This window comes from Actinoallomurus liliacearum (assembly GCF_039542035.1).
Lineage (GTDB): Bacteria > Actinomycetota > Actinomycetes > Streptosporangiales > Streptosporangiaceae > Actinoallomurus > Actinoallomurus liliacearum.
In genome coordinates this window covers 1-113,802 of record NZ_BAABHJ010000032.1, presented here as the reverse complement: position 1 = coordinate 113,802, position 113,802 = coordinate 1, and the positions used below count along the sequence as shown (strand labels likewise).

The 113,802-nt window shown below is 72.6% G+C and carries 100 protein-coding genes (1 of these 100 only partly in view); 55 read left to right on the top strand and 45 right to left on the bottom strand.

What is annotated here, in order from left to right:
- A protein-coding gene (locus ABD978_RS35755) for a flavin-containing monooxygenase (RefSeq protein ID WP_345364585.1) crosses the window boundary here: on the bottom strand, positions 1 to 19 show its start. The gene continues 1,457 nt to the left of window position 1, outside the view; the window shows 19 of its 1,476 coding nt (coding positions 1-19); its start codon is at positions 17 to 19; the stop codon falls past the left edge of the window.
- Positions 20 to 116: 97 nt separating this feature from the next.
- On the opposite strand from ABD978_RS35755, the gene ABD978_RS35750 reads away from it, so the two are divergent.
- Both ABD978_RS35750 and ABD978_RS35745 read left to right on the top strand, forming a co-directional pair.
- A complete protein-coding gene (locus ABD978_RS35750; protein WP_345364583.1) occupies positions 117 to 746 on the top strand; it encodes a TetR/AcrR family transcriptional regulator in 630 nt (209 codons plus the stop codon).
- Positions 747 to 889: 143 nt separating this feature from the next.
- Entirely contained in the window at positions 890 to 1,438 is a 549-nt protein-coding gene (locus ABD978_RS35745; RefSeq protein ID WP_345364581.1) for a Uma2 family endonuclease, read from the top strand.
- 17 nt (positions 1,439 to 1,455) lie between these two features.
- Here the strand turns inward: ABD978_RS35745 and ABD978_RS35740 are convergent, their stop codons facing one another.
- Positions 1,456 to 1,902, bottom strand: coding sequence for a nuclear transport factor 2 family protein (locus ABD978_RS35740; protein ID WP_345364579.1), 447 nt, complete (start codon positions 1,900 to 1,902; stop codon positions 1,456 to 1,458).
- A 97-nt stretch (positions 1,903 to 1,999) separates the two neighbouring features.
- On the opposite strand from ABD978_RS35740, the gene ABD978_RS35735 reads away from it, so the two are divergent.
- Positions 2,000 to 4,060: an ABC transporter ATP-binding protein gene (locus ABD978_RS35735; RefSeq protein WP_345364577.1), complete on the top strand. Its 2,061-nt coding sequence runs from the start codon at positions 2,000 to 2,002 to the stop codon at positions 4,058 to 4,060.
- Between the two features lie 70 nt (positions 4,061 to 4,130).
- Here ABD978_RS35735 and ABD978_RS35730 read toward each other — a convergent pair whose 3' ends face one another.
- From ABD978_RS35730 to ABD978_RS35715, 4 genes are all read right to left on the bottom strand, one after another.
- Complete coding sequence (locus tag ABD978_RS35730) at positions 4,131 to 4,571, bottom strand: nuclear transport factor 2 family protein (RefSeq protein ID WP_345364575.1); 441 nt, start codon at positions 4,569 to 4,571, stop codon at positions 4,131 to 4,133.
- 55 nt (positions 4,572 to 4,626) lie between these two features.
- Positions 4,627 to 5,322: a TrmH family RNA methyltransferase gene (locus tag ABD978_RS35725; protein WP_345364573.1), complete on the bottom strand. Its 696-nt coding sequence runs from the start codon at positions 5,320 to 5,322 to the stop codon at positions 4,627 to 4,629.
- Positions 5,323 to 5,451: 129 nt separating this feature from the next.
- On the bottom strand, positions 5,452 to 6,459 hold the full coding sequence (locus ABD978_RS35720) for a cytochrome d ubiquinol oxidase subunit II (RefSeq protein WP_345364571.1): 1,008 nt from the start codon (positions 6,457 to 6,459) through the stop codon (positions 5,452 to 5,454).
- On the bottom strand, positions 6,456 to 7,811 hold the full coding sequence (locus tag ABD978_RS35715; protein ID WP_345364569.1) for a cytochrome ubiquinol oxidase subunit I: 1,356 nt from the start codon (positions 7,809 to 7,811) through the stop codon (positions 6,456 to 6,458). The genes ABD978_RS35720 and ABD978_RS35715 overlap by 4 nt, the downstream gene beginning before the upstream one ends.
- Before the next feature lie 184 nt (positions 7,812 to 7,995).
- On the opposite strand from ABD978_RS35715, the gene ABD978_RS35710 reads away from it, so the two are divergent.
- Positions 7,996 to 9,171, top strand: a complete 1,176-nt coding sequence (locus ABD978_RS35710) for a winged helix DNA-binding domain-containing protein (RefSeq protein ID WP_345364567.1) — start codon at positions 7,996 to 7,998, stop codon at positions 9,169 to 9,171.
- 10 nt (positions 9,172 to 9,181) lie between these two features.
- On the opposite strand, the gene hrpA is transcribed toward ABD978_RS35710, so the two are convergent.
- The 3 genes from hrpA to ABD978_RS35695 all read right to left on the bottom strand — a co-directional run bounded on the left by hrpA (position 9,182) and on the right by ABD978_RS35695 (position 14,996).
- A complete protein-coding gene (gene hrpA, locus ABD978_RS35705) occupies positions 9,182 to 13,048 on the bottom strand; it encodes an ATP-dependent RNA helicase HrpA (protein WP_345364565.1) in 3,867 nt (1,288 codons plus the stop codon).
- Between the two features lie 178 nt (positions 13,049 to 13,226).
- Positions 13,227 to 13,934: a peptidoglycan editing factor PgeF gene (gene pgeF, locus ABD978_RS35700; RefSeq protein WP_345364563.1), complete on the bottom strand. Its 708-nt coding sequence runs from the start codon at positions 13,932 to 13,934 to the stop codon at positions 13,227 to 13,229.
- A gap of 33 nt (positions 13,935 to 13,967) precedes the next feature.
- Positions 13,968 to 14,996 carry an NAD-dependent epimerase/dehydratase family protein gene (locus ABD978_RS35695; protein WP_345364560.1) on the bottom strand — a complete coding sequence of 343 codons (1,029 nt, stop codon included), beginning with the start codon at positions 14,994 to 14,996 and terminating at the stop codon, positions 13,968 to 13,970.
- A 171-nt stretch (positions 14,997 to 15,167) separates the two neighbouring features.
- Here ABD978_RS35695 and ABD978_RS35690 point away from each other — a divergent pair, with 171 nt between their 5' ends.
- The 11 genes from ABD978_RS35690 (at position 15,168) to ABD978_RS35640 (ending at position 23,618) form a co-directional block, all read left to right on the top strand.
- Positions 15,168 to 15,968 carry a CoA transferase subunit A gene (locus tag ABD978_RS35690; RefSeq protein ID WP_345364558.1) on the top strand — a complete coding sequence of 267 codons (801 nt, stop codon included), beginning with the start codon at positions 15,168 to 15,170 and terminating at the stop codon, positions 15,966 to 15,968.
- Positions 15,965 to 16,600, top strand: coding sequence for a CoA transferase subunit B (locus tag ABD978_RS35685; RefSeq protein ID WP_345364556.1), 636 nt, complete (start codon positions 15,965 to 15,967; stop codon positions 16,598 to 16,600). The genes ABD978_RS35690 and ABD978_RS35685 overlap by 4 nt, the downstream gene beginning before the upstream one ends.
- The gene (gene pcaH, locus ABD978_RS35680; protein WP_345364554.1) at positions 16,597 to 17,268 is read left to right on the top strand and encodes a protocatechuate 3,4-dioxygenase subunit beta; all 672 of its coding nucleotides are present in this window, start codon (positions 16,597 to 16,599) and stop codon (positions 17,266 to 17,268) included. The genes ABD978_RS35685 and pcaH overlap by 4 nt, the downstream gene beginning before the upstream one ends.
- Complete coding sequence (gene pcaG, locus ABD978_RS35675; RefSeq protein ID WP_345364552.1) at positions 17,268 to 17,801, top strand: protocatechuate 3,4-dioxygenase subunit alpha; 534 nt, start codon at positions 17,268 to 17,270, stop codon at positions 17,799 to 17,801. The genes pcaH and pcaG overlap by 1 nt, the downstream gene beginning before the upstream one ends.
- Positions 17,782 to 19,161: a 3-carboxy-cis,cis-muconate cycloisomerase gene (gene pcaB, locus ABD978_RS35670; protein ID WP_345364550.1), complete on the top strand. Its 1,380-nt coding sequence runs from the start codon at positions 17,782 to 17,784 to the stop codon at positions 19,159 to 19,161. The genes pcaG and pcaB overlap by 20 nt, the downstream gene beginning before the upstream one ends.
- A complete protein-coding gene (gene pcaD, locus ABD978_RS35665; protein WP_345364548.1) occupies positions 19,158 to 19,910 on the top strand; it encodes a 3-oxoadipate enol-lactonase in 753 nt (250 codons plus the stop codon). The genes pcaB and pcaD overlap by 4 nt, the downstream gene beginning before the upstream one ends.
- Positions 19,907 to 20,284: a 4-carboxymuconolactone decarboxylase gene (gene pcaC / locus ABD978_RS35660; RefSeq protein WP_345364547.1), complete on the top strand. Its 378-nt coding sequence runs from the start codon at positions 19,907 to 19,909 to the stop codon at positions 20,282 to 20,284. The genes pcaD and pcaC overlap by 4 nt, the downstream gene beginning before the upstream one ends.
- Before the next feature lie 122 nt (positions 20,285 to 20,406).
- Complete coding sequence (locus ABD978_RS35655; RefSeq protein WP_345364545.1) at positions 20,407 to 20,910, top strand: hypothetical protein; 504 nt, start codon at positions 20,407 to 20,409, stop codon at positions 20,908 to 20,910.
- An 83-nt stretch (positions 20,911 to 20,993) separates the two neighbouring features.
- Positions 20,994 to 21,776, top strand: coding sequence for an IclR family transcriptional regulator (locus ABD978_RS35650; RefSeq protein WP_345364543.1), 783 nt, complete (start codon positions 20,994 to 20,996; stop codon positions 21,774 to 21,776).
- Between the two features lie 55 nt (positions 21,777 to 21,831).
- Positions 21,832 to 22,995: a 4-hydroxybenzoate 3-monooxygenase gene (locus ABD978_RS35645; protein ID WP_345364541.1), complete on the top strand. Its 1,164-nt coding sequence runs from the start codon at positions 21,832 to 21,834 to the stop codon at positions 22,993 to 22,995.
- Positions 22,992 to 23,618 (top strand): LysE family translocator, encoded by a 627-nt coding sequence (locus tag ABD978_RS35640; protein ID WP_345364811.1) that lies wholly within the window; start codon positions 22,992 to 22,994, stop codon positions 23,616 to 23,618. Before ABD978_RS35645 ends, ABD978_RS35640 begins: the two co-directional genes overlap by 4 nt.
- A 49-nt stretch (positions 23,619 to 23,667) precedes the next feature.
- Here ABD978_RS35640 and ABD978_RS35635 read toward each other — a convergent pair whose 3' ends face one another.
- The 4 genes from ABD978_RS35635 to ABD978_RS35620 form a co-directional block, all read right to left on the bottom strand.
- Entirely contained in the window at positions 23,668 to 24,522 is an 855-nt protein-coding gene (locus tag ABD978_RS35635; RefSeq protein WP_345364539.1) for a spermidine synthase, read from the bottom strand.
- A 74-nt stretch (positions 24,523 to 24,596) separates the two neighbouring features.
- Positions 24,597 to 25,748: an acetyl-CoA C-acetyltransferase gene (locus tag ABD978_RS35630; RefSeq protein WP_345364537.1), complete on the bottom strand. Its 1,152-nt coding sequence runs from the start codon at positions 25,746 to 25,748 to the stop codon at positions 24,597 to 24,599.
- Positions 25,749 to 25,810: 62 nt separating this feature from the next.
- On the bottom strand, positions 25,811 to 26,428 hold the full coding sequence (locus ABD978_RS35625) for a TetR/AcrR family transcriptional regulator (RefSeq protein ID WP_345364535.1): 618 nt from the start codon (positions 26,426 to 26,428) through the stop codon (positions 25,811 to 25,813).
- A gap of 20 nt (positions 26,429 to 26,448) precedes the next feature.
- Entirely contained in the window at positions 26,449 to 27,249 is an 801-nt protein-coding gene (locus tag ABD978_RS35620; protein WP_345364533.1) for an SDR family oxidoreductase, read from the bottom strand.
- Positions 27,250 to 27,298: 49 nt separating this feature from the next.
- Between ABD978_RS35620 and ABD978_RS35615 the strand changes: the two genes are divergently transcribed.
- The 4 genes from ABD978_RS35615 to ABD978_RS35600 all read left to right on the top strand — a co-directional run bounded on the left by ABD978_RS35615 (position 27,299) and on the right by ABD978_RS35600 (position 33,583).
- Positions 27,299 to 28,423, top strand: coding sequence for an acyl-CoA dehydrogenase family protein (locus ABD978_RS35615; RefSeq protein WP_345364531.1), 1,125 nt, complete (start codon positions 27,299 to 27,301; stop codon positions 28,421 to 28,423).
- Complete coding sequence (locus ABD978_RS35610) at positions 28,420 to 29,400, top strand: acyl-CoA dehydrogenase family protein (protein ID WP_345364529.1); 981 nt, start codon at positions 28,420 to 28,422, stop codon at positions 29,398 to 29,400. Before ABD978_RS35615 ends, ABD978_RS35610 begins: the two co-directional genes overlap by 4 nt.
- Positions 29,401 to 29,666: 266 nt before the next feature.
- Positions 29,667 to 33,230 (top strand): DNA polymerase III subunit alpha, encoded by a 3,564-nt coding sequence (gene dnaE, locus ABD978_RS35605; protein ID WP_345364527.1) that lies wholly within the window; start codon positions 29,667 to 29,669, stop codon positions 33,228 to 33,230.
- Positions 33,227 to 33,583: a DUF6300 family protein gene (locus ABD978_RS35600; protein WP_345364525.1), complete on the top strand. Its 357-nt coding sequence runs from the start codon at positions 33,227 to 33,229 to the stop codon at positions 33,581 to 33,583. Before dnaE ends, ABD978_RS35600 begins: the two co-directional genes overlap by 4 nt.
- An 83-nt stretch (positions 33,584 to 33,666) precedes the next feature.
- Here ABD978_RS35600 and ABD978_RS35595 read toward each other — a convergent pair whose 3' ends face one another.
- The 5 genes from ABD978_RS35595 to ABD978_RS35575 all read right to left on the bottom strand — a co-directional run bounded on the left by ABD978_RS35595 (position 33,667) and on the right by ABD978_RS35575 (position 37,829).
- Entirely contained in the window at positions 33,667 to 34,206 is a 540-nt protein-coding gene (locus ABD978_RS35595) for an RNA ligase 1 family protein (protein WP_345364523.1), read from the bottom strand.
- A gap of 87 nt (positions 34,207 to 34,293) precedes the next feature.
- Positions 34,294 to 35,343, bottom strand: a complete 1,050-nt coding sequence (locus ABD978_RS35590; protein WP_345364521.1) for an NAD(P)H-dependent flavin oxidoreductase — start codon at positions 35,341 to 35,343, stop codon at positions 34,294 to 34,296.
- Positions 35,344 to 35,428: 85 nt separating this feature from the next.
- Complete coding sequence (locus tag ABD978_RS35585) at positions 35,429 to 36,169, bottom strand: CoA-transferase subunit beta (protein ID WP_345364519.1); 741 nt, start codon at positions 36,167 to 36,169, stop codon at positions 35,429 to 35,431.
- Positions 36,170 to 36,186: 17 nt separating this feature from the next.
- Positions 36,187 to 37,080, bottom strand: a complete 894-nt coding sequence (locus ABD978_RS35580; protein WP_425550804.1) for a CoA transferase subunit A — start codon at positions 37,078 to 37,080, stop codon at positions 36,187 to 36,189.
- Positions 37,077 to 37,829: an enoyl-CoA hydratase family protein gene (locus ABD978_RS35575; RefSeq protein WP_345364518.1), complete on the bottom strand. Its 753-nt coding sequence runs from the start codon at positions 37,827 to 37,829 to the stop codon at positions 37,077 to 37,079. Before ABD978_RS35575 ends, ABD978_RS35580 begins: the two co-directional genes overlap by 4 nt.
- A gap of 57 nt (positions 37,830 to 37,886) precedes the next feature.
- On the opposite strand from ABD978_RS35575, the gene ABD978_RS35570 reads away from it, so the two are divergent.
- From ABD978_RS35570 to ABD978_RS35535, 8 genes are all read left to right on the top strand, one after another.
- Positions 37,887 to 38,654 carry an SDR family oxidoreductase gene (locus ABD978_RS35570; RefSeq protein ID WP_345364516.1) on the top strand — a complete coding sequence of 256 codons (768 nt, stop codon included), beginning with the start codon at positions 37,887 to 37,889 and terminating at the stop codon, positions 38,652 to 38,654.
- On the top strand, positions 38,651 to 39,550 hold the full coding sequence (locus ABD978_RS35565; protein ID WP_345364514.1) for an SDR family oxidoreductase: 900 nt from the start codon (positions 38,651 to 38,653) through the stop codon (positions 39,548 to 39,550). Before ABD978_RS35570 ends, ABD978_RS35565 begins: the two co-directional genes overlap by 4 nt.
- Positions 39,551 to 39,734: 184 nt before the next feature.
- The gene (locus ABD978_RS35560) at positions 39,735 to 42,089 is read left to right on the top strand and encodes an MFS transporter (RefSeq protein ID WP_345364512.1); all 2,355 of its coding nucleotides are present in this window, start codon (positions 39,735 to 39,737) and stop codon (positions 42,087 to 42,089) included.
- 2 nt (positions 42,090 to 42,091) lie between these two features.
- Positions 42,092 to 42,709: a MarR family winged helix-turn-helix transcriptional regulator gene (locus tag ABD978_RS35555; protein ID WP_345364510.1), complete on the top strand. Its 618-nt coding sequence runs from the start codon at positions 42,092 to 42,094 to the stop codon at positions 42,707 to 42,709.
- Positions 42,706 to 43,482 (top strand): MSCRAMM family protein, encoded by a 777-nt coding sequence (locus ABD978_RS35550; protein WP_345364508.1) that lies wholly within the window; start codon positions 42,706 to 42,708, stop codon positions 43,480 to 43,482. Before ABD978_RS35555 ends, ABD978_RS35550 begins: the two co-directional genes overlap by 4 nt.
- A gap of 13 nt (positions 43,483 to 43,495) precedes the next feature.
- Positions 43,496 to 44,305: a YceI family protein gene (locus ABD978_RS35545; RefSeq protein ID WP_345364506.1), complete on the top strand. Its 810-nt coding sequence runs from the start codon at positions 43,496 to 43,498 to the stop codon at positions 44,303 to 44,305.
- A gap of 110 nt (positions 44,306 to 44,415) precedes the next feature.
- The gene (locus ABD978_RS35540; protein ID WP_345364504.1) at positions 44,416 to 44,775 is read left to right on the top strand and encodes a hypothetical protein; all 360 of its coding nucleotides are present in this window, start codon (positions 44,416 to 44,418) and stop codon (positions 44,773 to 44,775) included.
- Entirely contained in the window at positions 44,768 to 45,166 is a 399-nt protein-coding gene (locus ABD978_RS35535; protein ID WP_345364502.1) for a hypothetical protein, read from the top strand. Before ABD978_RS35540 ends, ABD978_RS35535 begins: the two co-directional genes overlap by 8 nt.
- 86 nt (positions 45,167 to 45,252) lie before the next feature.
- Here the strand turns inward: ABD978_RS35535 and ABD978_RS35530 are convergent, their stop codons facing one another.
- Both ABD978_RS35530 and ABD978_RS35525 read right to left on the bottom strand, forming a co-directional pair.
- Positions 45,253 to 45,672 (bottom strand): hypothetical protein, encoded by a 420-nt coding sequence (locus tag ABD978_RS35530; protein WP_345364500.1) that lies wholly within the window; start codon positions 45,670 to 45,672, stop codon positions 45,253 to 45,255.
- The gene (locus tag ABD978_RS35525; protein ID WP_345364498.1) at positions 45,669 to 46,049 is read right to left on the bottom strand and encodes a hypothetical protein; all 381 of its coding nucleotides are present in this window, start codon (positions 46,047 to 46,049) and stop codon (positions 45,669 to 45,671) included. Before ABD978_RS35525 ends, ABD978_RS35530 begins: the two co-directional genes overlap by 4 nt.
- Positions 46,050 to 46,180: 131 nt before the next feature.
- Between ABD978_RS35525 and ABD978_RS35520 the strand changes: the two genes are divergently transcribed.
- Together ABD978_RS35520 and ABD978_RS35515 are read left to right on the top strand one after the other, a co-directional pair.
- Positions 46,181 to 47,410: a sensor histidine kinase gene (locus ABD978_RS35520; protein ID WP_345364496.1), complete on the top strand. Its 1,230-nt coding sequence runs from the start codon at positions 46,181 to 46,183 to the stop codon at positions 47,408 to 47,410.
- A complete protein-coding gene (locus ABD978_RS35515; protein WP_345364494.1) occupies positions 47,407 to 48,045 on the top strand; it encodes a response regulator in 639 nt (212 codons plus the stop codon). Before ABD978_RS35520 ends, ABD978_RS35515 begins: the two co-directional genes overlap by 4 nt.
- A 92-nt stretch (positions 48,046 to 48,137) precedes the next feature.
- Here the strand turns inward: ABD978_RS35515 and ABD978_RS35510 are convergent, their stop codons facing one another.
- On the bottom strand, positions 48,138 to 49,229 hold the full coding sequence (locus ABD978_RS35510) for a lysylphosphatidylglycerol synthase transmembrane domain-containing protein (RefSeq protein ID WP_345364492.1): 1,092 nt from the start codon (positions 49,227 to 49,229) through the stop codon (positions 48,138 to 48,140).
- A 306-nt stretch (positions 49,230 to 49,535) separates the two neighbouring features.
- Here ABD978_RS35510 and ABD978_RS35505 point away from each other — a divergent pair, with 306 nt between their 5' ends.
- The 3 genes from ABD978_RS35505 to ABD978_RS35495 are packed head-to-tail and all read left to right on the top strand — an operon-like array spanning position 49,536 to position 52,278.
- Entirely contained in the window at positions 49,536 to 50,075 is a 540-nt protein-coding gene (locus ABD978_RS35505; protein ID WP_345364490.1) for a hypothetical protein, read from the top strand.
- Positions 50,075 to 51,151: an alpha/beta hydrolase gene (locus tag ABD978_RS35500; RefSeq protein ID WP_345364488.1), complete on the top strand. Its 1,077-nt coding sequence runs from the start codon at positions 50,075 to 50,077 to the stop codon at positions 51,149 to 51,151. The genes ABD978_RS35505 and ABD978_RS35500 overlap by 1 nt, the downstream gene beginning before the upstream one ends.
- Complete coding sequence (locus ABD978_RS35495) at positions 51,118 to 52,278, top strand: alpha/beta hydrolase (RefSeq protein ID WP_345364486.1); 1,161 nt, start codon at positions 51,118 to 51,120, stop codon at positions 52,276 to 52,278. The genes ABD978_RS35500 and ABD978_RS35495 overlap by 34 nt, the downstream gene beginning before the upstream one ends.
- A gap of 341 nt (positions 52,279 to 52,619) precedes the next feature.
- Here the strand turns inward: ABD978_RS35495 and ABD978_RS35490 are convergent, their stop codons facing one another.
- Positions 52,620 to 54,233 (bottom strand): MFS transporter, encoded by a 1,614-nt coding sequence (locus ABD978_RS35490; protein ID WP_345364484.1) that lies wholly within the window; start codon positions 54,231 to 54,233, stop codon positions 52,620 to 52,622.
- Between the two features lie 278 nt (positions 54,234 to 54,511).
- Here ABD978_RS35490 and ABD978_RS35485 point away from each other — a divergent pair, with 278 nt between their 5' ends.
- The 4 genes from ABD978_RS35485 to ABD978_RS35470 all read left to right on the top strand — a co-directional run bounded on the left by ABD978_RS35485 (position 54,512) and on the right by ABD978_RS35470 (position 59,837).
- A complete protein-coding gene (locus ABD978_RS35485) occupies positions 54,512 to 57,388 on the top strand; it encodes an FHA domain-containing protein (protein ID WP_345364482.1) in 2,877 nt (958 codons plus the stop codon).
- Between the two features lie 105 nt (positions 57,389 to 57,493).
- Entirely contained in the window at positions 57,494 to 58,375 is an 882-nt protein-coding gene (locus tag ABD978_RS35480; protein WP_345364480.1) for an SAM-dependent methyltransferase, read from the top strand.
- A 166-nt stretch (positions 58,376 to 58,541) separates the two neighbouring features.
- Positions 58,542 to 59,558: an ROK family protein gene (locus ABD978_RS35475; RefSeq protein WP_345364478.1), complete on the top strand. Its 1,017-nt coding sequence runs from the start codon at positions 58,542 to 58,544 to the stop codon at positions 59,556 to 59,558.
- Positions 59,559 to 59,627: 69 nt separating this feature from the next.
- On the top strand, positions 59,628 to 59,837 hold the full coding sequence (locus tag ABD978_RS35470; protein WP_345364476.1) for a hypothetical protein: 210 nt from the start codon (positions 59,628 to 59,630) through the stop codon (positions 59,835 to 59,837).
- 28 nt (positions 59,838 to 59,865) lie between these two features.
- Here ABD978_RS35470 and ABD978_RS35465 read toward each other — a convergent pair whose 3' ends face one another.
- Positions 59,866 to 60,300, bottom strand: a complete 435-nt coding sequence (locus tag ABD978_RS35465; protein ID WP_345364474.1) for a DoxX family protein — start codon at positions 60,298 to 60,300, stop codon at positions 59,866 to 59,868.
- A 92-nt stretch (positions 60,301 to 60,392) separates the two neighbouring features.
- On the opposite strand from ABD978_RS35465, the gene ABD978_RS35460 reads away from it, so the two are divergent.
- Positions 60,393 to 60,878, top strand: a complete 486-nt coding sequence (locus ABD978_RS35460; protein ID WP_345364472.1) for a MarR family winged helix-turn-helix transcriptional regulator — start codon at positions 60,393 to 60,395, stop codon at positions 60,876 to 60,878.
- Here ABD978_RS35460 and ABD978_RS35455 read toward each other — a convergent pair whose 3' ends face one another.
- The 4 genes from ABD978_RS35455 to ABD978_RS35440 all read right to left on the bottom strand — a co-directional run bounded on the left by ABD978_RS35455 (position 60,879) and on the right by ABD978_RS35440 (position 67,673).
- On the bottom strand, positions 60,879 to 62,354 hold the full coding sequence (locus ABD978_RS35455) for an NADH-ubiquinone oxidoreductase-F iron-sulfur binding region domain-containing protein (protein ID WP_345364470.1): 1,476 nt from the start codon (positions 62,352 to 62,354) through the stop codon (positions 60,879 to 60,881).
- Positions 62,351 to 63,133 (bottom strand): hypothetical protein, encoded by a 783-nt coding sequence (locus ABD978_RS35450; RefSeq protein WP_345364468.1) that lies wholly within the window; start codon positions 63,131 to 63,133, stop codon positions 62,351 to 62,353. Before ABD978_RS35450 ends, ABD978_RS35455 begins: the two co-directional genes overlap by 4 nt.
- A 109-nt stretch (positions 63,134 to 63,242) precedes the next feature.
- A complete protein-coding gene (locus tag ABD978_RS35445) occupies positions 63,243 to 64,457 on the bottom strand; it encodes a M23 family metallopeptidase (protein ID WP_345364466.1) in 1,215 nt (404 codons plus the stop codon).
- 342 nt (positions 64,458 to 64,799) lie between these two features.
- Positions 64,800 to 67,673, bottom strand: a complete 2,874-nt coding sequence (locus ABD978_RS35440; protein WP_345364464.1) for a glycoside hydrolase family 2 protein — start codon at positions 67,671 to 67,673, stop codon at positions 64,800 to 64,802.
- Between the two features lie 422 nt (positions 67,674 to 68,095).
- Here ABD978_RS35440 and ABD978_RS35435 point away from each other — a divergent pair, with 422 nt between their 5' ends.
- Positions 68,096 to 69,568, top strand: coding sequence for a cellulose binding domain-containing protein (locus ABD978_RS35435; RefSeq protein ID WP_345364462.1), 1,473 nt, complete (start codon positions 68,096 to 68,098; stop codon positions 69,566 to 69,568).
- Between the two features lie 184 nt (positions 69,569 to 69,752).
- On the opposite strand, the gene ABD978_RS35430 is transcribed toward ABD978_RS35435, so the two are convergent.
- A complete protein-coding gene (locus ABD978_RS35430) occupies positions 69,753 to 70,607 on the bottom strand; it encodes an SDR family oxidoreductase (RefSeq protein ID WP_345364460.1) in 855 nt (284 codons plus the stop codon).
- 141 nt (positions 70,608 to 70,748) lie between these two features.
- Here ABD978_RS35430 and ABD978_RS35425 point away from each other — a divergent pair, with 141 nt between their 5' ends.
- Both ABD978_RS35425 and ABD978_RS35420 read left to right on the top strand, forming a co-directional pair.
- Entirely contained in the window at positions 70,749 to 71,198 is a 450-nt protein-coding gene (locus tag ABD978_RS35425) for a winged helix-turn-helix transcriptional regulator (protein WP_345364458.1), read from the top strand.
- Complete coding sequence (locus ABD978_RS35420) at positions 71,195 to 71,815, top strand: TetR/AcrR family transcriptional regulator (protein WP_345364456.1); 621 nt, start codon at positions 71,195 to 71,197, stop codon at positions 71,813 to 71,815. Before ABD978_RS35425 ends, ABD978_RS35420 begins: the two co-directional genes overlap by 4 nt.
- 19 nt (positions 71,816 to 71,834) lie before the next feature.
- Here ABD978_RS35420 and ABD978_RS35415 read toward each other — a convergent pair whose 3' ends face one another.
- The 6 genes from ABD978_RS35415 to ABD978_RS35390 all read right to left on the bottom strand — a co-directional run bounded on the left by ABD978_RS35415 (position 71,835) and on the right by ABD978_RS35390 (position 76,832).
- Complete coding sequence (locus ABD978_RS35415; protein ID WP_345364454.1) at positions 71,835 to 72,353, bottom strand: hypothetical protein; 519 nt, start codon at positions 72,351 to 72,353, stop codon at positions 71,835 to 71,837.
- Positions 72,354 to 72,427: 74 nt separating this feature from the next.
- Positions 72,428 to 74,077 carry a phosphoglucomutase (alpha-D-glucose-1,6-bisphosphate-dependent) gene (gene pgm / locus ABD978_RS35410; RefSeq protein WP_345364452.1) on the bottom strand — a complete coding sequence of 550 codons (1,650 nt, stop codon included), beginning with the start codon at positions 74,075 to 74,077 and terminating at the stop codon, positions 72,428 to 72,430.
- A gap of 174 nt (positions 74,078 to 74,251) precedes the next feature.
- Positions 74,252 to 75,424: a cation:proton antiporter gene (locus tag ABD978_RS35405; protein WP_345364450.1), complete on the bottom strand. Its 1,173-nt coding sequence runs from the start codon at positions 75,422 to 75,424 to the stop codon at positions 74,252 to 74,254.
- Between the two features lie 6 nt (positions 75,425 to 75,430).
- Positions 75,431 to 75,913 carry a cation:proton antiporter regulatory subunit gene (locus tag ABD978_RS35400; protein WP_345364448.1) on the bottom strand — a complete coding sequence of 161 codons (483 nt, stop codon included), beginning with the start codon at positions 75,911 to 75,913 and terminating at the stop codon, positions 75,431 to 75,433.
- Between the two features lie 35 nt (positions 75,914 to 75,948).
- Entirely contained in the window at positions 75,949 to 76,110 is a 162-nt protein-coding gene (locus ABD978_RS35395) for a hypothetical protein (RefSeq protein WP_345364446.1), read from the bottom strand.
- A 335-nt stretch (positions 76,111 to 76,445) separates the two neighbouring features.
- Positions 76,446 to 76,832: a hypothetical protein gene (locus ABD978_RS35390; protein ID WP_345364440.1), complete on the bottom strand. Its 387-nt coding sequence runs from the start codon at positions 76,830 to 76,832 to the stop codon at positions 76,446 to 76,448.
- 207 nt (positions 76,833 to 77,039) lie between these two features.
- Here ABD978_RS35390 and ABD978_RS35385 point away from each other — a divergent pair, with 207 nt between their 5' ends.
- The gene (locus tag ABD978_RS35385) at positions 77,040 to 77,966 is read left to right on the top strand and encodes an anti-sigma factor RsbA family regulatory protein (protein WP_345364438.1); all 927 of its coding nucleotides are present in this window, start codon (positions 77,040 to 77,042) and stop codon (positions 77,964 to 77,966) included.
- Between the two features lie 352 nt (positions 77,967 to 78,318).
- On the opposite strand, the gene ABD978_RS35380 is transcribed toward ABD978_RS35385, so the two are convergent.
- Positions 78,319 to 78,894, bottom strand: coding sequence for a hemerythrin domain-containing protein (locus tag ABD978_RS35380; protein WP_345364435.1), 576 nt, complete (start codon positions 78,892 to 78,894; stop codon positions 78,319 to 78,321).
- Between the two features lie 308 nt (positions 78,895 to 79,202).
- Between ABD978_RS35380 and ABD978_RS35375 the strand changes: the two genes are divergently transcribed.
- Complete coding sequence (locus ABD978_RS35375; protein ID WP_345364433.1) at positions 79,203 to 80,345, top strand: MraY family glycosyltransferase; 1,143 nt, start codon at positions 79,203 to 79,205, stop codon at positions 80,343 to 80,345.
- Positions 80,346 to 80,420: 75 nt separating this feature from the next.
- On the opposite strand, the gene ABD978_RS35370 is transcribed toward ABD978_RS35375, so the two are convergent.
- Both ABD978_RS35370 and ABD978_RS35365 read right to left on the bottom strand, forming a co-directional pair.
- A complete protein-coding gene (locus tag ABD978_RS35370) occupies positions 80,421 to 81,437 on the bottom strand; it encodes a hemolysin family protein (protein ID WP_345364431.1) in 1,017 nt (338 codons plus the stop codon).
- The gene (locus ABD978_RS35365; protein ID WP_345364429.1) at positions 81,434 to 82,852 is read right to left on the bottom strand and encodes a hemolysin family protein; all 1,419 of its coding nucleotides are present in this window, start codon (positions 82,850 to 82,852) and stop codon (positions 81,434 to 81,436) included. The genes ABD978_RS35370 and ABD978_RS35365 overlap by 4 nt, the downstream gene beginning before the upstream one ends.
- 395 nt (positions 82,853 to 83,247) lie before the next feature.
- Between ABD978_RS35365 and ABD978_RS35360 the strand changes: the two genes are divergently transcribed.
- The 11 genes from ABD978_RS35360 to ABD978_RS35310 all read left to right on the top strand — a co-directional run bounded on the left by ABD978_RS35360 (position 83,248) and on the right by ABD978_RS35310 (position 101,614).
- Complete coding sequence (locus ABD978_RS35360; RefSeq protein WP_345364427.1) at positions 83,248 to 84,258, top strand: LacI family DNA-binding transcriptional regulator; 1,011 nt, start codon at positions 83,248 to 83,250, stop codon at positions 84,256 to 84,258.
- 77 nt (positions 84,259 to 84,335) lie between these two features.
- Positions 84,336 to 85,607 (top strand): ABC transporter substrate-binding protein, encoded by a 1,272-nt coding sequence (locus tag ABD978_RS35355; RefSeq protein WP_345364425.1) that lies wholly within the window; start codon positions 84,336 to 84,338, stop codon positions 85,605 to 85,607.
- Between the two features lie 55 nt (positions 85,608 to 85,662).
- Positions 85,663 to 86,679, top strand: coding sequence for a carbohydrate ABC transporter permease (locus tag ABD978_RS35350; protein WP_345364423.1), 1,017 nt, complete (start codon positions 85,663 to 85,665; stop codon positions 86,677 to 86,679).
- Positions 86,676 to 87,545 (top strand): carbohydrate ABC transporter permease, encoded by an 870-nt coding sequence (locus tag ABD978_RS35345; protein WP_345364421.1) that lies wholly within the window; start codon positions 86,676 to 86,678, stop codon positions 87,543 to 87,545. Before ABD978_RS35350 ends, ABD978_RS35345 begins: the two co-directional genes overlap by 4 nt.
- Positions 87,546 to 87,582: 37 nt before the next feature.
- The gene (locus tag ABD978_RS35340) at positions 87,583 to 89,217 is read left to right on the top strand and encodes a glycoside hydrolase family 13 protein (protein ID WP_345364419.1); all 1,635 of its coding nucleotides are present in this window, start codon (positions 87,583 to 87,585) and stop codon (positions 89,215 to 89,217) included.
- A gap of 149 nt (positions 89,218 to 89,366) precedes the next feature.
- Entirely contained in the window at positions 89,367 to 91,982 is a 2,616-nt protein-coding gene (locus tag ABD978_RS35335) for a glucosidase family protein (protein ID WP_345364417.1), read from the top strand.
- 97 nt (positions 91,983 to 92,079) lie between these two features.
- The gene (locus tag ABD978_RS35330) at positions 92,080 to 94,131 is read left to right on the top strand and encodes a glycogen debranching N-terminal domain-containing protein (protein ID WP_345364415.1); all 2,052 of its coding nucleotides are present in this window, start codon (positions 92,080 to 92,082) and stop codon (positions 94,129 to 94,131) included.
- A gap of 217 nt (positions 94,132 to 94,348) precedes the next feature.
- A complete protein-coding gene (locus ABD978_RS35325) occupies positions 94,349 to 95,638 on the top strand; it encodes an RNA-guided endonuclease InsQ/TnpB family protein (RefSeq protein ID WP_345364413.1) in 1,290 nt (429 codons plus the stop codon).
- Positions 95,639 to 95,752: 114 nt separating this feature from the next.
- On the top strand, positions 95,753 to 97,171 hold the full coding sequence (locus ABD978_RS35320) for a serine hydrolase (protein WP_345364411.1): 1,419 nt from the start codon (positions 95,753 to 95,755) through the stop codon (positions 97,169 to 97,171).
- Between the two features lie 239 nt (positions 97,172 to 97,410).
- The gene (locus tag ABD978_RS35315; protein ID WP_345364409.1) at positions 97,411 to 100,884 is read left to right on the top strand and encodes a HEAT repeat domain-containing protein; all 3,474 of its coding nucleotides are present in this window, start codon (positions 97,411 to 97,413) and stop codon (positions 100,882 to 100,884) included.
- A 43-nt stretch (positions 100,885 to 100,927) separates the two neighbouring features.
- A complete protein-coding gene (locus ABD978_RS35310) occupies positions 100,928 to 101,614 on the top strand; it encodes a hypothetical protein (protein WP_345364407.1) in 687 nt (228 codons plus the stop codon).
- A 19-nt stretch (positions 101,615 to 101,633) separates the two neighbouring features.
- On the opposite strand, the gene ABD978_RS35305 is transcribed toward ABD978_RS35310, so the two are convergent.
- From ABD978_RS35305 to larE, 6 genes are all read right to left on the bottom strand, one after another.
- On the bottom strand, positions 101,634 to 102,134 hold the full coding sequence (locus ABD978_RS35305) for a hypothetical protein (protein WP_345364405.1): 501 nt from the start codon (positions 102,132 to 102,134) through the stop codon (positions 101,634 to 101,636).
- 123 nt (positions 102,135 to 102,257) lie between these two features.
- The gene (locus ABD978_RS35300) at positions 102,258 to 103,211 is read right to left on the bottom strand and encodes a lysophospholipid acyltransferase family protein (RefSeq protein WP_345364403.1); all 954 of its coding nucleotides are present in this window, start codon (positions 103,209 to 103,211) and stop codon (positions 102,258 to 102,260) included.
- Entirely contained in the window at positions 103,208 to 104,785 is a 1,578-nt protein-coding gene (gene larAH / locus ABD978_RS35295; RefSeq protein ID WP_345364401.1) for an NPN-dependent hydroxyacid isomerase, LarAH14/15/16 family, read from the bottom strand. The genes ABD978_RS35300 and larAH overlap by 4 nt, the downstream gene beginning before the upstream one ends.
- Positions 104,786 to 104,849: 64 nt before the next feature.
- Positions 104,850 to 106,046 carry a zinc-dependent alcohol dehydrogenase gene (locus ABD978_RS35290; protein ID WP_345364399.1) on the bottom strand — a complete coding sequence of 399 codons (1,197 nt, stop codon included), beginning with the start codon at positions 106,044 to 106,046 and terminating at the stop codon, positions 104,850 to 104,852.
- A complete protein-coding gene (locus ABD978_RS35285; protein ID WP_345364398.1) occupies positions 106,043 to 108,328 on the bottom strand; it encodes an HAD-IB family hydrolase in 2,286 nt (761 codons plus the stop codon). The genes ABD978_RS35290 and ABD978_RS35285 overlap by 4 nt, the downstream gene beginning before the upstream one ends.
- Before the next feature lie 252 nt (positions 108,329 to 108,580).
- Positions 108,581 to 109,408: an ATP-dependent sacrificial sulfur transferase LarE gene (larE, locus tag ABD978_RS35280; RefSeq protein WP_345364396.1), complete on the bottom strand. Its 828-nt coding sequence runs from the start codon at positions 109,406 to 109,408 to the stop codon at positions 108,581 to 108,583.
- 27 nt (positions 109,409 to 109,435) lie between these two features.
- Here larE and larB point away from each other — a divergent pair, with 27 nt between their 5' ends.
- Together larB and larC are read left to right on the top strand one after the other, a co-directional pair.
- A complete protein-coding gene (larB, locus tag ABD978_RS35275) occupies positions 109,436 to 110,128 on the top strand; it encodes a nickel pincer cofactor biosynthesis protein LarB (RefSeq protein WP_345364394.1) in 693 nt (230 codons plus the stop codon).
- A gap of 133 nt (positions 110,129 to 110,261) precedes the next feature.
- Positions 110,262 to 111,455, top strand: a complete 1,194-nt coding sequence (gene larC / locus ABD978_RS35270; protein ID WP_345364392.1) for a nickel pincer cofactor biosynthesis protein LarC — start codon at positions 110,262 to 110,264, stop codon at positions 111,453 to 111,455.
- 10 nt (positions 111,456 to 111,465) lie between these two features.
- On the opposite strand, the gene ABD978_RS35265 is transcribed toward larC, so the two are convergent.
- Complete coding sequence (locus ABD978_RS35265) at positions 111,466 to 112,674, bottom strand: MFS transporter (protein WP_345364390.1); 1,209 nt, start codon at positions 112,672 to 112,674, stop codon at positions 111,466 to 111,468.
- Between the two features lie 48 nt (positions 112,675 to 112,722).
- Positions 112,723 to 113,196: an RrF2 family transcriptional regulator gene (locus ABD978_RS35260; RefSeq protein WP_345364387.1), complete on the bottom strand. Its 474-nt coding sequence runs from the start codon at positions 113,194 to 113,196 to the stop codon at positions 112,723 to 112,725.
- Positions 113,197 to 113,802: the final 606 nt, after the last annotated feature.

The window sequence follows — 113,802 nt, the reverse complement described above, 5'->3', positions numbered from 1 at the left end:
CGATGATCGCGATCTTCACTGCGCCTCCTGGGCCGCCGTCGCTCTCTTTCGGGGTTACCACTAGTAAGTTACCAGCGGTAGGTTACCGCCGGTAGGTCGTGAGATAGAGTTCACATGTGATCCGCAACGACTCCGTGAAGCCGCGCCGCCCGCGGATGTCCCGCGCCGACCGCGAGCGGCAGATGCTCGACGTCGCCGAGGAGGTGTTCGCCGAGCGGGGCTACGGCGCCGTCTCCATGGAGGAGATCGCCGAGCTCGTGGGCCTGTCCAAGCCGATGCTGTACGAGTACTTCGGTTCGAAGGAGGGGCTGCTGCTCGGCGTCATCCGGAGGGCGCGGGGCGAGCTTCGCGAGGTCACCGAGCGCGCCGTCGAGGCGGGGGGAACGCCCGAGGAGATGCTGCGGCGCGGCTACATCGCCTACTTCCGGTTCAACGAGGCGCACCGCCGGGCCTGGCTCGTCCTCCTGCAGGAGCCGGTGCTGCTGCAGAGCGCGGCCGAGGAGATCGAGGGGATCCGCCGCCAGCAGAGCGAGATGATGGTCGGGCTGCTCGCCGTTCACCTGCCGGACCGGCCGCGTCGCGCCCTGGAGGCCTACGCCGAGAGCATCATCGGCGCCTGCGAGCGAATGGCCCTGTGGCGGGCGCGCAACCCCGAGGTCACCCCCGAAGAGTCCGCCGCCCACCTCATGGACCTCACCTGGACCGGCCTGGCGACCCTGAACTCTCCCGTCGCCGACGAATCCTGACGTGAGCTTAGGGTAGCCGATCGATTACGAAGAGTTGACTCGACAGGATTTTCGACTACGGTAAGTGCTGCTCCTGTCACCTTGTGTCCTCGCCCCTCGGAGGGAATGATGCACCTATGGCCGTTCAAGCCCTTGAGGTGCCCGTGGCTCGCAACGACGACATTCGAAGCGCCTTCCGAGAGGTCTGCGGCATCTTCCCGCAGCATCGGGTGGAGCTCGTCAACGGCCGGATCGTGGTGAATCCGGTGCCGACAGGGGACCACAACCGCATCGTCTACCGCCTGCTCTTGCAACTTCTCGCCGTGGTGCAGGGCCAAGGGTGGCAGATCTGGAACGACATCACGCTCTTCCTGGGACCGCAGCGGGATCGCTACCGGCCGGATCTGACAGTCGTGCCGGCCGAGCCGAAGATGTGGGCGAAGGACCATGTTCACGGCGACCAGGTGCTCCTCGTCGTCGAGGTGGTCTCGGCGAGCAGCGTGACCGACGATCACGAGGTGAAGCCACGGCAGTACGCGGCGGGCGGGGTGCCGCTCTGCCTGGTGGTGGACGTCTTCGCGCGGAAGGTACGGCTCCTGTCCCAGCCGGGGGCCGACGGCTATGAGCAGGAGACCGACGTCGCGCTCGGTCGCCCGCTCGATCTGCCGGAGCCGTGGAAGCTCACCATCGACACCGGGGCGCTCGCGGAGTGAGCGGGTCTGATGGACGATCAGCCGATCGTGCGCCAGCACTGCTCCTGGACCAGTTCGCGGCTGCGCCAGCCGTCGGGCGTACGGACCAGCCGGTGGTGGTACCAGCCGCCCCCGCGGACGAATCCGGGCGTGGTTGCGGCGACCGTCGACCGTGACGGGGAGAGGGTGTCGGCGAACGACGCGCTGACCCGTGCCTCATCGCCGTCGACCGTCATCGTCACCGCCCCGATCAGATGCTGCCGGCCGGGCCAGGCCGCCAGCACCTCGGCGAGCCAGCGCTTGACCGCGTCCCGGTCGCCCCGTACGCCGCCGGACGCGGAGAAGTCGATCAACGCGTCCGCCGTGAAGACCGAGTCGAGCAGCATCCAGTCCCCGCCGTCCACGGCGCGGACGTAGCGGGCGAGTAACTCGCCGAGCTCGAGCCGGTCGGCGATCTCCTGCACGTCCATTACCGGATCATCCATCTCGCCAAACGGACGATCAATACCCGAACCGTCCTAAGGCCGGTGATCTCTCCATGGCGGAGGGACACTGCGGTCGGCTGCCACTGGGGGAGGCACGATGCGACGTGGTTCGACCACGCGGGCGGGGAACGAGGGGCGCGATCAGCGGGAGAACGACGACCAGGCCCGTGCGGAACAGGACGGGAGCGGTCGGGACCGTGACGAGCAGGGCGGGGGCCGGCGGATCGGGCAGGTCCAGGACGACGCGCGGGAGGCGGGTGCGGGGGAGGGCGCCGTCGTCGGGGAGATGGCGGCGCTGCCCTGGCAGGCGCACTTGGGAGAGCTGGCGGCGACGAGTCTGGCGGGGATGAGCCGCCGGCTGCCCACTCTGGTCGGCGCGGCGATCCGCCTGGCCTGGCGGGCGAGCCGGTTCGACACGACGGCGACCGTCGTGCTCAACCTCGCCGCAGGCGTCTTCACGGCGTACGGGCTGCTGGCCACGTCCGGTGTCCTCACGGCGCTGTTCAGCGGCGGGGCGACGCCCGACCGGGTGCGGGCGGCCCTGCCGTCGCTGGCGCTGGTCGCGGGTGCGGCGGCGCTCCGCTCCGGGTTGCAGGCGGGGGCGGGGTGGGCGCAGGCCCGGCTCAAACCGAAGGTCAACCGCATGGTGGAGACCCGCCTGTTCGACCTGACCATGCGGGTGGACCTGACGGCGTTCGACGACACCGACTTCCACGACGCCATGCACCGGGCCCGCCAGCGTGGCCTGTACGAGGCGTCGGCGGTGGTCCAGGAGGCGATCGACATCCTGACCGGCCTGGTCGGGCTGACGGCCGCGGCCGGAGCGCTCGGCGTGCTCCATCCCGTACTGCTGCCGCTGCTGCTCCTCACGGCGGTGCCCGACGGATGGGCGGCGGCGCGGTCCGCCCGGATGCGTTACCTGACGATCTTCACGCTGTCCCCGGTGCGCCGGCGCAAGTGGGTCCTCGCGGACCTGATGGCCGATCGGGACTCCGCCGCGGAGATCCGCGCCTTCACGATGCGCGGCTTTCTCGGCCGCGAACACGACCGGCTCGGTGCCGAGGAGTGCGCGGTCCACGTCGGTCTGGCCCGCCGCCAGACGGTCGTGCAGGTGCTCGGTGAGATCGCCGGCGGGCTTGCGACCGGGGCGGTGTACGTCGTGCTCGGCGTCCTGCTCGCGACCGGGGCCCTGCCCCTGGCCGTCGCGGGAACCGCGGTGCTGGCGATCCGCAGCGGGAAGACCTCGCTCGCGTCGCTCCTGTACGCGGTCAACCAGTGCTACGAGTCCGGGTTGTACTTCGCCGACTACCTCGACTTCTGCGCCGAGGCCGAGCGCCGGATCCCCGAACGACGGACCGGGCCGGTGCCCGTGACCTTCGACTCGATCAGCACCGAGGACGTCTGGTTCACCTACCCGGGAGCGGAGGAGCCCAGCCTTCGCGGGGTGTCGGTCCGGATCCGCGCGGGGCAGGTCGTCGCCCTCGTCGGCGAGAACGGCTCCGGCAAGACGACCCTGGCCAAGATCCTGGCGGGTCTGTACCGGCCGGACGCGGGCGAGGTCCGCTGGGACGCCGACCGCCTGTCCGAGGTCGACCTCGAGCGTCTGCGCGAGAACGTCTCGGTGATTCCGCAGGACTACACCCACTGGCCCATGACGGCGCGGCACAACATCGCCATGGGCCGTACGCCCGACGATGCCAGGATCGCGGAGGCGGCCAGAGCCTCCGGGGCGGACGAGGTGATCGAGCCGCTCTCGCAGGGGTACGGCACGCTGCTCGACCGGCGTTTCAAAGACGGCCACGAACTGTCGGGCGGGCAGTGGCAGCGGATCGCGGTCGCCCGCGGCTTCTACCGCGACGCTCCACTGCTGATCTGCGACGAGCCGACCGCCGCTCTCGACGCGCGCGCGGAGCACGCGCTGTTCGAGCGGATCCGCGGCCATGCCGGCGGCCGCACGGTGCTACTGATCACGCATCGGCTCGCCAGCGTCCGCCACGCCGATCAGGTCTACGTCCTCGACCACGGCCGGGTCGTCGAGGAGGGGCCGCCCGCCGCGCTGCTGGCGGCCGGCGGCGTCTTCGGCGAGCTGTACGACCTGCAGGCGCGGGCGTACCGGCTGGAGGCCGATCAGCCGCGCGGACCGGGCCCCTCGCGGTGATCCGGCGACCCCGCCCGGGTCCGTCCGGGTGATCCGGCGACTCCGCCTGCCGGCCCGTTCTCGCCGCACGTCACACCGCGTCGGGGCCCGCAGGCGTGCTCCGATCGGACCAGACGGCGTCGAAGACGGCGGGGTCGAAGGGCAGCAACCGGCAGGCCGCGATCCGGCCGTCGCGTACGTGGTACAGGCCGACGGTCGACCAGGTGTGCTCCTCGCCCGCGATGACCGCGGTGCCGTCGGTCAGCGCGGTGATCCACTCGCCCTCGCCGGTGAGCACGTCGCGGTTGTGGAGGCGGAAGGTGCGGTCCGCGAGTTCCCGGCGCCTGCGGAAGTAGGCGAGCACGGCCTCCACGCCGTGGTGGTCGCCCGCGATCGCGTTGCGGCCGGGAATGTGCCAGGCGACGTCCTCGGTGAGGACCTCCCGCAGCGGCGCGTCGTCGCCGCCCGCATAGAACGCGTTCTGGGCGGCGTGTAGACGGTGGAGCAGGGCGACGGCGTACTCTCTGTCCACGTTCATCCCCTATCGGGACGGTCCCCGGCGGGGGAGACGATCGTCGTATCGAGGATCAGGCGGTGATGTGCCGCCGGATCCACTCGTACATCGCGACGCCGCTGGCCACCCCGGCGTTGATCGAGCGGGTCGAACCGAACTGGGGGATGTGCAGCACGACGTCGGCGGCCGCCCGGGCCTCTTCCGACAGGCCCGGTCCCTCCTGGCCGAAGAGCATCAGGCACACGGCCGGCAGCTCCGCGCTCTGGATCGGGCGGGATCCGGGCAGGTTGTCGATGCCGATGATCGGCAGGTCGCGCTCACGGCACCAGGCCACCAGGTCGCTGGTCGCCGGATGGTGCCGTACGTGTTGGTAGCGGTCGGTGACCATGGCACCGCGCCGGTTCCAGCGCCGGCGGCCGACGATGTGCACCTCCGCGGCGAGGAACGCGTTGGCGTTGCGGACGACCGCGCCGATGTTGAAGTCGTGCTGCCAGTTCTCGACGGCGACGTGGAAGGGGTGCCGCCGGGCGTCGAGGTCGGCGACGATCGCGTCGTTGCTCCAGTAGCGGTACTCGTCGACGACGTTGCGGCGGTCGCCGCCCGCGAGCAGCGCCGGGTCGAACCGCGGGTCGTCCGGCCAGGGCAGCGGATGCGGGCCGACCCCGACCTCGATCTCCGGCTCGGTATCGGTCGGCGGGACGGTCCCGGTCGGGGGGCCGATGCGGTCGTCGTGGTCCTGTGCGGGACGCGGTGCGACGTCGGACGTCATGGGCCCGAGCATAGAAGGTCATCGCGGCGGTCCCGACGCCCGCTGGCGGGAGCCGGGCGTCAAGCGGCCGGGCAGCGGGTTCGCCGGACGGCCGGGGCGTGTCGGGACGGCCGGACCGCCGGACACGCGCTACTTCGACGCGGCGTGCCTGCTCCGCTGGAACAGCGCGAAGAGCCAGACGAGCGACGGCACCAGGAGGATCAGCCCGATGAGCACCGAGGCGAGCGTGGCGTGCAGGACGCTGGCCTGGGCGGCGGCGTTGGACACTGTGACGTGCGGCGGCAGGAGGAGAGGGTACTGCGCGACGGGCCAGCCCCAGACGACCGCGGCGACCGCCAGGGCCGCGGTGAACCGCGCGAGGGCGTACCGCCGTGCCGCGAGCAGCGCGAGGGAGATGATCCCGGCGACCGCGGACAGGACGACGACGGGAAGGGCCTGGCCGGTCAGGCCGGCGTACAGGCGCGGCGCGTCCTCGCGGAGAACGAAGATGCCCCCGATGACGACGACGCCCGTGCCGATCGCGGAGCCGATCCCCCGGCGCCGGAACGCGTCCGCCAGATCCCTCTCGCCTTCCCTGCGAGCGTCGGCGGTGAGGTAGACGGCCGCGAGGTACGCGGTCGTCACGATCGCGAGCACCCCTCCCAGGAACGAGGTGGGGTTCACCCAGCTTCCGACGATGTCGCCCTTCGCGAGCCCGGCCGGAACCCGCCCGGAGGCCACGCCGCCCGCGATGGTGCCGAGGAAGAACGGGGTCACCACGGAGGACAGCGCGAAGGCGCCGCCGAACAGCCGCAACTGCCAGAGTTCGGTGCTGGCCTTGCGGAACGCGAACGCCGCCCCACGGGCGATGATGCCGAACGCGACCAGCGTCAGCGGGATGTACATGGTGGAGGCGACCGAGGCGAACACGATTGGGAAGCACGTCCAGAAGAGCACGAGAACGAAGATCAGCCATACGTGGTTGGCCTCCCAGACCGGCCCGATCGAGTGCTCGATGAGCCGGCGTTGCCCGTAACCGCGACGTGGGCCGCCGGCCAGGATGTCCCAGAACCCGCCGCCGAAGTCGGCGCCTCCCAGCAGGGCGTACATCGTGACCCCGGCCCAGGCCAGGGCCAGGAGGGCCTGTGCGGCGGTCACGGCGAGTACTCCTCGGTCCACCCCTCCTGCGGCGCGGTGACCCGCTGGCGTCGCAGCCGGTCGAGCACGTACACGGCCGCCACCGTCAGGACGGTGTAGACGGCCAGCAGCGAGAGCAGGCTGATCCACAGGCCCGGCACCGGGTTGACGGCGTCGGACGTGCGCATGAACCGCCAGACGATCCAGGGCTGCCGGCCCACCTCGGTGGTGACCCATCCGGCCTCCAGGGCGACGGCGGCGGCCAGGCCCGAGATCGACGCCAACCGCAGGAACCAGCGGGACCGCGGCAGGTCGCGGTGTCGCCACCAGGCGAGCGCCAGCCAGATCCCCAGCAGAACGAGCCCGAAGCCGATGGCCACCATGACCTGGAAGCCCAGGTGGACCGGGTTGATCGGGGGCCGGTCGGCGGGCGGAACCTCGTACAGACCGTGCACGACCGTGCTGGGCCGGTATCCGACGAGCAACGACAGCGCGTTCGGGACCCGCAGGGCGTATTGCATCCTCCCGTCGACGTACAGTCCGCCGATCGAGATGGGCACGTGCGACCCGGTCCGGTTGAGGCCCTCGATCGCGGCGAGCTTGGTGTGCTGGTTGGTCGCCAGGAATCTCGCGATCGAGTCGCCGACGATGACCTGCACCGGGGCGATGATCGCGGCGGTGGTGAAGGGGAGCAGGAACCCGATCCGGTGGTACCGGTCCCGGCGGCCGCGGAGCATGCCCACCGCGTAGACGCTCGCGATCCCGAAACCGGCGACCATGAAGGCGGCCAGGATCATGTGCAGGACCTGCCGGGGCATCGCCGGGTTGAACATCGCCGCCCACGGCCGTACGTGGACGGGGGTCCCGTTCACCAGGTCGAAGCCGCGGGGCTGGTTCATCCAGGCGTTCGCCGACACGATGAAGAACGCGGACGCGACGCCGGCCACGCAGACCGGCAGCCCGGTCAGCACGTGCCAGCGGCGCGGCAGCCGGTCCCACCCGTACAGGTAGATGCCGAGGAAGATCGCCTCGATGAAGAAGGCGAAGCCTTCGAGCGCGAACGGCAACCCCACGACCTGGCCGTACCTCGCCATGAGCCCGGGCCACAACTGACCCATCTCGAACGACAGGATCGTGCCGGACACCGCGCCCACGGCGAACAGCACTCCCATCGCCTTGGCCCAGCGGTGCGCGAGGCGGAGGTAGTCCTCGTTCCCGGTGCGGTGCCCACGCCACTCGGCGAACACCGTGAACGCGGGCATACCGACGCCGAAGCAGGCCAGGATGATGTGCCAGCCGAGGGAGAATCCCATCTGCCCACGCGCCGCCAGCAGGTTCAACGGGTTCCCCACGGCCGCGAACGCTTCGGGCATGGCGACTCCTCACGGTCTGCGGCCCGGTCACCGGTGCGGCCGGCGCCGCTGACCGGCCGTCCCCCGGAGGACGCCGTGCCGGACCGGCGCGTCATGGCGCCTCGTGTACCCAGGTAGTGTGATCGTCACTCTCGGTGATCTTCGTGAATCCCGAAGTGTCGGCCGAGTCCGTGATAATCGGCGGATGACTGTACGGGCGATCAAGGCCGAGGAACGCCGGGCGCGCCTCGGGGCACGGCATCTTCTCGCGGATCCGGCGGACACCGCCGTCGACGTCGCCCGCGCGCTGGTCGCGCTGCACGGCACCGACCCGGCGTCGGTGCACCTCGCCGCTGCCGCTCGGATGAAGGTCCCCGACGTCGGCGCCGTCGAGCGGGCGCTGTACGACGACCGGCTGCTGCTGCGGATGCTGGCCATGCGGCGGACGGTCTTCACCGTCCCGACCGAGTCGGCCCCGGTCGTCCAGGCGGCCTGCTCCGACGACGTGGCGCGGCGCGAGCGCCGGAAGAACCTGGGGTTCATCGAGCAGGCGGGCCTCGGCGGCGACGCCTGGCTTCGCGAGGTGGAGGAGGCCACGGTGGCCGCGCTGCGGGCCCGCGGCGAGGCGTTCGCCGCCGACCTGTCCGCCGACGTGCCGCGGCTGAAGGAGCGCATCCTGCTGTCCGAGGGCAAGGCGTACGAGGCCCGGCCGGCCATCGCCAACCGGGTGCTGCTCGTCCTGGCCGCCGAGGGCCGGATCGTTCGCGGCCGGCCGCGTGGCTCCTGGACGAGCAGCCAGTTCAGCTGGTCGCCGATCGAGGCGTGGCTGCCCGAGGGCCTGCCGCGCGTCCCCGTGGAGGAGGCGCGGGCCGAGCTGATCCGCCGCTGGCTCGGCGCGTACGGGCCCGGGACCGCCGCGGACCTGAAGTGGTGGACCGGGCTGACCCTCACCCAGGTCAGGAAGGCCCTGGAGGGGATCGCCGTCGAGCGGGTCGAACTCGACGGCGAGGACGGGTACGTCCTGGCCGACGACGTGGAGCCCGTGCCCGATCCGGGTCCCTGGGTCGCCCTGCTGCCCGCCCTGGACCCGACGGTCATGGGCTGGGCCGGGCGCGGCTGGTATCTCGGCGCGCACGGCCCGCTCCTGTTCGACCGCAACGGCAACGCCGGCCCCACGGTCTGGTGCGACGGGCGGGTCGTCGGCGGCTGGGCGCAGCGCCCGGACGGCGAGGTGGCCTACCGGCTGCTGGAGGACGTCGGCGCCGAGGCGGCCTCCGCCGTCGCCGCCGAGGCCGCCCGGCTCACCTCATGGCTGGGAGCCGTACGGCTCGCCCCCCGCGCCCGGGGCCGCTCCCGGATCGAGGCGGAACTCGTCGCCTGACCGGCGAGCTCTAAGGCGCGGTGGCCTGGTCGAGGGCCTTGAGGATGCGTTTCTCCGAGACGGGGTACGCGGTGCCGAGCTGCTGGGCGAAGAAGCTGACCCGCAGCTCCTCGATCATCCAGCGGACCTGCCGGATGTCCGCGTTGCCGGGCCGGGCGTCGCGGGCCCGGATGTAGGCGGCCTCGACCTGCTGGATCCGCTGCATGCGCTGGCGGTCGCCGTACGGGTCGTCGGAAAGCCTGTCGAGCCGGCGTTCGACCGCCCGCAGGTAGCGCAGGAGGTCGGGCAGCCGCCGGCGGCCGGTGGTGGTGACGAAGCCGGGATAGATCAGCCGGGACAGCTGCGCGCGGATGTCGGTCAGCGCGGGGATCAGCGTGGGGCTGTTCGTGCTCTTCAGCCTGCGGTCGATCTGGTGGGCCGCCGCCAGGACGCGCTGTACGTGGGCGAGGACGTCGGCGGCGGTGTCGGCGAGGTCGGCGCGGACGTGATCGGTGAGGCGCCGGAAGCCGGCCTCGTCCCAGGCGGGCCCGCCGCCCTCGGTGATCAGGTGGTCGGCCGCGCAGGCGACGCAGTCGTCGAGGAGCGCCGGGACGCCGCCGTGCGGATTGTGGCTGAGCACCAGCTTGGCCTGGTTGTCCAGCCTGCTCTGCAGGTATTTCAGCGGGGACGGGCTGTTCAGCAGGACGAGCCGCCGGGTGCCGCGCCACATGGCCCGCGCCTGCTCGGCCTCGGTGGCGTAGGTGCGCACGGCCACGCTGTCGCCCTCGTCGGTGAGCGCCGGGTACGCCTTGACGCGGCCCTGCTCGTACACCCGCGAGAGCGCGCCGATGTCCCAGGTGCGCAGGCCCTTCCGCTCGATGTCGTCGGCGGCCTTCGACAGCGTCGCGGACACCTTCGGCGCCAGGCGGCGCTTCAGCGCGGCGAGGTCCTTGCCCTCGGCGAGGGTCCGGCGGCGGTCGGTCACCCGATAGGTGATCTTCAGGTGGTCGGGGACGCGGGACAGGTCCCAGGCCTCGCGAGGGACCGTGACGCCGGTCATCGCGCGAAGCTCGCGCTCCAGGGCGTCGAGCAGCGGTCCCGAGCCGGGGGACATGCGCGCCAGGACCTCGCGGGCGACGTTCGGCGCGGGGACGAAGTTGACGCGCAGCTGCTTGGGCAGCGACCGGATCAGCTCGGTCACGAGGTCCTGCCGCAGGCCCGGGATCTGCCAGTCGAACTCCTCGCCGCCGACCTGGTTCAGCACCGGCAGCGGGATGTGCACGGTGACGCCGTCGGCGTCCGTGCCCGGCTCGAACTGGTACGACAGCGGGAACCGGTGCCCGTCCGCCTGCCAGGCGTCCGGGTAGTCGGCCTGGCTGACCTCCCCGGCGGCGTCGTTGACCAGCATGGAGGTCGAGAAGGTGAGGCGCTGCGGGTCGTCGTGCTGCGCCTTCTTCCACCAGGCGTCGAAGTGGCGTGCGGAGACGACGTCGGCGGGGACGCGCTCGTCGTAGAACGCGAAGAGGGTCTCGTCGTCGACGACGATGTCGCGGCGCCGCGCTCTGTTCTCCAGCTCCTCGGCCTGCTCGAGCAGCCGCCGGTTGTCGCGCAGGAACCGGTGGTGGGAGTCCCAGTCGCCCTCCACGAGCGCGTGGCGGATGAACAGCTCCCGGCACAGCTCCGGGTCGATCCTGGCGTAGTTCACCTTGCGCTGCGCGACGATCGGCACGCCGTACAGCGTGACCTTCTCGTACGCCATCACGGCGCCCTGGTTCTTCTCCCAGTGCGGCTCGCTGTAGGTGCGCTTGACCAGGTGGTCGGCGAGCGGCTCGACCCACTCGGGCTCGATCTTGGCGGCCATGCGCGCCCACAGCCGGGACGTCTCGACGAGCTCCGCCGCCATCACCCAGCGCGGCGGCCGCTTGGCGAGCGCGGAGCCCGGGAAGACGGCGAACCGGGCGCCCCGGGCGCCGAGGTACTCGCGCGGGCCGCGCCGGGCGTCGTCCTTGCCGCTGGTCTTCTTCTCGGTGTCGAGCAGGCCGATGTGCGACAGCAGGCCCGCCAGCAGCGACACGTGGACGCGTTGCGGGTCGGCGGGGGTGGTGTTCAGCGTGACGCCGAGGTCCTTGCCGACCTGCCGCAGCTGACCGTAGATGTCCTGCCACTCGCGGATGCGCAGGTAGTGGAGGTACTCCTGCTTGCACAGCCTGCGGAACTGGTTGCCCGACAGCTCCTTCTGCCGCTCCCGTAGGTAGTTCCAGAGGTTGAGGTAGGCCAGGAAGTCCGACTCCTTGTCGGCGAACCGGGCGTGCTGCTGGTCGGCGGCGGCCCGCTTGTCCGCCGGGCGCTCGCGCGGGTCCTGGATCGACAGCGCGGCGGCGATGACCATGACCTCGTGCACGCAGCCGTTCCGGTCGGCCTCCAGCACCATGCGGGCCAGCCGCGGGTCGACGGGCAGCTGCGCGAGCTTGCGGCCCAGCGACGTCAGCCGCTCCCCGTCGAGCGCGCCGAGCTCCTGCAGGAGGTTCACGCCGTCCTTGACGTTGCGGCGGTCCGGCGGGTCGATGAAGGGGAAGTCGAGGATGTCGCCCAGGCCCAGATCCGTCATCTGCAGGATGACCGAGGCGAGGTTGGTGCGCAGGATCTCGGCGTCGGTGAACTCCGGGCGGGCGAGGAAGTCCTCCTCGGAGTACAGCCGGATGCAGATGCCCTCGGAGACGCGGCCGCAGCGGCCCTTGCGCTGGTTGGCCGACGCCTGCGAGACCGGCTCGATCGGCAGTCGCTGGACCTTTGTACGGTGGCTGTAGCGCGAGATGCGGGCGGCGCCCGGGTCGATGACGTACTTGATGCCCGGCACGGTCAGCGACGTCTCGGCGACGTTGGTGGCCAGGACGATGCGCCGGCCGCGGTGCGCCTGGAAGACCCGGTGCTGCTCGGCCGTCGACAGCCGGGCGAACAGCGGCAGCACCTCGGTGTTCTTGAGTTTGCGCTTCTCCAGGGCGTCGGCGGTGTCGCGGATCTCCCGCTCGCCGGACAGGAACACCAGGACGTCGCCCGGCTGTTCCAAGGCGAGCTCGTCCACCGCCTCCAGGATCGCCTGGACCTGGTCGTCGTCCTCCTCGACCGGCCGGTAGCGCACCTCCACCGGGTAGGTGCGGCCGGACACCTCGATGATCGGCGCGTCGTCGAAGTGCTTGGAGAACCGCTCGGGGTCGATCGTCGCCGAGGTGATGATCACCTTGAGGTCGGGGCGCTTGGGCAGCAGGCGCTTGAGGTAGCCCAGGATGAAGTCGATGTTCAGGCTGCGCTCGTGCGCCTCGTCGATGATCAGCGTGTCGTAGCGGCGCAGCATCCGGTCGCGGGACATCTCCGCCAGCAGGATGCCGTCGGTCATGAGCTTGACCAGCGTGTCCTCACCGGAGTGGTCGGCGAAGCGCACCTGGTAACCGACGGTCTCGCCCAGCTCGGTGTCCAGCTCCTCCGCGATCCGGTCGGCGACCGTCCGCGCCGCCAGCCGGCGCGGCTGGGTGTGCCCGATCAGCCCCTTGACGCCCCGGCCGAGCTCCAGGCAGATCTTGGGCAACTGGGTGGTCTTGCCGGACCCGGTCTCACCGGCGACGATCACGACCTGGTGGTCCGCGACGGCCTTGAGGATCTCGTCCTTCTTCTGGCTGACCGGCAGCGCCTCGGGATAGGTGACCGCCGGGATCGAGGCCCGGCGGCGCGCGACGCGGCGCTCCGCGGCCTCCACCTCCGCGGTGACCTCCGCGAGGATCTTGTCCCGGGCCTCGGCGGCGCGCACCTTGCGCAGTCCGTCGAGACGACGACGTAGCCGATGCCGGTCGCGCAGCATCAGCTCGGGCAGGCGGGTCTGCAGGTCGGTAATCGAAGATCCCATCGCAACCGGAAGGATAGGCAGGCAGCCGGACAAGTCCAGCCTCCGGCGTCCACCGTGCCCGATCGGCGGACATCGCGCCACCCGATTTCCGCCGCCCTCAGGCCGGCGGACCGGGGCCACCCTTCCAACACCGGTTCGTCGTGATCTGTTCCAGGACGACGACCGGTGCCGGATCTCCTCACTCCAGCCAGATGAAGGCCGCGAACCGGCCGGTACGGCCCTCGCGGCGGTAGGAGTACAGCTCGGGGCTCTCGATGGTGCAGCGCGCGTCGTGCCGTACGTCGGTCACACCGGCGGCGGTGAGCTGGGCGGTGATCCCCGCCCTGACGTCCAGCGCGGGCGTCCCCTGACGGGTCGTCGACCAGGCGGCGGGCAGCACGGCCGCCACCTCGTCCCGCAGCTCGGCGGACACCTCGTAACACGAACCGCAGGCGTTCGGGCCGATCAGCGCGACCATCCGGGCCGGGTCGGCGCCGCGCCCCGCCATCGCCTCGACCAGCGCGGGCACGACCCCGGCGGCCGTGCCCGCGCGGCCCGCGTGGGCGCCGCCCACCAGCCGCGCGACCGGGTCGGCGACCAGCACCGGCGCGCAGTCGGCGACGAGCACCGCCAGCGCCAGGCCCGTCTCGTCCGTGTAGACGCCGTCGAGGGCCGGCGGATCGTCGCCGAACGGCCCGGTGACGTACCGGACGTCGGCGCTGTGCACCTGGCGCATGTAGACGGTCCGCTCGACACCGAGCTCGGCCGCCGTCTTGGCGCGGTTCTCCCGGACCGCGGCCGGATCGTCTCCGACGCCGCCCCCGAGGTTGCGCGAGTCGTACGGCGCGGCGCTCGTCCCGCCCGACCGGTCGGAGATGACGGCGCCCACACCATCGGCCAGCTGCATCAGCCGCTCCTCCTCACTTCCGCCTCGACGTTATCAATCAGCTGTGTCGTTCCCATGCGCCGCCGCCCAGGCGGCGAGGATGCGGCGCTCCTTGTCGGGGGCGATGCCCTGGCCGCCCTCCGTGGCCCGATCCGCGGTGATGTTCTCCTCGCGGATCCAGGACCACATGTCGCGGACGGTGTCGGCGACCGGGCGGCAGCGCAGCCCCTCCTCGAGAGCCTTCGCCGAGGACGGCAGCCAGACGCCCGCGTCCTCGGGACCGTCCGGAGTCCACATCGGCAGTTCCGTCCACGCGGCCACATCGCGTTCGAGGAGGAACGTGTCGTCGACCCAGGTCGGCACGGCGTCCGACCCGGTGACGCGGACGCACTCGTCCAGGAGCGCGCCGAAGGTGGTGTTGCCCGGTACCCCGCTCACCAGGGACCGGCCGGCCGCCCCGGCCGCCAGCCGGGCCAGGCCGAATTCGGCGATGTCCCGTGCGTCGATCAGCTGCATGGCGCGGCCGGGGTCGCCGGGCGCGAGGACCGGCCCGCCGGTGGCGATCCGGGTCAGCCACCACGTCAGCCGCGGCACCTGTTCCCCCGGCCCGATGATCAGGCCCGGGTTCAGGATCAGGGCCCGGCCGTCGAATCCGGACTCGACGGCGCGTTCGCACCCGGCTTTGAAGGCGTTGTACGGGACGTCGGCGTCCGGCCCGGCGTCCGGCGGGCACGGCAGGAGCGCGGAACTCTCGTCGACCCGGTGTGCCGGCCAGTCGGCGTAGGCGTGGACGGACGAGACGAACAGGTAGGTGTCCGCGTGTCCCGACAGCGCGCGCGCCGACCGGCCGACGACCCGCGGCACGTACCCGCAGGTGTCGATGACCGCGTCCCAGCGGCGGCCCTCGACGAGCCGACGCAGGTCCGCGGCGTTCTCCCGATCGCCGCGGATCACCTCCGCTCCGGGCACGTCCGTGCCGCTCCGCCCACGATTGAAGGTCGTGACCCGGTGTCCCTGCCGCAGCGCCCGTGTCACGAAGGCACGGCCGAGGAAGACGGATCCACCGATCACCAGAAGTCGCATGTCCTCGATCATGATCACCCCGATCGCCGCGGTGCGCGATGTTCGCGCGCGGCGGACGGCACACGCCCGTCCGGGGCGGAGCGCGGCACGCGCCGGCCCGCGGAACCTGGGGGTTTCCGCTCAGCGGAAGGTGGCGGCGGCGGAAACGGCGCGGGTTGGCAGGGTGAAGGCATGGACAAGGTGCTTCCCTCGGCGGCGGAGGCGGTGGCGGACATCGGCGACGGCGCGTCGATCGCGGTCGGCGGGTTCGGGCTGTGCGGCGTCCCGTTCACACTGATCGACGCGCTGTACGAACGGGGCAGCTCGGAGCTGTCGATCGTGTCGAACAACTGCGGCACCATCGGACGCGGCCTGGGACGGTTGCTGGACGCCGGCCGGATCACCCGGGCGATGGGGTCGTACGTCGGGGAGAACAAGGAACTCGCCCGTCGTTACCTGTCCGGAGAGATCGAACTCGAGCTCGTACCGCAGGGGACGCTCTCGGAGCGGCTGCGCGCCGGCGGGTGCGGCATCCCGGCGTTCTACACCCCGGCGGGCGTGGGCACGCTCGTCGCGGAGGGCGGCCTGCCGTGGCGCTACGGGCCGGACGGCGACGTGGTCGTGGCCTCCCCGCCGAAGGAGGTTCGCGAGTTCGGCGGCCGGTCGTACGTCCTGGAGGAGAGCGTCCGGACCGACTTCGCGCTCGTCCGCGCCGTGCGCGGGGACCGGCACGGCAACCTGGTCTTCGACAAGGCCGCCCGTAACTTCAACCCCCTGTGCGCCATGGCGGCGCGGACCGCGATCGCCGAGGTCGAGGAGCTGGTCGACTTCCTCGATCCGGACGACGTGCACCTGCCGGGGATCTTCGTCCGGCGCGTGGTCGCGCTGACCCCGGAGCAGGCCGCGGACAAGCCGATCGAGAAGCGCACCGTGAGCGAGGCCGCCGCGGCGAGCGAGAAGGCCCAGCGACCATCGAGCCGGAGCGGGAAATGAGCTGGAACAGGGATGAGATCGCCGCGCGGGCGGCGGCGGAGCTGTCGGACGGGATGTACGTCAACCTCGGGATCGGGCTGCCGACGCTCATCCCCGGACACCTGCCCGCGGGCGTCGACGTGGTGATCCACTCGGAGAACGGCGTGCTGGGCGTCGGCCCGTACCCGGCCGAGGACGAGATCGACCCGGACCTGATCAACGCGGGCAAGGAGACGGTGACCGTCCGCCGTGGGGCGTCGTTCTTCGACTCGGCGCTGTCGTTCGGCATGATCCGCGGCGGTCACGTCGACGTCGCGGTGCTCGGCGCCATGCAGGTGTCGGCTCGCGGTGACCTGGCGAACTGGGCGGTCCCCGGGAAGATGATCAAGGGGATGGGCGGGGCGATGGACCTCGTTCACGGCGCGCGGCGGGTGATCGTGGTGATGGAGCACACCGCCAAGGACGGCGGCCCGAAGATCGTCCAGGAGTGCTCGCTGCCGCTGACCGGGGTGGCGTGCGTCCAGCGGATCATCACCGACCTGGGGGTCCTGGACGTCACCCCCGACGGTCTGGCGCTGGTCGAGACCGCGCCCGGCGTGAGCGAGCAGGAGATCCGCGACCGCACCGAACCCCCGATCGGAGTGACCCGATGACCGACCCGAATCCGCCTTACCTCTACCCGCCGTACCGGAGCACGCCGCTGCGGGCGCCGTCCCGGCCGCTGGTGATGCCCGAGTACGGGCCCGACGCGATCGAGCTGGCCGGCCCCGTCTTCGGCCACGAGGAGCTGGGCCTGCTCGACGACGACCTGACCAGGCAGCACTCCGGTGAGCCGCTCGGCGAACGGATCGTCGTCACCGGACGGGTCCTGGACTCCGGCGGACGCCCGGTGACGGGCGCGCTGGTCGAGATCTGGCAGGCGAACGCCGCCGGGCGGTACGTCCACCTGCGCGAGCAGCATCCCGCGCCGCTGGACCCGAACTTCACCGGCGCCGGCCGCTGCCTCACCGACGCCGACGGCCGGTACCGCTTCGTCACCGTCAAGCCGGGCGCCTATCCGTGGGGGAACCACCACAACGCGTGGCGGCCCGCGCACATCCACTTCTCGGTGTTCGGCACGGCGTTCACCCAGCGGCTGGTCACGCAGATGTACTTCCCGGGAGACCCGCTGTTCGCCTACGACCCGATCTTCCAGTCGATTCCCGACGAGAAGGCCAGGGAACGTCTCATCTCCCGGTTCGACATCGACACCACCGTGCCGGAGTGGGCCCTCGCCTATCAGTGGGACATCGTCCTCGGCGCGACCCCGATGGAGGCATGATGGCCACCCCCTCGCAGACGGTCGGCCCGTTCTTCGGCTACGCCCTCCCGTACGCCGACGGCCCGTACGTCGTCCCGGAGTGGCGTCCGGACGCGATCCGGATCCGCGGCCGGGTCCTGGACGGCGCCGGCGAGCCGCTGCCGGACGCGCTGGTGGAGATCTGGCAGGCCGACGCGGACGGGAACGTTCCCCGGGGCGGCGGCGCGCTGCGGCGGGCCGGCAAGGACTTCTCCGGGTTCGGCCGCTGCGGGACCGACGCGGCCGGGAACTACCGGTTCTCCACGATCAAGCCCGGCGGCCCGGCCCCGCACATCGCGGTGCTGGTCTTCGCCCGAGGCCTGCTCAAGCCGGTCGCGACCCGCCTGTACTTCCCCGGCGAACCGGGCAACACCACCGATCCGGTGCTGTCCGGGGTGCCGGCGGAACGGCGTGACACGCTCGTCGCGGTGCGGGAGGGCGAGCGGTCCTACCGCTTCGACGTCCACCTCAGTGGAGAACGGGAGACGGTCTTCTTTGAGCGGTACTTCGGCTGATCTGCTGTCGCCGGTCGCCGCCGGCACCGCGGCCGAGGCGGCGACGTCCGCCGAGGCGTGGGTGCGCGCCCTGATCGACGCGGAGGCGGCGCTGGCCCGCGCGCAGGCCCGGCTCGGACTGATCCCCGGCGACGTGGCGCGCGCCGTCGCCGGCGCCCGGATCGACCCGGCCGACCTGGCCGTACGGGCTCGCGGCGCGGGCAACCCGGTGGTGCCCCTCGTCGCCGCGCTGCGCGAGGTCGCCGGCGACCAGGTCCACGCGGGCGCGACCAGCCAGGACATCATGGACACCGCCGCCATGCTGGTGGCGTCGCGCGTCCGCGAGACGATCCTGGCGGACCTCGGCCGTACGGCGGACGCCCTCGCCGAGCTGGCCCGGCGGCATCGGGACACTCCGATGGCGGGGCGCACGCTCGGACAGCAGGCCGTGCCCACGACGTTCGGGTTGCGGGCCGCGGGCTGGCTGGCCGCGGTCGCGGAGGCTCGGGACCGGCTCGCCGCGGTGCGGTTGCCGGCCCAGCTCGGCGGGGCCGCCGGGACACTGGCCGCGCTCGGGACGACCGAACTGCTGCCGCTGTTCGCCGAGGAGACCGGCCTGGCCGAGCCGGTACTGCCCTGGCACACGCTGCGCACGCCCGTCGCCGAGCTCGGCGGCGCGCTCGCCCTCGTCGCCGGCGCCCTCGGCAAGATCGCCACCGATGTCGTGCTGCTCGCCCAGACCGAGTTCGGTGAGGTCGCCGAACCGGCCGCCCCCGGACGCGGCGGTTCCTCGGCGATGCCGCACAAGCGCAACCCGGTCCTCGCCACGATGATCCGGTCGGCCGCGCTGCGCGTCCCCGCGTACGCCCAGATCCTGTACGCCGCCCAGGCCGCGGGCCTCGACCGGCCGGCGGGGGAGTGGCACGCGGAGTGGCAGCCGTTCGGTGACTGCCTGCGCCTGGTCGGCGGCGCCGCCGAGACCGCGGCCGAACTGACCGCGGGCCTGGAGGTCTTCCCGGACCGCATGCGCGCGAACCTCCGCGAGGAGCTCCTCGCGGAGTACGTCGCCGGCCGGCTCGCCGAACGAGACGGCCGGGCGGCCGCCAAGGAGACGGTCGCGCGGGCGGTGCGCGAGGGGCGTCCGCTCGGCGACCTGCTCCCGGAAGGCGACCGCGCGGAGCGGGGCGGGACCACCGGAACCGGTTCCGAGAAGGACGCAGGGGCCGAGGGGCGTACGGAACCGGAGGACGCCGCCGGCGCCGGTCCCGAACGGGGCGGGTCCGGGGCGGCTTTCGGGGTCGACCTGGCCGCGGTGATCGGCTGCGCGCCCGAACTGGTGGACCGCGCCCTCGACGCCTATGCGAGGAGGAACCGGCGGTGAGCGCGCTGAACCATCGTCTCGACGGTCCGGGGGACGCGCCGGTCCTGGTCCTCGGTCCCTCCCTCGGCACGACGCTCGACCTGTGGCGGCCGCAGCTTCCGGCGCTGACCGCCTCCTGGCGGACCCTCCGGTTCGACCTGCCCGGCCACGACGGCTCCCTCCCGATCCACGGTTCGGTCGCGGACTTCGCGGACGCGGTCGTGGACCTGCTCGACGCACTCGGCGTCGGCCGCGCGGCCTACGCCGGAGTGTCCCTGGGCGGGGCGATCGGCACGACCCTGGCGCTGCGCCACCCGGACCGGCTGACGAGCCTGGCGCTGTGCTGCACCTCCGCTCGGTTCGGGGACGCGGGTCCGTGGCACGAGCGCGCCGCGCGGGTGCGGGCGGAAGGGCTGGAGCCGCTGACCGACATGTTCCTGGGCCGCTGGTTCACCGCCGGTTACGCGGGCCCCGGCGTGGCCGCCGTGCGGGACATGCTCCAGCGGATCGACCCCGAGGGCTACGCCGCCTGCTGCGAGGCGCTCGCCGGCTTCGACGTCCGGGACCGGCTCGGCGACGTGAACGTTCCCACCCTCGTCGTGGCGGGCGCGGAGGACATGGCCACTCCGCTGGACCACGCCGATGTCCTCGCCGGGGGGATCCCCGGTGCGGAGCTGGTCGTGGTGCCCGGGGCCCACCTGGCCGGCCTGGAATGCCCCGAGCCGGTCACCGAGGCGTTGGTACGCCACTTGGAGAGGACGACAGCATGAGCGAGGGGATGAGGGTTCGCCGGGAGGTCCTCGGCGACGCGCACGTCGATCGCGCGCAGGCGCGTACGACGGACTTCGCCGCCGATTTCCAGGACTTCATCACGCGGTACGCGTGGGGGGAGATCTGGACCCGGCCCGGCCTGGACCGCCGGACGCGCAGCTGTGTCACGCTCACCGCGCTGGTCGCCCGCGGCCACCTGGACGAACTCGCGATGCATGTGCGCGCCGCCCTCCGCAACGGGCTCACCACCGACGAGATCAAGGAAGTTCTGCTCCAGACCGCGGTATATTGCGGTGTCCCGGCGGCCAACGCCGCCTTCGCGGTCGCCCAGCGGGTGCTCGTGGAGGAGGGTCTGATCGCTCAGAGTGAATGATCGATTTCGCATCGTGTTCACCCAGAGCGTAATCTGTCGCTCACGCTCCGCGTCGGCGGGTGCGTGATCGAGTTCCCCGATCCCCCCAGGGAACGCTCGGCACGGGAGGTAGGGTCATGGACGTGGCGGACACAGAGCGGCGGATCAACCAGCTGTACAACGACGTCAACGCCATCTACGACCAGCTCACGATCATCCAGCGGACGCAGCAGACGCACGGCCGTCAGCTGGCCTCACAGGGCCGTCAGCTCGAGGCACAAGGTCTTCAGCTCGAGACACAGGGACGTCAGCTCGACGAGCAGGGCCGGCAGCTGGCGACGCTCACCGACACGGTCACGCGGGTCTGGGCCACCCAGCAGGAGCACGGCGAGCGGCTGAAACACCTGGACAGCGCGGTCGCGGTCCTCGTCGAGCAGGTCGCCGGGCACGACGAGCGGTTCGGCCAGATCGACCAGCGGTTCGAGCAGGTCGACCAGCGCTTCGGGCAGATCGACCAGCGCTTCGGGCAGATCGACCAGCGCTTCGGGCAGATCGACCAGCGCTTCGGGCAGATCGACCAGCGCTTCGACGAGCAGGACAGGAAGCTCGACCTGATCCTCGAGGCGTTGAAGATCGACGCCGGCTGACCGGCGTTCTCGGCGCCCCGCGACCCGGCATCGGGACGCGGGGCGTTGCCTATCGTGAAGGCCTCGGATGAGGAGGCGGGACCATGACGGGCGTCCAGCGCCCGCCCAGTGTGGCGGGCAAGGTGATGGCGATTCTCGAGTCGTTCGCGCCCGGCGGTGTCCGGTTGACCCTCACCGAGATCTGCGCCCGAGCCGGTCTGCCGCTCGCGACGGGACACCGGCTCGTCCGGGAGCTGACCGACGGCGGCTTCCTCGAGCGCCTGCCCGACGGGTCGTACCGCATCGGGACGCGGCTGTGGCGCATCGGCGCGCAGGCCTCGGCGGCGCGGAGCCTGCGCGAGCTCGCCCTGCCCCACATGGAGGAGCTGTACGCCGCCACCCACGAGAACGTCCAGCTCGCGGTGCTCAGCGGCGACAAGGCGCTGTACCTCGAACGATTGCGCGGGCCACGGTCGGTGCCGATCGTGACCCGGGTCGCGGCCGAACTCCCGCTGCACGCCACCGGGGTCGGGAAGGTCCTGCTCGCCTTCGCCGAGGAGGAGTTCGCGGAGAAGGTCATCGCGCGGGGGCTGCCGCCGTACACCGCGCACACCGTCACCGACGCCGACCGGCTGCGGGCCTGCCTCACCGGGATCCGGCGTTGCGGATACGCCGTGACCCGTGAGGAGATGTCCCTCGGGACGTGCTCGGTGGCCGCGCCGGTCCGTGATCCCGGCGGTGCGGTCTTCGCGGCGCTGTCGCTCGTCACCCGCCGGAACGTCGTGGACCTGCGGCGCCTGGTGCCGGCGGTCCTCGCCGCGGCGAACGCCCTGGCCCGGGACGTGAACGCGCACGGCGGTTCCGCTGAGTGGAAGGACTGGGGGTGACGGCCGGGGCGCCGGCGCGAGGATCGTGTCGAAGGACGTCGGAAGAGGATGATCGATGCGCACGCAAGTGGCGATCGCCGGGGCCGGACCGGCCGGACTGTTGCTCTCTCACCTGCTGCGGCTGCGCGGCATCGATTCGGTCGTACTGGAGAGCCGCGACCGTGCGTACGTGGAGCGGCGCCAGCGGGCCGGGATGCTCGAGCAGGGCACCGTGGACGTCCTTCGCAGCAGCGGCGTCGGTGAGCGGCTCGACCGCGAAGGCCTCACCCACCACGGCCTCGAGCTTCGATTCGGCGGCGCCGGGCACCGGATTCCGCTGTCCGAGCTGACGGGCGGGCGCACGGTGACGATCTACGCGCAGACCGAGATCGTCAAGGACCTGATCGCCGCGCGGCTGGCCGCCGGGGGAGAGCTCCATTTCGAGACCGAGGTCCTCTCGGTGGACCCGAGCGCGCCGTCGGTGACCTACCGCCGTGACGGTCGCGTCGAGACGCTGGAGTGCGACGTCATCGCGGGCTGTGACGGCTTCCACGGGGTCTGCCGCCCGGCGGTTCCGGACACCCGGATCCACGAGCGCGAGTACCCCTTCGCGTGGCTGGGCATCCTCGCCGACGTCCCGCCGTCCACGGACGAGTTGATCTACGCGTACAGCGAGCGCGGATTCGCGCTGCACAGCCTGCGGTCCCCGAAGATCAGCAGGCTCTATCTCCAGGTCGACCCGGCGGAGGACGTCGCCGCGTGGCCTGACGAGCGGATCTGGTCCGAGCTGCGGGCGCGGTTCGCCACCGACGACGGCTGGGAACTGCGGGACGGGCCGATCCTGGAGAAGTCGATCACGCCGATGCGCAGTTTCGTCGCGGAGCCGATGCGGCACGACCGCCTGTTCCTCGCCGGAGACGCCGCGCACATCGTCCCGCCCACAGGCGCGAAGGGCCTGAACCTCGCGATCTCCGACGTCATCGTCCTCGCCGAGGCGCTGGGCGCCTGGTACGACTCCGGCACGACCGAACTGCTCGACGCGTACTCCGACACCTGCCTCCGGCGGGTGTGGCGGGCCGAGCACTTCTCGTACTGGATGACGACCCTGCTGCACAAGGACCCTCGTCAGGACGCCTTCGGGCATCGCCTCCAGCTGTCCCACCTGGAGTACGTCGCCGCGTCGAAGGCCGCCGCGACGACGCTCGCCGAGAACTACGTCGGAGCCGCCCCCACGCTCTGATCCGGAGAAGATCGTGGACCTCGGGGCGTAACATCATCGTCATCCCCGGCCCCAGCGTGCTGTTCATCGTCGGACGCGCGCTGGCGTACGGGCGGCGCACCGCGCTCGTCTCCGTCGTCGGTAACGAGCTCGGTGCCCTGGTCATGGCCGGAGCGGTGGCGCTGGGAATCGGCTCACTGGTGGAGCGGTCCGTGCTGATCTTCACCACGGTGAAGCTGGCCGGTGCCGCCTACCTCGTCTTTCTCGGCGTACGGGCCTTCATGCGCCGGGGCGCGCACGCCGATCTGGCGGCCGCGGCCACCGACGCGCGCGGCGGGTGGCGCGCGTGCCTCGACGGTTTCCTGGTCGGGGTGACCAATCCGAAGTCGGTGGTGTTCTTCGCCGCGGTGCTGCCGCAGTTCGTCGATCCGGCACGCGGGCACGTCCCCGTCCAGATGTTCACGCTCGGCCTGATCTTCGTCCTGGTCGCGCTCGCCGCCGACTCGGTCTGGAGCGTCATCGCCGGCACGGCGCGGGCCTGGTTCGGCCGCTCGCCCCGGCGGCTGCGGCTGGTCGGCGGGGCCGGCGGTCTCGCCATGATCGGCCTGGGCCTCGGCGTCGCGGTCACCGGCCGCAAGGACTGAGACGTTCCGGCCGGCTACGTCGCGCTCCCAGGGCCGGGGCCGGGGCCGGTCAGCTCCGGTCGAAGACGCCCTTGGGCGGAGGCGGTGACGGGCGGGCGGTCGCGTCGGTGGCCGGGACCGCCCCGGCCGCGAACCCGACGAGCTCCTCCCCGTCCAGGACCCGTCCCGGGAAGGGGTCCCCGGCGGCGCTGCGGGTGAGCTCCGCCACGGGCGGCGGCATCCGCCCGGCGATGAGGACCAGGTTGCCGAAGCGGCGGCCGCGCAGCACGGCGGGGTCGGCGATGAGAGCGGCCTCCGGGAGCACGGACCGCAGCGTCGCCACCTGTGTCCGGGCGAACGACAGCGGCGCCCCGTCGGCCACGTTGGCGGCGTACCACCCGCCCGGGCGCAGGACCCGGGCGACGGCCGCGACGAACTCCACGGTGGTCAGGTGCGCGGGCGACCGGGCTCCCGCGTACGCGTCCCCGATCACCAGGTCGAAGGAGTCCTCGGGAGCGCGCGTCAGGACCTCGCGCGCGTCGCCGTGCCGGATTCGGATCCGGTGGCCCCGCTCCAGGGGCAGTTCCCGGCGGACGAACTCGATGAGCGCCGCGTCGATCTCGACGACCTGCTGGGTCGAGCGCGGCCGGGTCGCGGCGACGTAGCGCGGCAGGGTCAGGGCGCCGCCGCCCAGGTGCAGCACCCGCAGTGGCCGCCGCGCCGGGGCCGCGAGGTCCACGACGTGGCCGAGGCGCCGTACGTACTCGAAGTCGAGATAGGTGGGGTCGTCGAGGTCCACGTGGGACTGCGGCGCGCCGTCCAGCATGAGGACGTGGGCGCGCGGGCGGTAGGGATCGGGGACCAGCTCCGCGGTGCCCGAGTCGACCTTCGCCTCGACCGTTCGAGCGCTCTGCCGGTGTGCCACCGGCCCACACTAATGGACCTGCTCGGGATGCCGGACGGCCGCGACGCCGGCCCGGCTCGCGCGGCGGGCCCGGCTCAGAGGCGTTCGATGATGGTGACGTTGGCCTGGCCGCCGCCCTCGCACATGGTCTGCAGACCGTACCGCCCGCCGGTGCGCTCCAGTTCGTGCAGCAGCGACGTCATCAGCCGGGCACCGGTGGCGCCGAGCGGATGACCGAGCGCGATCGCGCCCCCGTTGGGGTTGGTCACGGCCGGGTCGGCACCGGTCTCCTTCAGCCAGGCCAGCACGACCGGCGCGAACGCCTCGTTGATCTCGACGACGGCGATGTCGCCGATCGTCATCCCGGCCTTCTTGAGCGCGTACGCGGTGGCGGGGATGGGGGCGGACAGCATACGGATCGGATCCTCGCCGCGTACGGACAGGTGGTGGACGCGGGCGCGCGGGGTCAGGCCGTGGTCGCGTACGGCGCGTTCGGAGGCGAGGAGCAGCGCCGCGGACCCGTCGGAGATCTGCGAGGCCAGCGCGGCGGTCAGCCGGCCGCCCTCGACGAGGGGTTTCAGCGCGGCCATCTTCTCCGGTGACGTGTCGCGGCGGGGACCCTCGTCGGCCGTGACGTCGCCGTACGGGGCGATCTCCCGGCCGAACCGGCCCTCGTCGATGGCGCGGATCGCGCGCCGGTGCGACTCCAGCGCGAACTCCTCCATCTCCGCCCGGCCGATGTCCCACCGCTCGGCGATCATCTCGGCGCCGCGGAACTGTGAGACCTCCTGGTCGCCGTAGCGGGCCTCCCAGCCGCGCGAGCCCGCGAACGGACCGGCGAACCCCAGTTGCGCTCCCGCGACCATCGCGTACGCGATCGGGATCTTCGACATGTTCTGTAGGCCGCCCGCGACGACGAGGTCGCAGGTGCCGCTGAGCACGGCCTGGGCGGCGAAGTGCACCGCCTGCTGCGAGGAACCGCACTGGCGGTCGACGGTCACGCCCGGGACCTCCTCCGGCAGCCCCGCCGCCAGCCAGCAGGTACGGGCGATGTCACCGGCCTGCGGCCCCACCGTGTCGACGCATCCGAAGATCACGTCCTCGACCGCCGCCGGGTCGACGCCGGACCGTTCGACCAGCGCCGTCAGCACGTGCGCGCCGAGATCCGCCGGATGCACCTCGGCCAGGCCGCCGTTCCGCCGGCCGACGGGAGTACGGACCGCCTCGACGATGTACGCCTCCGCCATCACACGCCTCCTGCTCCTACTGGGTCGCCGGAGGGGCACGGTCCGGCCCCACGGCCTGTCTCCTACTCGTGCTGGATCCCCCCGAGGACCATGGCGAGGTACTGCTCGGCGATCTGCGCGGCGGTGAGCCGCCCGCCGGGCTGGTACCAGGTCGCCGCCACCCACACGGTGTCGCGGATGAAGCGGTAGACCAGGGCGATGTCCAGGTCGGCGCGGAACGCGCCCTCCCGGACGCCGCGCTCGAGCAGCGTCATCCACATCTCCTCGAACCGCCGCCGCGACTCGGTCAGGTACGCGAACCGCGGACCGGTCGCCAGATGCCGCGACTCGTTCTGGTACATCACGACCGCCGGCCGGTGCCGGTCGATGCAGCCGAACGACTCGGCGACGAGGGCGGTGAGCGTGTCGCGCGCCCCCAGGTCCGCGGCGAGCACGCGGTCGTACGCCGCCCACATCTCGTTCAGGAAGGTCGAGAGGATCTCATCGGCCATCGACTCCTTGGAGTCGAAGTGGTAGTAGAGGCTGCCGCCGAGGATGCCGGCGGCGTCCGCGACCTCCCGCACGGTGGTGGCGGCGTATCCGCGGGTGGCGAAGACCTCCGCGGCGGTGGCGAGCAGTTCGGCCCGCCGCTCGGCTCGGGCGGCGGCGGTGCCCTCGGCGTCACGCCGTCGTGGACTCATGGGATTTCCTCGGAGCTGACTCAGGGGTGCTGGCTGGAGACGGCGACGACCTCGCCCGTCATGTACGACGAGTAGTCGGTGGCCAGGAAGACGATAACGTTGGCCACCTCCCACGGCTCGGCGTACCGGCCGTACGCCTCCCGGCGCGTCAGCTCCGTCAGCAGCTCCTCGCTCGTCACCTTCACCAGGTGCGGGTGCATGGCCAGGCTGGGCGCCACCGCGTTGATCCGCACGCCGTACTCCGCCGCCTCCAGCGCGGCGCAGCGCGTGAGCGCCATCACCCCGGCCTTGGCCGCCGCGTAGTGCGACTGCCCGCGCTGCGCCCGCCAGCCGATCACCGAGGCGTTGTTCACGATCACGCCGTGCCCCTGCTCGCGCATCACCCGCAGGGCCGCCCGCGTGCAGCGCATGGTGCCGCCGAGGGTGACGTCCAGCACCCGTGACCACTGCTCGTCGGTCATCTCCACGAGATCGGCCGTCCCGCCGAGGCCGGCGTTGTTGACCGCGACGTCGATCCGGCCGAAGCGCTCGGCGGCCGCGGCGAACAGCGCCCGTACGTCGTCCTCGGAGGTCACGTCGCACGGGACCGCGGCCACCGACTCCGCGCCGAACTCCCGTTCCAGGTCGGTCAGCGACCGGTCGAGCCGTCGCTCGTGCGCGTCGCTGATCACCACCCGCGCGCCCTCCTCCAGGCAGCGCCGGGCCGTCGCCCCGCCGATGCCCGCGCCGGCCGCCGCCGTCACCACCACGACGCGGTCGCGCAGGAGTCCGTGACCGGGGACGGGCGTCGCCCGGGTGGAGGGAATGCCGGTCTCGCTCACCTGCGTTACTCTACCAAACGGTTGTTAGAAAGAATCGAGGCGGACGGCCATGGATCTCGACCTGTCGTCGGTGGAGCCCTTCCGGGCCGAGGCGCGCGCCTGGCTGCGCCGCCACGTTCCCGCGACGCCGCTGCCGTCGCTGGAGACCGAGGAGGGCTTCGCCGCCCACCGGGAGTGGGAGCGGACGCTCGCCGCGGCCCGGCTGTCCGTGGTGTCCTGGCCGGAGGCGTACGGCGGCCGGGGCGCGTCACCGCTGGAGTGGCTCGTCCTCGAGGAGGAGTACTACGCCGCCGGCGCGCCGGGACGGGTGAGCCAGAACGGCATCAACCTGCTCGCCCCGACGCTGTTCGCCCACGGCACCCACGACCAGCTGGAACGCGTCCTGCCGCCGATGGCCTCCGGCGAGGTGATCTGGGCCCAGGCGTGGTCGGAGCCCGGCGCCGGCAGCGACCTGGCCGCCCTGCGGGCGACCGCCACTCGCGTCGACGGCGGGTGGCGGCTGAACGGGCAGAAGACCTGGAGCTCCCGCGCCGCCTTCGCCGACCGCGCGTTCGGGCTGTTCCGCTCCGACCCCGCGGCCGAACGCCATCGCGGGCTGACGTACCTGATGTTCCCTCTCGACGCCGGCGGCGTGACCGTACGGCCCATCGGGCGGCTCGACGGCAAGCCCGCGTTCGCCGAGCTGTTCCTCGACGACGTGTTCGTGCCCGACCGCGACGTCATCGGCGCGCCCGGCCAGGGCTGGAAGGTCGCGATGAGCACGGCCGGCAACGAGCGCGGTCTCACCCTCCGCAGCCCCGGCCGGTTTCTCGCCGCCGCCGACCGCCTCGTGGCCCTGTGGCGCGAGCACGGCGCCGACCCGCTGCTGCGCGACCGCGTCGCCGACGCCTGGATCAAGGCGCGCGCCTACCGGCTCAAGGCGTTCGAGACGATCTCCCGCGCCGACGACGTCGGCGCCGAGGCCAGCGTGAACAAGGTCTTCTGGTCCGAGCTGGACGTCGAGCTGCACGAGACCGCGCTGGAGATCCTGGGTCCGGACGCGGAGCTGGAGGGGGACTGGCTGGAGGGCTACGTCTTCTCCCTCGCCGGCCCGATCTACGCAGGCACCAACGAGATCCAGCGCAACGTCATCGCCGAGCGCGTCCTCGGCCTGCCCAAGGAGGCGAGGAGATGAGGTTCGCCCTCGACACCGAGCAGCGCCTGTTCGGCGACACCCTGCGCGAGCTCCTCACCGAGGCCGGCACGCCCGCCTTGATCCGCCGGTGGGCGGTCGGCGACCACGACCGTGCGCTGTGGTCCGCGCTCGCGGAGGCCGGGGTGTTCGCCCTCGCGGTGCCCGAGCGCCATGGCGGCGCCGGGCCGCTCCCGGTGGAACTCGCCGTCGCGGCGCACGAGCTGGGCCGCCACGCGGTGCCCGGCCCCGTCGTCGAGACGCTCGCGGCGGCCGCGCTCCTCGACGGGACCGGCGACGCGGGCACGGCCGCCGAATGGCTGCCGCGGATCGCCGAGGGTGAGGCCGTCGTCTCGCTGGTGTCTCCGGGCCCGGTCCGCCGCGCCCTCGACGCGGACGCCGCCGATCTGGTCCTGATGACGGACGGCGCGGACCTGTGGTCGGCGGCGCCCGACGGTCCCGCCGTACGCTCCCTGGACCCCGCACGCCGGCTGTTCCCCGTGCGCGCGGCCGAGCGCCTGGCGGCCGGACCGGCCGTGCGCCGGTCCGCCGCGGTGGCGTACGACCTGGCCGCGCTGGCCTGCGCCGCGCAACTGCTCGGCCTCGGACGGGCGTTGCTCGACGCGACGGTGGAGTACGCGCGGACGCGACGGCAGTTCGGCCGTCCGATCGGGGAGTTCCAGGCGGTCAAGCACCAGCTGGCGAACGCCCTGACCGGGCTGGAGTTCGCCCGGCCGCTCGTCTACGGCGCCGCGCTGTCGTTCGGCTCACCGCACCTGCCGCGCGACGTGTCGGCGGCCAAGGCCGCGGCCTCCGACGCGGCCTACGCCGTCGCCCGGATCGCCCTGCAGGCGCACGGCGCGATCGGCTACACCGACGAGTACGACCCGTCCCTGTGGATCCGCAAGGTACGGGCGCTGCGCTCGGCCTGGGGCACCCCCGCCGAGCACCGTGCCCGCGTTCTGGCCGCGCTGCCTTGACACCCGACCGCGCGCCGGGGCCGGCATCCCGCAACCGCGATCGCACGGCGGGCCGACGGCCTTGAGAGGATCCGATCCGCCGGTGCGGCTCAGCGCGCCGGCCATGGTGCGTGACGCGGGGAGATGGTGATGACGGGGAAGACCGCTCATCTTTCTTCACAACCGTAAGTTGTCACAGGTCGGGCTGTCGGTTGTTGGACAACCCGTCTTCGCCTTCGGTCGAATGTCGGACGTCCTGACGCCGTACAACCGAAGGGAGTGGGGCGGTGGATTCGTTCGTCCACCTGCACGTCCATACCGAGTACTCGATGCTCGACGGTGCCGCGAAGGTCGGGCGCCTCATGGAGGAGGCGGGCCGCCTGGGGATGCCGGCCGTCGCGATGAGCGATCACGGCAACGTGCACGGGGCGTACGAGTTCTACCACTCGGCGAACAGAGCGGGCGTCAAGCCGATCATCGGCATCGAGGGCTATGTCGCCCCCGCGTCCCGGTACCACAAACAGGCCGTGTACTGGAGCGACAACCTCTCACTGCGCAGGTCCGACGATGCCACCGGTGCGGGCGGGGACGTCGCCGGCCGTGGTCTCTACACCCACATGACGATGTGGGCCGCCGACGCCGAGGGCCTGCGGAACCTGTTCCGCCTCCAGTCGCGCGCCTGGCTCGAAGGCCACGTCCAGAAGTACCCCCGGATGGACGACGAGCTCCTCGCCGAGCACGGCAGGGGGATCATCGCCACGACCGGCTGCCCGTCGGGCGCGGTGCAGACCCGGATCCGCCTCGGGCAGTACGACAAGGCGGTCGAGACCGCCGCGACGTACCGGGACCTCTTCGGCAGGGATAACTACTTCCTGGAGCTGATGGACCACGGCATCCCCATCGAACGCCGGGTCCGCGACGACCTCCTGCGCCTGGGCGAACAGCTCGGCCTGCCACCGCTGGCCACCAACGACTCCCACTACGTCACCGAGGACCAGGCGGGTGCGCACGACGCGCTCCTGTGCATCGGCACCGGCAAGCAGCTCGCCGACCGGAACCGCTTCCGGTTCTCCGGCTCCGGCTACTACCTCAAGACCGCCGAGGAGATGCGGTCCCTATGGGACGGCCAGGTGCCCGGCGCCTGCGACAACACCCTCCTGATCGCCGAACGCGTCGGCGACTACGGCGAGGTCTTCGCCCACCGGGATCTGATGCCGAGGTTCCCCGTTCCGGATGGGGAGAGCGAGTCGTCGTGGCTGCGGAAGGAGACCCTGGCCGGCGCGCGGCGCCGCTACAAGGGCGACCCATCGCAAGAGGTCCTGAACCGCATCGACTACGAGCTGTCCGTCATCGACGGCATGGGCTTCCCCGGCTACTTCCTCGTCGTCGCCGACATCTGCCGATACGCACGGGCCAACGGCATCGGACTCGGACCCGGCCGAGGCTCGGCCACCGGCTCGATGGTCGCCTACTGCACCGGGATCACCGAGCTCGACCCGATCGAGCACAAGCTGATCTTCGAGCGGTTCCTCAACCCCGAGCGCATCACCATGCCCGACGTCGACCTCGACTTCGACGACCGCCGCCGCGACGAGATGATCGACTATGTCACCGGGAAGTACGGCGACGACCGGGTCTGCCAGATCGTCACCTTCGGCACCATCAAGGCCAAGGCCGCCGTCAAGGACGCCTGCCGCGTCCTCGGCTATCCCTACGCGCTCGGCGACCGGATCACCAAGGCGTTCCCCGCCGCCGTCGGCGGCAAGGAGATCCCGCTGTCGGCGATCCACGACGAGAACCACCCCCGCCACGGGGAGGCCGCCGAGCTGCGGAAGATGTACGAGGAGGAGCCGGACGTCAAGCGGGTCGTCGACACCGCCGTGGGCGTGGAGGGCCTGACCCGCGGCACCGGAATCCACGCCGCCGGCGTGATCCTGTCCTCCGAGCCGCTGGTCGACGTCCTCCCCCTGGTGCGGCCGAAGGCCGACGGGCCGATCATCACCGGGTTCCCGTTCACGCAGGCCGAGGACATGGGCCTGCTCAAGATGGACTTCCTCGGCCTGCGCAACCTCACCGTCATCAACGACGCCATCGCCAACGTCAGAGCCAACAAGGGCATCGAGATCGACATCCTCGAGGTTCCTCTCGATGACGGGAAGACCTACGAGCTGCTGGCCCGCGGAGACACTCTCGGGGTGTTCCAGCTCGACGGTGGCGGCATGCGCACGCTCCTCAAGCTGATGCAGCCGAGCGAGTTCACCGACATCGCCGCGGTCTCGGCCCTGTACCGGCCCGGCCCGATGGAGATGAACGCGCACACCAACTACGCGCTGCGCAAGACCGGCAGACAGGATGTCGAGCCGATCCATCCGGACCTGAAAGAGGCGCTCGACCCGATCCTGGGCGACACCTACCACCTGGTGGTCTTCCAGGAGCAGGTGATGGCGATCGCCCAGCGACTCGCCGGATACTCCCTCGGCGGCGCGGACATGCTGCGTCGCGCGATGGGCAAGAAGAAGAAGGACGTCCTGGACGCGGAGTGGGGCAGATTCTCCGCGGGCATGAAGGAACGCGGCTTCTCCGATGAGGCCGTCAAGGCCGTCTGGGACGTCTTGGTCCCCTTCTCCGGATACGGGTTCAACAAGTCGCACACCGCCGGGTACGGCGTCGTGTCGTACTGGACCGCCTACCTGAAGGCGAACCACCCCGCCGAATACCTCGCCGCGCTGCTCACCTCGGTCGGTGACGACAAGGACAAGATGGCGGTCTACCTGTCGGACTGCCGCCGCCTCGGCATCAAGGTCCTGCCGCCGGACGTCAACGAGTCCGAACTGAACTTCGCCGCCGTCGGCGAGGACATCCGCTTCGGCCTCGGCGCGATCCGTAACGTCGGCGCCAACGTCGTCGCGGCGATCGTCCAGAGCCGCCGCGACAAGGGCGCGTTCAACGACTTCAACGACTTCCTGACCAAGGTCCCGACGAGCGTCTGCAACAAGCGCGTCATCGAATCCCTCGCCAAGGCCGGCGCGTTCGACGGCCTCGGTCACCGCCGCAAGGCCCTCGTGATGGTCCACGAGCAGGCCGTCGACGCGGTCATCGACGTGAAACGCAACGAGGCCCGCGGCCAGGACTCCCTGTTCGGCGCGCTCGACGAGCCGGAGGACGAGACCGGCGGCATGTTCTCCGTCGCGATCTCCGAAGAGGAATGGGACAAGAGCAGCCTGCTGACCTTCGAACGGGAGATGCTCGGCCTGTACGTCTCGTCTCATCCCCTCGACGGCGCCGAGCGCGTCCTGGAGGCCGCCCGCGACACCACGCTCGCCGAACTGCTCGCCTCCGGTCGTACGGAGGGCTACGTGCGGGTCGCCGGGATCATCTCCGGCCTGCAACGCAAGATCACCAAGAACGGGGACACCTGGGCGATCGTCAACCTCGAGGACCATGACGCCTCGGTCGAGTGCCTGATCTTCCCCAAGAGCCACGTCCTGTACGGCGAGACGCTGGCCGAGGACCGGGTGGTCACGATCCGCGGCCGCGTCAACGTGCGGGACGAGACGCTGAGCGTCTACGGGGAGGAGGTCACCGTCCTCGACGTCTCCCAGGTCACCGCCGCCGAGCCGCCCGTGGTGATCTCCCTTTCGGAGTCCCGCGTGTCCGCCGACGTCATCCACGAGCTGAAACGCATCCTGGACTCCCACCCCGGCCACGCACCCGTGCACCTGAGGCTGCGGCCGGGGCGCCCCGGCGCGAAGGGACTGCTGATCGCCCTCGACCGGTTTCGCGTCCAGCCGGAACCGTCGTTCTTCGGGGACATCAAGTCCCTGCTGGGCGCGAACGCGATCGGCGCATGACCGCCGTGCCCACGCGCCACCGCGCGCGGCGACCGCTCTGGACGCAGCACGCGTGCCCGCGGTGCGCCGGGGACGTCCTCGCCGTACTGCGGCTTCCGCACGGCTGGCGGACCGAACAGGGCACCGAGGTCACCGGCTTCACGGAGATCGTGCTGTGTGCTCGCTGCGACCTCGATGATCCGATCACCGGGCCGATCGTCACGTTCTTCGCCGTCCATGAGATCGCGACCGACCGGACCGTGGATGTTCTCGCCCGGCTCATTCGGCGGTGGATCGAGAACGCCAGGCCCGCCCGCCTCGACCAGGCGGCTCTCGACGCCGAGATCGACGCCTGGTACCGCGGTGACCTGTGACCGTGGCCGACCGGCCTGCGGTCCTCCTGAGTACGGCCGAGGATTCTCGTCGTCGGAACGACGGAGATCCTCGGCGCTCGGGTTCAGGCCGGGGGGAGATCGCGGCGCTTGAGCTTGGCCATTCGGCCGTCCGGGTGGTGCCAGACGATGCCCTCCCACGGGTGGGCGCGCAGCCAGGCGGCCAGGCCGGCGTAGTCGCGAGGGACGTCGCCGAGGTTCTCGGCGCCGTGACGCACCAGGGTGTGGCGGTCCAGGCCCTCCGGGTTGCCGTTGACCTTGGGCCCGACGAGTTCGTACGTGCCGGGCTCCCAGCGATCGGCGGCGATCGCCTCGGCGAGGAACTTCTGGAAGCCCGACTGCTCGGCGGGCTCCCAGCCGACCGTCTTGCCGGTCTGCTCGTCATGGGCGATCTCGACGAAGCCGGGCGGCCGCCCCTTGCCCTGCTTGACCTCGCGGCGCGCCCACCAGCGCTCGCCGTCGTAGCGAACGCAGGTGCCGTCGAACTTGCGCGTCGGCCGGCCGTGGCCGTCGAAGACCCAGCCGCACTCGGGGTTCGGGGTGCGGGTGACGTAGCGCCGGTCACCGTCCCAGTCGCGGACGAACACGGTCGGGATCTTCCGCATTTCCCTGCCCTCCTCTGCTCGTGGCCGGGATCGATCCTGCACGAGCGGTCCGGTCGCGGGCGAGCGGATTTCCGGCGGCCGGCCCGATCAGCCGGTGGTCAGGTCGGTGAGGCGGGTCGTGATGTCGGTGGCCTGGGCGACGATGCCGTCGATCAGCTCCTGGCAGGAGGGCAGGTCGGAGATGACGGCGACGGCCTGGCCGGAGGCCATCACGCCGAGGTCGGGGCGGCCGTCGACCATGGCGGCCTTCAGCAGCATCGGGGTGTTGGCGGCCATCAGCACCTGCGACCAGGACAGCTCCCTGCCGTGCCGCATCGCCAGCCCGTCGCGGACCATCGCCCGCCATGACATCCCGGACACCCGCTTGAAGCGGGCGGCGTTGCGGAGGGCGCGGGCCAGGCCGGCGGCCCGGCCCGAGCGCTCCAGCGAGTCGACCAGGTCCGTGCGCAGCACCCGGTGCGGCATGCCGTCGACCTGCCGCGTGACGACGGTCTCGGTCATGCCGAGGTAGACCCGCTTCACCGCCTCGGGCACCGAACTGTCGGAGGTCAGCAGGAAGCGGGTGCCCATCGCCACGCCCGCCGCCCCGTACGCCAGCGCCGCCGCCAGGCCCCGGCCGTCGAAGAAACCGCCCGCCGCGATCACCGGGATGTCCACGGCGTCGACGACCTGGGGGAGCAGCAGCGTGGTGGCGACCGGGCCGGTGTGCCCGCCGCCCTCGCCGCCCTGGACGAGGACGGCGTCGGCGCCCCACGCCGCCACCTTCTCGGCGTGCCGGCGCGCCCCCACGGACGGGATGACGACCACGCCGGCGTCCTTCAGCCGCGCGATCAGTTCGGGCCTGGGCGCGAGCGCGAAGGACGCGACCCGTACGCCTTCCTCGATGAGCAGGTCGATCCGCTGCCCGGCGTCTGTGGCGTCCGCCCGCAGGTTCACCCCGAAGGGGGCCGTCGTGCGCTCCCTGACCTCGCGGATCGCGGCGGACAGGGCGTCCAGGGTCATGGTGGCGGAGGCGAGGATGCCCAGGCCGCCCGCGTTCGCGACGGCCGAGACGAGGCGCGGGCCGGCCACCCAGCCCATGCCGGTCTGCACGACCGGGTGCCGGACGCCGGTCAGTTCGGTCAGCGCCGTCCGCATGGGCCGGTGCCCCTTTCGTCGTCGACCGGTGCGGCCATCGCCGGACGCGTCTCACCCCGGCCGGCGCGTCGTCCCGTCCCCGCTCTCATCGGCGGGAGCCCTCCGGGACCTCCCGGTCGCGGAGGCCGTTCGGGTCGAGGACCTCGCGGATGATCCGCAGCTCCTCCGCGTCCGGGACCCGCGTCGCGGGGACGTCCTCGGGGACGGAGAGGGCGAAGCCGGTGGCCGCGACGACCTCCTCGACCGTCACGCCGGGGTGGACCGAGCGCAGCCGCATCCGCCGGTCCGGCGTGGCGAAGTCGAGGACGGCCAGGTCGGTCACCACGACGCGGATCTCGTGGGCGCCCCGGTCGTACCCGACGCCGCTGACCATGTCGACCGTCTCGACGAACACCCGGGGGGAGTGGCGGGGAATCCAGTAGCTGGTCGTGTCGCACCGGGTGTTGCCGGGCACGCCGCGCACGCCGAGCAACTGGGCCTTCGGGCGCGCCCAGTCGCCGATGCACGAGATGTTCGTGTTGCCGAAGCGGTCGATCTGGCTCGCGCCGAGCATGACGTGACGGCGGCCGTTCAGCACCAGCCACAGGTGCTCGCGGAACGGCAGCCAGCCCTCGATCTCGCCCGGCCTCTCGCCGAGCGCGGGAACGTCACCGGTCAGCAGGCACGTGCCGTCGTGCGTCAGCAGGCCGGGCTCGAACGTCAGCCGCGCGAGCCGGGCGGCCAGGACGGTGACGGCGCCGCCGATGCCCGCCGCGAGGACCTCGCCGTCGCCGCGGAACGCCTCCGCGCACGCCGTCACGCACACCTCGGCCCTCGTCGCGCTCATGGCCCCTCCTTCGCCGGTCATCGCCCCTCCTCCCTCCGCCAGGCGCGGACGGCGGACTGGTAGGCCGCCTCGTCGCCGGTCAGGAACCGCTCGCGGAACCCCTCCCAGGCCGCCGGGTCGCCGGCCGCGGCGGCGTACGCCTGCTGGAACGCCTCGTCGCGGTCGTGGTCCGGTTCGCAGGAGGTGAAGTGGGCGCCGTTCGGGGTCTCGACGACGCCCGTGACGTGGGACCGGCTGATCAGCAGGCTCTGCACCGGGCCCTCCTTGCGCAGGTCGGCCGTCTCGATGAGACGTTCGCAGGAGACGTACGTCCGGGCCGCCGCCTTGGCGAACAGGTCGTCGAGGTACGGATCCGGGCCGAGGTACTGCGCGTTGCCGCGCCGGTCCGCCCGGTTCAGGTGGATCAGGGCGACGTCCATCGTCAGCGCGGGCATCGCGACGAGTTCCTCGCCGTCCCCGTACGGGGAGCGGACCGTCCGCAGCTCCGGGTTCACCCGCATGACGTCGGAGCCGAGTCCGGCGCGGGTGGGCAGGAACGGCAGCCGGTGCGCCGCCGCGTGCAGCCCGAGCATGAACATGCCCTCGTCGTACTCGGTGAAGGCGATCGTCCCCTGCTGCCGGGCCCGGCGGAAGTGCGGTTCGAGCGGGATCGAGTCGAGCGTCGCGAACGGAGCGACGACGCGCCGGACCTTCCCGTACGCGCACAGCAGCCCGACGTCCGGGCCGCCGTAGGACACCACGGTGAGGTCGCGCAGGCCGGATCGGCAGATCGCCCGGACCAGCGCCATCGGCTTGCGCCGCGACCCCCACCCGCCGATGCCGACGGTCGTCCCGGACTCGATCGAGCCGACCACCTCCTCGATCGAGAGCTCTTTCGTGGGCGCGTGCGCGCGAGGGGGCGCGGGGGTCACGTGGCCTCCTTGTCCGCGACGAAGGCGGCGCGGTGGCGATCGCCGGCGCCGGCCAGGTTGAGCTCGAAGGTGAAGCCCTGCTCGAACCGGTAGCTCCGTTTCGGGTCGACCGGGTCGATGCCGTTCAGCGACTCCTTGGCCCGGCGGATGACGTACGGGTCCTTCTCGGCGATCGTCCCGGCGAGCCGCAGGGTGGTGGCGCGCAGTTCGGCGGCGGGCACGACCTCGAGCACGGACCCGTGCCGGTGCAGTTCCGCCGCGGTGACGGTGCGGCAGGTGTAGACCATCGCCCGCATCAGGTGCTGCGGGACCAGCCGGGCCAGGTGGGTCGCCGCGCCCAGCGCCCCGCGATCGACCTCCGGCAGGCCGAAGTAGGCGTCCTCGGCGGCCACGACGATGTCGGCGTTGCCGACCAGGCCGATGCCGCCGCCCAGGCAGAAGCCGTGCACCGCCGCGATGACCGGGACCGCGCACTCGTAAACGGCGGCGAACGCCGCGTAGCAGCCGCGGTTGGCGCCGAGCAGCGCCGTGTGCCCTTCGGTGGCCTGCATCTCCTTGATGTCGACGCCGGCGTTGAAACCGCGCCCCTCGGCGCGGAGCACGACCACGCGGACGGCCGGGTCACGGCCGGCCGCCGTGACGGCGTCGGCCAGGTCGTGCCAGCCCTGGACGGTCAGCGCGTTGACGGGTGGGGCGTTCACGACGATGTCGGCGACGCCCGATCGATGAAGCGTGGTGGAGATGCCCATTGCGCTACCTTTCCACCAAACGTTTGTTAGAAGTAGTGTACAGAGGAAGGGGGTGCCATGCCCTACACGCTCGATCTCAGCGGCAAGGTCGCGGTCGTCACCGGGGGAGTGCGCGGGGTCGGCCTCGGCATCAGCCGGGCGTTCCTCGACGCCGGCGCCGAGGTGATCGCCGTCGCCCGCCACGCGCCGGACCGGCTGCCGTCCGGTCTGCGGTTCGTCCCGCTCGACGTACGCGACGCCGCCGCCGTACGGGACTTCGCCGAGGGTCTCGACCGGCTCGACGTCGTGGTCAACAACGCGGGCGGCACCCCCTACCTGCCGGCCGCCGACGGCGCCCCCCGCACCCACGCCAAGATCATCGAGCTGAACCTCGTCGCGCCCCTCTACGTCGCCCGGGCGGCCAACGCGGTCATGCAGCGCGGCGACGGCGGATCGATCATCATGGTCGGCAGCGTGAGCGGCGTGCGCCCGTCCCCAGGCACGGCGGCGTACGGCGCGGCGAAGGCGGGCCTGGACAACCTCACCCGCAGCCTCGCCGTCGAGTGGGCGCCGAAGGTGCGCGTCAACGCGCTGACCCTGGGGATGGTCCGCACCGAGCGGTCGCACCTGCACTACGGCGACGAGGCGGGCGTCGCCGCCGTCGAGCGCACCGTGCCCCTGGGGCGGCTGGCCGACCCGTACGACGCCGGGGCCGCGTGCGTCTTCCTCGCCTCCGACCTCGCCGGCTACGTCAGCGGCTCGGCACTGCTGGTGCACGGCGGGGGAGAGCGCCCCGCCTTCCTCGACGCGGCCAACGCGGACCGGACGAACCAGGAGGGTGAATGATCTGCCAGGGTCGAGTCGTCGTCGTGACCGGTGCCGGGCGCGGGCTCGGTCGCGCCCACGCGCTGGAGTTCGCCCGGCAGGGCGCGGCCGTCGTGGTCAACGACATCGGGGTGGGGCTGGACGGGTCCGGCGGCTCCTCGGGCCCGGCCGACGACGTGGTCGCGGAGATCCAGGGGGCGGGCGGGAAGGCGGTCGCGGCGCCGTACGACATCGCGACCGCCGAGGGCGCGGAGGCGCTGGTGCGGGCCGCGCTCGACGCGTTCGGGCGGCTCGACACCCTGGTCTGCAACGCCGGGTTCCTGCGGGACCGCATGCTGGTCAACCTGTCGGAGGAGGAGTGGGACGCGGTCACGCGCGTGCACCTCAAGGGACACTTCCTGCCGCTGAAGCACGCGGGCCTGCACTGGCGGGCCGAAGCGAAGGCGGGCCGTCCGGGGACCGGCCGCGTGGTGATGACCTCCTCGGGGGCGGGGCTGCTGGGCAGCGTCGGCCAGGGCAACTACGCGGCGGCCAAGGCGGGCATCGTCGGACTGGCCCTGGTGGCGGCGGCCGAGCTGGGGCGCTACGGCGTGCGGGTCAACGCGATCGCGCCGGCCGCGCGCACCCGCATGACCGAGGAGGTGTTCGCCGCGACCATGACGGCGCCCGGGGACGGCGGCTTCGACGCGATGGCGCCGGAGAACGTGTCGCCGCTCGTCGCCTGGCTCGGTTCGGCCGACTGTGACGTCACCGGCCGGGTGTTCGAGGTCGAGGGCGGCCGGATCTGCGTGATGGAGGGCTTCCGGCACGGGCCGGCCGCCGACAGGGGAGCGCGGTGGGAGCCCGCCGAGCTGGGGCCCGTGGTGCGAGGGCTGCTGGCCGACGCCGTGTCACCGGAGCCGGTGTACGGGGCCTGAGGCCCGCCTGTCCCTGCGGGTGACTCTGCGGCGTTCCACAGGTCGTACGGCCGGAGCGCCGCTCTCCGAAGGTGCGTCCCGGGACGTTCCTCCCTGGCCGGGCGTCTCGGGCGAATCGCCTTGCTCTATAGTTAGTTAGCACTAAGCAACATTTGTGCTGACGAACTACAGGAGCGAATCCCTGATGACGACGGGCGCCCACGCGCCGGGACGGCCGGACCACCGGGCCCTCGGTCCCGGGTACAAGTGGATCGCGCTGTCGAACACGACGCTCGGCGTGCTGATGGTCATGATCAATCAGTCGATCGTGCTCATCGCGCTGCCGAACATCTTCGACGGCATCGGCCTCGACCCCCTCGGTGCTGGAAACACCAGCTACCTGCTGTGGATGATGATGGGCTTCATGGTCGTCACCGCGGTGCTGGTGGTGTCCTTCGGCCGTCTCGGTGACATGTACGGCCGGGTCAAGATGTACAACCTGGGCTTCGCCGTCTTCACGGTCTGTTCGATCCTGCTGTCGATCAGCTGGATGCACGGGTCGTCGGCGGCCCTCTGGCTCATCGGCTGGCGGATCGTCCAGGGCGTCGGCGGCGCGCTGCTGTTCGCGAACTCCACCGCCATCCTCACCGACGCGTTCCCCGCCACCAAGCGCGGCATGGCGCTCGGCATCAACGCCATCGCGGGCATCGCCGGATCCTTCATCGGACTGATCCTCGGCGGCATCCTCGGCCCGGTCAACTGGCACTACGTGTTCCTGGTCTCGGTGCCGTTCGGCGTCTTTGGAACGTTCTGGGCCTACGTCAAGCTGCACGACACCGGCGTCCGCAAGAAGGCGCGGATCGACTGGTGGGGGAACCTGACCTTCGCTATCGGTTTGATCTCGGTTCTGATTGGCATCACGTACGGCATCCAGCCGTACAAAGATCACACCATGGGATGGACCAACCCGTGGGTGCTCACCGCGCTGATCGGCGGCGCGCTTGTCCTGTGCGCCTTCCTCTACATCGAGACGAAGATCGCTGAGCCGCTGTTCAACCTCTCGCTCTTCAAGAACCGCACCTTCACCGCGGGGAACCTGGCGAGCCTGCTGACCGCGCTCGGCCGAGGCGGCCTGCAGTTCATGCTGATCATCTGGCTGCAGGGCATCTGGCTGCCCCAGCACGGCTACAGCTTCGAGGACACGCCGCTGTGGGCGGGCATCTACATGATCCCGCTGACCGTCGGCTTCCTGCTGTCGGCGCCGCTGTCCGGGATCCTGTCGGACCGGATCGGCGTCCGGGTGTTCACGGTGGGAGGCGCGCTCGTCACGGGACTCAGCTTCCTGCTGCTCCTCGCCATCCCGGTGAACTTCTCCTACTGGGTGTTCGCCGTGCTGCTCGTCGTCAACGGCATCGGCTCCGGCATGTTCGCCTCCCCGAACCGCGCCGACATCATGAACTCGGTGCCGGCCGACCAGCGGGGTGTCGGCGCCGGCATGACCGCCACGTTCCAGAACGCCGCGATGGTGCTGTCCATCGGCATCTTCTTCAGCCTCATGGTGGCGGGCCTGTCGCACAGCCTGCCGTCGTCGATGTACAGCGGGCTGACCGCCCAGGGCGTCCCGGACCAGACGGCTCAGACGATCTCGCACCTGCCGCCGATCGCGGTGCTGTTCGCGGCCTTCCTCGGCTACAACCCGATGCAGCAGCTCCTCGGCCCGGAGCTGCACAAGCTGCCCGCCGACCACGCCTCCTACCTCACCGGGCGCAGCTTCTTCCCGCACCTGATCACCGAGCCGTTCCACGACGGCCTGACGATCGCGTTCTGGTTCGCGATCGCCGCCTGCGTCGTCGCCGCGATCGCGTCGCTGCTGACCAAGCGGAACAAGCCCGGAGAGCGGCCCGCCGAGCACGAGTCGCTCGGCTCGGAGCTGGCCGGGGTGACCGGCGAGGCCGGGCTGGCGCTCAGCGAGCCCACCGTCCCGCAGATGGTGCCGACGACCTCCCACGCGCCGGCGGCCGCCCAGCGGGCGATGTCGAACGGCCGGACCGGGCCGGTCATCGCGGGCCTCATCCACGACGGCGCGGGCACGCCCGTGCCCGGCGCCGCCGTCACGGTCACCGGGCCGGACGGGCACCAGCTCGGGCGGGCCACGACCGGACCGGACGGCCGGTACTCGATCGCGGTCACCGACGGCGACCACCTTGTCATCGTCACCGCGCCGGGCCGCGTCCCGCAGGCCGCGACCGTCCTCGTGGGCGAGGCGTCGATCGTCCGGGACTTCCCGCTCGTGCCCGACAGCGCACCCCCGACCGGCGTGCTGTCCGGCGTGGTGCGGTCTCCGCACGGCGAGCCGGTCGGCGGGATCACCACGACCGTCACCGACGAGAGCGGTGAGGTGGTCGCGACCACGGTCACCGACGAGAACGGCGCCTACCGGATCACCGGCCTCGCGGACGGCGGCTACACGCTGGTCGCGGCGGGTCACCGTCCCGTGACGACGACCGTCCGCGTCCCGCCCGGAGTGCCGTCCACCGTGCGCGTCGCGCTGGGCGAGTGACCATGGACGCCGATCCCCGGGCGGACCGCGTGAACGTGGACCGCCCGGCCACCGGCCCCGGCCCGGACGGGGAGGCGGCGCCCCGCCCTGAGGGCGCCGGCGCGGACGCCGGTCCGGCGCCGGGCGGGGAGGCCGGGTCCCGGGTGGAGCAGGCCCCGGCCGACGCCGCCGAGGAGTCCGCCGAGGTCGCCGGACGGCTCCGGGTCGCGCTCGAAGCCCTCAACCGCCGGTTGCGCAAGGACTGGCCGGATCACCTGACCCCGAGCCGGCTGTCGGCGTTGACCACCATCGCCGCCGGCGGGCCGCTCCCCGTGGGGGAGCTCGCCCGCCGGATGGCGGTCAGCACCCCGACCGTCTCCCACATCGTGGACGCCCTGGCGAAGCTGCAACTGATCGACCGGCGGCCCGACCCACGGGACCGCCGGGTGTGCCGGCTCGTCCTGAGCGACGCCGGTGACGAACTGCTGGACGATCTCGGGCGGCGCACCACCGGGTTCCTCGCGGACCGGATCCGCCTGCTGCCGGCGGATCAGCGGGTCGGCCTCGCCGCCGCCGTGCCCGCCCTCGAAGCCTTGGCCGCGGCCCCGGAACGGCCGCACGACGGAGGAATGGACCGATGACTGAGAACACGGCGCTGAGCGAGACGCTCACCGTCTTCGGCACGGTACAGCGGACGGAGGGCCCGCCGGTCGCCGACGCGGTGGTCACGCTGGCCGACATGGCCGGCCGCAAGATCGGTTCCGCGTACACCGGGATGGACGGGGAGTACCGCCTCACCGTGCAGAAGGGCGGCACCTACCTGATCATCGCCTCGGCGCCCGGCCACGAGCCGATCGCCTCGCTCGTGGCGGTCGGGACCGGGACCGTCCGCCACGACATGACCATCGCCGGCGTCGGCGGGCTGATCGGCATCGTCCGGCTGTCCGGCACCCGCCAGCCCGTCGCGGACGCGGCGATCACCGTGACCGACGTCCAGGGCGACGTCGTCGCGACGGCGCGCAGCACCGAGGGCGGCGGCTTCTCGTTCATCAGCCTCCCCGAAGGCTCCTACACGCTGGTCGCCTCCGCTCCCGGCCAGCGGCCGGTGGCCGCCGCGGTCACGGTCCGGCAGGGCACGCAGACCCGGCAGGACCTGGATCTCCTGGCGCGCGGCACGCTGAACGGCGAGGTATGGCTGCAGGATCGGCCGTACGACGGCGCGCGGCTCACGCTGATGGACCAGTCCGGGAGGATCGTCGGCACCGCGGTGAGCGGTGTGGCCGGTGAGTTCTCCTTCGAAGACCTCGAACCGGGGACGTACACGCTCGTCGCCGCCGGTCATGGCCCAGCCGCCGTTCCCGTCCAGATCACCGGCGGCCGGCCCGTGGACGCCGACGTCACGCTGACCGCCTGAAAGGGGCCTCTCAGTGAACTACGCGAACGCCGCTGTGACGGCCCGGATCGTCGCCCCCGGGGGATGGCCGGTCGAGCACGCGATCCTGACACTCACCGACTCCACGGGCCGCCAGGCGGCCCGCGTCGCGGTCGACACGAGCGGTCGCGCCTCCATGGAGGGAGTCCCGCCCGGCGTCTACACGCTCATCGTCTCGGCCGCGGGACACCAGCCGGAGGCCCGGACCGCGGTGGTCGGCCCGGCCGGCCTCGACCTCGGGGACATCGAGATCGCCGGGACCGGCGGGCGCCGGTTCCCCGAACCGGGGGTCTGGGACATCGACCCGGTGCACTCCTCCGTCCAGATCCGGGCCCGCCACATCGGGCTCGTCAGCGTCCGGGGGCGGATCACCGACTTCGGCGGCGAGATCGTCGTCACCGACCCCGTGGAGAACTCCACCGTGGAGGTCACCCTGCGGCCGGCCAGCATCGACACCGGGAACCCCGACCGCGACACCCACCTGCGCAGCAAGGACTTCCTGTACGTCGAGGAGTACCCCGACATCACCTTCCGCAGCAAGGGGCTGCGGCGGCTCGCCGACGACCGGTGGGCGATGGACAGCGAGCTGACCATCCGCGGCACGACGCGCCCGGTGACGCTGGACACGACGTACCTCGGCACCGGGCCGGACCCGTGGGGCGGCACGCGCTGCGGCTTCCACGCGGTCACGGAGCTGAACCGCGACGAGTTCGCCGTCGACTGGAACCAGGCCGTGCGCGTCGGGATCGCCACGGTCGGGGGCACTCTCCGGGTCGAACTCGACGTCGAGCTCGTGAAGCGCTGAGAGCCGCGTCGAACGGCGCCCCGGGGTCGCCGACGGCGTGTACTACATCCCGTAGTACGGTCTTCGTCCGAAGGCGAACCGAACGGCGAATCCCTGAGGAAGGCTGACGCGTGGTCCAGGCCCTGGCGGTGTCACTGATCATCGGCGTGCTCGTGCTCGCCGGTCTGGCGCTCGTGACGGCCGCCCTGAACCGCCGGGTCGGCGTGGTCCTGCTGGGCGCCGCCGCGCTGGGCGAGGCCGGTCTGCTCGTCCAGGTCGTCTGGGCGATCGTCCGGCTGGCGGGCGGCGCCCGGCCGGTCGGCGGGATGCCGATGTTCATCGGCTACCTCGCCGGGTCGCTGGTGATCCTGCCCATCGCCGCGTTCTGGGGACTGGCCGAGCGCACCCGCTGGGGCCCGGTCGTCCTGGCCGCCGGTTTCCTCGTGATCGCCGTCCTCATCGTCCGCATGCAGCAGGTGTGGCATGGCTGAGCCGACCGCGCGGCGATCCGGACCGGGGCGGGTGCTGGTCGCCGTGTACGGAGTGTTCGCCCTCGCCGCCTCGTCGCGGGCCGGCGTGCAGATCGCCACCAAGTTCCACCAGGCGCCGGTGGCCTACCTGCTGTCGGCGTTCGCCGCGGTCGTGTACGTGCTCGCCACCGTGATGCTGGCCCGCTCCGGCCGTACCTCCCATCGCGTCGCCGTCGTCTCCTGCACCGTCGAATTCATCGGCGTGCTGGCGGTCGGCACCTACAGCCTCACCGACCGCGCCGCCTTCCCCGACCCGACGGTGTGGTCCGGCTACGGCAGCGGGTACGGCTTCGTGCCGCTCGTGCTGCCGGTGCTCGGACTGCTCTGGCTGCGCCGGACCGCACCCCGCTGAGCCGGACCCGAGCCGGGCTGAGCCGGACGAGCCCCGCTGAGCCCCCGGCCCGAGCCTCGCTGAGCCGGGCCCGGGGCCTCGCGTCGCTACGCCCGGGCCGCGCCGGTGGGGGTGGTCGCCGGGTCGCTTCGGCCCGGGGCCGCCGGGCCGGCGTCCTCGCGCAGGCCGTGGCGGTCCCACCAGCGCGCCAGCGGCCGTGGCGCCCACCAGACGCGCGCGCCCAGCAGGCGCATCGTCGCGGGCACGAACGCCGGATCGTCCACGGTGCGCGCCGGGTCCTCGTACAGCACGACCACGTCGGCGGCGTACCGGCCGAGCGGACCGGCGAGGATCCGGTCGGCGCGGGAGGACTCGGCGGCCGGGGGATCGAACCCGGCCCCGCCGGTGAAGGCGCCGAACACGCCGGTGCCCCAGACACCGGCGAAGACGGCGAAGACGAGGGCGGCCGCCACCACCCACCGGCGCCGTGCGGCCGCGAACCGGCCCAGCGCCGCGAACACGGTCACCTCCACCCCTGCGCCCGGACCCGCAGCGCGAAGGCGGCGCAGGCGGCGGCGAACGGCAGCTCCAGCGTGAGCGCCATCACGATCGACGTGGGCCGGTAGCCGGGCCGCGCCGTCATCACGTCGAACCACACGTCGGCGAGCATCAGGGCGGTCAGCCCGGCGGCGGTCAGGGCGGCCCGTCCATCCCGGCGGCGGGCCAGCCATCCGGTCAGCGCCATGCCGGCGACGAGCAGCAGGTCGAAACCGATCCAGAGGGGACGGGCGGCGGCGGAGGCGTAGAAGCCGAGCAGCACGGTCCATACCCCGACGGCGATGGCGCCGCCGAGGAAGACGAACGCCGCGAGCGCGCCGTCCCGGTGGGCGAGGTGTGTCGTCATGCCCCCACCCTCGGCGGCGCCGTGCGGGTGCCGCTTCCGCCGTGCGGCCCGACCCGGCGGCCGGTCGTAGGAGCCGGCCCTCCTCCCGGAGGAGGACGGCGCCGATGCCGTCAGGCCATAACCTCTGCGGTGTGGAGAGACCCCGGCTCGGTCGCCTGCGCGGGAACGGAACCGCCCCGGCGCGCGCGATCCCGCTCGGGACCAGGTTCGCCCCGGCGCGGGCCGTCCTGCTCGGCGGCGGGTTCGCCCCGATCCGGGCGGTCCTGCTCGCCTGCGCGTTCGGCTACCTCCTCCTGCACCGGACCGGCGCTCCGCAGGCCCCGGCCGACTGGGGGTTCGCGCTCTGCTCACTCGCGCTGGGCGCGGCGGGCGGGCGGCTGCCGCTGACCGTGGCCCTCGGCCAGCCGGCGCTCCTCGCCCTGGCCGAGGCGTTCGGTCACGCGCCGCCGATCGGCATCAAGATCATGGCGAGCGTGGCGCTGTTCGAGGTGGCGCTCCGCCGGTGGGGCGTGCCCGCCCTGCTCGTCGCGGTGGCGCTGACCGTGGTCTACGCCGCCATCGGCCTGCCGGGCGACGTTCCGGCCCTGCTGTACAAGGTGGCCGCCGTCGTGGGCGGGCCGGTGCTGCTCGCCGCGTACGTCCGCTCGCTCGAACAGGTCGCGCGCAGCGCGCAGGAACGCGCCGCGGAGGCCGAGCGGGCCGCCCGCATGAGCGAGCGCACCGCGATCGCCCGCGAACTGCACGACATGGTCGCCCACCACATGGCCTCGATGGCGCTCCGGGTCGGCGTGGCCCGCCACGTCATCCCGCGCACCGACCCGAGAGTGACCGAGGTGCTCGACGACGTGCACGCCAGCGCGTCCAGCGCCCTCGCCGACCTGCGCCGCCTGCTCACCGCGCTGCGCGACCCGGACGACCCGGGCCGCCTGCTCACCGAGCCGACGGACCTGCCCGTCGCCCTGGACGGCCTCGTCGACCGGGCCCGGCAGTCGGGGCTCACCGTGGACTCCTCGGTCGCCCCCGAACTCGCCGGGCTCGACGCCGTACGCGGCCTGACCCTGCTGCGCCTCGTCCAGGAGGGCCTCACCAATGTCGTGAAGCACGCCGGGCGGCAGGCGTCCGTACGCCTCGCCGCGGCGATGACCGGGGACGGCGCCGTCAGCCTGGAGATCAGCAATGACATGGCCGGCGTCCTTCCACCGGCCGGCGGCCCACCGGCGGCCGGCGCCGGGCACGGCCTGCTCGGCATGCGCGAACGCGTGGACCTGGTCGGCGGCAGCCTCGAGGTCGGCCCCGCTCCCGGCGGGTGGCGTCTGTCGGCCCTGCTGCCCGAATCGGGTCCTGATCGGATGACGGCGTGATCCGGGTGCTCATCGTGGACGACCAGCATCTCGTGCGGGCGGGTCTGCGGATGCTGTGCGAGTCGACCGACGACATCGAGGTGACCGGCGAGGCCACGGCGGGCGCCGAGGCCGTACGGCTCGCGGCGCGGCTGGCACCGGACGTCGTCATCATGGATCTGCGCATGCCGGGCGTGGACGGCATCGCCGCGACGACGCGGATCCTCGCCGAACGGCCCGCGACGCGCGTCGTCGTCCTCACGACCTTCGACGACGACGACCATCTCTACCCCGCGCTCGCCGCCGGGGCCTGCGGTTTCCTCGCCAAGGACGTCGCACCGGAGACGCTCGTGGACGCCATCCGGCGGGCGGCGGACGGGGACAGCCCGTTCAGCACGCCGGTGCTGCGGCGGCTGGTCGCCCAGGCGGTCGGCGCCCGGCGGGACGACCCGGCGGCACCCGAACCGGCCCTCACGGGACGGGAGCGCGCGGTCCTGACCCTCCTGGCGGAGGGCCTGTCCAACGGGGAGATCGCCGAACGCCTCCACATCGGCGTCACGACGGTGAAGACGCACGTGGCGGGTCTGATGACGAAGACGGGATGCCCGAACCGCGTGCGGCTCGCGGTCTTCGCCGCCCGGAACGGCCTCACCTGAGCCGAGCCGACCGGCACCGAGCCGGCCAGGGCCGAGCCGACCAGGGCCGGGTCGGCCAGGGCCGAGGCGACCGGCGGGGCGGCCTCGCGGGGCTACAGGGCGTGCGTGCGGCGCAGGAGCCGGGTGCTGAGCACGCCCACCGGGACGGGCGCCCAGAACGTCATGGCCCGGAACAGCAGGACCCCCTCGGCCGCCTGGCCGGTCGGGACGTGCGCGGCCGCCAGCGCGGTGATCAGCGCGGCCTCGGTCGACCCCACCCCGGCGGGGGTCGGGATCGCGGCACCGGCCGTGGCGCCGAGCAGGTAGACGGCCAGCAGCGCGCCGAAGGCGCCGCTGTGCGTACCGGGCACGGCGAGCAGGCTGACCGCGAACGCCAGCGCCAGCGCGATATGCGCGCCGGTCGACGCGGCGACCGTCCACAGCAGGCAGCGCGGCCGGTGGACGAGGTGCCGCAGCGACCTGCCGACACCCGTGACCGTGGCACGGGCCCAGGCGCGTCCCCGCCCGCCCGGCCAGTAGAACACGACGAGGGCGAGCAGGACGGCCACGCCCGCGGCGGAGAGGAGGACCGGGACGATGATCCCGGAGTGGTGGCTCATGATCCGGCCGACGCGGATGTCCGGCATCGACGGGTCGTCCAGGCCGTTGCACACGCCGACGGCCAGCACGACGAGGCCGAGCTTCGTCACGCCCCGCATGAGGCCGGCCGCGGCCATCGCCGCCGTCGCCTCGTACATCGGCAGGCCGCGCCGGGTGAGGTACCGGCAGGTGACCGCGGCGGAGCCGAGCCCGCTGGGCGCCAGGCGGTTGGCCGCGGCTCCGGCGAACTGCGACGCCGTCACCTCCCACAGGCGGAGCCGCCGGCCGGACACGCCGTCGGCCGCGGCGCGCACGCCGAGCCCCGACGCGAGGTAGTGCAGCGTCGCCAGGGCGGCGACCAGCGGTACGAACTCCCACCGGATCCGGCCGGCGCGGGCGGACAGCGCCCCGGCCCAGCCGCGCACGTCGATGTCGCGGAAGCCGAGGTCGGTCAGCCGGGTGCCGACGACCACCCCGCACAGCGCGGCGGCGAGCAGTCCGGCGGCGACCCAGGTCCGCACCGGGAGCCGCCCCACGACCGACCCGTCGAACCGTTCGACGAGCGGCTCGGTCTCGCGTCGGCGGGTCAGGATTCGCGGGCTCATGGCCTCAACCTCCCCTGTCGAATGGAGCATCGGTGAAACAGGGGATGAGGGACGGCTGACGTGATGGTTCCTCCAGATCCACTGGCGGACGGGGCCATGGCCGACCACCGGCCGCCGTGGGCACTCACTGCCTGAATGGTACAACGTGACTGCTGTGGGTGATCATGCTTCTCGCGCGGCCGGGCGGCGGCGGGAAAGGTGAGGATCACGCTAACCATGCGTTGAACGAGTGCTGACCAACGTGTTCCTACGCTTGCGACAGCGATGTCGAGGGGATCAATGCTCCTACGGGAGCGAGAACACGTAATGAGCGCTTATTCGCCCGGCGGCCACTGGTCGCACCTGGCCCTGGTGGGCTGGGTGACCTTCGGGCCGGGCCTGTACGCCGTGCTGCTCGTGGCCGGGTGGTGGACGGCCCGGCACCGGCGCGCCCCGGTCATGGCCGCGGCGATCTGGGCGCCCGTCGGCGCCGTCGCCGCCGCCCTGGTCAACCAGCCGATCGAGCACCTGACGACCGTCCCGCTGCCCCTGCCGCACGGCATGGCGGCGCGTACGGCCGAGCTGCCCGCGCCGAGCGATCACGTGGCGGTCGCGGCGGCCACCGCCGCCGGGCTGCTCCTCGTGAGCCGCCGGCTGGGCCTGCTGGCGGGCGGCGCCGCGGCGATCATGGCTGTGACCTTCGCCGTCGGCGGCGTTCCGCTGAAGGACATCGCGGGCGGCGCCGTCGTCGGGGTGACGGTGACGTTGATCGGTTTCGTCCTGTTCGAGGGGCCCGTACGGCGTCTCGTCGCGCGGGCCCGCCGGACCCGGCTGCGGCCGATCGCCGGGCCGGGAAAGGTCTCCTGATGGGCTTGACCGACGGCCCGTTCGTCATTCTGCTCGGCATCCTCGGGTTCGCCGCGTTCGTGACCTGCGTCGTCCTGCTGCCCCTGGTCGCGGGCCGCGGCGTGCGCCAGGCGTCGGCGCGGGCGGGCCTCGTCGTGGGCACCCAGTCCGTGGTGGTGTTCGCGGTGCTCGTGGCGGTCAACTCCTCGTTCGGCTTCTTCGGCTCCTGGGCCGATCTGCTCGGCACGGACAAGAGCCGGGTACGGGTCGTCGGCGGAACGGACGCGACGGCGCCGCCCGCCGCGGCGGCGCAGCCGTCCCTGCGGCCCCGGTCCGACACGCTGTCGCGTGGTCTGCCCGCCGGCGAGGGACGCCTGGACGCGGTCGTCTTCCACGGCCTCCGCTCCGGCATCACGGCCACGGGTTACGTGTACGTGCCGCCGCAGTACTCCCATCACGCCTACCGAAGTCGGCGCCTGCCCGTCGTCCTGGTCCTCACGGCGGACGTGCCGGGCACGCTCACCCGGCTGCGCCTGCCGTCGGTCGCGGCCGGCCAGATCGCGGGCGGCGCGGTGCAGCCGACCGTGTACGTCCTCATGAGCCCGGTCGGCGCCTGTGTCGACGCGCCCGGCGGCCCGCAGGCCGGCACGTTCTTCGCCGAGGACGTGCCGATGGCGGTGACGGCCTCGTACCGGGTCGCGCGGGACGGCCCCGGCTGGGGGGTGATCGGTGACGCGGCCGGCGGTTACTGCGCGGCCCGGCTCGCCCTGCGGGCCGGCGACCGGTTCACCGCGGCGGCCTGCGCCGCGTCGTCGTACGGCGCGCCGCCCGGCGACCTCTACGGGCGCAGCGCGGCCATCCGGAACGAGAACGATCTGCTCTGGACGCTGGGTCACCGCCCGCCGCCCCCGGCGCACCTGCTCGTCATCACCGCCGGCGGGACCACCGAGCCGGCCCGGCGGCTCACCGCCCTGGTCCGCCCGCCGGCGAGTGCCGACTCCCTCACCGTCACCGGCGGCGGCACGCTCCCGACCTGGCAGCGGGACCTTCCTGCCGTACTGCGATGGCTCAGCGGCCGGCTGAGTCCGGAGAGCTGACGTCGATGGGCCTCACCGGCACCCCCTTCATCCTGTTCGTCTGTGTCCTCGCCCTGGCCGCGCTGGCCGGTGTCATATGGGTCGCGCCGCGCGCCGCGCGCCGGGTCCCGGCGCGGGTCGGCCTGCTGCTGGTCTCCCAGGTCCTGCTCCTGGCCGCCCTGCTCACCGTCGCCAACGCGTACTTCGCCTTTTACGGATCCTGGGGCGACCTGCTCGGCATGCCCGGAGCCGGGGGAGGCGGCACCGGCGATCCGGTCGGCCCGCACGCCCGGGCCGCGAGCGCCTCCACCGGACCGGACCCGCTGCTCGTTCCGGCGCACGACGCCTTCGTCGACGGCCACCAGTTGCCCGCCAAGGACGGCCGGCTGGAGGCCGTGACGATCCACGGCGCGCGATCGGGGATCACCGCCCTGGCCTACGTCTACCTGCCGCCGCAGTACTTCCAGGACCGGACCCGCCGCTTCCCCGTGACGCTGGCGCTCACCGGCTACCCGGGGAACGCCCAGAACCTCGTCACCCGCCTGCGCCTGCCGCAGACCGCCGCCCAGGAGATCGCCGCCCGCCGCCTCAAGCCGATGATCTTCGTCATGATGCGGCCCATGCTCACTCCGCCGCGCGACACCGAGTGCACCGACGTCCCGAACGGCCCGCTCGCCGAGACGTTCTTCGCGCGGGACCTGCCCGCCGCGGTCGAGACGGCGTACCGCACCGTGCCCGCGCCGACCGGGTGGAGCGCGATGGGGGACTCGACCGGCGGATACTGCGCGCTGAAGCTCGCGATGCGCCACTCCGACCGGTTCGCCGCCGCGATCTCCCTGTCGGGCTACTACAAGGCGCTGCGCGACATCACCACCGGCGACCTGTACGGCGGGAGCCCGGCCTACCGGAACGAGAACGACCTGGTCTGGCGGCTCCGGCACCGGCCCGCCCCGCCGGTCGACGTCCTGGTCACCACCAGCAAGGTGGGGGAGAAGGACTATCAGGCGACGATGCGGTTCATCGCGCTCGCCCGTTCCCCGATGCGCGTCGCCTCGATCACCCTGCCCACCGGCGGACACCACTTCAGCGTGTGGAACCGCGAACTCACCCCCGCGCTCCGCTGGCTGAACGGCCGCCTCGGCGTGTGACGCGCCCGCCGGCTCACTCCGGGCTCCGCCGGCTGAGCGTGTGCCTCGGCGGGTGAGGCGCCCGCGGACTCACTCCGCGCTCGGTCGGCTGAGCGGGCTCCTCGGCGTGTGACGCGTCCGCGGACTCAATCCGGGCTCCGTCGGCCGATCGGGTGCCTCGGCGTGTGACGCGCCCACCGCGACCGCGGCGCGCCGTGACGCCGCCGTGACGACTCGACTCGGACGACTCGGCGGTCGCTGCGCCGCCACGGTGGGCCGCCCGTCATCCCGCTCGTCGTCGCGCGGGCGACACCGGCGGCGAAGACCCGGCGGCCTGCGGGCCGTGCCGCCGGGGGCGTCGCTCAGCTCGGGCAGGAGGACCCGCGGGGGAGGCGGTACGGCGCGCCGATGCGGTAGCGGCCGGGTTCGGGGGCGTACAGGCGGGTCCAGTCGCCGTCCTTGGCCAGGCAGCCCGGCCGGCCGTCGAGGACCTTCATCCACGGGGACCAGGGGACCCGGATCAGCACCGACCCTCCGGCCGGGACCGTGACGTCCAGCTCGTTGTCGAGCGCCTGGTTCACCGTCGCCGGCGGGTCGGCGAGCGGGACGGCGTCGGTGACGCGGTACAGCCACCAGTGCCGGTTGTGCCACACCGGCCGCAGCCAGGGCTGGCCCGCCCGGACGATGCGCGCCTCGTCGATGGCCTGCCAGTCGGGCTGGGCGGAGGGCAGGACGACGTAGCCCACGGCCCAGCGGCGCAGCCAGGCGTGGTAGGTGTCCGGGTTGAGGGTCCCGTCGTAGAACACGGCGTTGCGCTGCACGTCGGCCTGGCGATTCCAGCCACGCGCCAGGTTCACCTCCGTGGCGAGCGCGGACGCCTCCAGATGGGTGCGCTCGGGCACCACCTCGACCCGGCTCTGGTCGGCGCGCACCCGGCGCAGCTCGGCCACCAGGCTCGCCGTGTGCCCGCCGGTCGCGGCCGTGTTGACGAGGTCGAAGACCGGCCGCGCCACCTGGGAGACGACCGTGGCCGCGAAGGCGATGTACAGGACGGCCGCGCGCCGGTGCAGTGCCGCGGCCAGCAGCACGGTGCCGCCGAACAGCAGCGCCATCCGATCGACGTTGCTGCCCACCTGGGAGGGGATCGCCCAGGTGAGGAGGGTCCCGATCGCGTAGACCACCGCTCCCATGCGTACGGCGCGCCAGCCGCGCGGCGCGAACGCGACCACCGCCACCGAGGCGACGACGGGGGCCACCACGAGGTACCAGGGGAACGGCTGGACGCCCGAGAAGGGGAAGAACAGCGCGGATCCCCCCACGACCACCGGTGGGCCGACGGCCACCGCGTAGGCGGCCGGGCGGCGCCGGGTGACGAACAGCGCGGCGGCGACGACCTCCAGGAACAGTCCCGCGACCGGGCTGGCAAGCGTCGCCAGCACGCCGAGGGCGACGACGGCGACGGCGCGGAGCGCCCGCGGCCCGCGCGGCACGAACACCACGGTGACGGCGGCCAGCCCGAAGAGGACGCCCAGCGCGAACGTCACGCGGCCGGACACGGCGTTGCAGGACAGCGAGAACGCGGCCCAGAGGGCCGGCGCCAGCGGGCGGGAGACGCCGGAGCGGACGAGCAGCAGCGCGACCAGGGCGGCTGATAGTGTGCCGGCGATCACCGCGGCCGTGCGCACGCCGATCAGCGCCATGAGGTACGCCGAGATGACGCTGTAGGACGCCGGGTGCATGCCGCCGTACCACGCGAAGTCGTAGGCGGAGCCGGGATGTCGCAGCGCGAAGTGCGTCCATGCGTACTGCGCGGCGAGGTCGCCGCCGTCGGTCGCGGCGAACCTGGCCCACAGCAGGTGCAGGATCGCCGCGGCGGCCGTCGCGAGCACGATCGGATGGAACAGCCATCGCCGATGGGTCGCCCGGCGGGTACGTGGAATATCGGCCCTGGGGGCCGGCTGCAGCGTGGTGGTCATCGCCCGGGGGCACTCTCCGGATGCGCCTGATGAGACGCCTGAGGCTCGGGGGACATTCGGTCAATGATCGAGGATAGGCGGCCCGGGGGCAAATCCGGCGCGCCGCCAGGACATCGGGTGTCCCTCACAACATGGCGGTCCTGGGGGACGCCGACCACTTTTCCGAAAGATTGCAGCTTATGTCGGCGAAGCCCTAGTGTTTAGCCTCGGCCAGTGGGGTGCGGGGGTCTGGCAAGCCGCTCCGCCGGGCTACGGGGCATTGACGGGAAGGCGGTTTCGTGACTCAGCTTTTCGTGGATGGCAACGGCACTTCGGTGGCTCTGGATCCACGACGCGCCTACCGCCTGGGCCGGGATCCGGGATCGGACATCGTCATCGCCGTCGACGGGGTCTCCCGGACGCACGCGATCCTTCGATTCGAAGCCGGCCAGTGGGTGCTGGAGGACAACGGCAGCGCGAACGGCACCTTCCAGAACGGCCGGCGGGTCCAGCGGACCGTCGTCGCTCCGGGCACCCAGGTCCGCCTCGGTCACCCCGAGGAGGGCGTCCCGCTCGTCTTCCGGGCCGCGCAGGCCGGGCCGGGACCCGTACAGCCGGGCTCTCCCGGCGCGTCGCCCGCCGGGCAGAGCGGCGGCTACACGTCCCCCGGCCGGCCGCCCGCGTCCGAGCCGTCCCCCCGCCCGGCCGCGCCGTACCAGCAGGACGGTTCCTGGCAGGCGGCGTCGCCCGCCGGCCCGTCGCAGCCGGGCGTCCCCGGCCAGTACCCCCCGCCTCCGCAGGCCGCCACGGGCGGGACCGCGCCGCACGGCTATCCGCAGACCTCCGGGGGCGCCCCGGCGGGCGGCACCGCGCCGTACGGATACCCGCCCGCCGCCGGCGGCGCCGCCCCCGGCGGGACCGCGCCGCAGGGGTACCCGCCCGCCTCCGGTGCCACCCAGGGTGGGACCGCGCCGCAGGGATACCCGCCGGGCCCCGAGGCCTACCCCGGTCAGCGCCCGACGGCGGATCCGTCCACCGCGGGCCGTCCCGCCCCGTACGGCGGCACCGCTCCCCAGGCGCCTCCCGGATACGGCGGCGGCTCGGGCCCGTACCAGCAGGCTCCGCCCGGTCCCGGCGGCGCCCCCGGCCGGCCGGCGCACGGTCCACGGCCGCGGTCGCCGATCGTGCAGACGATGAGCGGCCAGTACCGCGAGCCCACGCAGATCCGCCGGCTCGACGGCTCGCGGGTGGTGCGCATCGGCCGCGGCCCCGAGAACGACATGGTCATCGCGGACCTGCGGGTGTCACGTCAGCACGCCGAGCTGCGCTCCACCGGCGGAACGTACGAGATCGTCGACCTGGGCAGCCGGAGCGGCACCTACGTCAACGGGCGGCTGGTGCAGCGCGCGCCGATCGGCCCGCAGGACATCATCGGCATCGGACCCTCGACGTTCCACCTCGTCGACGACGTCCTCATGGAGTACGTCGACGCCGGCGCGGTGCGGCTCAGCGCGCACGACCTCACCGTCACCGTCGACAAGGGCAAGGTGCTGCTCGACCACGTGACGTTCCCGCTCGGGGAGAAGTGCCTCGTCGCGGTCATCGGGCCCAGTGGCTCGGGCAAGTCGACGCTGCTGCGCGCCCTCACCGGTCTGCGCCCCGCCGACCAGGGCGTGGTGTCCTACGACGGGCGCGACCTGTACCGCGACTACGCCGAGCTGCGCTCCCGGATCGGCCTCGTGCCCCAGGACGACATCCTGCACACCCAGCTGACGGTGCGCCGGGCGCTCCTGTACGCCGCGGAGCTGCGGTTCCCCGACGACACCCGGCAGAGCGAGCGCAAGGCGCGCGTCGACGAGGTGCTCAAGGAACTCGCGCTGGACCACCGCAGGGACAACAAGGTCTCCGCGCTGTCCGGCGGCCAGCGCAAGCGCGTCAGCGTCGCCCTGGAGCTGCTGACCAAGCCGTCGCTGCTCTTCCTCGACGAACCGACCTCCGGCCTGGACCCGGGCCTGGACAAGTCGGTGATGCAGATGCTGCGCGGCCTGGCCGACGACGGCCGTACGGTCGCGGTGGTCACCCACAGCGTCGCGAACCTCGACATCTGCGACCGCCTGCTCGTCATGGCGCCGGGTGGCCGGATCGCCTACTTCGGCCCGCCGAAGGAGGCGCTGCCGTTCCTGGGCTTCGACGACTGGGCGGACGTCTTCCAGGCGTTCGACGACCCGTCCATCGACTGGGGCGGCCGCTACCTGCGGTCCGCCGAGCACCAGCGGTACGTCCAGTCGGAGCTGGTCCAGCCGGCCGCCCCGCAGACCGGGCCGGTCACGGAGTACCAGCAGACGCCCAAGCCGCAGAGCTGGCCGGAGCAGCTCAGCACGCTGATCCGGCGGTACGTGCGGGGCATCGTCGCGGACCCGATGTTCCTCGGCATCACCGTGCTGCTCCCGATCATCATGGGCCTGCTGGCCCGTGTGGTGCCCACCGGCGATCTGCTCGCACGCCCGGGCACGAACGGTCAGGCGGCCAACCTCCTGCTCATCCTGTGCATCGGCGGATGCCTCACCGGCGCCGCCAACGCGGTGCGTGAACTCGTCAAGGAAAGACCGATCTATCAGCGAGAACGCGCGGTCGGGCTGTCCAGATCCGCGTATCTCGCCTCGAAGCTGCTCGTGCTCGGCCTGATCACCATCGGGCAGGGGATCGTGCTGACCCTGGTGGCCATGCTCGGCGTCACGACGCACGACAAGGGCGTGCTCACGACTCCGCTCATCGAGCTGGTGCTCGCGATCGCGCTGCTGTCCTTCACCGCGATGACCATGGGCCTGCTGATCTCCGCGCTGGTCAAGACCAGCGAGATGACGATGCCGCTCCTGGTGATGTCGACGCTGGTCCAGGTGGTCTTCTGCGGCGCCCTCGTCCACCTGGACGGCAAGCCGGTGCTGGAGCAGATCTCGTGGCTGGTGCCCGCCCGATGGGCGCTCGCCGCGATGGCCGGCACGCTCGACGCCGGTCAGCTGATCCCCCACCGGGACACCCCGCCGGACCCGCTGTGGAAGCAGGACCTCGGCACCTGGAGCCTGGACATGGGCGTCATGCTCCTGCAGGTGGTCGTGCTGTCCTTCCTGGTCGCCCGGATGCTCCGCCGCCAGGAGCCGGAGGTCATGCGCAAGTGAGCGGACCCGCTCGGGAACGCCACGTCGCGGCGTGATCGTGCCGCGCGCGTCGTCGTATCCTTGATCACCGCGCCGGATCGGTGGTGGTTTCAAGCTGGAGGTGCCATGGCGTCCGAATCCGCAGGACCCGGGGACTCGTCACCCGCCGACGCGGACGCGCACGCCCGCCGGGGCCCCGGCCTCGACACCTCGGTGCCGCACACGGCTCGCATGTACGACTATCTGCTGGGCGGCAAGGACAACTTCGCGGTCGACCGGGCGGCCGTGAAGAAGGTGCTCGAGGCGATGCCGGACATGCCGCAGAGCATCCGGCTGAGCCGGCTGTTCCTGCGCCGCGCGGTCCGGTACGCCGTGCGCCGGGGCGTCACCCAGTTCCTCGACATCGGCACCGGGATCCCGACCGCCGGCAACGTGCACGAGGTCGCCCACGAACTGGCGCCCGACGCCCGCATCGCCTACGTCGACCATGATCCGATCGTGCTGACCCACGCGCGGGCCCTGCTGTCCGGCGAGCACCGGGACCGCGTCACCATCGTCCTGGCCGACCTGCGCGAGCCGGAGAAGATCCTCGCGACTCCCGAGATACGGGACGTCATCGACTTCGACCGGCCGGTCGCGCTGATGCTGGTGTCGGTGCTGCACTTCGTCCGCGACGACGAGGACCCGTACGGCCTGGTGAAGCGGCTCTGGGCCGGGCTCGCGCCCGGCAGCATGCTCATCCTGACGCACGCGTCACTGGACCCGGACCCGGAGACCGGCCTGGCCGCCTCCGCCGGCTGGGCCAACGCCTCGTCGACGATGAACATGCGGACCTACGACGAGATCCTGCGGTTCTTCGACGGCCTGGACCTGGTCGAGCCCGGCCTGGCCGCCACCTGGAACCCCGACGGGGAGCCCGCGGAGATACTCGAACGCGCCGTCCGGAACATCTGGGGGTACGGCGGCGTCGCGGTCAAGCCGCCTGCCGGCGCGGTCCCCGAGCGCTGAACCGGGTGAGTCACCGCCGACGGACCGCGTGCGCGAGCCACCCCTGGGACAGGGGCGCGACCGGCCGACCGGGGTGAGCGAGTGCGGGACGACCGCGGCCGGATCAGGCCCCTCCCGTGCGTGTCGTCACGAGCCTTACCATCATGGGGCCGAAAGGGGATGTGGAATGCCGGACACGTGGGTGGTCGTCGGGTTGGACAACGGCGGGACCAGCAACAACGCGACGGTGCTGGACGCCGAGGGGAGCTTCCTCGTCGACCGTCTCGTGGAAACCCCCAGCCGGGTGCTGGAAGGGCCCGAAGTGGCGGTGGAGGCCCTGGCCGCGTCCCTGGCGGGGGTCCTCGAGGTGACCGGTGTCGACCCGGCGCGGGTACGCGCCGTCGGCCTGGACACCCCGGGCCCGGCGAGCGCGACCGGCGTGATCTCGAGCAAGGGCGCCACCAACTTCCCCCAGCCCGAGTGGTGGGGCTTCGACATCCGCACCGCTCTCGAGGAGCGCCTGCGGCTGCCGGTCGTCTACAACAACGACGGGAACGCCGCGGCGCTGTACGCCCACCACGCCCACTTCGGGGCCGACGCGTTCCGGCACTCGTCGGTCTCCGCGATCGTCGGCACGGGCCTGGGCGGCGGCGTGGTCGAGGCCGGGAAGGTCGTCAAGGGCGCCGCCGGGATGGCCGGCGAGCTCGGGCACGTCCACATCCCGATGCACGGGCTGCTGGAGGACGCCCAGCCGATGCCCGCCTGCAACTGCGGCTTCTCCGCCGACGCCGAGAGCGTGGCCTCGCTCACCGGCATCGCCAACAACCTGCTGCCGTACTGGCTCACGCGGTTCGAGGGGCATCCGCTGGCGGACGAGACACCGGGCAAGGCGGCCAAGCTCGTGCGGGGGTACGCCGAGAAGGAGGACCCGCTCGCCCTGAAGATCTTCGAGCAGCAGGCGATCGCGCTCGGCCGCCTCTTCACGATCGCCGCGAACTTCACCGACCCGAGCGCGTACTTCGTCGGCGGGGGCGTCGTCGAGACCGGCCCGAAGTTCCGCGAGTGGTTCCTGGACAAGGTCCGCGAGCACACGGTGCTCCGGGACGAGCAGGCCCGCGCCGCGCGATTCGCCCTGGTCCCCGACCTCGACATGGCCGGGGCCCGCGGCGCCGCGATCGCCGCGCGCGACGTCCTGCCGGCGTAACGCCGGCCACTTGGGGTGCCGCGCTCCTCGCAGTCCGGTCATCGTCGCAGGTCACATAGCCTTTGTGGCGTGGCGGGACGCTGGAGCGCGGCGGGCGGCTGGGTCATCGAGGCGATCGTCCTCGACGACCGTCCCTGCTATCGCGTCAGCCGGCGGGGCTATCTCGTCGGCGACGGCTACTGCTACCACCTGGCCGAGCTGGAACGGCTGCTGCGGCGGCACGGGATCGGCCTGCACGACCTGAGCGAGGACGGGCCGCCCGCCGCGCCGGAGCGGTAGGCGGCCCCGCCAGGCCGGGCGCGGTCGCTCAGGACGCGGTCGTGGGGGTGCGCCGGCGGAACAGCCCGTCGACGCTGAGGCGGCCGGCGCCCACCGCCGCGAAGGCCAGGGTGACGGCGGCGAGGGTGAGGACGAGCTCGTAGCCGCCCTTGTCCACGAACAGGCCCTTGTCGACGTGCACCGTCAGGAACGCGCCGACCATGTCGAGGAAGAGCAGCACGCCGGCGATGGGCGTCAGGAGCCCGAGGATCAGCAGCAGTCCCGCGCCGAGCTCGACGAAGGTGGCGTAGTAGGCCGACAGCGTCGGCGCGGGGACGCCCATCATCTTGAACGCGTGCCCGGTCGCGGTCAGGCCGTTGGTGTGCAGCTTCTGCCAGCCGTGCGCGACGAAGACGACGCCGATCGCGACACGGGCGACGAGCAGGGCCACGTCGACCACGGGTGAGGGAATGCGACGGGACATGAGTCGGGACTCCTCCGGAAAGCCGGGTACTTGAACGTTCAAGGAACCTAGCAGCTATTTGAAAGCTCAACAACAGGACTAGACTCGTCCGGGTGAGCGAGACCCGATGGCTGAGCCCCGATGAGCAGCGCACCTGGCGTGCGTACCTGACGGCGCACCGCCTGCTGCTCGACGAGATCGACGCGCAGTTGCGCCGCGACTCGGGCATCCCGCACGCCTACTACGAGATCCTGGTGCGCCTCTCGGAGACACCCGGTCGTACGCTGCGGATGTCCGTGCTCGCCGAGGGCACCCGTGTCTCCGCGAGCCGGCTGTCCCACGCGATCACCCGGCTCGAGGAGCGCGGCTGGGTGCGCCGGGAGGACTGCCCCACCGACCGGCGCGGTCAGCTCGCCGTCCTCACCGACGACGGGTTCGCCGCGCTGGCCGCCGCGGCACCGGGGCATGTCGAGGCCGTCCGCCGGGCGCTGTTCGACGCGCTCGACGCCGAACAGGTCCAGTCGCTCGGCACGATCAGCCGGATCCTCGCGGACCACCTGGACGCGACCGGCGGGGAGACGGGACCTCCGGAGGCGTGATCAGGGGTCTCTGAAGCGCAGGGCGAGCGCGGGGCACATCTCGATCGCCTGATGGGCCTGACGGAGCAGTCGCCGTGGCACCGACGTGCTCTCGACGACCGGGAAGCCGTGTTCGTCGAGGCTCACGAGGTCGGGGACGAGGTGCCCGCACAGGCCGTGCCCGGCGCAGCGGGTCCAGTCCACGGTCAGCCGCAGCCCGGTGTCCTCGGACTCCTCCGCGGCCGCCTCCTCGCCGTCGATCGGCAGCAGCCCGCGTACCGGACGGCCGCAGCCTCCCGCGGCCAGGTGGGTGGCGACGTCCTCCTCGAAGACCTCGAGCGCCGAGGCGATGAACCGGGACGTGCCGTCCGGGTGGTGGCAGGCTCCCCGTCCCTTGACGACCTGCATGCCCTGCCGTACGGCCGCGAGGGCCTCGGAGCGCGAGTCGCCCTCCGCCAGCGCGCGCAGCGACCGGGCGAGGGCCGGCAGCCCCAGGCGGCAGGGACCGCACTGCCCGGCGGTCTCCATGCCCATGTAGACGGCGACCCGGGCGACCTCGCCCAGCGGGCAGACGTCCGCGGCGAGCGGCAGGATGATGCCGGCCCCGAGGGCGGCGCCCGCCCGGGCGATGTCCGCGCGGGAGACACGGGCCCGGTTCGCGGCGGTGGGAGTGAGCCACGCGCCGTGGTAGCCGCCCATCAGGACGCCCTGGCCGACGTCCGCGCGGCCCAGGTCGAGCACCTGGAACAGCGGGGTGCCGGCCGGGGCCTCGACGACGACGGGCCGGCCGCTCGGCCCCCAGACGGTGAGGAGGACGGTGCCCGGTTCCTCGGGTGTTCCGATGGCCCGGTAGAGGTCCGCGCCGAGCTGGGACAACAGCGCCAGCTGGGCGAACGTCTCGGCGTTCGACAACAGGGTGGGCAGCCCGTCCACGCCGCGTTCGGCGGCCCGCACCTTGCGGCCCGGGGGCAGCGCCGGGGCGCCGTTGACGCCGTTGACCAGCGCGCCGCCCTCACCGGTGACGAACCGCTCCGGGAGGCGGACGACGCGGACGAACCCGCCGAGGTTGCTCTCCACGACCGCGCTGCGGATGGACCGGCCGGCCCGGCCGCCGTCGGTCACGCCGATGACCACCTCGCGGGCGCCGAGCGCGAGGGCGGCGAGCATCGCCCCGTCGAGGATGAGGTGCGGGGCGCGGGACATCAGCAGCTTGTCCTTGGCGCTGGCCGGCTCGCCCTCGGTGGCGTTGACCAGGACGACGGTCTGGGCGTCCTGACGGCGGGCCGCCGACACGACCGCCTTCAGCTTGCGGGCGAAGGGGAAGGCCGCGCCGCCGCGGCCGCGCAGGTCGACCTCTTCGGCCAGTGCCAGCAGTTCGCGCAGGCTACGCCGCCGGAACTCCCCGTGCACCGCGCGGTGGGCCGTCTGGTCGATGCGCTGGTGCCGGTCCAGCCCGCGGCCGAGGCGCGGCGGCCCCACGTACCGGAAGTCCGTCATCTCCGGTCACCGAGCCATGGGGCGGTCTCGGCGCGCAACGCCGCCCAGAACTGCTCGTCGGGCAGGTCGCCGGTCTCCGCGGCGGCCCGGGCCTCCGCGCTCACCCGGTCGCGGGGGTCGGCGGCGCCGTGACGCGTCCCGGTCCCCGTCACCCGGCCGTCGCCTCTGGCCTTGCGCGCGCGCAGCATGCGACGGTCACGGGCCAGGCGCGGGAGCCGGCTCGTCGCCGCGACCAGCACCAGGGCGGCGCAGACCAGGTAGCTCCAGGTGACCCAGGCCTTGGGGGTGCGGCCGGCCGCCAGGCCGTGGACGATCGCCACGGCCCACATGACGTACGCGAGCGCGTGCACCGTGCGCCACAGCCATGGCCGGGGGCCGGTGACGAACCGGCCGCGCAGCACGCCGGTGGCGACGATGACGATCAGCAGGTCACCGGCGATGGTGCCCAGGCCGACCAGGACGGCGCGCCGCCCGTGGCCGGTGAAGGGCAGGAACGCGTCGAAGACGGTCGCGTGCGCCTCCATGACCTTCAAGGCGATGTGCGTGACCAGGAAACCGACGGCCATGACCGCGGTCGCGCGGTGGGCGCCCTGGGCGAGGATGCGCAGTCCGATCGGCAGGGTCCGCTGCGCGGCGGCCACCCCGGCGACGACCGCCGCGGTCGCCGCCAGCAGGGTGAACACACCGACGTAGAACTCCAGGAACCGCCGCAGCCGCTCGATCTCCGCCGCTCCCCACGAGGTCCGGCCGACGACCAGGACGACCGCGAGGAGCACCAACGTGAGGAACGTCGCCCGGGTACGCCCGGGTCTTCGGGAGGGACGGCGCCGCGCCCGCCTCCGCCGTGCCCCGGGCTCCCTGGGAGCGTGCCGCGGGGCGGCGGCCCGCTCAGACGACGGCACCGGGACTCCCGCCGGGCAGAGGGACGTCGGGAACGCGCACGCTCGGCGGGCCCGACTTGGGCGTACGGCCGGGGGAGGGGCTCCCGGACGGCGCGGGGGCGGGAGACGGGGGCGTGGCCCCGAAGTTCAGCAGCGGGTTGCCGGCGTCGACGCGGACGCCGGCGCGCTCGGCGAACGTCGCCGCCGCCGTCTCGCGCAGTGTCCAGCCGCCCAGTTGGAAGTGGTCGAGCCGCATCGTGCCGGTCGCGTCGGTGACCGCGAACCGCACCATCCGCTGCGGCGCCTCCCCGCCTCCGCACGGCTGTTCCGTACCGGTTCGGCCGAGGTAGTCGCCGCGCTTCACGAGGTCGCCGTCGCGGACCTTCGTCACGTCGGACATCTGGTAGTACTCGGTGGCCAGGCCGTTCGGGTGGATGAGGAGCACGAGCCCGTGGCCGGCCGCGGAGGAGCAGAGCCGGTAGATCCGGCCGTCGCCCGGGGCGAGGACCCGCCCGTCACCGCCGTCGAAGCCCGACACGCCGTCGTCCGTGGCCAGGAGGGTCCAGGACTGGCCGACTCCCCAGGGGAGCATCAGGCCGGTGTCCAGCGGCGGGTCGGCCGCGGCGCTGAACCGCTCGAGCACCGGTCGTTCACCGGCCGGAACGACCGCGGCGGGCGCCTTCCGCAGGAGCGTGGTGAACTGCGGGGTGCCGGCCAGGGCCACCTGCCAGCCGGCGCGGGTGCGCTGCGCGACGTAGAGCGAGGACTCCGGCATGACCGTCATCCCGCGCGGCGGCGGGATCGTCTCGGTGCCGAACGCCCAGGTGCGCGCGCGGTCCATCCTGGTCAGCCGCACGATGGGGGTCGGCAGCGCCCCGACCCCGTAGTCCCGCCGGGCCACGCGGCTGCGCTCGGCGAGGACGACCGTCTCGACCTTCCGGCTGAGCTGGACGGCCGGGCTCACCGGAGCCCGCGACGGCGAGGATCGGGACGGGGCCGGACGCGGCGTGCGCGAGTGCCTGACGTGCACGGGGCGGCGGTCGGCGACCGCGTGCCGGGCGGCCGGCGGCATGACGGCCTGCTCGACGATGGCGGCCAGTGCGAGACCCACCGCGATGACGACCACTCCGCCCAGCGCGGAGATCCTGTCGCCCAGCGACGCCGTCAGCCTCCGGCGCCGTGGGGGGCCGAGCCGTCCTTGCCTGTGGCGCGTCCTCGGCATCGACCTGCCTCTCCAGAGGGCCGATCGCATGGTGATCGAGACCGGATTGCGAGAGGAGTGTAGGGCGGTACGGACATTTAAAGTGCCGAAAAGTGAAAAGTCGTCACGCGCACCGTCATTATGAGCGGAGCGGGATCGGACAGTTACGCGGTGCCGCCGATCGCGCGGATCGGCGGCCATCGGGCCATTTCCCGAAGGGGACGCGAAGGAGCGCCCGGGGCGCGATTCGGCCGGGCGGACGACCTTCGAGGCCGTCTTTCCGCCGAACACGCGCCGCCGGGCGGTGTCCATTGTCCGGATCCGGTCATGATTCCGGTCGTGTGAAATAAGGAGCGAAGAGGGTCAGCCGCGTGCGGGGACGGTGAGACCGGCGAGGTTCCAGCCGGTGATCCCGACCACCGGCGCCGCGCCCCGTAGGTCCGCGACGCGGTAGCGTCCGGTCAGCGTCTGACTCTGCCCCGGCCAGAGCGTGACGGCGTTGTCGCTCCACTCGATCGGCAGGACCTGGTCGTCGCCGCCCAGCGCGCGGCCGTCCGAGGTGCCCCGGCGCACGTCGGCGCGGGTGAACACCGCGGGCACCGGCTTGGAACCCACGTTGCGGATGGTCACCGTGGTGGTCGCCTCCCCGCCGTTCCGGCGCGTCGACGCGGACACCTTGACGTTCGCGGCGGGCAGGCTCTGCAGACCCGTGAGGTCGGCGTAACCGTCGGACTTGAAGACCGCGCCGCTGCCCTGGCCGAGCGACTTGGGCCAGTCGACCTCGTCCGTCTTCGTGGAGAGCCAGTAGACGTTACGGCTCACCGTCGCGCCCGGACGCGTCAGCGTCAGCTCCAGGAAGTACGTGCGGGAGATGCCCGCCGGCACCTTCGGCGTCAGCACGGTCCGTACGTCCTGGCTCGCCAGCGCGGGCACCGCCTGCCGGGCCGTCGCCTTGACCGTGCCGTTCAGGTCGATGAACCGCGCGGTGGCGGTCAGGCCGGACTGCCGGGCGTTCGTCAGGTTGGCGACCCTGATCGAGCCGTCGGCGTAGTCGTACATCACGTGGACGGGCTCGCCGGCCTTCTGCGCGCCGAAGTACACGCCGGGCTGGTCGAGGTCGTAATTGTAGAGATTCCAGTGCAATGACGGCCAGGCCTTGTTCAGCATCCAGTAGATGACGCCGGTGCTGGGATTGGCCGGATCCTTGGAATGGCCGAGGTACGCCTCGAACTGCGCGCGGGTGACCTCGTACCCGCCCATCTGCGCGATCCGCTGGTAGGACGCCATGTCGGACCAGTGGCCGTAGCGGTTCCACAGCGGGGTGTTGTACTGCCCCATCCGGGCGGTCTTCGTGTAGCTGTTGAACTTCGGGTACACGTGGAACAGGTCCGGCCCGGTCCCCGGCCCGTTCGTCGTGCTCAGGTCCCAGATCTTCTTCTGCTCCTCCGGCGTCAGGAACCGGTTGAGGGAGTCCTGGGTCGGCACCGTGTTGCCGGCGCTCGTCTCCGTGCCGTACGCCCAGGCGCTCCCCTGGTTGGTGAAGGTCGGGTCGCGGGGATCGACCGTCTCCGGCCCGTTCGCCCACCAGTAGCCCGGCGGGACGTAGTTGTACGGGCCCTCCTTGGAACCGGACGGTCCGAGCTGCGGCGACGACTTGTACTCCGCGGCGGCGACCTGCGGCGTCGGCCAGTCGGCCGCCGCGAACGCCTTCAGGTAGATGGCCTCCTTGACCGCGTCGGGCGCCTCGTCACTGCCCTGGTAGAAGGTGAAGACGCTCGGGTGGTCGCGCAGCCACTGCGCCACGTGGGTCGCCTGGACGCCGGCGTTCGCCTTGAGGGCGTCCGGCCACTTGGAGGACGGATCCTCCCACCGGTCACAGCACTGCCAGCCGGGCATGGCCAGGATGCCGGCCCGGTCCAGCTGGGCGAACATGTCGTCGGGCGGCAGGTTCCCCTCGAACCGCAGGGTGTTCAGTCCCAGGTTCTTGACGTAGGCGAGCTGGTCGCGGATGTTCTGCGGCGAGTAGCGCATGAACATGTCCGGCGACCACCCGCCGCCGCGGATCACCAGCGGGACGCCGTTGATCACGAACTGCCGCCCGCCGTGCGTGGTGTGGGTGCCCGGCTTGACCGGCGTCAGGTACGAGGTGACGGTACGGATGCCGAAGTCCTCGTCGGTGCGGTCGGAGACCCGGCCGCCGGCGTTCGCGCTCACGGTCAGGTGGTAGAGCGGCTGCGCGCCGAGCTGGTACGGCCACCAGACGGCGGGGTGCGCCAGGTGCAGCGCCCGGTGGTCCGCCGGCGTCAGCGTCACCGTCCGGGTCGACTTGGCGGGGACGCTCGTGTTCGCCGACACGGCGATCCGCGTTCCGCTCCGGGTGATCGTGGCGTCCAGCCGCGCCTTCTGCTCGGCGTCCGTGTCGTTGCGCAGGTCGGCTCTGACGGTGAGGTCCGAGCTGCCGAGGTTCGCGGCGTTGTGCTGGACGACGTGCACGTTGCGCAGCGCGACCGGGCCGGCCTGGGCGAGCTGGGGCGCGAAGCGCAGACCGGTGTTGCGGTCCGGCGCCGGCGGGTTCCAGTCGAGCAGGCTGTCGGTCAGGTACGTCTTCGGGTCGTTCTTGGCGACGTCGAGCGCGATGGCGTTCTGGCCGTCCCGGACGTACGGCGTGATGTCGTACTCGAACCGGGAGTACGCGCCCTGGAGCTGCGACCGGTCGGCGACCTTGGTGCCGTTCACCCACAGGTCCGCGGTGCCGAGCACCCCGTTCATGATCAGGACGGTGCGGCCGTCACGCCGCGGGTGGACGGTGAGCTGCGTGCGGTACCACCAGTTCGCGTTGAACTGGTCGGTGGGGACCTTGGCCAGGTTGTCGGAGAAGAAGATGTTCGGGTAGCGCCCGTTCTCCAGCAGCCCCGCCATCAGCGTCTCCGGGCGGCTGATCGCCAGCCAGCCCGTGGTCGCGTAGTCGGGGCGGGAGATCGTCGCGCCCGACCCGCCCGCGACGGCCGAGGACTGGATCTTCCAGCCGGAGCTCAGGTCGGCGGCGGAGGAAGGGGTGGCCGAGGTCGTGACCGAGGCGGTGCCGGGCGGTGGAGAGGGCGCGACGGCGAGCGCGCCGGCCCGGTTCGTCGCGCCGCCTGCGGGGGAGGAGGGGCGGGCGGCCGCCGACGCGGGCGCGGCCAGGGCGAGCACGGCGCATGCCGCCAGGATGATCGGATGTGACCTCAACCTGGTCACGGCGCCTCCTGAAGATCGTCGGATCGCATCCGGCAGGGATCTCCTGCGATGATCGTTAACCACATTAACATTATTTGTTAATCACATTAACGATGGCCGGAAACGGCCAGCGCCCGGTCGCGCGGATCCCGGACCGGGTGGTCCCGGCGGATGTGTGACGCGCGACTCCCGTCGCGCGCCCCTGCCGGGGTCCGCGCCGTCGCGCTCCTCGAGTCGGGGCGACGGCGGGCGCCGGGCCCGGAGTGTCGCCGCGTGTCCTGTCAGCGTACCCGCGGGAGGCGAGCGGCCCAGGGGCCGGTTCTGCGAGGTCTCCGGTGTGAACGGCGATGAAAGGGTCTTTCCCGGCTTCGGTCCCCAGGGTTACCTTCGGTCAGCTTGGGAGCGCTCCCACATCTCTCCCGCAACCCGCCATGGAGCCGTCAATGCGACCTCGACGCGTGATCCCGTTTCTCGTGGCCTTCCTGCTCAGCGTCTGCGGGGTCGGCCTCGTCACCGGCGCCGGCACCGCGCACGCCGCCGTGGCCTGCGACGTCGGCTACGCGAAGAACGACTGGGGGTCGGGCTTCAGCGCCACCATCACGCTGAAGAACCTCGGCGATCCGCTGAACGGATGGACACTGACCTACGCCTACACCGGCGACCAGAAGCTGACCCAGGGCTGGAGCGGCACGTGGTCCCAGAGCGGTAAGAACATCACGGTCACCAGCGCGAGCTGGAACGGTACGCTGGCGAGCGGCGCCAGCGCCCAGATCGGCGCCAACTTCACCTACACCGGCACGAACACCGATCCGACGTCCTTCTCGATCAACGGCACCGTGTGCACCGGCTCGGGCTCCGGCGGCGGAGGCGGCGGTGGAGGCGGTGGCGGTGGCGGGACGACCGGACCCGCGCCCGCGCTGCACGTCTCGGGGAACAAGCTCGTCACCGCGAGCGGCACGACCGTACGCCTTCGCGGGGCGAACCGCTCCGGCGGCGAGTTCATGTGCGTCCAGGGCCGGGGCATCTGGGACGGCCCGGTCGACGACGCGTCGATCAACGCCATGGCCGCGTGGAAGATCACGGCGGTCCGGGTCCCGCTGAACGAGGAGTGCTGGCTCGGCCTGAGCAACATCGACTCGCGGTACGGCGGCACGGCGTACCAGGCCGAGGTGAAGTCCTTCGTGTCGCGGCTCGAGGCGCACGGCATGACCCCGATCCTCGAGATGCACTGGAACTACGGCACCTACACCGGTCCCTCGTCCGGCTGCTCGGACGTCCACGCCACCTGCCAGAAGCCGATGCCGGACGCCCAGTACGCGCCGTCGTTCTGGACGGGTGTCGCGAACGCCTTCAAGGGCGACGACGCGGTGGTCTTCGACCTGTTCAACGAGCCGTACCCGGAGCGCGCGACCGGCAGTGAGACCTCCGGCTGGACCTGCTGGCGGGACGGCGGGACCTGCTCCGGCATCCCCTACCAGGTGGCCGGCTTCCAGAGTCTCGTGAACGCCGTACGGGCGACCGGCGCCGGCAACGTGATCCTCGTCGGCGGGCTGGCGTACTCCAACGACCTCACGCAGTGGCTGCAGTACCGGCCGACCGACCCGAAGAACAACCTGGCGGCGTTCGCGCACATCTACAACTTCAACACCTGCTCGAGCACGTCCTGCTACGACAGCCAGCTCGGGCCGGTCGCGGCGCAGGTGCCGCTGACGCTCAGCGAGATCGGCGAGAACGACTGCTCGCACGGCTTCGTCGACACCGTGATGAACTGGGCCGACTCGCACGCCGTCGGCTACCTGGGGTGGACGTGGAACACCTGGGACTGCAGCAGCGGCCCGTCGCTGATCAGCTCGTACGACGGCACGCCCACGTCGTACGGCGTCGGCCTCCGGGACCACCTGGTGGCCACCAACTGAGGCGGGACGCGTCCCAGACCCGCGCGGGCCGGTGGCCGGTCGGCAGGAGCCGGCCCGCGCGCCCGGAGCCCCGCCACTCCGGGTCCGGGTGGCCCGCCGCCGCGCGCGGCGGCGGGCCACCCGGGGGCCGGGGTCCGGAACGCCGCGGGTGACGAGACGGTTCGAGCGGCGGAGCGCCGGGACCTCAGCCGGCGAGCGCCGCCGCGACGGTGTCGGCGATCGGGGTGGTCGGCCGGCCGATGAGCGCCTTCAGGTCGCCCGGCGTGTCGGCCAGCGCCCCGGCCGCGATGCCGCGGTCGACGTCGACGAGCACGTCGGCGAACGCGTCGGGCACGCCCCCCGCGACCAGGGCCGCGCGGTGCTCCTCCCCGGACACGTTCCGGTACACGATCTCCTTGCCGGACGCCCGGGAGATCTCCCCGGCGAGGTCGCCGAGGGTCCACGCGACGTCCCCGGCGAGTTCGTAGATCCGGTTGTCGTGACCCGTCCCCGTCAGCACGGCGACCGCCGCCGCCGCGTAGTCCGCGCGGGTGGCGCTGCCGATCCGGCCGTCGCCGGCGCCGCCGATGACGGCGCCGGTCTCGGCGGCGTGGACGATCGCCGGAACGTACATCTCGCTGTACCAGTTGTTGCGCAGGAGCGTGTACGTCAGTCCCGTCTCACGGATGATCTCCTCGGTCGCCTTGTGCTCGGCGGCCAGCCCGAGGACCGACGTGTCCGCGTGCGGTGCGCTGGTGTAGACGACGTGCGGGATGCCGGCGCCCTGGGCCGCCTGGATCGCCGCGGCGTGCTGCGGAACGCGCCGCCCGACCTCGCTGCCGGAGATGAGCAGGAGCCGGGTCCCGCCCTCGAACGCCGGGCGCAGCGTCTCGGGACGGTCGTAGTCGGCCTCGCGGACCTGCACGCCGCGCGCGGCGAGGTCGGCGGCCTTCTCCGGGCTGCGCACGGCGGCCACCACCTGGTCCGCGGGCACCTTCTCCAGCAGCCCGTCGATCACCAGACGGCCGAGCTGGCCGGTGGCGCCGGTAACGATGATCATAAGAGTCTCCAGCTTCGAACGGCCTCGGCGGCAGCGCCCCGAGGTGAGCACACGCTGACCGTAGTACTAACTTTTCTACAGTGCAATCTAAGAGTGAGTACATGATCAATGGGTAGTGCGGTGGAGAAGTATGCTGACGCCATGGACAGCCGCGCGACCAACGGATCGCCGACCCCGGCCTGCGACGGCGAAGCGGTCCGCGACGCCTACGGCGACGTCGTCTTCGACGTGTTCGCCGGCCGGTGCACCTCCCGCGAGGCGCTCGGGCACATCACCGGGCGCTGGGGGATCCTCGCGCTCGGCGCGTTGAGCGAGGGCACGTACCGGTTCAACGCGCTGCGCCGCCGGGTCGACGGCGTGAGCGAGAAGATGCTCGCGCAGACCCTCCAGGCGCTCGAACGCGACGGCTTCGTGCTCAGGAAGGCCGAGCCGACCATCCCCCCGCGCGTGGAGTACAGCCTCACCCCGCTCGGCCGCCAGGCCGCCGAACGACTCCTGGGCGTCATCGAGTGGCTGGAGGCCAGCATGCCCGAGGTCACGGCGGCCCGGGCCCGCTACGACGAGGCGAAGGCCGACGAGAAGGGGCCATGACGGAGAGTCCGATGACGCGGCCGGGCGCCGGGCGGACGCGGCGGCGCGGCGCCGCACTGGAAGAGGCGATCCTGGGCGCCGCGGTGGACGAGCTCACCGAGTCCGGATACGCCGGGTTGACCATGGACAAGGTCGCCGCGCGGGCCGGCACGAACAAGAACGCCATCTACCGCCGCTGGCCGAACCGTCTCGCGCTCGGCATCGCCGCCTACCGGCGACTGACCACGACGGCCGCCACCCCCGACACCGGTGGCCTGCGCGGCGACGCCCTGGAGTACCTCCGCCGGGCGAACCGCCACTGGAGCTCCCCCCTCGGCGCGATCCTGCGGGAGCTGCTCGCCGCGGCGGGCGGAGCGTCGGAGGTCCTGGCGCAGTTGCAGGACCAGTCCGGTGACGCCGTCGCCGCCCCCTGGCTGACCATCCTCGGACGCGCGGTCGCACGCGGTGAGGCGGCCCCCGAGGCCCTTCATCCACGGGTCGCCACCGTGGCCATCGTCCTGCTGCGCAACGAGTTCGTCGTGCGCGGGGTCCCGACCGCACCCGACGACGTCCTCATCGAGATCGTCGACGAGGTGTACCTGCCCCTGGTGCGGCGGCGGGGTCCGGCCGCCGGCTGACCTCCCGGCGGCGCGGCGGTCAGCCGCCGTCCGGACGGGTGATCGCGGGCACCAGCCGGTAGTCGCGCTGGAAGACGAGGTTGTGCAGGTCCGCCGCCGCGATGGCGCGCAGCGTGCCCACCTCCGCGGCGGCCTGCTCGTCGGTGAAGACGTTGAGCGGCCATTCGCCCACCGTCGCGCCGCGCAGGTGCGGATGGTGGAAACCTCGCTCGAAGTGGGCGTTCAGCGTGATCGGGCGGACGCCCGCCGCGCGCTGCTCCGGCCAGGACAGGGTCCATGAGGCGGTCAGCCCGCCGTCCTCGGTCCGCCGCAGTCCGCTCTCGTCGATCAGCCCCGTCCCCTCCAACAGGCCCTCGTCGATCTCGGTCAGCACCCGGCGGGCGTACTGGGCGAGCAGCACGACCGTGTCGGCGAACCGCTCCTCCTTGTCCGCCCGCGTCTCCACGCCGCCGTGGGTGCCGTCCCGCAGGTCCTCGAAATGCCGCCGCAGCGCGGGCAGTGTCGGGTTGTCCCCGTGCGCGGTCGATGACTCGCTCATACGTTCATTCTGCGCCGCGGCGCCCCGGCCGGGGCGCCGCGGCGCGGGCGTACGCGCGGGGCGACGGAGGCGGGTCAGGAGCCGGCGGCGGCGAGCGTGGCGTTGACCAGGTCGCGGGCCTCCTCCTGGACGCGGGCGAGGTGGTCCGGGCCCTGGAAGGACTCGGCGTAGATCTTGTACACGTCTTCGGTGCCGGACGGCCGGGCGGCGAACCAGGCGTTCTCGGTGCAGACCTTCACGCCGCCCAACGGCGCGCCGTTGCCCGGAGCCTCGGTGAGCACCGTGGTGATCGGCTCACCGGCGAGCGTGTCCGCGGTGATCTGCTCGGCGGACAGCCTCTTGAGGATCGCCTTCTCCGCACGGGACGCGGGCGCGTCGACGCGCGCGTACGCGGGGTTGCCGTACCGCGCGACCAGCTCGGCGTGGTTCTCGCTGGGGGAGCGGCCGGTGACCGCGGTGATCTCCGAGGCCAGCAGGGCGAGGAGGATGCCGTCCTTGTCGGTGGTCCACACCGAGCCGTCGCGGCGCAGGAACGAGGCGCCCGCGCTCTCCTCGCCGCCGAACCCGAGCGAGCCGTCCAGCAGACCGGGCACGAACCACTTGAACCCGACCGGGACCTCCACGAGACGGCGGCCGAGTCCGGCCGCGACCCTGTCGATCATGCTGCTGCTGACGAGGGTCTTGCCCACTTCCGCGTCACCGGGCCACTCGGGCCGGTGGGCGTACAGGTAGGAGATGGCGGCCGCGAGGAAGTGGTTGGGGTTCATCAGGCCGCCGTCCGGCGTGACGATGCCGTGCCGGTCGGCGTCCGCGTCGTTGCCCGTGGAGACCGCGAACTCGTCCTTGCGCGCGATGAGCGACGCCATCGCGTACGGCGACGAGCAGTCCATCCGGATCTTGCCGTCCCAGTCCAGCGTCATGAACCGCCAGGTCGGGTCGGTGTGCGGGTTGACGACGGTGAGGTCGAGCCGGTGGCGGTCGGCGATCTCGCCCCAGTACGCCACACTCGCGCCGCCGAGCGGATCCGCGCCGATCCGTACGCCCGCCTCGCGGACGGCGTCCAGGTCGAGGACGGAGGGCAGGTCGTCCACGTACGCGCCGAGGAAGTCGTAGCGGCCGGTCGTGTCCGCCGCGAGCGCGCGGGCGTACGGGATGCGCTTGACCTCTTTCAGGTCCTCGGCGATCAGCGCGTTCGCCCGGTCCTGGATCCACGAGGTCGCGTCGGTGTCGGCCGGACCGCCGGACGGCGGGTTGTACTTGAAACCGCCGTCGGCGGGCGGGTTGTGCGAGGGCGTGACGACCACACCGTCCGCGAGACCGGACTCGCGACCGCGGTTGTAGGTGAGGATGGCGTGCGAGACGGCCGGCGTCGGCGTGTAGCCGTCCCGGCTGTCGATCAGCACCCGTACGCCGTTGGCGGCGAAGACCTCCAGCGCCGACACCCGCGCGGGCTCCGACAGGGCGTGCGTGTCGATCCCCAGGAACAGCGGACCGTCGACCCCCTGGTCCGCGCGGTACTCGCAGATGGCCTGGCTGGTCGCCAGGATGTGCGCCTCGTTGAAGGCGGTGTTCAGCGCCGATCCGCGATGCCCCGACGTGCCGAAGGCCACGCGCTGCTCGACCCGCGCGGGGTCGGGCTGGTACGCGTAGTAGGCCGTCACCAGCCGCGCGACGTCCACCAGGTCTTCCGGCTGCGCGGGCCGCCCCGCACGCTCATGCGCCATCGGATGCTCCTTCGGCCCTCGCGGGCCGTCGACGTTCGATTCCTTACGCCAGTCTGTCCCAGCGCGGGAGAGGTAATCGATCCGCCCTACGGCGAGCGAACCGGCCACGGCGTGCCGCCGGATCGGGTTCGAGGCGTCCCCGTGACCGGCGGCGGGGTGCCGCCGGATCGGGGGTCATGCCCGGCGTCCGCCGCCGGACGCGGCGACGGCACGGGCGAGGGAGTCGGCGCTCCGGGCCAGCAGCGGCCCGGCGACGGCGAGGATCAGGACGTACGCCGCGGCGAGCGGCCCGAGGCGCGGGTTCGTGCCGGCACCGACCGCCAGGCCCGCGACGACGATGCTGAACTCCCCACGGGGGACGAGCGCCGTCCCGGCCCGCAGCCGGCCCGCCGGACCCACTCCCGCCCGGCGGGCCGCCACCCACCCGGTGGCGAGCTTGGTCACCACGCCGACGACCGCCAGCAGAGCCGCGATGCCGGCCACCGGCGGCAGGTCCGCCGGGTCGGTGTGCAGGCCGAAGAACACGAAGAACACCGCCGCGAACAGGTCCCGGAGCGGACTGAGCAACTGCCGGGCGTCGTGCGCGAGCGGACCGGACAGCGCGATGCCGACGAGGAACGCCCCCACGGCGGCCGACACCTGCAGCTGCTGGGCGAGCCCGGCCACCAGGACGGTGAGACCGAGAACCTTCAGCAGGAGCACCTCACGGCTGGGGCTGGCCACGAAGCGCTGCACGACGTCGCCGTGGCGCAGCGCGACGAACAGGATCAGGCCGATGGTGACCGCGGCGGCCAGGAGGGCGAACAGGCCGCCGAGCAGCCCGGCCCCGGCCAGCAGCGCCGTGAGGATCGGCAGGTACGCGGCCATGGTCAGGTCCTCGAAGACCAGCACCGACAGCACGCTGGGAGTCTCGCGGTTCCCGAGCCGGCCAAGGTCGCCCATCACCTTCGCGGTGATCCCGGAGGAGGTGACGTACGTGATGCCGCCCAGCGCCACCGCCGCGACCGGACCCCAGCCGAGCAGGAGAGCGGTGGCGACGCCCGGTACGGCGTTCAGCGCCAGGTCGGACAGGCCGACCGGAGCCGAGGTCCGCATCGTGGTCACCAGTTCGTCGGCCGTGTACTCCAGGCCGAGGGTGAACAACAGCAGGATCACGCCCACCTCGGCGCCGACCGAGACGAAGTCCTCGCTGGTCGTGAGCGGGAGCACGCCACCGGATCCGAACGCCAGCCCGGCCAGGAGGTACAGCGGGATCGGCGAGACGGAGAACCGGACCGCGACCGCGCCGAGCAGTCCGAGGCCCAGGATGATGGCGCCGAGTTCGATCAGTTGGGTCGTCGAATGCATGGGCGGCTACCGCGTGCCGAGCAGCGCGGCGACCGCCGCGGTGCCGTCGGCGGTGCCGACCACGAGGACGATGTCGCCCGCCTGGAAGACGAAGTCCGGGCGCGGGCTGGCGACCACGCCGCCGCCGCGGACGACGGCCACGATGGACGCGCCCGTACGGGTGCGGGCGCGGGTGTCGCCGAGCGGCCGCCCGTCGTACGGCGAGCCGGCGACGATCGGGACCTGCCGGCTGACCAGGCCCTCGACGTGGCGGTGCAGTTCGGCCAGGCGTTCGACGACGCGGGCGGTGCCGAGGAGTTCGGCGACCGCGCCGGCCTCCTCGGAGGTCAGCACGATCGTCGTGGCCGCGCTGTCGGGGTCGTCCTGGTCGAAGACGACCACGTCACGCCGGCCGCTGTGGTGGGAGACGATCCCGACACGTCGGCCGCGTTCGGTCGTGAACACGTGTTGCAGGCCGATTCCGGGCAGGGAGCAGCGTTCGATCTCCACAGGAGTCCTCTCAGGCTCGTCGATCGGAGTGGGGGTCACTGGTCGAAGGCCGCGTAGACCATCGCCAGCACGTTCGCGGTGATCAGCACGGCCAGCGCCGGCAGACCGAGCCGCGCGTTGTCGCGGCGGAACATCGAGGCGATCAGGAGCACCCCGCCGCCCACGAGGACGGCGATGGCGAGGAAGAGGTAGGTCACGGTCGTTTCTCCACGTCAGGGCGCCGGCGTCGGACACCGGCGGCCCACGGGACGGCGGCACGCGCACGCCTCCCGCGGACAGGGCACGGTCGGGAACGGACGCGCCGTCACGCGGCGGGACACACCCGCGTTCCGGGAAGCGGCGGGACACATCCGCGTTCCAGGAGGCGGCGGGACACATCCGCGTTCCGGGAGGCGGCGGGACACATCCGCGTTCCGGGAGGCGGACATCCGGCCACGCGAGCCGTCATGCGGCAGGGCACGTCCGTGTTCCGGGGCAGTGGACACCCGGGTACGCGCGCCGACGACCGGCGGCGCGGTTCGCGACCGTCCGGCTACGCCGACGCGTACGGGAGAAGGACCGGAGGCGCCCGGCCGCGCCGCGTCGACCGGTCACCCGCCGGCGTACGGGAGGAGGTCCGGTGCGGCCCTCGCCACCAGACGGGCAGTCCCGCCGAGGCCGAGATGCCCTCGGGGCCGACGGCCCGCAGCGGCGTCTTGCCGACCTGCCGGTGCTCGTCGAGCCGGGGCAGGTGCCGACCGTGCTCGGCGGCCGGGGCCGCGCCCGCGGACGGCGCGGTCGCCGCCACCGCGGCGGTCAGGCGATCGGCGCCCTGGGAGGAGGCGGCGGCGCCGAGTCCGCCGCCGACGCCGAGCAACAGCAGCAGTGAGACGAGGATCGCCGGAACCCGCCGGCGCGCCCGCTCACCGGACACCGTCACCCTCCCCACCTGGCCGAGACGATTCACGTCACCTCGACCCTACCGGCAACCCGCCGGTGCGGCCGTGGTCATGGGCCCGCGCGCAGCGGGGGAGGAGGGAGCGTGACGACCAGATCGCTGAGCGGTGTGAAGGTCGCCTTATCCTGGACGTTCGGACGTAACCTCACGGTAGTGTTCCTCAGTGGCCGACGAGCGAGGTGGACCGGGATGAGCGCCCCCGCCCTCTTCTCCCACCCTGCGCTGCTGTACCACGGTGAACGGGAGTACCTCGCCGGGACACTGCCCTTCGTGCGGAGCGGGCTCGAGGTCGGCGAGCCGGTGGCGATCGCCGTTCCGGGGCGCCGGCTGGCGCTGCTGCGCGCGCGGCTGGGCGCCGCGGCCGGGCTGGTGCGCTTCGTCGACATGAGCGTGGCCGGACGGAACCCGGGCAGGATCATCCCCGGTGTTCTGCGGCGTTTCGTCGACGCGTACCCCGGACGGCGGGTGCGGATCATCGGTGAGCCCATCTGGCGCGGCCGCTCGGTGACGGAGTATCCCGCCTGCGCCCAGCACGAGGCCCTGATCAACGTGGCCTTCGCCGGGCGCGCGGTGACGATCCTGTGCCCGTACGACGCGGCGGAGCTCGACCGGCGGACGCTGGCGGACGCGGCCCTGACCCACCCGGTCCTCATCGAGCGCGGCGTCGAGCGCGTCAGTTCCGACTTCGATCCAGAGAAGGTCATCGAGGTGTACAACGACCTGGGCCCGGAGCCCGTGGACACGGTGGCCCTCGAGTTCGGCGCGGACGGGTTGGGCGAGGTACGCACCTTCGCCATGGCGGAGGCGGCCCTGCGCGGTCTCGGCGGCGATCGGCTGCTCGACCTCGAGCTCGCGGTCAACGAGCTGGCCGCCAACTCCATCGTGCACGGCGGCGGTGGCGGCACGCTGCGCGTGTGGTCCCGGCCGGGGCACGTCGTGTGCGAGGTCAGCGACTCCGGCCGGCTCGCCGACCCGCTGGCCGGGCGGCGGCCGGTGGGCCCCGACGCCCATGGCGGGCGCGGCCTCCTGCTGGTCAACCAGGTCGCCGACCTGGTCCGCATCTCCCGCACCGCCGAGGGCACCCGCGTCCAGGCCCACTTCGCCCTGGACCGCTGAGCCCGCCGCCTCCGGGGGACCGTCCCACGGCCGGACCATCCCTGCGGGCGCATCCGTCCGTCGGCCGCGCGCAGGGGCACACCCCTGCCGTGATGGGCGATCGGGATCGTCTCCCGATCGCCCTCCCGGATTCGCCTGAGCCGGGATCGCCGGTCCGACCCGGTCCCTCGCGTGATGACCGAGTCAGGTGACTGGCGATAAATGCGCCATCGCATTCCGAATCGACCGCAATGCACGGTCTCTTCAACTGTGCCGGTGACGGTGGGTAGCGTCAAGAGCGCAAATAGTAAACAATCGTTTAGCGCGCCTATTCCGCCAAATCTGGGGTGCACCGCCCAGCGGCGGCGTCATGTCACTTCCGGTCGCGGCCGAGCGCCTTCCGGACCACGTCCCGTGTCCGGTCGGCGGCGGAGGCGAACGTGCCGATGAGGATGTTCTTGGTGGCGGACTCCACGCCCGGGTGCGGGTGCGTCGGCGCCATGGCCTCGGCCGCCTTGATCGCCGCGGCGAGTCCGCGTAGCTCGGTGCCGCCCATCTCGCGCAACCGGGTGAACTCCTCGTGCTCCTCGCGCTCGGCGTGCTCGAGGACGGACTTGCGGAACTCGGCGAACAGCGGTTCGAAGCCGGCCGCCGAGGTGCCCATCTTCTCCAGCGCCTGCAGGACGCGCTTGCCCTCGTTCTCCTCCTCCAGCCGGGCGTCGATGATCCGGTCGCCGTCGGGGATGACCCGGCGGGCCAGGGGGTGCACGACCTCCTCTTCGGCCGTCTCGTGCACCGCCAGGAACCGGCAGAGCTTCTCGAACGCCTCCTCGCGGGCGTGGCCCGTGCTCCGGTCGACCTCTTCGAAGAGGCGGCGGATCTCCTCGTGCTGGCGGATCAGCAGATCGACCGCGTCCTTCTCCGGCATCGTCTCAGGTCGCTGAGTCATCTCGCGGTACCTTCCCCCCTGTGTCTCCCCGTATGTGCCTATTGCGACATTTCCGGTGCCGACCTGGTTAAACGCACCGCCCGGCCGTCCGGCGGACGTGGGGGAGGCCGATACGGGACTCATCGGGAAGCGGCCGGCCCGGCCGACTTTCTCGGATCATGTAGCCGGCGCGACCCTGGTTTTGATCGACGATCTCTAGCCTGATTCCCGGAGTGGTCACGGACGGTGGCATCCGTCCGCGGGGCCGTCGGCCGACTCGGGAGGGGCGCCATGCCCGGCACGATCAGGCAGGTCGAGAGCGGGCGGCCGTGGCGTCGTGGCTGACGGCGGCGGGTGCGGCCCTCGGCGCGCTCCTGCTGGCCGACATGCTGAGCGCCGGGCTGAGCCGGTACGCGCTGCGGCGCGGGATCGTCGACCGGCCGGGCGTCCGCAAGGCCCATGACCGGCCGACCCCGTACCTGGGCGGGGTCGCGATCGCGGTGGCCGTCCTGGCGGCGGGAACGGTGTCGATCCCCTACTGGGACCGGAGGATCACGGTCCTCGTCGTGGCCGCCGTCGTCGTCGCGCTGGTCGGGCTGCTCGACGACCTCAGACCGACGCACCCGGTGTTCCGGCTGGTCGTGGAGGTCGTCGCCGCCACGGCGGTCGTCCTGGCCGGGGGACGCATCGGCGTCTTCGGGCACTGGCTGGACCCCGTGGTGACGGTGGCGTGGATCGTGGTGCTCGCCAACTCCTTCAACCTCCTGGACAACATGGACGGGACGGCCGCGACGGTGGCCGTCGCGGGCGGCTGCCTCAGCGCCGGCGCGGCCTACCTCGAGGGCCAGCGCGGCCTGGCGCTGCTGCTGATCACGCTGTCCGCCGGCTGCCTGGGGTTCCTCGTGCACAACTGGGCGCCCGCGCGGATGTTCATGGGCGACGCCGGCTCGCTGTTCATCGGCTTCCTCCTGGCGGCCGCGGCCGTGCTGGTCCGGGTTCCGGGCGGCGCGACCGCCAGGCTCGCCGAGCTTCTCCTGTTCACCTTCGTCGCCACCGTGGACACTCTGGTCGTCGTCATCGCGCGCCCGCGCGCGGGCCTGTCCTGCTTCACCGCCGGCACCGACCACGCGGCGCACCGGCTGCGGGCGATGGGACTCACCGTTCCGCAGGTCGCCCTGACCCTGTGCGCCGCCGCGGGCCTCGCCGGGCTCTGCGGCGTGGGCGTCGCCGCCGCGCGGCTGCCCGGCGTCCTCACCCTGGCGGCGGCCGCCACCGGGGCCGCCGCGCTGGTCCTCCTGTTGATCAAGGTCCCGGTGTACGCGGCCGCGCCGGCCGAGGAACCGGCCACCGCCGACGTCCTGCCGTTGACGGTCCGTCCCGCGCCCGAGCCGCGGCACCGCGATCTCCCGCTGCGGAACGCGCCGGCGTCGGACCGGGGATCGGTCCTGCACCTCGACGAGTGGCGAAGATGAGCGGGCCACCGCCGATGAGGAGTTCGCCGGGCGGGTCGCCGCGGCTGCCGGAGGCCGTCCGTCGTGGCGGCCGGCTCAGTGCGGGTTGCCGGCGAGGAGCTCGCTCAGCAGGTCGTCGAGGCTGACGATGCCGATGAACGGATTCTCCGGCGTCGCGACGAGCGCGAGCTGCGCGCGGGCACGCCGCAGCGTGCTGACCGCGGCCAGCACCGTCGTGTCCGGGGGAAGGGCCGGGACCGGGTAGGTCATGTCGCCGGCGGTCCGGCCGTCGGCGCCGTGGGGGAGGGCGTCCCGTACGTGCAGGAGCCCGCGGATGCGGGCGCGGCCGTCCCGGACGAGCAGCCGGGTGTGCCCGCTCGCCGTGGCGGCCCTCCTGATCTCCTCCGGGTCGGCGTCGGCGGGGACCGCGGTGACCCGCTCGGCGGGCACGACCAGGTGGTCGATGCCCGCGTTCCGCGTGGTGATGGCCCGGCCCAGCAGGTCGTGCTCGGCGTTGTCGATCAACCCCAAGCGGCGCGACTCGCCGATCAGGTGGGACAGCCGCTGCGGGTCGGCCGGCACCTCCGCCTCCGCGCGCGGCCGTACGCCGCAGAGCCGGAGCAGACCGTTGGTGATCCCGTTGAGGACGGTCAGGAGCGGGCGCGACAGCCGGGCGAACCCGCGGAACGGGATCGCGAGGAGCAGGGCCGAGCGTTCGGGGTGGGCGATCGCCCAGGACTTCGGCGCCATCTCCCCGGCCACCATGTGCAGGAAGGTCACCACGCCCAGCGCCAGGGTGAACGCCACGGCGTGCCCGACGGCCGCCGGGGCGCCGACGGCCGCCAGCGGCGCGTCCAGCAGGCCCTCGAAGGCCGGCTCGGTGACGACGCCGAGCCCCAGCGAGCACATGGTGATGCCCAGTTGCGCGCCGGCCAGCATCAGCGACAGCTCGTCGATCCCGGCGACGGCGGCCCGCGCGGCGGTGCCGCCGCGTGCCGCCGCCCGCTCCAGGCGCGGGCGTTTCGCGGCGACGAGGGCGAACTCCGAGGCGACGAAGAAGGCGTTGCCGGCCAGGAGCAGGAGCGTGACCAGGGCGGAGGTCAGCGGGTTCACGCGAACCCCCCGAGGGACTCTCCGGGCGCGGCGGTGGCGAGTGGCAGCGCGTGCAGCCGCACGGTCCGGGCCACGCGCCGGCGGACGGCGAGGACCTCGATCGCGGCGTGCCCCGGCGGGCCGTACTCGGGGTCGAGCTCGACCTCGATCCGGTCGCCCGCTCGCGGCAGGCGGTGCAGCCGTGTCATGACGAGCCCGCTGAGGCTGTCGTACGCGGCGTCGACGGGCAGTGCCAGCCCCGTGAGGTCCCGGACCTGCGCGATCCGGGTGCCGGCGTTCAGCACCCAGACGCCCTTGCCACGGGTGGGATCCGCCTCGGCCGCGTCGTTCTCGTCGGCGATCTCGCCGACGAGTTCCTCGGCGATGTCCTCGAACGTGAGGATCCCGGCCAGGCCGCCGTACTCGTCGACGACGGCGGCGAACTCCTGACCCGCCTCGCGCATCCGGGCCGTGACCGCCTGCAGTTCGAGGGTGTCCGGGACGAGCAGCGCGGGGCGCATCACCGCGTCCACGGTCCGGTCGCCGCCGGGGGAGCCGGTGCCGGATGCACCGGTGCTGTTCGGGCGGGACGGTCCGGGCGTGTCCGTGACGTCGAGCGCGGCCAGCTCGCGTACCCCGACGACGCCGATGACGTCGTCGATGTCCCGTCCCCAGACCGGATAGTCGGTGTGGCCCACGCGGGTCACCAGGTCGGTCAGCTCCGCCACGGTCGTGGCACGGGGAACGGCGACGACGTCGGGACGGGGCACCATGACCTCGGCCGCCGTACGCTCCCGGAAGGTCAGCGCACGCTGGAGCAGGTCGGACAGGTCCGGCGGGAGATGGCCCGCGCGACGGGACTCGCCGATGATGTCGCCGAGCTCCTCCAGGGTCGCGCCGTGGTGCAGCTCCTCCACCGGCTCCACGCCGAACAGCCGCACCAGCCGGGCGGCCGCCGTGTCGAAGAACCTGATCACCGGGCCCGCCACCGTCAGGTACGCCAGGGTCGAGGCGGCGAGTGCCTTGGCGACCGGCTCGGCGCGGGCCAGTGACAGGTTCTTGGGCAGCAGTTCGCCGAGCACCATCTGGACCACGGTCGCCAGCAGGAACCCGGCGACGACCGCGACGCCGTCGGCCTGGCCGCCGGACAGGCCCGCGTGCTCGAGCAGCGGGGCGATCAACCGGGACGTGGCGGGCTCGGCGATGAAGCCGACGACCAGCGCGGTCACCGTGATCCCCAGCTGCGCGCCGGACAGCATGAACGACAGCCGGCTCGTCACGTCCAGGGCCCTCAGGGCCCTTCTGTCTCCGCGTTCGGCCTGCGCGGCGAGCGTGGCGCGGTCGGCGGCGATGAAGGCGAACTCCTGGGCGACGAAGTACCCGGTCGCGGCCGTCAGCACCAGGATCGCGGCGACACCGGCGAGGGCGCTCACCATCGCGGTGCCCTCGCCTCAGGACTGGAAGGGTCCGACGTCGCGGACACCCACATCCCCCCTCTTCCTCGGTCGTATAGCGGCAACGACGCGCGCCCGCCCCGGTGTTCCCGGACGGCTCGCCGAACGCCCTGCCCGCGCCCGCGTTCCTTATCCCTCTTCCTGGAGCGCGTCCGGCGTGGCATCGTCCTCCCTAGGGGAGAAACCTGCCCGTTTCGGGGCTTGTGAGCTGCTCGGGCCCGAGTGGTCCGGACCACTCGGACTCGGTACCAACACGCGCATGTAACGAGCCGGAAACGTGTTCGACATCTGCTTGACACGCCTTCTCGCGTGGTGGCAATTTGAACGATCAAATCGCCCCGGGTCACCAGAAATATCGCGAAACGCGAGGGAGAGGGATGAACGGTCGAGACGCGAACGGAGTGACGATCTCCGATGTCGCCGCGGCCGCCGGTGTCTCCCGTCAGACGGTCTCCAACGTGCTGAACCGTCCCGCGCGCGTGGCGCCGGACACCGCCACACGCGTACGGCGGGCGATCGAGGAGCTCGGCTACCGGCCGAACCGCGCCGCGCAGAACCTCCGGGAACGTGCCAGCCGGTGTCTCGGCCTGAAGATCCCCGCGCCGATCGGCGTGAGCAACTTCCTCGACCGCTTCCTCTACTCGCTGACCGCGGCGGCCGGGGCCGCCGGCTACCACCTGCTGCTCTTCGCCCCGACGGCCGTGGACGAGGAACTCGCGACCTACGAGGACCTGATCCGCACCGGCACCGTCGACGGGTTCGTCCTGGCCGACGTGTCCGCGCGGGACCGGCGGCTCCCGTGGTTCGCCGAGCGCAGCATCCCCTTCGTGTGCTTCGGCCGGCCCTGGGGTCAGGAGGACGGCCCGTACACCTGGGTGGACGTGGACGGGGCGTACGGCATCGAGCAGGGGGTCGAGCACCTGATCGGCCGCGGCCACCGGCGCATCGCCTACCTCGGCTGGCCCGAGGGCACCGGGTTCGGCGACGAGCGGCGGAGGGGCTGGCTGCGGGCCATGGGCCGGCACGGCCTGGAGACCGACGGACTGATCGGCGTGTGCGGCGAGGGTGTCGCGGTCGCCGTCGCGGCGGCCGAGCGCATGCTGGCGCGGCCCGAGCCGCCGACCGCGTTCGTGTGCGGCAGCGACACGCACGCCGTCGGGGCCAGGCTCGCCGGCGGCCTGGACGCGGACGGCCGTCCGCGCGTCGGCGTGGTGGGCTTCGATGACTCACCCGCCGCGTCTTTGATCTCGCCCCGGATGTCGAGCATCCGGCAACCGCTCGACGAGGTGGCGCGACGCGTCGTCAGTCTGCTGACGGCGCGGGTGCAGGGTAGTGATTCCCCGCCCGAGGGGGTGATGTTGCGCCCAGAGCTCGTGGCACGGGAGTGACGAGGGCCGGGGATCCGATCCGGCAGCAGTACCGAACAATCCCTCAGGATGGAGTAAAGGTGGCATCCGTTTCGAGAATGACCCGCTTCGCGGTCATCGCGGCGAGCGTCGCCGTGGTCGCCGCCGCGTGTGGCGGCAGCAAGAGCGACGACAGCAAGGGCGGGTCGAACGACTCCGGTGCGCTGAGCGGCCGTGGGCCGATCACGCTGGCGACCGGTAAGGACACGTCGGGCAACCTGCAGAACCTGGTCAACGCCTGGAACCAGCAGCACCCGAAGGAGCAGGCTCGGATCATCGAGCTGCCGGAGGACGCCGACGCACAGCGGCAGCAGATGGTGCAGAACGCCCAGACCAAGTCCAACGCGTACAGCGTGCTGAACCTGGACGTGGTGTGGACGGCGGAGTTCGCCGCGAACCAGTGGGTCTCGCAGCTTCCGAAGGACCAGTTCGACCTGACGAAGTTCCTGCCCTCGGCGACCAAGACCGGTGAGTACCGGAACAACCTGTACGCCGCGCCGTGGAAGACCGACTCCGGTCTGCTCTACTACAACAAGGACCTGCTGGACAAGGCGGGCATCACGGCGCCGCCGAAGACCTGGGCGGAGATGCAGCAGGACTGCGCCAAGATCAAGGGCGCCAACTGCTACGCCGGCCAGTTCGAGAAGTACGAGGGCCTCACGGTCAACTTCTCCGAGGCGGTCGAGAGCGCCGGCGGCGTCGTCGTCGACGACTCGGGCAAGCCGAACGTCAACACCCCGCAGGCCAAGCAGGGCCTGGACTTCCTCGTCAACGGCTTCAAGAACGGAATGATCCCCAAGGAGGCCATCAGCTACAAGGAGGAGGAGTCCCGGCGCGCCTTTGAGAAGGGCAACCTGGTCTTCTACCGTCAGTGGCCGTACGCCTACGCCCTGTCGAACAAGAAGGGCGACTCGAAGGTCGTCGACAAGTTCGCCGTCGCCCCGCTGCCGGGTCTGAACGGTCCGGGCGCGCCGACCCTGGGCGGCCACAACCTGGCGATCTCCAAGTTCGCTCAGAACAAGGCCACGGCGCTGGACTTCATCAAGTACCTGACCAGCGAGCAGACCGAGCGTGCCAACCTCATCAACTCCTCGGAGGCGCCGACCCTGGCGTCGCTGTACTCCGACCCGGAGCTGCAGAAGAAGTTCCCCTACCTGACGACCCTCAAGGCTTCCCTCGACAACGCCAAGCCCCGGCCGCAGGCCGTGCGGTACGGCGACGTGACCGCCGCGATCCAGGAGGCCGCCTACGCGGCGCTCACCGGCAAGTCGACCTCCGACCAGGCGCTGGCCGACCTGCAGAACAAGCTCGGACAGCTGATCACGCCGTAGCCGCGTCCCGTGGCGGGACGCCCGTCGTCCCGCCACGGGCCCCCAGGAGGGCTCCATGACTACTACGACCGCCGAACCGGGAACCGTCGCCCCGGTAAAGCAGAAAAAGAAGAGCGACGTCCAGGGCTCGGGTCGCCTGGCCGCCGTGCTGCTCTCGCCGACCTTCCTCGTCCTCGCCCTCGTGGTCGGCTACCCGATCGTCGACGCGCTCCGTGAGTCGCTGTACCAGCGCAGCAACGGGCTGGACGCCAACGGGTTCGTCGTCAAGGGCGACAAGTTCGTCGGCCTGAAGAACTACACCGACATCTTGACCGGTGACAGCTCGCACGCGTTCTGGAACGCGTTCTACAACACCACCTTCTTCACCGTCGTCGGCGTCATCATCGAGACGATCCTCGGCGTGGCGATGGCGCTGGTCATGCACCAGGCCTTCCGCGGCAGGGGCTTCGTCCGGGCGAGCATTCTGGTGCCCTGGGCGATCCCGACCGCGGTGTCCGCGCTGCTGTGGCGCTGGGTCTTCCAGGCCGACGGCGTGGCCAACGCGATCATCGGCCACCAGGTGCTGTGGACCACGGAGGGCTTCCACGCGAAGGTCGCCGTGCTCATCGCCGACACGTGGAAGACCGCGCCGTTCGTCGGCCTGCTCGTCCTCGCCGGTCTCCAGCTGATCCCGGGCGAGGTCTACGAGGCCGCGAAGGTGGACGGGGCCGGCACGTGGTACACGTTCGTCAAGATCACGCTGCCGCTGATCAAGCCGGTGCTGCTCGTCGCCGTGCTGTTCCGGCTGCTCGACGTGCTGCGGTTCTTCGACCTGCCGTTCGTGCTCATCGGCGCGCACAAGGACTCGGTGAACACCCTGTCCATGCTCGCCTACGACGAGGCGACCAACCTGCGGTACGGTCCCGCGGCCGCCTACGCCACGATCCTGTTCGTCTACGTCGCGGTCGTCGCGTACGCCTTCGTCAAGCTGCTCGGCGCCGACATCATCGGCGACGCGCGGGCGCGTAAGAAGTCCGCGTCCGCCAAGCGTGCCAAGAAGGGCTCGCGGCCCACCCGGGAGGCAACGGCATGACCGCCATTTCCACCTCGAAGTCCGGGGCCAAGGAGCGCCGGAGCTTCAGCGCGGGCAGGGCGCTCTCGTACCTCGGCATGATCGTGGTGGCGCTCTACTGTCTGGCGCCGTTCTACTGGATGGTCGTCTCGGCCTTCCGGCGGCCGGAGGACCAGTTCGACAACTCGCCGATCCCCTCGCCGATCTCGATCAAGAACTTCACGGCGGTGTTCAAGCACGACGTGGGGTTCCAGCGGGCGCTGCTGAACAGCATCGTCGTGGCGGGCGTGACGACGGTGCTCACGCTCGTCGTCGGCACCTTCACGGCGTACGCGCTGGCGCGGCTGGACTTCAAGTTCAAGAACGTGGTGCTCGGCATCATCGTGGCGACCTCGATGTTCCCGACGATCTCCCTGATCGTTCCGCTGCTGCACCTGTTCACGAACATCAGCTGGATCAACACTTACCAGTCGATGATCATCCCGAACCTGTCGTTCGTGCTGCCGCTGGCGGTGTGGAACCTCAACGCGTTCTTCCGGCAGATGCCGTTCGAACTGGAGTACGCGGCCATGGTCGACGGGTGCACCCGCGGCCAGGCCTTCCGAAAGATCATCGTTCCGCTCGCGGCACCGGGCGTCTTCACCACCGCGATCATCGCGTTCATCGCAGCGTGGAACGAGTTCATGATCGCCCTGAGCATGGTGAACAAGAAGGAGATGCAGACGGCCACCGTGTCGATCTCCAAGTTCACCGGGGCGTACGGTTTCGACCAGCCGTTCGGCACGCAGATGGCGGCCGGCGTCCTCGTGACCGTACCGCTCGTCATCGTCGTGCTGCTCCTGCAGCGCCGCATCATCGCCGGCCTCACCGCCGGTGGCGTGAAGTAGGGCACGACACCCTCCCCGACCCCCCTGAAGGGAAACAGTGCACGTCAACGCCCCCTGGTGGCGCAGCGCCGTCATCTACCAGATCTACATTCGCAGCTTCGCCGACGCGAACGGTGACGGGATCGGTGACATCGCCGGGATTCGATCCCGGCTGCCGTACCTGCGCGACCTCGGCGTCGACGCCGTCTGGATCACGCCGTGGTACCCCTCTCCGATGGCGGACGGGGGCTACGACGTGGCGGACTACACCGATATCGATCCGATGTTCGGCACTCTGGCCGACGCGGACGCCCTGATCCGTGACGCGCACGACCACGGCATCCGGGTGATCATCGACATCGTTCCCAATCACACCTCTGACCGGCACAAGTGGTTCCAGGCCGCGCTCGCGGCCGGCCCGGGCAGCCCCGAACGCGACCGGTACGTCTTCCGGACCGGTCGCGGAGCCGACGGCGAGCTGCCGCCGAACGACTGGCGCAGCACGTTCGGCGGCAGCGCCTGGACCCGGCTGCCGGACGGAGAGTGGTACTTGCACCTGTTCGCCCCCGAGCAGCCGGACCTGAACTGGGAGAATCCCGAGGTCCGCGCCGAGTTCGAACAGGTGCTGGCGTTCTGGTTCGACCGCGGTGTCGACGGCTTCCGCATCGACGTCGCGCACGGCATGATCAAGCAGGACGGCCTGCCGGACCTCGGCGGCGACGCGGAGGACGTCCTGGAGCCGAGCATGCGGCTCGACCACCCGCACTGGGACCGCGACGGGGTCCACGAGATCTACCGCGGCTGGCGGCGGGTGGCCGACCGCTACGAGGGCGACCGTACGTTCGTCGCCGAGGCGTGGGTGGCGACTCCGGAGCGGCTGGCGCGCTACCTGCGCTCCGACGAGTTGCACACCGCGTTCAACTTCGACTACCTGCGCGCCTCGTGGGACGCCGCGAGCCTGCGCGAGGTGATCGACGCGAGCCTGGGCGCGTTCGCCCTGGAGAACGCCCCGGCCACCTGGGTCCTGTCCAACCACGACGTGGTCCGCCACGTCACCCGGTACGGCCGGACCCACACCGGCGGCCGCGGCCCGCAGCACGACGTCGAGGAGCCCGTCGACCTGGAGCTCGGCACCCGCCGGGCCCGGGCGGCGGCGCTGCTCATGCTGGCCCTGCCCGGCGGCGCGTACGTCTACCAGGGCGAGGAGCTCGGCCTCCCGGAGGTCGAGGACCTGCCCGAGTCCGCCCTGCAGGACCCGGTTTGGGAACGTTCCGGGCACACGTCCCGTGGCCGGGACGGCTGCCGAGTGCCGATTCCGTGGTCCGGTGACACCGCGCCATACGGATTCGGTCCGGACGGAAGCACGCCCTGGCTGCCGCAGCCGGAGTCCTGGAAGGGGCTCACGGCCGACGCGGAGGCCGGGGACCCGGCGTCCACGCTGGAGCTGTACCGCGCCGCGCTGCGGCTCCGGCACGAGCACGCGGCCCTGGGCGACGGCGACCTGACCTGGGACGACGACGCGCCCGAAGGGGTGCTGCGGTTCACCCGCGCACCGGGCTTCGCCTGCGTCGTCAACCTGTCCGGGGCGCCGCAGGAGCTGCCCGCCGACGCTGAGGTCCTGCTGGCCAGCGGCCCGCTCGACGGCGGGCTGCTGCCCACGGAAACGGCCGTCTGGCTCGCGGTCTCCGACTGATGACGCGGCCCGCCGGCCGAGGGTGTCGCCGACCGCGGCACCCCGGACGGCGGGCCGTCTTCGTCCCTAGGGGTGTCCGGTGACAGAGATCCACCGGACACCTTCAGGGCAATGAACGCTCGGGGGAAGATCCACGAGAGGTGATGCGCATGAGAGGCCACGCCCTACGACCCGTATCCGCGGTCGCGGTAGCACTGGTCCTGACCGCCGGTACCGTCGCCGCGCGGCCGGCCCCGGCCCGTGCCGCGACCGGTCCCGCGGTCTCCGCCGCCCCCGCCGAGCTGTCGGAGACGACCCGGCTGCCGGACCGGCGGTCGGTCGTCATCGGGGACCGGTTCTACTCGGTGTCCACCGAGGACGGGCTGTACCCGGCGGCGGGCTGGCACACGACCGGGGAGATGGGCGGGATCTGGACCCCGCCCCTCAAGCTGCTCGACGGCGTCTGGTTCGGCCTGGACGGCGCGTGGCTCGGCAAGCAGGCCGCCGCCCAGCGGTTCACCGCCGGGCAGGGGTACACCCGGATCGCCTACACGGCCGCGAACGGCGTGCGCGCCGAGCGCACGGACGTCGCGCCCGACGGCGTACGCGCCGGGCTCATCGGCATCACCCTCAGCTCCGACTCCCGCAAGACCGTACGCCTCGACGTGGACGCGCACTCGGAGCTGATGACCGCCTACCCGTGGGGCTCGACGAGCCCTGACCAGCAGGCGATGAACCTCCCGGACACCGGGGCGTACGACAAGGGGACGCTGGTCTTCCGCGAGCAGGGCACCCCGAACGTCCCGAACGCGACCCGGCACGACTACGCCGCGCTCGTCGCCGCCGACCGCACGCCGGTCGCGCACCGGCTCGGTCCCGACCACCGGGGGCCGCAGGATCCGGCCGTCGTCTGCCCCGCGACCGGCGACCAGCCCAAGCGCTGCGACGACACGGCGTTCGGCAAGGGCACGGGCGGGCGGCTCTCCTACGACGTGACCGTCCCGGCGGGCGGCAAGGCCACCGTCTGGATCGCGGTCGCCGGCTCCGACCACGGCCTCTCCGAGGCGAACGGCGCGCTGCGCACCGCGCTGCACGACCCGGCCGGCCTGCTGGCCCGCAAGGTCGCCGCGCGCCGCGCCGTCGCCGCGAACACCGTCGTCGACCTGCCCGGCGACCGGCTCCTGCAGCAGAGCGTCGAGTGGAGCAAGCAGAACCTCGCCGACTCCGTGCAGGAGGCCCGCGACCTGAAGATGCGGGTCACCCATGAGGGCAAGGACTACCCGGCGCCCAAGGGCACCGTCGCCAAGGCCCGCTGGCTCGGCGCCGGCTGGCCGGACTACCCGTGGCTGTTCGGCACCGACGGGGAGTACACCGCCTACGCGACCGTGGCGGCCGGGCAGTTCTCCGCGATCGAGGACCACCTGCGGGCCGTCCGCGACACCAGCGACATCGTCAACGACCGCAGCGGCAAGGTGATCCACGAGGTCGTCTCGGACGGCTCGGTCTACTTCGGCGCGAACGGCGAGGCCGGAAACACCGACGAGACCGCGAAGTTCCCCAGCGCGGTCGCGCTGGTGTGGCGCTGGACCGGCGACCGGGCGTTCCTCGACTCGATGTACGACTTCGCCAAGCGCAACATGCACTACATCGTGGAGAAGCTGGACGCCGACGGCGACGGCTGGCCCGAGGGGTCCGGGAACGTCGAGCGTGCCGGCATGGGCGTCGAGAAGCTGGACAACGCGGTGTACACCATCCGTGGCCTGCGGGACCTGGCCGACCTGGCCACCGCCGAGGGCGACGGCGCCACCGCCGCCTGGGCGGGCGGGCGCGCCGACGCGATGGAGAAGAAGTTCGAGGGGGCCTGGTGGTACGGCGGCGACACCGCCCAGTACGCCGACTCCATCGACAAGGCCGACGACCCGGCCAACGACAACACGAAGATCTTCCAGCGGCACTGGATCGGCGTGACGCCGATGGACGCCGAACTCGTCCGCCCCGGTCAGGTCACCCGTCCGCTCGCCGACGACCAGCACGCCCGGGCGGCGCTGGCCCGGCGCGAGCAGTCCTGCTACACCGGCACCACCGGGCTCTACCACACGGGCACCGGCCCGACCTCGGCCGACGGCGGGAACAAGGGACCGTCCTGTGACGGCGTGGTCTCGTCCGTGCAGAGCGACCGCGAGGTCTTCTCGCTCGGCAACGGGATCATGGCCGTCGCCGAGGGCAACTACGGCCGCCTGGCCCAGCAGCGGACGTACACCACCGACAACGCCCGGATCCAGCTCGACCCGTCGCTGTGGGAGATGCCCGGCGCCATGCCGGAGATCGCGCCGAGCCCGGACTTCGACCCCGCCAACATCGACCGTCCCCTGACCGGACGCTCGATGGTCCTGCAGGCGTGGGGCGCGTACGGCAACCTCTGGCCGGTCGTCCACCAGCAGCTCGGCGTCTCCCCGGACATGGGCCGGGCGCGGCTGGAGGTCGTCCCGCAGGTTCCGCCGGGCCAGACCCGCGTCGCCGGACGCCACATCCGGGTTGGCGGCGGCACGGTCGACGTCACCGCCGAGGCCGCCGGGAAGTCGCTGCGCACCACCGTGACCGGCCGGTCCGCCAAGGCGAGCCTGCTGATCGGTCAGGTCCTGCCGACCGGCGCGAAGGTCGCCGCGGTGACCCTCGACGGGCGCGCCGTGAAGTACCAGGTCCGCACGACCGCGCGCGGCACCGAGGTCGTGGCCGACGCCGGATCCGCGGGCGGCAGCGCCGTGTTCGCCGTCACCCTCCGCTGAACCCGTGACGCCCCGCCCGGCCTTCCGGGCGGGGCGTCCCTTCGCCCTGCCCCGTCCACCCGGGCGGGGCGTCGCCTTGCCCACCCCCGGAGTCACCGTGTCCCAGTCCTCCCTCCATGAGCACCTGACCTGCGTCGCCGCGCCCGCGCTCTGGCTGTCCCCGCCGAGCGGGCAGCTGACCGGCGGTGCCGACGGGCTGTACGTCGCCGACCGCCGGGTCCTGTCACGGCTCGTGGTGACCCTCGACGGAGCCGAGCCCGCGCCGGTCGACGCGACCCTCGTCGGCGCGGACGGCGCCCGCTTCACCGCGGCGCTCGGCGACCTGACGGTCGAGCGGACCCGTACGGTCGGCCGCGACGGCGGCACCGAGGAGATCCGTGTCCGCAACACGGGGACCGAGCCGGTCACGGTGGCCGTCGCGGTCGAGGCGGCCGCCGACCTCGCCGAGATCAGCGACGTCAAGGCATGGCACGCCGGGGAGCCGGGCCGGACGGGCGACCACGGCGACGGCGCCCGAGCGGGCGCGGTGTCGCTGCGCGACGGGGTCGCGCACACCGGCCCGGACGGCTACGCGGTGCTGCTGACCGGGCGCCTGCGGGCCGAGCCGACCCTGGCGCCGGGGGAGGAGTTCACGACCACGCTGACCGTACGGGCGACGCCCCCGCCGGTGGAGGGGTTCCGGCCGCTGGCGCCGGATGCGCCGCCGCCCTGGTCGGCCGCGCCGCTCACCGTACGGTCCGCCGACCGGCGCCTGGACGCGCTGGTCGGTCAGGGGATCGCGGATCTCGGCGCGCTGCTGCTCGCCGACGAGGGCGACCTGTACTGCGCGGCCGGCAGCCCGTGGTACCTCACGCTGTTCGGCCGGGACTCCCTGTGGACCGCCCGGCTGGCCCTCCCGCTCGGGTACGAGCTCGCCGCCGGGACGCTGCGGACCCTGGCCCGGCACCAGGGCGTCCGCCACGACCCGGAGACGGAGGAGGCGCCCGGCAAGATCCCGCACGAGCTGCGGCCCGCGCACGCCGCGGGGTGGCTGCCGCCGGTGTACTACGGCACGGTCGACGCCACGCCGCTGTTCGTCACGACGCTCGCGGAGGCGTGGCGGTGGGGGATGCCGGCCGCCGAGGTCGAAGCGCTGCTGCCCGCCGCCGAGCGGGCGCTGGACTGGCTCGAGGGCTTCGGCGACGCCTTCGTGTCCTACACCGGATCGCCGGACCGGCTCGTCAACCAGGGCTGGAAGGACTCCACCGACGGCGTCCAGCACGCCGACGGGCGTCCGGCGACGCCGCCGGTCGCCCTGTCGGAGGTCCAGGCGTACGCCTATCAGGCCGCCGTGCTCGGCGCCGACCTGCTCGACGCGTTCGGCCGGTCGGGCGGCGACCGCCGCCGGGAGTGGGCGGCGGCCCTCGCGGAGCGGTTCCGGGCGCGGTTCTGGGTGGACGGCTATCCGGCGATCGCGCTGGACGGGCGGGGAGAACCCGTGGACGGCCCGGCCTCCAACATGGGGCACCTGCTCGGCACCGGCCTGCTCACCCCGGCCGAGGAGGACCGGGTCGCGCCCCGGCTGGCCGAGCTGGACTCCGGCTGGGGGCTGCGAACGCTGGGCACGGCCTCGGCCGGCTTCGACCCGCTGTCGTACCACCTCGGTTCGGTCTGGCCGCACGACACCGTGATCGCCGTGCTCGGTCTGGTCCGGGCCGGTCATCACGACGTGGCCGCGAGCCTGGCGCGCGGCCTGATCGCCGCCGCGCCGAGCTTCGGTCATCGGCTGCCCGAGCTGTTCGGCGGCCAGGACGCCCCGGCGGGTCACGGCTCGGGCGCCGAGCGGAGCCACCGGGCGGGCGGGAACTCCGGGCACAGCGGTCCGGCCGGGCCGGCCGACGACGGCGGGCCGGTGGGCCCCGTGCCGTACGCGGCGGCGTGCCGGCCCCAGGCGTGGGCGGCCGCGGTCTCACCGGCCCTGGTCACCGCGCTCCTCGGACTCGACGTCGACGTGCCGGCCGGCCGGCTCGCCGTGTCCCCGCTGCCCGGCTTCGGCCCGCTGTCGGTGAGCAACGTGCGCGTCGGCGCCGCGACCGTCTCGATCGACGTCGACCCGCAGGGCGCCGCGTCGCTCATCGGCGTGCCGCCGGGTCTGACACTGGACCTCTGAGCCGCGCTGTCCCGCACGGGTGGAACGGGTCTGCCCAACGGGGGCACCGGAAACGCCGATCTTTTCAGGAGGAGAGGGAGGGCCGATGGGGATCAAAAAATATTTCGCGTGAGCGAGCAGAATGAGCGGGTTTTCCGTCTAGGTGAACCGGCGGGTCGGGCTGGTCCCGTCTCGAAACAGCCCTAACCGGCTGCAGGCCGCGGTAGGGTGCGGTGTCATGCAGTTACGGTATGCTTACCGCCTGGATCCCATGCCCGCGCAGCGGATCGCCCTCGCGAAGGCGTTCGGATGCGCGCGGGTGGTGTTCAACGACGCCCTGCGCGCGCGACAGGACGCCTACGCGGCCGGGCTGCCGTGCCCCTCTGGTGGGGAGTTGTCCAAACGGATCATCACCGAGGCGAAGAAGACGCCCGAGCGGGCGTGGCTGGGTGAGGTGTCGGCCGTGGTGTTGCAACAGGCACTGGCCGACCTGAACACCGCCTACCGCAACTTCTTCACGTCCCTCACAGGGAAGCGGAAGGGACCGAAGGCCGCCCCTCCCCGGTTCCGGTCTCGTAAGGACAACCGGCAGGCGATCCGCTTCACCCGCAACGCCAAGTTCGCCATCACAGCAGGCGGGAAGCTGCGGTTACCGAAGATCGGTGACGTAACGGTCCACTGGTCCCGTCCCCTGCCCGCCGAACCATCCAGCGTCACGGTCATCAAGGATGCCGCCGGGCGGTACTTCGCCTCCTTCGTGATTCAGGTCGGCGAACAACCCCTCACGCCGGTCGAGTCCGAGGCCGGGATCGATCTGGGCTTGTCTCACTTCGCGGTCCTGTCGGACGGGCGGAAGATCGACTCACCAAGGTTCCTGCGCCGAGCGGAGAAGAAACTCAAACGCCTGCAGCGGGCGCTGGCCCGCAAACAACCCGGATCCAACAACCGGACCAGAGCTCGGCTGGCCGTTGCCCGCCAGCATGCCAGAGTCACCGACGCACGCCGGAACTTCCATCACCAGCTCTCCACGAAACTGATCCGCGATAACCAAGCGATTCACGTGGAAGACCTGGCCATCAACGGACTGGCGCGCACCTCGCTGGCCAAGAGCGTCCACGACGTCGGCTGGTCATCCTTCCTGGCCATGCTGGAGTACAAAGCCCGCCTGTACGGGCGCACCTTCCACCGGATCGACCGATGGTTCCCCTCCTCCAGACAATGCTCGACCTGCGGGACCGTCACCGATTCGATGCCGCTGAACGTCCGGTCGTGGGCCTGCACGTGTGGGGCGATCCACGACCGGGGATCTCGCCCTCCTCGACAGCCGCCTAGTGCGCTGACCGCGCATCGGCCGAGACCGCGCCGGCCGGCCGGACGAATGGCGGGAAGGTCCTACTGGCGCGAGTCATCCGTCCCGAAGTCGCCCAGGAAGCACGGGATGTCGGCATGGTCCACCGTCGGGCACAGTGAGGTCATCGGGAGAAGAGAGCGTTCCGCGCGCGGATGGCTAAGGCGGTCGCCGATCTGACCTGAACGGTCGCGTCCGTATGTCCGGCCTACCTGCCGCCTGGCGCGCCGGATCTCGTAACCGTTTTGTGACAAAGGTAGCGAACAAGATCATCTTTTCGTCTACGCTGGCGCGGTGATCTCACTTCGCATTCGACAACGCGGTCAAGCCCTGGTCGCGCTCGGCGGCGCCGCGGTGCTGCTGGCCACCCTGGCCCGGCCGGCGCACGCGGCCACGCAGCCGTCCGGCGAACTCGCCCAGCGGCTCCAGCAGACCATGGCAGGGCTCGACTTCGGCGACGTCATCGACACGACCCCGCCCGGATCGGCCCTGGCCCGCGCCATCGCCGCCCAGCCGGAGAGCGAGTCCGGCCGGCCGAAGAACGCTCCCGCGCTCAAGGCCGCCGCCGGCACGACGATCCACCAGCAGCCCCAGGTCGACGTGACCGTCATCGAGCTCGACAAGAAGGGACGGCCGGTCTCCTCCGGAACCGTCCTGATGAGCCCGCAGTACAAGAACGGCGTCGTCGTTCCCGTGGACAGGAACCTCCGCACCACCGCCGTGCGGTACCGCCTGTGGGACGACACCCAGTGGGACGCCAACGGCGGCCAGGGCACGATCGACACCGTGCCGGGCCGCGAGAACGCGCCCATCGACTACATGGAGCCCTACCCGGCGTCGATCATCAAGCTGACGGTCGGCTTCGGGATCCTGCAGCTGGTGGACAAGGGCGTCATCAAGCTGAGCGACACTTACGCCTACACGCCGACGAAGCCCTCCGACCGCTGCGAGGGCGCGACCACCCGGACGATCGGCGAGTACTTCGACCGGATGATCACCATCTCCGACAACGGCGCGACGTGCTCGCTGATCAAGGTGATGCACGAGCACGGCGGGGTCGACTGGCTCAACCAGCGGTTCCAGGACCTCGGCCTGGACATGCTCCAGCTGAAGGGCACCGACCCGGCCAACGGCGACTGGTCCCCGCAGGTCACCATGTCGTCGCTGGACACCGCCAAGCTGCTGATGCTCCTCAACGGCGTCTCCGGCACGGCGTGGACCGCCCCGAACGGCAAGCCCGTCACCAGCGACGTCCTCAGCAGGTCCTCGCGCGAGTACTTCCTGAAGGAGCTCGGCGACCAGGGCTGGAACAACGTCCTGTCGACGACCAACTACTGCGGCTACACCTACCCGACCCAGGGCATGCCGCAGCGGATCTCGCAGCGGTGGATCGGCCCCGACGGGACCGTGACGGTCAACGAGGACCCGACCGACGGCAAGTACCTCTACCCCGTGCAGCCGTGCCAGGACGCCGCGCAGGTGACGTTCGCCCACAAGACGGGGCTCACGGCGGTCGCGGCCGGTGACGCGGGCATCGTGCACTCCCTGCCCGGTCAGGCGAAGCGCGACTACATCATCGTCGCGTTCAGCAACCTCGGCTGGCGCTACCAGGACACGAACCGTCCGAACCCGGGCGTCCAGCCCGCGGTGAACCGCACCGAGAAGTTCGCCAAGCTCGGCCGTGCGATGGACCAGTACGAGGCCCAGCGCTAGCCGCCCGGAGGTGAGGAAGGCGTCGGATCTCCGGCCCCTTCCTCACCCTCCCCGGGGCGCGCCCGCCCGTGCTCGCCGCGGTTGCGGACGGCGAGGCGATCCGCCATCATCGAGCGCATGATCGATGGAAAGGGCGGCCTCCGCCCGGGCCGTTGAGGCCCGCCGAGCCGGTCGGAGCACCGGCCCCGAGCACTGTCGAGTTCCTTCACCTCTTCGAACCTCTTCCGTACCCGCGCCGCATGCGGGAACAGGCCCGCTACGCGCGCCTGCACCGCGAGACCCCGCGGTTCCGGGAGCTCCTGGCCGACCTCGGCCGCTGCGGCCGCTACGAGCGGCGGACCGCTCTGCACCTGGCGATGGCGGCCCGCGACCTGGCGTACGTCGAGGCGGTCCTCAGGGGACCGGATCCGGCACTGCGCCGGGCGGCCCTGCGCGCGGTGCGGACCCTCCCGGTGTCCGACGAGGCCGCGGCCGCCGTCCTCGACGACGCGCCGGTCGACCTCCGGCTGGCGCTGTACCGCACGCTGGCGCACGCACGGCGCTCGGTCCTCGCGGACCGTCTCCTCCCGCAGATCCGCGCCCGCTGGGGTGACCGTGAGGGCGCCGCGCTGCTACCCGCGTGCACGTCCGCCGTCGTCTCCCGTCGGCTGCCGGACCTGGCCCACGCGGTCACGTCCTGGCGGACGCTGGGCCGGCGTCACCCGGACGCCGTCCTGGACCATGTCGAGCGGGAGCTGTCCGAGGATCGCCACTGGTCGCGGCGGCACGGCGACGCGGTCACCGCCGCCGCCCGCGCCCGGCCCGGTCGCGTCCTGTCGATCCTGGAACGCCAGGAGATCGGCTGGGGCAGGGCCCGGCTGCCCGCGGCGGTCGCCGGCGCACTCTTCGAGGCGGACGCCGATCGCGCCGCCCGGGTGCTGTTCGGCGCCCGTCTCGGGGGTCTGGCACGATCCGCGCCACCGCCCTCGCTGCTCAGGTGGCTGCGAGCGTGCTCCGACGCGCAGATCGTGGCGTCGGCCGACGGCCTGTACCACCGGCTGGGCCCGCTGCTCGGCGCGCTGCCCCCGGCCCGCCGAACGGCGATCTTCGAGGCCGTCCGGGCCGGCGCGGGGACCGCATCGATGTGGTCGAACTCCGTCCTGGCCCTCCTTTCACCCGAATGCGCGGCGGCCGAGGCGCGGCGGGCGCTGGAGCGGCACGCCTCCGTCTGGCACTCGGCGCGTAGCAGGTTGGACGACCCCGAACTCCCGCTTCGGCTGACCTCCCATCTGCCGTACGAGGAGGCGGCCGGTCCGCTCCGGGAGGCGGCCTTCGGCGGCGACCCCCGGCGTCGTGGAGCGGGCCGTACGCTGCTGCTCGAGTGCGCGGCCCGCACCGGGGACCGGACGCTGGTCGCGGAGTTGCTCGACGAGCTGGCCCGGCGTACGGAGAACGAGCAGGACCCTCTGCGCGGAGCCCTGCTGGCCGCGCTGCGCGACCTTCGCCCGGGACTGCTGGACGACCGGTCCGCGGACGTCCTCGAACGTCTCGCCGTACGCGTCGCCGAAGCCGGGGACTCCTCGCCGGCCACCTGCGCGGCCCTGCGGGATCTGGCCGCCCGGGTGCTGCGGCACCACGATCCGGCCCTCTCGCCGCGCCTCGTCACCTGGGCGTTCGGCGTGTACGACCGGCTCGTGCGACGCTTCGGCGCGATGACCCTGGCCTGGAACGAGGAGGCATGTCCGGACCCCGGCGGGCGACGCCGGTGGCCGGAGCGCCCTCGGGTCGACCGATGGCACCGGCTGGACACCGTCCTGCGAGCCGGTCAGGAGCGGGACCTCCTCGCGGTGCTGCGTCCCCACCTCCGGGCCGCGCGGGAACGCGACGACTTCCACCTGGTCGTCGCCCTCGCCCGGGCGCTCGGCAGGAGGGCCTGGGCACTGGACGAGCTCCAGGAGGAGCTGCGCCTGGCGGTCCTGCACGCACCGGAGCCGTTGGCCGGCCGGGCGGCCGGACTCTGGCTGGCCGGCGTGCCCGGCCGGGACGACCGGGCGGCCTCGCTCGTGCGCGACGATCCGTCCACGGTCGAGCTGCCCGCCGTCTGGCGGACGGTCGCGGGGCGCCGCACCGACCTGCTCGGCCTGCCGGTCGGCGACGGCTCCGCCCGGCGCGGTCCGGAGTCCGGTCCCTGGGTTCCGGACACCGGCGGCGGTCTGCCGGGGCGGTGGACCCCCGGTCAGTGTGACCGGGTCCGGGAGCGGCTGCGCGAGCTGATCGAGGACGACCGGCCGCCCGTCGCCGCCAGGATGTCGGCCGTCCGGGCGATCGGCCGGCTCCCCGGCGCCGGCACCGACCTCGCCCGCCTGGCCGAAGAGGCCGAGCCGGTCATCGCCGAGACCGCGGTCGAGGCGATGGGCGGCGTGGACGTGCCCGTCGAGGCGCTGCCGATCCTGCTGGCCCGCGCGAGCGGACCCGCCTCTCGCGCGGCGGTGGCCGCCGTCGCGCGGTGCTGCGGGTCGGTACCCCCGTCCCGGCTCCGCCCGATCCTCGAACGGGCGCTGTTCGGCCCGGACGTCAAGGTGACCGTGCGCAAGGAGGCGGCGCGGCGGCTGGCCGGCTGCCGCGTGCCGGGTGCGGTGGACCTGCTGCTGCGCGCGTGGAACGCCCCGGACACCCACCGTGACGTACGGGTCGCGGTCGCGGTCGCGCTGCGGAGGATGCCGGAGGACCCACGCTCGATTCCCGCGCTGCGGGCGGCCGCCGAGCGGTACGCCGGAGAGCTCATGCTCCGGACGCTGTTCCAGGCGAATCCCCGAGAGTACGGGCCGGCCCACCGCCCGCTGTACGCGGACCTCGTCCGCCGGCTGTTCCTGGCGGCCGACGGGCCGGGCGTCCGCTTCCGCGGCAGGAGGGCCTTCTCGACGTGGGCGCCCTGGTACCGAGACGGATTCGCGGAGATCATCCGGTCCGCCGGGGATCCGGCCGACCCGGACGGCGACGCCGAACTGGACGTGCTCCTGACTCTCCTGGCGTCCGGGACGCTGCACGACGAGATCCTCGACGTGCTCGACCGGTTGCGCACCGCCTACCGGCACGGCGGGGCGAGTACGACCGCGGACGACCGCGAGGCGATCCCGGAACGGGCGCGCGCCCGGATACGGTCGATCGTCAGCACGCTCTCGACGGACTGGATCAGTGGCCGGATGCCCGTGCCCTGGGAGCCGCGCCTCGTGCGGGACGCCATGCGCCGGCTCCTTGCCGATCCCGGGCACCTGCCGGAGGCGGTCTGCCTCGGCCTCGCGCTCCTTCCCGTGCCGGAGCGCACCGCCGGACTCGAAGGCTCCGGCCCCGGTACGGCCGGACCGGCCGACGCCGGGTCGGAGGACGAGACCGCCCGGCTCGCCGGCGACCTCGTCGACCACCTCGCCGATCTCGCCGACCTGCTCGTGGACCGGCCGGTCCTCGCGGCCCGGACCGCCGAACGCCTCGCGCACCGGTTCCGTTCCTACGGGAGGCAGAGCGAGGTCGATCCCGCGCTGCTCCTCGCGGTCGTCAGGGGCCTGCACGGGCGGGACGACCTCGCGGCCGGTCTGTTCGCCGTCACGCTGACCCGCGTCGGCGGCGACCGGACCGACTGGCCGGACGAATGGCGGGAGGCGCTCCGGCACTGGCGCGGCTCCTCGGAGCTCGAGGTCGCCCAGGAGGCGTGGGACGTCGACATGGACCGGTATTGAGCGCGGCGCGGTGCGCCCACCGTGCTGGAGAAAGGAGGGGAACGTGGAGGATGTCCGGTTGGTACCGGTCGTCGAGGCGTACACGGGTGTGCTCGACGACGCCGATCTCGGGCCGATCGGCGAACCGCGGTGGGACGCGTACTGCCGCGAGCGGATCGTCGCGGCGGGCCTGCCCGCGCCGGTGGCGGCGCACCCCTGGCTGGTCCCGGCCGTCGAGCTGCGCGGAGCCGGCCTCGCTCGGCTGGTCCTCGCGTCGGCGTTCGCGGACGAGCCGGACGACGAGGCGTTGCCCGACCGGCTCCGCGATCCGGCGACGCGACAGGACGCGCTGGAGGAGGTTCCGGCGCTGTCCGGAGGCTACGTGCTGGAGACCCGCGAAGGCCGGTGTCTCGCGCTCCCCGGCTGCTGCGGTGACCTCGGTGACCTCGATGAATGGCGGACGGCCCTCCGGCATGACGACCCGGCGCCCGCCACGCTGTGGATCGGTCATCCCTGGCTGCTGGTGAGCGGCGACGGGTCCGTGCTCACACTGAGCGGACCCGTCGAGGACGGCGCGGCACCCGCCCCGGTGGTCGCGCGGATCGCGCGGATCGCGCGGAACACGCTCACCGAGGCGGTCGCCGCAGCGGACCGGGAGGTCGAGCGTTTCGCCGGACACCTCCGCGCCGTCTGCGCGGACCTCGTGGGCGCGGAGGCGGCGCCGCCGGTGGCGAGCGCGCTCATCGGGTGAGCCGGGCGCGAGCCTCGGGTCAGGCCGAACGGAACCGGCGGCGGCGTATCCGGCCGATCAGCATCGGGGCGGGCAGCAGGACGCCGCCGAGCACGAGTCCGCCCGTGATCAGCGTGGTGACGGCGTCGCCGATCCACGCGTGAGACTTCGCGGGATAGGCGACGCCCGCGTGGGCACTGGACAGCTCGGCGGGGATGCGCCGGTCAAAAGGATGCCGCCGGTTCCCGTCGAGGGTCACCGAGCGCCGCACGGCACCGTCACCGGAGGCGAACGAGCCCGTGGTCACGTACCCGCCCTTCGGCCGGCGGGTGCTCCGCTCGACCGTGAAGACGCCGGGGACGCCGCCGTGCGTGGCGCGATAGGCGTCCACCGCCCGACGCGCCGCGAAGACGGAGCCGACCGTGAGCAGGGCGAGCGGAACGACGAAGATGAGCAGGACCACCAGCGCCGCCCCCGGTGACGGGAGGCGTCGTCGGCCGGTGAGACGCCGCAGCTCGGGAGGTTCGGGCGGCATGCTCATACGGGCCTCCGTGCGTCACGGCCCCGGCGGATGCCGGCGGCCGACCGGGTCTTCGCCGTGGAGAGAACGCGAGCCCCGGGTCGGCCGTCGCGGCGTGACCCGGGGCTCGGCGGAATCAACGGGTCAGCTGCGCCAGACGCGGCGGCGCCGGCTGCTCAGCGGTTCGGTCGAGGCCCAGACCCGGCGCCAGTCGGCGGTCTCCGCCGGCTTGTCGCCGTCCTCGCGCACCGCGCCGGGGCGGGTCGGCTGGGAGCCGCCCGGGACCTCGAGACGGTCGTCGGCCGCGGCGCGCAGCGCGTCGTACCAGCCCAGGTCCTCCTCGGCGGCCAGCGCGGCGACCGCCTTGGCCATCCGCGCGCGGAACGCCCGGATGTCCTCGCCCTCTTCGGGGACGAGGGGACGGCCGTAGCGCACGGTGACGCGCGGCTTGCCCGGCTGCGGCCAGTTGCGGCCGCGCGGCATCGCGGCGTACGAGCCCCGGATCGCGATCGGCACGCACGGGATGCGCTTCGAGACGCACAGCACCGCCGCGCCGAGCTTGAAGGGGTTCATCCAGCCGTCCTCCGACCGGGTGCCCTCCGGGTACAGCAGCAGGCTCCAGCCGTCGTCGACCAGGTCGACGGCCAGGCTGCGCAGCCGCTTCGAGCCGTACCGCTCGACGGGGAAGGCGTTGAAGAACACCGCCGTCAGCGTCGCGCGCCAGCGTACGTCGAAGAAGTAGTCCGACGCGGCGCCGACGGCGACCCGGTTGGCGAACCGCTCCGGCAGCGAACCGAGGATCAGCGGCGTGTCCAGGTGGCTGGAGTGGTTCGCCACGAACACCACCGGACCGCGCACGCCGTCGAGGTACTCGGCGCCCTCGATGACCGGGGTGATCTGCCGCCAGGCGACCGGCTTGAGCAGCCCCTTGCGCAGCACGGACCGGGCCGCGACCGCGACCGGCGTCCGAGCCCAGGCGGTCGGGAAGACCTTCTCCCCGGGCTCGACGACGTGCGGCTCGGCCGAGGCGGGCACCGTGGAGCGCCCCCGCCAGTCCCGGCCGTGCCGCAGCAGGCGGAGCTCCCGGCGGATACTCATCGCACGTCCGCCAATGCCAGCGGCGGGGCGTGGTGGTAGGAGATCGACGGGCTGCCGCCGACGGTGTCCTTGGCCATCTCGAGCGCGTCGGCGAGGGTGGTCGCCGCCCGGAAGCCCATCCGCTGGGTCGTCTTGCGGTTGCCGCCCACGAAGATGACGTCGCCGAGGTGCTGCATCGCGTGCGCGCCCCAGTACCACATGTAGAACGGGTGCACGCCGTGGTAGGCGTAGCTGTTGCGGTACAGCTGGATGTACCACGGGTCCGTGGCGAACTGCTCCTCGTACTTCGTCTCCAGGAGCACCGGGTCGGTGCTCTCGGTGAGGATCTCCTCGAAGAAGTCGATGTAGCTCGGGTGGTGCACCGGGTGGAACTCGTTCGGCACCGGGTGGTAGAAGATCGCCACGCCGCCCTGCCGGACGATCGGCTTGTTCTTGTACAGGTTGAAGAAGTAGCCGAGCCCGAGCGACATCACCAGGATCGGGTTCATCACCGAGTTGACGTTGTACGGGCAGATGTACGGCAGTCCCCAGATCGCGATGTCGGCCTGGCCGTTCACCTCGGTGAGCTGCTGCCGGTGGACGTTCTGCAGCGTCAGCGGGTGCACCTCGGACTGCAGGCCGGCGTGCACGCCGGTCACGCCGTACGGCGCGGCGGTGTTCTGCCAGATGCGCCGCCGCGTCTTCTTCGGCATCAGCTCGTTGGCCCGCTTGACCGCGAGGTAGGTCGCCTGGTCGCGGACGTTCCACTCCCACTCGCGCTTGTTCAGGAAGCCCATCGAGGAGGGGAAGGTGTCGTTGTTGAGCGTCGTCTCGATCGTGAAGACCTTGACGTGCTCGTCGATCAGGCCCTTCATCCGCTCGTACGAGTGGTGCATCGCGGAGTTCGGCGGGTCGTTGAAGGAGTTCGAGTGCCGCAGCGTGTGCACGTTGTGGTGGTGCCGCAGGCTGCGGTAGCTCGCCAGGCCGACCGACACGGACTTCGCGCCGCCGCTCATCGCGGTCAGCGTGATGTTGACGTAGACGATCAGGTCGCTCTCGGCGGCGCGCCGGTTGATCTCGACGTCCTCCCCATGGCGGGTCTGGCCCATGTGGAGGAGGTTGTCGTGGTCCTCGGCGTCGTGGTTCTTCAGGTGCTCCGGGAAGAACGCGTGGAACACCCGGTCACCGACGGTGCGCCGCAGCTCCGCCGGGGTCATCCGGCGGTGCAGCGCGTTCGCCGCGATCAGCTCGACGTCGTCGACGCCCTTGGCCGCCGCCATCTCGAGGACCTGCTCGATGATGCGCTGCCGCACGTCCGGGGTCTGCATCTGGGGCAGCGGCAGCGACAGGTCGTCGAAGACGATCGTGAGCCGCATGCCGGCGCGCAGCAGCTCCGGCAGCGGTTCGGTGCCGTGCGGGTTCAGCAGCGCGTGCCGGATCGCGGCGTCGACGTCGCGGATTCCGGGCAGGGAGTCCGGCGGGTAGATGACCTTGGACCCGAGCGGCAGCCGCTCCAGCCGGAAGCCCTCGCCCTGGTGCATGACGAGCGGTGGCGTCCGCTCATCCACATCGAGTACGAAGCCTGGTCTGCTCACTCGTAGTTCCTTTCCAAACCAACCAGCACCCGGCCTACCTCCCGGTCCTTATGCATCAATTCGCCTACCGCGCCAGGTCGAAGGCGACTTTGACGGTTCCCAGCCGCCCGGAGTCGGCCGCGTGGTTCAGCGCCTCCCGCCAGCGGGCGAGAGGGTAGGTCGTACCGACGTAGCCGTCCAGCGGAGCCGAACCGACGAGCCGGAGCGCGTCGGCGAAGTCCGCCCCGTCGGCGCCGGAGCAGTACGCCCCGACCAGCTCGAGCTCGCGGAACCACAGCGGCGTCAGGTCGACGCCGCCGGACGGCATGCCCGACATCACGACCGTACCCCCGGCCCGCGCGAGCCGCAGGGACGTGTCCAGGCCGCTCGCGCCGCCGGTGCACTCGAAGACGGTGTCGACGCCGCCGAGCAGGAAGTCCGCGCCCATCTCCGGCGTGTGCATCCGCGCGGTGGTGACGCGCCGCAGCGCGCGTACGGCCTTGCGGGGCTCGATGACGGCGGTCGCGCCGAGCGCCTTGGCCTTCTCCTTCTGGTGCCCGTGCTTGGCGATGACGTACACCGCGCCGACCTGGGTCAGCTCCCGCAGGGCGAGCAGCGTCAGCAGCCCGACGGTGCCGGCGCCGACCACGACGGCCGTGGAGTTCGGCTCGATCGGCACCCGGCGCACCGAGTGCACCGCGCAGGCGAGGGGCTCGGCGAGCACCGCCCGCTCGTCGGGCAGGTCTTCGGGCACGACGTGCAGCTGGCTCTGGTGCGCGACCATCTGACGGCTCCAGCCGCCTCCGGTGTCGGCGCAGGTGCCGGTCTGGATGCCCGCCGAGATGCGGCCGGCCGTGACGTGGTCACAGCGGCTCTGCTGGCCGGAGGCGCACCAGCGGCAGGGCTCCAGGCCCCGCACGGCGCACGACAGCACCGGGTCGATGACGACGCGGCTGCCCTTCGGAATGCCGGGCAGCTCGTCCATGGTCCGGCCGACCACCTCGTGGCCCGGCACGAACGGCATCGACGTCATCGGCGACAGGTACGGCGAGGAGTGCCCGGTGAGCAGGCTCAGGTCGGAGCCGCAGATGCCGGACAGGACCGGCGTGACGCGCGTCCAGCCGTCGCCGGGCAGCTCCGGGGCCTGCCGGTTGACCAGGCGCAGCGGCGCGACGTTCCCGGCGACCATGCCGCTGAGCCGGCTGCCCATCCGGGTGGCGGTCAGGCCGCGGGCGGCGACGAACCGGCCCGGTGAGCGGTGGTACTCGAGCGCGAGGATCATCGGGCGGACCTCGCTCCCACGGTGTCGATCAGCACGTCGCCCCGTCCACGGGTATGGGCGCCCCATTCCTGGATGCGCCAGTGCTTGCGCTTGGCATGGCGGTACAGCGAGGGATCCGGGTTGACCGCGTTCGGGTTGCCCACGGCCTCCAGCAGCGGCCGGTCGGAGTAGCTGTCCGCGTAGGCGTACGACTGGGACAGGTCGAGCCCGGCGTCGGCGGCGTGACGGCGCAGCCAGGCGGCCCGTGCCTCGTCCACCAGCGGCGGCGCGTCGAGGTATCCCGTCAGCACGCCGTCGCGCTCGTGCATCCGGCTGGCGACGACCTCGTCGAACAACGTCGACAGCGGCTCGATGAACACGTCGATCGTGCCGGTGATGAGGATGGTCTTGTGACCGGCCGCGCGGTGCGCCCGGATCCTGCGGACCGCCTCCGGCATGACCCGCTGCAGCACCGCCTCGCCGAGCACGTCGCCCACGAGCGCGTGCAGCTCGGCGACGTCGGCGCCCTGGTAGCGCCGCAGGAACGCCCGGACGAAGTCGCCCCGGTCGCGCCGCTCGGCCCGCAGGTAGCGCGGCAGCGAGCGGGCGAGGTCGGCGAGCTCGCCGCCCCACTGCGAGCGCGGCATCGACGACAGCCGCGCCCACAGGTACGACTCGATGAGGTTCGAGGCGATGATCGTGCCCTCGAGGTCGAACACCGCCGCGACGTCGGTGCGCTCCGGCAGCACCGGCTCGGCGCTCTTGCGGCCGCCGCCGCGGCCCTTCGAGAAGCCGCGCATCAGCTCGGTGACGCTGGGGGAGTGCACCTCCTGCAGGTAGTGCTCCCAGTCGATGACGGACGGGTCGAAGCCGTGCTCGTCGACCCGGTCGGCCGGCACCGTGCGGTGCAGCGCGTGCGTGCGGCTGTCGTCGTAGATGACCTCGGCCTTCGTGTAGGCCTGGTACAGGTCGGAGTAGCGGCGCAGGAAGTCGAGGTTCGTCTGCTGCCGGTGCACCGCGGTCATCCACTCGCGGGTCTTGGCCGACGCGGGGAGCCGCAGCAGCGCGCGCTCGGCCGCGGAGGTGGCCCGCTCGCTGCCGCTCAGCATCATCTCGACCTGACGGCTGCCCGGGAACCGCCACTGCGGAACGCGGATGTGGCCGCGCTCGCCGGCCGGCATCGGGTGCCGCCGGAAGTAGTCGCGGACGTTCTCGTACAGGCCGCGGAAGGACAGCGGGTTGCGCGAGCCGGAGCCGACGTGGAAGTAGCCGGGCGTGCCGCGCTCGGGCGGCGTGGCCGCGACCGCGATGGTGGCGTTGACGACCAGGTCCACCGGGATGATGTCGACCACGCTGTCGGGCAGGCCGGGGAACTCCGGCAGGATGCCCCGCCCGTACGCGATGATCAGCGGGTCGGCCATCTTGTAGCCGTCGATCCAGCCGGGGTACGGGTGGCGCAGCGAGCTCTCCACGATCGCGGGGCGGACGATCGACAGCCGCCGCTCGCCCCACAGCTCCTCGGCGGCGCGCTCGCCCAGCGCCTTGGTGAAGGTGTAGACGTCCGGCCAGCCGAGGCTCTGCGCCCGCGCCCGGCCGTAGTCGACGAGGCGGTCGGTGACCCAGGACTGCCGGGCGTCCTCGGCCGCCGCGACCACCGACTGCGGGCCGGCCTTGCGGTGCTCGCCCTGCGCCCGAGTCATCGACTTGCGCAGCACCTCCGGCCGCCGCGAGTCGCGCTCGACGTCGGCGTGCGCGGCCAGCGCCTCGGCCAGCTCGGTGCGCCAGTCGACGCCGTGGTCCAGCCGCGCCTCCGGCACGACGCCCTTGCGGACGCCCGCGACGTAGGCGGTGGACACGTGCACGACGTGCGGGTCCGCGCCGGCCTTGTGCAGCGCCTCGTACAGCGTGACGACGCCGGAGACGTTCGTGCGGAACGCCTCGTCGATCGGCGGGTCGAAGGACACCGTGGACGCGCCGTGGATGACCACGTCGATGTCGGAGGGGAGGGTCACCTCGCCGAGGTCGCCTTCGATGACGGTGACCCGCTCGGCCGCGATGCGGCGCAGCTCGTCCTCGCCGATCCGCTCTCGCATCGTGCGGAAGACCGGCTTGCGCAGCAGGCCGTCGAAGCGGCGCTGGGCGGACGTGGCGCCGCGCGGCCGGATCAGCACCGAGACGCGCACGCCCGGGTGCGCCGACAGCAGCTTCTCCAGGGTCGCCTGCCCGAGGAAGCCGGTGGCGCCCGTCAGCAGGACGTGGGAGTCACCCAGGGACGGGAACTCGTGAGGTCGGTCTGGCGTCATCCGCTGTTCTTCTCCGATCATGGGCATGAGCCGTCCCGGCCGCGATCTGACAGGGAAACCCTAACGGTTAATGGACACTCCACGAACGGCCGGACGCGTCACCCGTCGTTCATGTTTCGAACATCTCACCGTCGGGCGGCCCGTGTCGGCGGCCGGGAACGGCGAGCCGGGCAGGGGTTCGCGGCACCGTCGTGTCGTCTCAGGCGGGCGGCGAGTCGAGGGCGGACACGTGTCACCGTTGGCTCGCGCGCGTCAGCGCTCGGCGGCGGCGAGCCGGTCGTTCATGGAACCGGATCGGAACACCTCGACGCGGATCGGCGCGGCCGTGAACCCGGCCGCGCGGATCGCGGCGTGCACGGCCTCGTCGTCGCGGGCGCGGCCCACCAGGTCGGGGTCGACCTCCAGGCGCACCGCGTCGCCCAGGTCACGGACCCGCAGGTCCCGGATCGCGTCGCCGAACAGCGCGCGCACGGCCGTCTCCGCCCGCTCGATCCGGGCCAGCCGCGCCGAGGTGACCTCGACGCCGTACGCGACGCGGCTCGCCATGCACGCCGCGGCCGGCTTGTCCCACACCGGCAGGTCCCAGTGCCGGGCGATGGCGCGCACCGCGTCCTTGTCCAGGCCCAGGTCGGCCAGTGGCGTGCGGGCGCCGCGCTCGGCGGCGGCGCGGATGCCGGGCCGGAACCCGGCGACCACGTCCGAGGCGTTGGTGCCGGTCGTGATGGTGGCGAAGCCGAGGTGGTCGGCGAGGGCGTTGGCGGTGTCGAGCAGCACGCTCTTGCAGAAGTAGCAGCGCTGCGAGCTGTTCTCCCGGTATCCGGGCACCTCCAGTTCGGAGGTGGCGGGCGTGTGATGCGTCACGCCCAGGTCCGCGCACAACCGCCGGGCCGCCCCGAGTTCGGCGGCCGGCAGCGAGGGCGACACGGCCGTGACCGCCGCGACCTGCTCGGGGCCGAGCGCGCGCGCCGCCGCCGCGAGTACGACACTGGAGTCCACGCCGCCGGAGAACGCCACGAGCGTTCTGCCGTAGCCTGCCATCTCGGTCAGCAGTGAGTCGGAGAGGACAACGACGTCCACCATGCAACCCCGATCCGTTGAGGAACAGAGATGACGGTATCTCAGCCGGACGGCGTCGCCGATCTCGGCTTCGCGCGGCTCGACGTCGACCGCGCCGCCCGGACCGGCGACCCGGAGGTGGTGTTCGGTCAGGGCAAGACGCCCGACCAGATCGTCGCCGCGCTCCGCGCCCTGCACGAGGCGCACCCGGACCGCGCCGTGCTCGCCACGCGGCTCTCGGACGAGGCGGTCGCGGCGTGCGTGGAGCGGCTGCCGGACGCCGACGTCGACCCCGTGGGCCGCACGGCGGTGCTGGGCACGGCCGAGACGCGAGGCACCGTGGCCGTCGTCGCCGCGGGCACCTCCGACCTGCCCGTCGTGCGCGAGTGCGCGACCACCGTGCGGGTCTTCGGCGCCGAGCCCGATGAGATCGTGGACGTCGGTGTGGCGGGCCTGCACCGGCTGCTCGCCCAGCGCGACCGGATCGCCGAGGCCGACGTGGTCGTCGCGGTGGCGGGAATGGAGGCGGCCCTGCCGTCGGTGCTCGGCGGGCTCGTGGGCGTACCGCTGATCGCCGTGCCGACGAGCGTGGGCTACGGCTGGAACCTCGAGGGCGTCACGGCCTGGCTGGCCACGGTCAACAGCTGCGCGCCCGGGATCGTCTCGGTCAACGTCGACAACGGCTTCGGCGCCGGGGTCGCCGCCGCCCGCATCGCCCGTCGCACCGCGCAGGCGCGCCGGTGACCCCGGCGGGCGGGGTGAGTGCGGCGAGCCGGGTGAGTGCGGCGAGCCAGGTGAGCGCGGCAAGCCGGGTGGGCGCGGTCAGCCGGGTGAGCCGGCGAGTCGTCGTGCCGCGCGAGGCGGGACGGGGGCCCCGATGAAGACGCTGTGGGTGGACGCGGGCAACGGCGCGGCCGGTGACATGCTGCTCGCCGCCCTGATCGACGCCGGCGCCGACCTGGAGGCCGTACGCACCGGCCTGCGCGGTCTCGCCGTCGAGCCGATCGACGTGGCGGTGAGCCAGGTGCGCCGGCACGGGCTGCGCGCCGTGCACGCCGACGTACGGGCGCCGCGCAGCGACGTCTCCCGGAACCTCGCCGACGTCACCGCGATCCTGACCGCCGCCGCGCTCCCGGACGAGGCGAGGGCGTTCGCGCTCGCCGTGTTCGAGCGGCTCGCCCGCGCCGAGGCGCGGGTGCACGGCGTGACCCTCTCGGAGATCCACTTCCACGAGGTCGGCGCGCTCGACGCGATCGCCGACGTCACCGGCTGCGCGCTGGCCCTGCACGACCTCAGGCTGCTCGGCTCCGCCGTCCGCGTCGTGTCGCCGGTCGCGGCGGGCTCCGGGGTCGTCCGCGCCGCGCACGGCCCGCTGCCCGTCCCGGTGCCCGCGGTCCTGGAGCTGCTCACCGAGGCCGGCGCGCCGCTGCGTACGCACTCGGCCGCGATGGAGCTGTGCACCCCGACCGGCGCCGCGCTGCTCGCCACGCTGGCCACCGACTGGGGCCCGGCCCCGGACTGCGTGCCGCGCGCCACCGGCACCGGCGCCGGCCGCGCCGACCCCGAGGGCCACCCGAACGTCCTGCGCGTGCTGATCGGGGAGGCCGCTGACGCCCCCGGGTGGTCGGCCGCGGAGATGCGCCGGGTCGACACGACCGTCGACGACCTGGACCCCCGGCTCTGGCCCGACGTGCTGGAGGCGCTGCGCACCGCCGGAGCGGCCGACGCCTGGTGCACCCCCGCGCTCATGCGCAAGGGCCGGCCCGGTCAGGTGCTGAGCGTCCTCGTGGACCCGGACCGGCTCGACGCGGTGTGCCGCGTGATCTTCGCGGAGACGACCAGCCTCGGCGTCCGCGTCTCGCCCGTGGAGCGTCGCTTCCTGCGCCGCGACCAGGTCACGGTGCCGGTGGCCGGGGGAGTGACGGTCGCGGTGAAACGCGGCCTGCTGGAGGGCGAGGTCGTGACCGCCCAGCCGGAGTACGACGACGTCCGCGCCGCCGCCGAACGCACCGGCCGCCCCGTACGGGAGGTGCTCGCCGAGGCACGCGCCGCCGCCCGCGACCTCGCCTGAACGCGGCTCGCTACGGGCGGGACTCGTCGGACGTGCCCCAGGTGGTCCAGTACAGGAGGACCCAGGCGAGCGCGGCCGTCCCGGCCGCCAGGGCGTACATCACGGTCGGGCCCGTGCCGAGGGTCGCGCCGCCGAGGGCGGTGCCGGCGCCGATCCCGACGTAGATCGATGAGGCGTTGAGCGAGACGGCGAGCGGGGCCTCCTGCGGCGCGGCGGCGATGAGGCGGTGCTGCTGCGGGGGAGTCTGCGTCCAGGTGCTCGCGCCCCACAGCAGCACCAGTGCCCCCGCGGCCGTCGCGCTTCGGACCCCGGTCGCGGCGACGAGCCCGAGCGCCGCCAGGGACACGGCCATGGCGAGGTAACCGCCGCTCAGCACGCGGACCGGTCCCCATCGGTCCGTGGCGTAGCCGGCGACGAGGTTCCCGGCCACGGCGCCCGCGCCGTACAGGAAGAGCATCAGGACCATCGAGCCGTCCGGCACGCCGACGCCCCGCAGCGCCGGGACGCTGTAGGCGTACACCGTGTAGCTCGCGCCCATGCCGAGGACGGTCAGCGGCAGCACCGACGCCACGGCGGGCCGCCGCAGCAGTGCCAGGCGGGCCCGCAGCGGGACGCGCGGTCCACCGGGCAGCGACGGCATGATCCAGCAGACGCCGACGGCGGCCACCAGGGAGAGCGCCGCCACCAGGCCGAGCGCCGTACGCCAGCCGAACCAGTGCCCGGCCAGGTCGCCCAGCGGCACCCCGATCGCGGTCGCGACGGTCAGCCCGCCCACGACCACGGCCAGCGCGCGCGCCCGCTTCTCCGGGCGGACCAGGGCGGCGCTCACCGCGCCGGCCCCCGGCGTGTAGACGGCGGCGCCCGCCGCCGCCAGCACCCGGCTCGCGATCAGCAGGGGCAGGTCCGGCGCAAGCGCCGACGCGAGGTTGGCGACGCCGAGCACGAGCAACGCGCCGACCAGCAGCGCGCGGCGCGGCAGCCGTGCCGTCGCGGTCGCCAGGACCGGCGCCAGGACGGCGTACGCGACGGCGAACACCGTCACCGACTGGCCCGCCGCGCCGACGGAGACGTGCAGCGTACGGGCCATGGACGGCAGGAAGCCGGCGACGATGAAGGCGTCCGTCCCCACGGCGAAGGTCCCCAGGGCCAGGACCAGCGTGGAGGTCAGGCCACCCGCCGTCGCCCGCTCGGCGTCACGATCAATCAGGACATTAGACATCCAGATTCTCCCTACACGTCGTTCCCTGCTCGTTCGTCGAAATTTCGATCAGCCGTTGACGCGCTCGTGCCAGCGCCGGGCGCGGGCGGGGGCGGAGGGCGGCGCCTCGGCCATCAGGTCGGCGATCGTCTGGGCGGCCAGCTCGCGCCGCCACGCCAGCTCCGCCCGGCGCATCGCGACGGAGACACCACAGGCGTGCCGGAACTCGCTCGCGGGCGCCTCCGCGCCCGCCCCCCGCCGCCGGATCTCGGTGCAGCGGAACGCCTCGTCCGGCCCCTCGAGCGCGGACACCACGTCCATGAGCGTGATCTTCTCCGGGGGCCGAGCCAGGCGGAACCCGCCGCGCGCTCCGGCGGTCGAGGTCAGCACGCCGGCCCGTACGAGCGCCTGGAGTCGTTTGTTCAGGTACGCGGGTGGCAGCTCGAACCACGCCGCGAGCTTCGCCGTCGACAGCGGCTCGTCATCACCGATCCAGGCCAGCGCCAGACAGCAGTGCAGACCCCACTCGACCCCTTCACCCATTCGCACGATCTTGGATGTTACACATCCAGATTAGCCCGCCGGGCCGCCCGTCGCCGGGAGGCGAACGCCCGGCGGCCGCCGCGGATGACCGACGGTCAGCGGTCTGTGAAACCGGCAATTCATCACTTCCTGGCCGAACTCGACCCACCTGGCCGGCGAGGCCGCCACCGAGCGGAGAAGCGGAGCCGTCCGTAGAACCCTTGGAACATCGGCGTCCTTGTTGTCGCTCGTACGGGGACGAATCCGGCAGCATGCCGTCAACGCCGACGGCGATCCGGCAACGGCAGCGGCGACGTGCCGTCTCGGGCGGTGCAAAGTGCCCCACCGTCACCTGTTCGAGTAGCCGAACCTGCGCAGAAGGAGGCGGCGTCGAACTGCTGGAGGAGGACGTCGGCCGGTGCGCCACCCTCGGCGGGTGACGTCCCGCCCCGGGCCGCGCCGCCGGCTGCGGGTGGTCGGCGTGGGCGGTCACTCAGGAGGCGGCGTCGAACTGCTCGAGGACGTCGGCCAGTGCTCCGCCCTCGGCGGGCGAACTACCGTCGCCAAGGGCCTGGTCGGCCCAGATGACCTTGCCGTTGGTCGTGTAGCGGGTTCCCCAGCGTTCGG

What these genes read in the sequence shown, in the direction of transcription:
- ABD978_RS35480 (WP_345364480.1), top strand. Translation starts at nt 57,494, where the DNA reads ATGGCGTCCGAATCCGCAGGACCCGGGGACTCGTCACCCGCCGACGCG.
- ABD978_RS35495 (WP_345364486.1), top strand. Translation starts at nt 51,118, where the DNA reads ATGGCTCAGCGGCCGGCTGAGTCCGGAGAGCTGACGTCGATGGGCCTC.
- ABD978_RS35430 (WP_345364460.1), bottom strand. Translation starts at nt 70,607, where the DNA reads ATGATCATCGTTACCGGCGCCACCGGCCAGCTCGGCCGTCTGGTGATC.
- ABD978_RS35465 (WP_345364474.1), bottom strand. Translation starts at nt 60,300, where the DNA reads ATGTCCCGTCGCATTCCCTCACCCGTGGTCGACGTGGCCCTGCTCGTC.
- ABD978_RS35575 (WP_345364518.1), bottom strand. Translation starts at nt 37,829, where the DNA reads ATGGGCATCTCCACCACGCTTCATCGATCGGGCGTCGCCGACATCGTC.
- ABD978_RS35570 (WP_345364516.1), top strand. Translation starts at nt 37,887, where the DNA reads ATGCCCTACACGCTCGATCTCAGCGGCAAGGTCGCGGTCGTCACCGGG.
- ABD978_RS35355 (WP_345364425.1), top strand. Translation starts at nt 84,336, where the DNA reads ATGACCCGCTTCGCGGTCATCGCGGCGAGCGTCGCCGTGGTCGCCGCC.
- ABD978_RS35535 (WP_345364502.1), top strand. Translation starts at nt 44,768, where the DNA reads ATGGCTGAGCCGACCGCGCGGCGATCCGGACCGGGGCGGGTGCTGGTC.
- ABD978_RS35350 (WP_345364423.1), top strand. Translation starts at nt 85,663, where the DNA reads ATGACTACTACGACCGCCGAACCGGGAACCGTCGCCCCGGTAAAGCAG.
- ABD978_RS35585 (WP_345364519.1), bottom strand. Translation starts at nt 36,169, where the DNA reads ATGAGCGCGACGAGGGCCGAGGTGTGCGTGACGGCGTGCGCGGAGGCG.
- larC (WP_345364392.1), top strand. Translation starts at nt 110,262, where the DNA reads ATGAAGACGCTGTGGGTGGACGCGGGCAACGGCGCGGCCGGTGACATG.
- ABD978_RS35260 (WP_345364387.1), bottom strand. Translation starts at nt 113,196, where the DNA reads ATGGGTGAAGGGGTCGAGTGGGGTCTGCACTGCTGTCTGGCGCTGGCC.
- ABD978_RS35420 (WP_345364456.1), top strand. Translation starts at nt 71,195, where the DNA reads ATGACGGAGAGTCCGATGACGCGGCCGGGCGCCGGGCGGACGCGGCGG.
- pcaG (WP_345364552.1), top strand. Translation starts at nt 17,268, where the DNA reads ATGGCCACCCCCTCGCAGACGGTCGGCCCGTTCTTCGGCTACGCCCTC.
- ABD978_RS35740 (WP_345364579.1), bottom strand. Translation starts at nt 1,902, where the DNA reads ATGGATGATCCGGTAATGGACGTGCAGGAGATCGCCGACCGGCTCGAG.
- ABD978_RS35685 (WP_345364556.1), top strand. Translation starts at nt 15,965, where the DNA reads ATGAGCTGGAACAGGGATGAGATCGCCGCGCGGGCGGCGGCGGAGCTG.
- hrpA (WP_345364565.1), bottom strand. Translation starts at nt 13,048, where the DNA reads ATGGGATCTTCGATTACCGACCTGCAGACCCGCCTGCCCGAGCTGATG.
- ABD978_RS35630 (WP_345364537.1), bottom strand. Translation starts at nt 25,748, where the DNA reads ATGGCGGAGGCGTACATCGTCGAGGCGGTCCGTACTCCCGTCGGCCGG.
- ABD978_RS35445 (WP_345364466.1), bottom strand. Translation starts at nt 64,457, where the DNA reads ATGCCGAGGACGCGCCACAGGCAAGGACGGCTCGGCCCCCCACGGCGC.
- ABD978_RS35555 (WP_345364510.1), top strand. Translation starts at nt 42,092, where the DNA reads ATGGACGCCGATCCCCGGGCGGACCGCGTGAACGTGGACCGCCCGGCC.
- ABD978_RS35425 (WP_345364458.1), top strand. Translation starts at nt 70,749, where the DNA reads ATGGACAGCCGCGCGACCAACGGATCGCCGACCCCGGCCTGCGACGGC.
- ABD978_RS35625 (WP_345364535.1), bottom strand. Translation starts at nt 26,428, where the DNA reads ATGAGTCCACGACGGCGTGACGCCGAGGGCACCGCCGCCGCCCGAGCC.
- ABD978_RS35715 (WP_345364569.1), bottom strand. Translation starts at nt 7,811, where the DNA reads ATGCCCGAAGCGTTCGCGGCCGTGGGGAACCCGTTGAACCTGCTGGCG.
- ABD978_RS35385 (WP_345364438.1), top strand. Translation starts at nt 77,040, where the DNA reads ATGAGCGCCCCCGCCCTCTTCTCCCACCCTGCGCTGCTGTACCACGGT.
- ABD978_RS35710 (WP_345364567.1), top strand. Translation starts at nt 7,996, where the DNA reads ATGACTGTACGGGCGATCAAGGCCGAGGAACGCCGGGCGCGCCTCGGG.
- ABD978_RS35325 (WP_345364413.1), top strand. Translation starts at nt 94,349, where the DNA reads ATGCAGTTACGGTATGCTTACCGCCTGGATCCCATGCCCGCGCAGCGG.
- ABD978_RS35360 (WP_345364427.1), top strand. Translation starts at nt 83,248, where the DNA reads ATGAACGGTCGAGACGCGAACGGAGTGACGATCTCCGATGTCGCCGCG.
- pcaH (WP_345364554.1), top strand. Translation starts at nt 16,597, where the DNA reads ATGACCGACCCGAATCCGCCTTACCTCTACCCGCCGTACCGGAGCACG.
- ABD978_RS35300 (WP_345364403.1), bottom strand. Translation starts at nt 103,211, where the DNA reads ATGAGTATCCGCCGGGAGCTCCGCCTGCTGCGGCACGGCCGGGACTGG.
- ABD978_RS35315 (WP_345364409.1), top strand. Translation starts at nt 97,411, where the DNA reads ATGCGGGAACAGGCCCGCTACGCGCGCCTGCACCGCGAGACCCCGCGG.
- ABD978_RS35595 (WP_345364523.1), bottom strand. Translation starts at nt 34,206, where the DNA reads ATGCGGAAGATCCCGACCGTGTTCGTCCGCGACTGGGACGGTGACCGG.
- pcaC (WP_345364547.1), top strand. Translation starts at nt 19,907, where the DNA reads ATGAGCGAGGGGATGAGGGTTCGCCGGGAGGTCCTCGGCGACGCGCAC.
- ABD978_RS35365 (WP_345364429.1), bottom strand. Translation starts at nt 82,852, where the DNA reads ATGGTGAGCGCCCTCGCCGGTGTCGCCGCGATCCTGGTGCTGACGGCC.
- ABD978_RS35415 (WP_345364454.1), bottom strand. Translation starts at nt 72,353, where the DNA reads ATGAGCGAGTCATCGACCGCGCACGGGGACAACCCGACACTGCCCGCG.
- ABD978_RS35600 (WP_345364525.1), top strand. Translation starts at nt 33,227, where the DNA reads ATGACCGCCGTGCCCACGCGCCACCGCGCGCGGCGACCGCTCTGGACG.
- ABD978_RS35565 (WP_345364514.1), top strand. Translation starts at nt 38,651, where the DNA reads ATGATCTGCCAGGGTCGAGTCGTCGTCGTGACCGGTGCCGGGCGCGGG.
- ABD978_RS35695 (WP_345364560.1), bottom strand. Translation starts at nt 14,996, where the DNA reads ATGCGACTTCTGGTGATCGGTGGATCCGTCTTCCTCGGCCGTGCCTTC.
- ABD978_RS35305 (WP_345364405.1), bottom strand. Translation starts at nt 102,134, where the DNA reads ATGAGCATGCCGCCCGAACCTCCCGAGCTGCGGCGTCTCACCGGCCGA.
- ABD978_RS35285 (WP_345364398.1), bottom strand. Translation starts at nt 108,328, where the DNA reads ATGACGCCAGACCGACCTCACGAGTTCCCGTCCCTGGGTGACTCCCAC.
- ABD978_RS35615 (WP_345364531.1), top strand. Translation starts at nt 27,299, where the DNA reads ATGGATCTCGACCTGTCGTCGGTGGAGCCCTTCCGGGCCGAGGCGCGC.
- pgm (WP_345364452.1), bottom strand. Translation starts at nt 74,077, where the DNA reads ATGGCGCATGAGCGTGCGGGGCGGCCCGCGCAGCCGGAAGACCTGGTG.
- ABD978_RS35345 (WP_345364421.1), top strand. Translation starts at nt 86,676, where the DNA reads ATGACCGCCATTTCCACCTCGAAGTCCGGGGCCAAGGAGCGCCGGAGC.
- pgeF (WP_345364563.1), bottom strand. Translation starts at nt 13,934, where the DNA reads ATGCAGCTGGCCGATGGTGTGGGCGCCGTCATCTCCGACCGGTCGGGC.
- ABD978_RS35290 (WP_345364399.1), bottom strand. Translation starts at nt 106,046, where the DNA reads ATGATCCTCGCGCTCGAGTACCACCGCTCACCGGGCCGGTTCGTCGCC.
- ABD978_RS35455 (WP_345364470.1), bottom strand. Translation starts at nt 62,354, where the DNA reads ATGACGGACTTCCGGTACGTGGGGCCGCCGCGCCTCGGCCGCGGGCTG.
- ABD978_RS35335 (WP_345364417.1), top strand. Translation starts at nt 89,367, where the DNA reads ATGAGAGGCCACGCCCTACGACCCGTATCCGCGGTCGCGGTAGCACTG.
- ABD978_RS35265 (WP_345364390.1), bottom strand. Translation starts at nt 112,674, where the DNA reads ATGTCTAATGTCCTGATTGATCGTGACGCCGAGCGGGCGACGGCGGGT.
- ABD978_RS35405 (WP_345364450.1), bottom strand. Translation starts at nt 75,424, where the DNA reads ATGCATTCGACGACCCAACTGATCGAACTCGGCGCCATCATCCTGGGC.
- ABD978_RS35380 (WP_345364435.1), bottom strand. Translation starts at nt 78,894, where the DNA reads ATGACTCAGCGACCTGAGACGATGCCGGAGAAGGACGCGGTCGATCTG.
- ABD978_RS35550 (WP_345364508.1), top strand. Translation starts at nt 42,706, where the DNA reads ATGACTGAGAACACGGCGCTGAGCGAGACGCTCACCGTCTTCGGCACG.
- ABD978_RS35590 (WP_345364521.1), bottom strand. Translation starts at nt 35,343, where the DNA reads ATGCGGACGGCGCTGACCGAACTGACCGGCGTCCGGCACCCGGTCGTG.
- larE (WP_345364396.1), bottom strand. Translation starts at nt 109,408, where the DNA reads ATGGTGGACGTCGTTGTCCTCTCCGACTCACTGCTGACCGAGATGGCA.
- ABD978_RS35510 (WP_345364492.1), bottom strand. Translation starts at nt 49,229, where the DNA reads ATGAGCCCGCGAATCCTGACCCGCCGACGCGAGACCGAGCCGCTCGTC.
- ABD978_RS35435 (WP_345364462.1), top strand. Translation starts at nt 68,096, where the DNA reads ATGCGACCTCGACGCGTGATCCCGTTTCTCGTGGCCTTCCTGCTCAGC.
- ABD978_RS35690 (WP_345364558.1), top strand. Translation starts at nt 15,168, where the DNA reads ATGGACAAGGTGCTTCCCTCGGCGGCGGAGGCGGTGGCGGACATCGGC.
- ABD978_RS35475 (WP_345364478.1), top strand. Translation starts at nt 58,542, where the DNA reads ATGCCGGACACGTGGGTGGTCGTCGGGTTGGACAACGGCGGGACCAGC.
- ABD978_RS35650 (WP_345364543.1), top strand. Translation starts at nt 20,994, where the DNA reads ATGACGGGCGTCCAGCGCCCGCCCAGTGTGGCGGGCAAGGTGATGGCG.
- ABD978_RS35645 (WP_345364541.1), top strand. Translation starts at nt 21,832, where the DNA reads ATGCGCACGCAAGTGGCGATCGCCGGGGCCGGACCGGCCGGACTGTTG.
- larB (WP_345364394.1), top strand. Translation starts at nt 109,436, where the DNA reads ATGACGGTATCTCAGCCGGACGGCGTCGCCGATCTCGGCTTCGCGCGG.
- ABD978_RS35505 (WP_345364490.1), top strand. Translation starts at nt 49,536, where the DNA reads ATGAGCGCTTATTCGCCCGGCGGCCACTGGTCGCACCTGGCCCTGGTG.
- ABD978_RS35560 (WP_345364512.1), top strand. Translation starts at nt 39,735, where the DNA reads ATGACGACGGGCGCCCACGCGCCGGGACGGCCGGACCACCGGGCCCTC.
- ABD978_RS35500 (WP_345364488.1), top strand. Translation starts at nt 50,075, where the DNA reads ATGGGCTTGACCGACGGCCCGTTCGTCATTCTGCTCGGCATCCTCGGG.
- ABD978_RS35735 (WP_345364577.1), top strand. Translation starts at nt 2,000, where the DNA reads ATGCGACGTGGTTCGACCACGCGGGCGGGGAACGAGGGGCGCGATCAG.
- ABD978_RS35610 (WP_345364529.1), top strand. Translation starts at nt 28,420, where the DNA reads ATGAGGTTCGCCCTCGACACCGAGCAGCGCCTGTTCGGCGACACCCTG.
- ABD978_RS35725 (WP_345364573.1), bottom strand. Translation starts at nt 5,322, where the DNA reads ATGACGTCCGACGTCGCACCGCGTCCCGCACAGGACCACGACGACCGC.
- ABD978_RS35490 (WP_345364484.1), bottom strand. Translation starts at nt 54,233, where the DNA reads ATGACCACCACGCTGCAGCCGGCCCCCAGGGCCGATATTCCACGTACC.
- ABD978_RS35525 (WP_345364498.1), bottom strand. Translation starts at nt 46,049, where the DNA reads ATGACGACACACCTCGCCCACCGGGACGGCGCGCTCGCGGCGTTCGTC.